92 protein-coding genes (2 of these 92 cut by a window edge) are annotated in these 115,343 nt (G+C 72.2%); 48 read left to right on the top strand and 44 right to left on the bottom strand.

The genetic code is table 11. From position 1 onward, the window contains the following. The 5 genes from DEJ51_RS25305 to DEJ51_RS25325 form a co-directional block, all read right to left on the bottom strand. A protein-coding gene (locus tag DEJ51_RS25305) for a 4'-phosphopantetheinyl transferase family protein (RefSeq protein WP_150259913.1) crosses the window boundary here: on the bottom strand, window positions 1-229 show its beginning. It extends 485 nt beyond the left edge of the window; the window shows 229 of its 714 coding nt (coding positions 1-229); the start codon lies at window positions 227-229; the stop codon falls past the left edge of the window. 3 nt (window positions 230-232) lie between these two features. Next, entirely contained in the window at window positions 233-1,186 is a 954-nt protein-coding gene (locus DEJ51_RS25310) for an ATP-binding cassette domain-containing protein (protein ID WP_150259914.1), read from the bottom strand. Between the two features lie 4 nt (window positions 1,187-1,190). Further along, window positions 1,191-1,397: an MbtH family protein gene (locus DEJ51_RS25315; RefSeq protein WP_150259915.1), complete on the bottom strand. Its 207-nt coding sequence runs from the start codon at window positions 1,395-1,397 to the stop codon at window positions 1,191-1,193. 163 nt (window positions 1,398-1,560) lie between these two features. Continuing rightward, window positions 1,561-3,753 carry an MMPL family transporter gene (locus DEJ51_RS25320; RefSeq protein WP_190620619.1) on the bottom strand — a complete coding sequence of 731 codons (2,193 nt, stop codon included), beginning with the start codon at window positions 3,751-3,753 and terminating at the stop codon, window positions 1,561-1,563. 69 nt (window positions 3,754-3,822) lie between these two features. Beyond that, window positions 3,823-5,133, bottom strand: a complete 1,311-nt coding sequence (locus DEJ51_RS25325) for a sensor histidine kinase (protein WP_150259917.1) — start codon at window positions 5,131-5,133, stop codon at window positions 3,823-3,825. Between the two features lie 128 nt (window positions 5,134-5,261). Here DEJ51_RS25325 and DEJ51_RS25330 point away from each other — a divergent pair, with 128 nt between their 5' ends. After that, window positions 5,262-6,371 (top strand): M20 family metallopeptidase, encoded by a 1,110-nt coding sequence (locus DEJ51_RS25330; RefSeq protein WP_150259918.1) that lies wholly within the window; start codon window positions 5,262-5,264, stop codon window positions 6,369-6,371. A 46-nt stretch (window positions 6,372-6,417) separates the two neighbouring features. Here DEJ51_RS25330 and DEJ51_RS25335 read toward each other — a convergent pair whose 3' ends face one another. From DEJ51_RS25335 to DEJ51_RS25360, 6 genes are read right to left on the bottom strand one after another with little or no spacing between them, the layout of a single operon-like run. Further along, complete coding sequence (locus tag DEJ51_RS25335) at window positions 6,418-7,437, bottom strand: pyridoxal-phosphate dependent enzyme (RefSeq protein ID WP_150259919.1); 1,020 nt, start codon at window positions 7,435-7,437, stop codon at window positions 6,418-6,420. Continuing rightward, the gene (locus DEJ51_RS25340; RefSeq protein WP_150259920.1) at window positions 7,358-8,383 is read right to left on the bottom strand and encodes a GHMP kinase; all 1,026 of its coding nucleotides are present in this window, start codon (window positions 8,381-8,383) and stop codon (window positions 7,358-7,360) included. The genes DEJ51_RS25335 and DEJ51_RS25340 overlap by 80 nt, the downstream gene beginning before the upstream one ends. Then, entirely contained in the window at window positions 8,380-9,213 is an 834-nt protein-coding gene (locus tag DEJ51_RS25345; RefSeq protein WP_150259921.1) for a Rossmann-like domain-containing protein, read from the bottom strand. The genes DEJ51_RS25340 and DEJ51_RS25345 overlap by 4 nt, the downstream gene beginning before the upstream one ends. Continuing rightward, complete coding sequence (locus tag DEJ51_RS25350) at window positions 9,210-10,088, bottom strand: ABC transporter ATP-binding protein (RefSeq protein ID WP_150259922.1); 879 nt, start codon at window positions 10,086-10,088, stop codon at window positions 9,210-9,212. Before DEJ51_RS25350 ends, DEJ51_RS25345 begins: the two co-directional genes overlap by 4 nt. After that, the gene (locus DEJ51_RS25355; protein WP_150259923.1) at window positions 10,085-11,185 is read right to left on the bottom strand and encodes a FecCD family ABC transporter permease; all 1,101 of its coding nucleotides are present in this window, start codon (window positions 11,183-11,185) and stop codon (window positions 10,085-10,087) included. The genes DEJ51_RS25350 and DEJ51_RS25355 overlap by 4 nt, the downstream gene beginning before the upstream one ends. Next, a complete protein-coding gene (locus tag DEJ51_RS25360; protein ID WP_150259924.1) occupies window positions 11,175-12,203 on the bottom strand; it encodes an ABC transporter substrate-binding protein in 1,029 nt (342 codons plus the stop codon). Before DEJ51_RS25360 ends, DEJ51_RS25355 begins: the two co-directional genes overlap by 11 nt. A gap of 177 nt (window positions 12,204-12,380) precedes the next feature. Between DEJ51_RS25360 and DEJ51_RS25365 the strand changes: the two genes are divergently transcribed. Further along, window positions 12,381-13,640, top strand: coding sequence for an MFS transporter (locus DEJ51_RS25365; RefSeq protein WP_150259925.1), 1,260 nt, complete (start codon window positions 12,381-12,383; stop codon window positions 13,638-13,640). Window positions 13,641-13,642: 2 nt separating this feature from the next. Here DEJ51_RS25365 and DEJ51_RS25370 read toward each other — a convergent pair whose 3' ends face one another. Then, the gene (locus DEJ51_RS25370; protein ID WP_150259926.1) at window positions 13,643-14,428 is read right to left on the bottom strand and encodes a VOC family protein; all 786 of its coding nucleotides are present in this window, start codon (window positions 14,426-14,428) and stop codon (window positions 13,643-13,645) included. Window positions 14,429-14,604: 176 nt separating this feature from the next. Between DEJ51_RS25370 and DEJ51_RS25375 the strand changes: the two genes are divergently transcribed. Further along, the gene (locus DEJ51_RS25375; protein ID WP_150259927.1) at window positions 14,605-15,450 is read left to right on the top strand and encodes a sulfurtransferase; all 846 of its coding nucleotides are present in this window, start codon (window positions 14,605-14,607) and stop codon (window positions 15,448-15,450) included. A gap of 54 nt (window positions 15,451-15,504) precedes the next feature. On the opposite strand, the gene sepH is transcribed toward DEJ51_RS25375, so the two are convergent. Then, window positions 15,505-16,533 carry a septation protein SepH gene (gene sepH, locus DEJ51_RS25380; protein ID WP_150259928.1) on the bottom strand — a complete coding sequence of 343 codons (1,029 nt, stop codon included), beginning with the start codon at window positions 16,531-16,533 and terminating at the stop codon, window positions 15,505-15,507. A 528-nt stretch (window positions 16,534-17,061) separates the two neighbouring features. On the opposite strand from sepH, the gene DEJ51_RS25385 reads away from it, so the two are divergent. Next, the gene (locus DEJ51_RS25385) at window positions 17,062-17,871 is read left to right on the top strand and encodes a hypothetical protein (protein WP_150259929.1); all 810 of its coding nucleotides are present in this window, start codon (window positions 17,062-17,064) and stop codon (window positions 17,869-17,871) included. A 12-nt stretch (window positions 17,872-17,883) separates the two neighbouring features. Here the strand turns inward: DEJ51_RS25385 and DEJ51_RS25390 are convergent, their stop codons facing one another. Together DEJ51_RS25390 and DEJ51_RS25395 are read right to left on the bottom strand one after the other, a co-directional pair. Next, window positions 17,884-19,215, bottom strand: a complete 1,332-nt coding sequence (locus tag DEJ51_RS25390) for a D-arabinono-1,4-lactone oxidase (RefSeq protein WP_150259930.1) — start codon at window positions 19,213-19,215, stop codon at window positions 17,884-17,886. After that, window positions 19,163-20,419 carry an MFS transporter gene (locus DEJ51_RS25395; protein ID WP_150259931.1) on the bottom strand — a complete coding sequence of 419 codons (1,257 nt, stop codon included), beginning with the start codon at window positions 20,417-20,419 and terminating at the stop codon, window positions 19,163-19,165. Before DEJ51_RS25395 ends, DEJ51_RS25390 begins: the two co-directional genes overlap by 53 nt. A 174-nt stretch (window positions 20,420-20,593) precedes the next feature. On the opposite strand from DEJ51_RS25395, the gene DEJ51_RS25400 reads away from it, so the two are divergent. Beyond that, complete coding sequence (locus tag DEJ51_RS25400) at window positions 20,594-21,748, top strand: ferrochelatase (protein ID WP_150259932.1); 1,155 nt, start codon at window positions 20,594-20,596, stop codon at window positions 21,746-21,748. An 11-nt stretch (window positions 21,749-21,759) separates the two neighbouring features. Beyond that, window positions 21,760-22,563 (top strand): inositol monophosphatase family protein, encoded by an 804-nt coding sequence (locus tag DEJ51_RS25405; RefSeq protein WP_411757350.1) that lies wholly within the window; start codon window positions 21,760-21,762, stop codon window positions 22,561-22,563. 153 nt (window positions 22,564-22,716) lie between these two features. Here the strand turns inward: DEJ51_RS25405 and DEJ51_RS25410 are convergent, their stop codons facing one another. Continuing rightward, window positions 22,717-22,896 carry a hypothetical protein gene (locus DEJ51_RS25410; protein WP_030008766.1) on the bottom strand — a complete coding sequence of 60 codons (180 nt, stop codon included), beginning with the start codon at window positions 22,894-22,896 and terminating at the stop codon, window positions 22,717-22,719. 245 nt (window positions 22,897-23,141) lie between these two features. Between DEJ51_RS25410 and DEJ51_RS25415 the strand changes: the two genes are divergently transcribed. From DEJ51_RS25415 to DEJ51_RS25430, 4 genes are all read left to right on the top strand, one after another. After that, a complete protein-coding gene (locus DEJ51_RS25415) occupies window positions 23,142-23,795 on the top strand; it encodes a response regulator transcription factor (RefSeq protein ID WP_030036265.1) in 654 nt (217 codons plus the stop codon). A 5-nt stretch (window positions 23,796-23,800) separates the two neighbouring features. Further along, complete coding sequence (locus tag DEJ51_RS25420) at window positions 23,801-25,048, top strand: sensor histidine kinase (protein WP_150262138.1); 1,248 nt, start codon at window positions 23,801-23,803, stop codon at window positions 25,046-25,048. A gap of 381 nt (window positions 25,049-25,429) precedes the next feature. Continuing rightward, window positions 25,430-25,726, top strand: coding sequence for a DUF4193 domain-containing protein (locus tag DEJ51_RS25425; RefSeq protein ID WP_030008769.1), 297 nt, complete (start codon window positions 25,430-25,432; stop codon window positions 25,724-25,726). A gap of 12 nt (window positions 25,727-25,738) precedes the next feature. Next, the gene (locus tag DEJ51_RS25430) at window positions 25,739-26,671 is read left to right on the top strand and encodes a hypothetical protein (RefSeq protein ID WP_150259933.1); all 933 of its coding nucleotides are present in this window, start codon (window positions 25,739-25,741) and stop codon (window positions 26,669-26,671) included. Window positions 26,672-26,722: 51 nt separating this feature from the next. On the opposite strand, the gene DEJ51_RS25435 is transcribed toward DEJ51_RS25430, so the two are convergent. Next, a complete protein-coding gene (locus DEJ51_RS25435; protein WP_150259934.1) occupies window positions 26,723-27,187 on the bottom strand; it encodes a DUF3093 domain-containing protein in 465 nt (154 codons plus the stop codon). 58 nt (window positions 27,188-27,245) lie between these two features. Here DEJ51_RS25435 and DEJ51_RS25440 point away from each other — a divergent pair, with 58 nt between their 5' ends. From DEJ51_RS25440 to DEJ51_RS25470, 7 genes are all read left to right on the top strand, one after another. Continuing rightward, window positions 27,246-27,830 (top strand): PaaI family thioesterase, encoded by a 585-nt coding sequence (locus tag DEJ51_RS25440; RefSeq protein WP_150259935.1) that lies wholly within the window; start codon window positions 27,246-27,248, stop codon window positions 27,828-27,830. Next, complete coding sequence (gene dut / locus DEJ51_RS25445) at window positions 27,830-28,375, top strand: dUTP diphosphatase (protein ID WP_150259936.1); 546 nt, start codon at window positions 27,830-27,832, stop codon at window positions 28,373-28,375. The genes DEJ51_RS25440 and dut overlap by 1 nt, the downstream gene beginning before the upstream one ends. Before the next feature lies 1 nt (window position 28,376). Further along, on the top strand, window positions 28,377-29,153 hold the full coding sequence (locus tag DEJ51_RS25450) for a DUF3710 domain-containing protein (RefSeq protein ID WP_150259937.1): 777 nt from the start codon (window positions 28,377-28,379) through the stop codon (window positions 29,151-29,153). A gap of 194 nt (window positions 29,154-29,347) precedes the next feature. Next, window positions 29,348-32,068 carry a sensor histidine kinase gene (locus tag DEJ51_RS25455; RefSeq protein ID WP_150259938.1) on the top strand — a complete coding sequence of 907 codons (2,721 nt, stop codon included), beginning with the start codon at window positions 29,348-29,350 and terminating at the stop codon, window positions 32,066-32,068. Next, window positions 32,065-32,751, top strand: a complete 687-nt coding sequence (locus DEJ51_RS25460; RefSeq protein WP_150259939.1) for a response regulator — start codon at window positions 32,065-32,067, stop codon at window positions 32,749-32,751. The genes DEJ51_RS25455 and DEJ51_RS25460 overlap by 4 nt, the downstream gene beginning before the upstream one ends. 24 nt (window positions 32,752-32,775) lie before the next feature. Continuing rightward, complete coding sequence (locus DEJ51_RS25465; RefSeq protein WP_094744607.1) at window positions 32,776-33,195, top strand: OB-fold nucleic acid binding domain-containing protein; 420 nt, start codon at window positions 32,776-32,778, stop codon at window positions 33,193-33,195. Window positions 33,196-33,198: 3 nt separating this feature from the next. Beyond that, a complete protein-coding gene (locus tag DEJ51_RS25470; protein ID WP_150259940.1) occupies window positions 33,199-33,939 on the top strand; it encodes a DUF3159 domain-containing protein in 741 nt (246 codons plus the stop codon). Window positions 33,940-34,317: 378 nt separating this feature from the next. On the opposite strand, the gene DEJ51_RS25475 is transcribed toward DEJ51_RS25470, so the two are convergent. Together DEJ51_RS25475 and DEJ51_RS25480 are read right to left on the bottom strand one after the other, a co-directional pair. Further along, complete coding sequence (locus DEJ51_RS25475) at window positions 34,318-34,980, bottom strand: potassium channel family protein (protein ID WP_030765850.1); 663 nt, start codon at window positions 34,978-34,980, stop codon at window positions 34,318-34,320. Next, entirely contained in the window at window positions 34,977-35,645 is a 669-nt protein-coding gene (locus DEJ51_RS25480) for a potassium channel family protein (RefSeq protein ID WP_030016272.1), read from the bottom strand. The genes DEJ51_RS25475 and DEJ51_RS25480 overlap by 4 nt, the downstream gene beginning before the upstream one ends. A 220-nt stretch (window positions 35,646-35,865) precedes the next feature. Between DEJ51_RS25480 and DEJ51_RS25485 the strand changes: the two genes are divergently transcribed. Together DEJ51_RS25485 and DEJ51_RS25490 are read left to right on the top strand one after the other, a co-directional pair. Beyond that, window positions 35,866-37,920, top strand: coding sequence for an APC family permease (locus DEJ51_RS25485; protein ID WP_150259941.1), 2,055 nt, complete (start codon window positions 35,866-35,868; stop codon window positions 37,918-37,920). Between the two features lie 92 nt (window positions 37,921-38,012). Beyond that, entirely contained in the window at window positions 38,013-39,350 is a 1,338-nt protein-coding gene (locus DEJ51_RS25490) for a class I SAM-dependent RNA methyltransferase (protein WP_150259942.1), read from the top strand. A gap of 528 nt (window positions 39,351-39,878) precedes the next feature. Here the strand turns inward: DEJ51_RS25490 and DEJ51_RS25495 are convergent. Next, window positions 39,879-42,008, bottom strand: coding sequence for a UvrD-helicase domain-containing protein (locus DEJ51_RS25495; protein WP_150259943.1), 2,130 nt, complete (start codon window positions 42,006-42,008; stop codon window positions 39,879-39,881). A 102-nt stretch (window positions 42,009-42,110) separates the two neighbouring features. Between DEJ51_RS25495 and DEJ51_RS25500 the strand changes: the two genes are divergently transcribed. From DEJ51_RS25500 to DEJ51_RS25520, 5 genes are all read left to right on the top strand, one after another. After that, window positions 42,111-44,696, top strand: a complete 2,586-nt coding sequence (locus tag DEJ51_RS25500) for a DUF262 domain-containing protein (protein WP_150259944.1) — start codon at window positions 42,111-42,113, stop codon at window positions 44,694-44,696. Between the two features lie 144 nt (window positions 44,697-44,840). Further along, window positions 44,841-45,341, top strand: a complete 501-nt coding sequence (locus DEJ51_RS25505; protein ID WP_150259945.1) for a DUF4365 domain-containing protein — start codon at window positions 44,841-44,843, stop codon at window positions 45,339-45,341. Beyond that, on the top strand, window positions 45,338-46,489 hold the full coding sequence (locus DEJ51_RS25510) for a hypothetical protein (protein ID WP_150259946.1): 1,152 nt from the start codon (window positions 45,338-45,340) through the stop codon (window positions 46,487-46,489). Before DEJ51_RS25505 ends, DEJ51_RS25510 begins: the two co-directional genes overlap by 4 nt. 127 nt (window positions 46,490-46,616) lie before the next feature. Next, window positions 46,617-49,877 carry a DISARM system SNF2-like helicase DrmD gene (gene drmD, locus DEJ51_RS25515; RefSeq protein ID WP_150259947.1) on the top strand — a complete coding sequence of 1,087 codons (3,261 nt, stop codon included), beginning with the start codon at window positions 46,617-46,619 and terminating at the stop codon, window positions 49,875-49,877. Then, window positions 49,874-54,091, top strand: a complete 4,218-nt coding sequence (locus DEJ51_RS25520) for an Eco57I restriction-modification methylase domain-containing protein (RefSeq protein ID WP_150259948.1) — start codon at window positions 49,874-49,876, stop codon at window positions 54,089-54,091. Before drmD ends, DEJ51_RS25520 begins: the two co-directional genes overlap by 4 nt. Before the next feature lie 28 nt (window positions 54,092-54,119). On the opposite strand, the gene DEJ51_RS25525 is transcribed toward DEJ51_RS25520, so the two are convergent. Continuing rightward, window positions 54,120-54,350 carry a hypothetical protein gene (locus DEJ51_RS25525; protein ID WP_150259949.1) on the bottom strand — a complete coding sequence of 77 codons (231 nt, stop codon included), beginning with the start codon at window positions 54,348-54,350 and terminating at the stop codon, window positions 54,120-54,122. A gap of 148 nt (window positions 54,351-54,498) precedes the next feature. Then, window positions 54,499-54,726: a hypothetical protein gene (locus tag DEJ51_RS25530; RefSeq protein ID WP_150259950.1), complete on the bottom strand. Its 228-nt coding sequence runs from the start codon at window positions 54,724-54,726 to the stop codon at window positions 54,499-54,501. 114 nt (window positions 54,727-54,840) lie between these two features. Between DEJ51_RS25530 and DEJ51_RS25535 the strand changes: the two genes are divergently transcribed. From DEJ51_RS25535 to drmC, 7 genes are all read left to right on the top strand, one after another. Next, window positions 54,841-55,668 carry a helix-turn-helix domain-containing protein gene (locus tag DEJ51_RS25535; protein WP_150259951.1) on the top strand — a complete coding sequence of 276 codons (828 nt, stop codon included), beginning with the start codon at window positions 54,841-54,843 and terminating at the stop codon, window positions 55,666-55,668. Next, window positions 55,665-55,868: a DUF397 domain-containing protein gene (locus DEJ51_RS25540; RefSeq protein WP_150259952.1), complete on the top strand. Its 204-nt coding sequence runs from the start codon at window positions 55,665-55,667 to the stop codon at window positions 55,866-55,868. The genes DEJ51_RS25535 and DEJ51_RS25540 overlap by 4 nt, the downstream gene beginning before the upstream one ends. Window positions 55,869-56,119: 251 nt before the next feature. Then, complete coding sequence (locus tag DEJ51_RS25545; RefSeq protein WP_150259953.1) at window positions 56,120-56,950, top strand: hypothetical protein; 831 nt, start codon at window positions 56,120-56,122, stop codon at window positions 56,948-56,950. 156 nt (window positions 56,951-57,106) lie between these two features. Beyond that, entirely contained in the window at window positions 57,107-59,347 is a 2,241-nt protein-coding gene (locus DEJ51_RS25550; protein ID WP_150259954.1) for a hypothetical protein, read from the top strand. 121 nt (window positions 59,348-59,468) lie between these two features. Continuing rightward, a complete protein-coding gene (gene drmA / locus DEJ51_RS25555) occupies window positions 59,469-63,335 on the top strand; it encodes a DISARM system helicase DrmA (RefSeq protein WP_150259955.1) in 3,867 nt (1,288 codons plus the stop codon). 2 nt (window positions 63,336-63,337) lie between these two features. Continuing rightward, window positions 63,338-65,248 carry a DUF1998 domain-containing protein gene (gene drmB, locus DEJ51_RS25560; RefSeq protein ID WP_150259956.1) on the top strand — a complete coding sequence of 637 codons (1,911 nt, stop codon included), beginning with the start codon at window positions 63,338-63,340 and terminating at the stop codon, window positions 65,246-65,248. After that, on the top strand, window positions 65,245-66,006 hold the full coding sequence (gene drmC / locus DEJ51_RS25565; protein WP_150259957.1) for a DISARM system phospholipase D-like protein DrmC: 762 nt from the start codon (window positions 65,245-65,247) through the stop codon (window positions 66,004-66,006). The genes drmB and drmC overlap by 4 nt, the downstream gene beginning before the upstream one ends. Window positions 66,007-66,054: 48 nt before the next feature. On the opposite strand, the gene DEJ51_RS25570 is transcribed toward drmC, so the two are convergent. The 3 genes from DEJ51_RS25570 to DEJ51_RS25580 form a co-directional block, all read right to left on the bottom strand. Further along, window positions 66,055-72,768, bottom strand: a complete 6,714-nt coding sequence (locus DEJ51_RS25570) for a DUF3320 domain-containing protein (RefSeq protein ID WP_150259958.1) — start codon at window positions 72,766-72,768, stop codon at window positions 66,055-66,057. Between the two features lie 237 nt (window positions 72,769-73,005). Next, window positions 73,006-76,893: a caspase, EACC1-associated type gene (locus DEJ51_RS25575; RefSeq protein ID WP_150259959.1), complete on the bottom strand. Its 3,888-nt coding sequence runs from the start codon at window positions 76,891-76,893 to the stop codon at window positions 73,006-73,008. Further along, complete coding sequence (locus tag DEJ51_RS25580; protein WP_150259960.1) at window positions 76,890-77,315, bottom strand: effector-associated constant component EACC1; 426 nt, start codon at window positions 77,313-77,315, stop codon at window positions 76,890-76,892. The genes DEJ51_RS25575 and DEJ51_RS25580 overlap by 4 nt, the downstream gene beginning before the upstream one ends. 301 nt (window positions 77,316-77,616) lie before the next feature. On the opposite strand from DEJ51_RS25580, the gene DEJ51_RS34645 reads away from it, so the two are divergent. Continuing rightward, a complete protein-coding gene (locus DEJ51_RS34645) occupies window positions 77,617-77,757 on the top strand; it encodes a hypothetical protein (protein ID WP_190620623.1) in 141 nt (46 codons plus the stop codon). Window positions 77,758-77,801: 44 nt separating this feature from the next. Here the strand turns inward: DEJ51_RS34645 and DEJ51_RS25585 are convergent, their stop codons facing one another. Genes DEJ51_RS25585 through DEJ51_RS25595 form a run of 3 tightly spaced genes read right to left on the bottom strand, consistent with a single transcriptional unit; the run spans window position 77,802 to window position 79,393 of the window. Next, window positions 77,802-78,569 (bottom strand): phosphotransferase family protein, encoded by a 768-nt coding sequence (locus tag DEJ51_RS25585; RefSeq protein WP_190620625.1) that lies wholly within the window; start codon window positions 78,567-78,569, stop codon window positions 77,802-77,804. Between the two features lie 4 nt (window positions 78,570-78,573). Beyond that, window positions 78,574-79,053, bottom strand: a complete 480-nt coding sequence (locus DEJ51_RS25590; RefSeq protein ID WP_190620627.1) for an NUDIX domain-containing protein — start codon at window positions 79,051-79,053, stop codon at window positions 78,574-78,576. A 43-nt stretch (window positions 79,054-79,096) separates the two neighbouring features. Then, window positions 79,097-79,393 (bottom strand): hypothetical protein, encoded by a 297-nt coding sequence (locus DEJ51_RS25595; protein ID WP_150259963.1) that lies wholly within the window; start codon window positions 79,391-79,393, stop codon window positions 79,097-79,099. Between the two features lie 155 nt (window positions 79,394-79,548). On the opposite strand from DEJ51_RS25595, the gene DEJ51_RS25600 reads away from it, so the two are divergent. The 3 genes from DEJ51_RS25600 (at window position 79,549) to DEJ51_RS25610 (ending at window position 82,484) form a co-directional block, all read left to right on the top strand. Beyond that, the gene (locus tag DEJ51_RS25600) at window positions 79,549-80,475 is read left to right on the top strand and encodes a hypothetical protein (RefSeq protein WP_150259964.1); all 927 of its coding nucleotides are present in this window, start codon (window positions 79,549-79,551) and stop codon (window positions 80,473-80,475) included. Between the two features lie 327 nt (window positions 80,476-80,802). Then, on the top strand, window positions 80,803-81,357 hold the full coding sequence (locus DEJ51_RS25605; protein WP_223835961.1) for a flavoprotein: 555 nt from the start codon (window positions 80,803-80,805) through the stop codon (window positions 81,355-81,357). 131 nt (window positions 81,358-81,488) lie between these two features. Next, window positions 81,489-82,484, top strand: coding sequence for a phosphotransferase family protein (locus tag DEJ51_RS25610; RefSeq protein WP_150259965.1), 996 nt, complete (start codon window positions 81,489-81,491; stop codon window positions 82,482-82,484). 45 nt (window positions 82,485-82,529) lie between these two features. On the opposite strand, the gene DEJ51_RS25615 is transcribed toward DEJ51_RS25610, so the two are convergent. From DEJ51_RS25615 to DEJ51_RS25640, 5 genes are all read right to left on the bottom strand, one after another. Further along, window positions 82,530-82,970: an HIT family protein gene (locus tag DEJ51_RS25615; protein ID WP_150259966.1), complete on the bottom strand. Its 441-nt coding sequence runs from the start codon at window positions 82,968-82,970 to the stop codon at window positions 82,530-82,532. Between the two features lie 137 nt (window positions 82,971-83,107). Further along, complete coding sequence (locus tag DEJ51_RS25620) at window positions 83,108-84,301, bottom strand: cytochrome P450 family protein (RefSeq protein WP_150259967.1); 1,194 nt, start codon at window positions 84,299-84,301, stop codon at window positions 83,108-83,110. Next, a complete protein-coding gene (locus DEJ51_RS25625) occupies window positions 84,298-84,924 on the bottom strand; it encodes a DUF6545 domain-containing protein (RefSeq protein ID WP_150262140.1) in 627 nt (208 codons plus the stop codon). Before DEJ51_RS25625 ends, DEJ51_RS25620 begins: the two co-directional genes overlap by 4 nt. A gap of 385 nt (window positions 84,925-85,309) precedes the next feature. Beyond that, complete coding sequence (locus tag DEJ51_RS25635; RefSeq protein WP_150259968.1) at window positions 85,310-86,647, bottom strand: peptidoglycan-binding protein; 1,338 nt, start codon at window positions 86,645-86,647, stop codon at window positions 85,310-85,312. Window positions 86,648-86,797: 150 nt separating this feature from the next. Continuing rightward, entirely contained in the window at window positions 86,798-87,733 is a 936-nt protein-coding gene (locus DEJ51_RS25640; RefSeq protein ID WP_263411715.1) for a helix-turn-helix domain-containing protein, read from the bottom strand. Between the two features lie 505 nt (window positions 87,734-88,238). Between DEJ51_RS25640 and DEJ51_RS25645 the strand changes: the two genes are divergently transcribed. After that, window positions 88,239-88,634, top strand: coding sequence for a peptidoglycan-binding domain-containing protein (locus tag DEJ51_RS25645; RefSeq protein ID WP_150259970.1), 396 nt, complete (start codon window positions 88,239-88,241; stop codon window positions 88,632-88,634). Between the two features lie 74 nt (window positions 88,635-88,708). On the opposite strand, the gene DEJ51_RS25650 is transcribed toward DEJ51_RS25645, so the two are convergent. From DEJ51_RS25650 to DEJ51_RS25665, 4 genes are all read right to left on the bottom strand, one after another. Further along, window positions 88,709-90,943: a protein kinase domain-containing protein gene (locus DEJ51_RS25650; protein ID WP_150259971.1), complete on the bottom strand. Its 2,235-nt coding sequence runs from the start codon at window positions 90,941-90,943 to the stop codon at window positions 88,709-88,711. 4 nt (window positions 90,944-90,947) lie between these two features. Then, window positions 90,948-91,895, bottom strand: a complete 948-nt coding sequence (locus DEJ51_RS25655; RefSeq protein WP_150259972.1) for a serine/threonine protein kinase — start codon at window positions 91,893-91,895, stop codon at window positions 90,948-90,950. 130 nt (window positions 91,896-92,025) lie between these two features. Continuing rightward, window positions 92,026-94,149, bottom strand: coding sequence for a serine/threonine-protein kinase (locus tag DEJ51_RS25660; protein ID WP_317852420.1), 2,124 nt, complete (start codon window positions 94,147-94,149; stop codon window positions 92,026-92,028). Window positions 94,150-94,154: 5 nt separating this feature from the next. Beyond that, window positions 94,155-94,613, bottom strand: coding sequence for an Lrp/AsnC family transcriptional regulator (locus tag DEJ51_RS25665; protein ID WP_150259973.1), 459 nt, complete (start codon window positions 94,611-94,613; stop codon window positions 94,155-94,157). Window positions 94,614-94,765: 152 nt separating this feature from the next. On the opposite strand from DEJ51_RS25665, the gene DEJ51_RS25670 reads away from it, so the two are divergent. Beyond that, complete coding sequence (locus DEJ51_RS25670; RefSeq protein WP_150259974.1) at window positions 94,766-95,767, top strand: asparaginase; 1,002 nt, start codon at window positions 94,766-94,768, stop codon at window positions 95,765-95,767. Between the two features lie 245 nt (window positions 95,768-96,012). Here the strand turns inward: DEJ51_RS25670 and meaB are convergent, their stop codons facing one another. The 4 genes from meaB to DEJ51_RS25690 are packed head-to-tail and all read right to left on the bottom strand — an operon-like array spanning window position 96,013 to window position 102,277. Then, window positions 96,013-96,996 (bottom strand): methylmalonyl Co-A mutase-associated GTPase MeaB, encoded by a 984-nt coding sequence (meaB, locus tag DEJ51_RS25675; RefSeq protein WP_150259975.1) that lies wholly within the window; start codon window positions 96,994-96,996, stop codon window positions 96,013-96,015. 10 nt (window positions 96,997-97,006) lie between these two features. Then, window positions 97,007-99,190, bottom strand: a complete 2,184-nt coding sequence (gene scpA, locus DEJ51_RS25680; RefSeq protein WP_150259976.1) for a methylmalonyl-CoA mutase — start codon at window positions 99,188-99,190, stop codon at window positions 97,007-97,009. Then, on the bottom strand, window positions 99,187-101,052 hold the full coding sequence (gene mutA / locus DEJ51_RS25685; protein ID WP_150259977.1) for a methylmalonyl-CoA mutase small subunit: 1,866 nt from the start codon (window positions 101,050-101,052) through the stop codon (window positions 99,187-99,189). Before mutA ends, scpA begins: the two co-directional genes overlap by 4 nt. Then, entirely contained in the window at window positions 101,036-102,277 is a 1,242-nt protein-coding gene (locus DEJ51_RS25690; protein ID WP_150262142.1) for an ROK family protein, read from the bottom strand. The genes mutA and DEJ51_RS25690 overlap by 17 nt, the downstream gene beginning before the upstream one ends. 1,115 nt (window positions 102,278-103,392) lie before the next feature. Between DEJ51_RS25690 and DEJ51_RS25695 the strand changes: the two genes are divergently transcribed. From DEJ51_RS25695 to DEJ51_RS25720, 6 genes are read left to right on the top strand one after another with little or no spacing between them, the layout of a single operon-like run. Next, a complete protein-coding gene (locus DEJ51_RS25695) occupies window positions 103,393-104,334 on the top strand; it encodes a TauD/TfdA dioxygenase family protein (RefSeq protein ID WP_150259978.1) in 942 nt (313 codons plus the stop codon). A 41-nt stretch (window positions 104,335-104,375) separates the two neighbouring features. Beyond that, window positions 104,376-104,948 carry an NADPH-dependent FMN reductase gene (gene ssuE / locus DEJ51_RS25700; protein WP_150259979.1) on the top strand — a complete coding sequence of 191 codons (573 nt, stop codon included), beginning with the start codon at window positions 104,376-104,378 and terminating at the stop codon, window positions 104,946-104,948. Between the two features lie 42 nt (window positions 104,949-104,990). Next, window positions 104,991-106,025 (top strand): ABC transporter substrate-binding protein, encoded by a 1,035-nt coding sequence (locus DEJ51_RS25705; RefSeq protein WP_150259980.1) that lies wholly within the window; start codon window positions 104,991-104,993, stop codon window positions 106,023-106,025. Window positions 106,026-106,031: 6 nt separating this feature from the next. Next, window positions 106,032-106,862: an ABC transporter ATP-binding protein gene (locus tag DEJ51_RS25710; RefSeq protein ID WP_190620630.1), complete on the top strand. Its 831-nt coding sequence runs from the start codon at window positions 106,032-106,034 to the stop codon at window positions 106,860-106,862. Next, window positions 106,859-108,067, top strand: a complete 1,209-nt coding sequence (locus DEJ51_RS35200) for an ABC transporter permease (protein WP_223835962.1) — start codon at window positions 106,859-106,861, stop codon at window positions 108,065-108,067. The genes DEJ51_RS25710 and DEJ51_RS35200 overlap by 4 nt, the downstream gene beginning before the upstream one ends. Window positions 108,068-108,125: 58 nt before the next feature. Beyond that, entirely contained in the window at window positions 108,126-109,457 is a 1,332-nt protein-coding gene (locus DEJ51_RS25720) for an LLM class flavin-dependent oxidoreductase (RefSeq protein ID WP_150259981.1), read from the top strand. A gap of 74 nt (window positions 109,458-109,531) precedes the next feature. Here DEJ51_RS25720 and DEJ51_RS25725 read toward each other — a convergent pair whose 3' ends face one another. Both DEJ51_RS25725 and DEJ51_RS25730 read right to left on the bottom strand, forming a co-directional pair. Further along, window positions 109,532-110,452, bottom strand: coding sequence for an NADP-dependent oxidoreductase (locus DEJ51_RS25725; RefSeq protein WP_150259982.1), 921 nt, complete (start codon window positions 110,450-110,452; stop codon window positions 109,532-109,534). Window positions 110,453-110,493: 41 nt separating this feature from the next. Further along, window positions 110,494-111,213: a DUF2470 domain-containing protein gene (locus DEJ51_RS25730; protein ID WP_150259983.1), complete on the bottom strand. Its 720-nt coding sequence runs from the start codon at window positions 111,211-111,213 to the stop codon at window positions 110,494-110,496. Between the two features lie 155 nt (window positions 111,214-111,368). On the opposite strand from DEJ51_RS25730, the gene DEJ51_RS25735 reads away from it, so the two are divergent. The 4 genes from DEJ51_RS25735 (at window position 111,369) to DEJ51_RS25750 (ending at window position 114,386) form a co-directional block, all read left to right on the top strand. Next, a complete protein-coding gene (locus tag DEJ51_RS25735; RefSeq protein WP_150259984.1) occupies window positions 111,369-111,764 on the top strand; it encodes a cell division protein SepF in 396 nt (131 codons plus the stop codon). A gap of 349 nt (window positions 111,765-112,113) precedes the next feature. Further along, window positions 112,114-113,322 (top strand): ATP-binding protein, encoded by a 1,209-nt coding sequence (locus tag DEJ51_RS25740; RefSeq protein ID WP_411757351.1) that lies wholly within the window; start codon window positions 112,114-112,116, stop codon window positions 113,320-113,322. A 113-nt stretch (window positions 113,323-113,435) separates the two neighbouring features. Continuing rightward, window positions 113,436-113,777, top strand: coding sequence for a nucleotide pyrophosphohydrolase (locus DEJ51_RS25745; protein ID WP_150262145.1), 342 nt, complete (start codon window positions 113,436-113,438; stop codon window positions 113,775-113,777). A gap of 123 nt (window positions 113,778-113,900) precedes the next feature. Next, entirely contained in the window at window positions 113,901-114,386 is a 486-nt protein-coding gene (locus tag DEJ51_RS25750) for a DUF6099 family protein (RefSeq protein WP_150259986.1), read from the top strand. Window positions 114,387-114,432: 46 nt separating this feature from the next. Here the strand turns inward: DEJ51_RS25750 and DEJ51_RS25755 are convergent, their stop codons facing one another. Then, window positions 114,433-114,690, bottom strand: a complete 258-nt coding sequence (locus DEJ51_RS25755; protein ID WP_411757401.1) for a hypothetical protein — start codon at window positions 114,688-114,690, stop codon at window positions 114,433-114,435. A gap of 218 nt (window positions 114,691-114,908) precedes the next feature. On the opposite strand from DEJ51_RS25755, the gene DEJ51_RS25760 reads away from it, so the two are divergent. Next, window positions 114,909-115,343, top strand: the start of a protein-coding gene (locus DEJ51_RS25760; RefSeq protein WP_150259988.1) for an LLM class F420-dependent oxidoreductase. 489 nt of this gene lie beyond the right edge of the window; only the first 435 of its 924 coding nucleotides appear in the window; the start codon lies at window positions 114,909-114,911; its stop codon lies beyond the right edge, outside the window.

Consider the following 115,343-nt stretch of genomic DNA (forward strand, 5'->3'; position numbering starts at 1 on the left):
AGTACCGGCAGCGCCGGTCGAACCGTACGAGGTCCGGGGCGACGCCGGTGGCGCGGCCCATCGCGGTCCGGACCAGGGCCCGCGCCGTGGCGAACCGGGCCCGGTCGAAGGGCTCCGCGAACCGCTCGTACCGGGCCCTCTCCTCGGCCGACATGAGCCCGCGGAGCTCGGCCCGGTCGAGCGCCGGCGCCCACAGCACGAGGCACGCGACCGCTGCCCGCTCCGGCATGTGCTACGCCGCCTGCTGGCCGGTCAGGGTCAGGAACACCTCGTCCAGCGAAGGCCGCCGCTGGGCGAAGTCGGACACCGGGATGCCCGCCTGGTGCAGCGCGGCCGCGGCACTGGCGATGCCGGCCAGCCCGTCCTTGAGCCGGACGCCGAGGACACCCTTGTGGTCGTCCCGGGTCAGCTCTCCGACCAGTGCCCCGCTCAGCGCGGTCAGGGCCGCGGGAAGGTCCGCGGGATCGGCTACGGTGATCTCCAGGCGTTCCTCGCCGACCTTGCGCTTGAGCTCGTCCGCAGATCCCTCGGCGACCACCGTCCCCCGGTCGATCACCGCGATGCGGTCGGCCAGCTCGTCGGCCTCTTCGAGGTACTGCGTGGTCAGCAGGACCGTGACGCCCTCCGCCACGAGCTCCCGTACGACGGCCCACAGGTCCAGGCGGCTCTTGGGGTCGAGACCGGTCGTCGGCTCGTCCAGGAAGATGACCTCCGGGCTGCCCACCAGGGTGCTCGCCAGGTCCAGCCTGCGCCGCATGCCGCCCGAGTACTCCCGCAGCGGCTTGTCGCCCGCGTCGCCCAGGTGGAAGCGGGACAGCATCTCCTCGGCCCTGGCGCGGGCGGCAGGGGCGCCGAGGTGGAGCAGCCGGCCGAGCAGGACCAGGTTCTCCCGCCCGGACAGTTCCTCGTCCACGGCGGCGTACTGGCCCGAGAGCCCGATCCTCCGGCGCACCTCACGGGGGTCCTTCGACACGTCGAAGCCGCACACCGTGGCCCGCCCGCCGTCGCCCCGCAGCAGGGTGCTGAGGATGCGGACGGTCGTCGTCTTGCCGGCTCCGTTGGGCCCGAGGAGCCCGAGCACGGTGCCCGCGGGGACGTGGAGGTCGATCCCCTTGAGGACCTGCTGGTCCTTGTAGTTCTTGCGGAGGCCCTCGGCCTCGATCGCCGTCGGCGCGTGAGCCGCCACGGGATCAGGCCCCGTGCTCGACGAGGCTCAGCGGGCGAAGGTCGGTCCAGTTCTCCTCCACGTAGCGCACGGCGTCCTCGCGGGAGGCGTCGCTCAGCACCGGACGCCAGCCCGCGGGGACTTCGGCGAAGGACGGCCACAGACTGTGCTGGTTCTCGTCGTTGACCAGCACGTGGAAGGTGCCTTCAGGATCGTCGAATGGGTTGCTCATCTGCGTTCGTCCTGTCTGTTCGTCATGGTCAACTTCCTTTACCACTATGCTTGATGGGCACTGACGAGAAGCTGACGGACGGCTGATCACGGGTGCGGGGCGGGGACCTCACAGGTCCCCGCCCCGCACCGCCCGGGCCGGCCGGCGGTCCGCCGCGTCCGGATCAGACGCGGGCCTTCTCCTCAAGCCGCTCCTCGGAGCGCTGCGCCTTGGCCGGGCGGCTGGAGGGGCCGGTCCGCGAGGGCCACCAGTTGGCCCGGCCGAGCAGCGTCATCGCGGCGGGCAGGACGTAGATCCGGATGATCGTCGCGTCGATGACGATGGCCACCGCCAGACCGATGCCGATCTGCTTCATCTCGATGAAGGTCAGCGTGCCGAAGGTGGCGAACACCGCGACCATCACCGCCGCCGCCCCGGTCACGACGCCGGCCGTCCGGGTGATCCCGTCCACGACCGCGTTCCTCGTGGTCATGCCGGCGACCACGCTCTCCCTGATCCGGCTGACCACGAACACGTGGTAGTCGAGCGAGAGCCCGGAGAGGATCACGAACAGCAGGATCGGCACCCAGGACACGACATGCCCGGTCGAGGTGAAGTCCAGCAGGTCCTCGGCCCAGTTCCGCTGGAAGACCAGGCAGAGGAAGCCGAACGAGGCGGCGACGGACAGCAGGTTCAGCACCACGGTGGTCATGGCCACGACCAGCGAACGGAAGGCGAGCAGGATGATCAGGAAGGTCAGCGCGAAGACGCCGCCCATCACCAGAGGCAGCCGGCTGTTGAGGTTGGACGTGTAGTCCATGTCCTCGGCCTGCGCACCGCCCACGGCGTACCGGACGCCCGTCAGGCCCTGCAGGGCCTCCGGTACGAGGTGGGCGCGCAGGCGGGTGACGGAGTCACGGGCCGCGCCGGTGCCCGGGGCGGTCGGGGTGCCGGCTTCCAGGACCGCGCCGCGGCCGTCCTCGGAGTAGCGGATCCGGGGCGGGCTGTCCTTGGCGAACAGCGGGTCCTGCTGGATGGACTCGGACAGCCGGGTCAGCCGGGTGCGCAGCTGGTCGCTCGCGGCGGGCGGGACCCGTACGGCGACGGTGTCGGTGTTCGCGGTCGAGGGGAACGCGTCGACCAGGCGGTCGTAGGTCTGCATGGTGCTCAGCGAGCGGGGGAAGTCGTCGACCTGCGTGGCCTTCAGGTTCATGCCGAGTGCGGGCAGGGCCAGCGCCACCAGCGCGCCGACGGCGACCACGAGGGCGACCAGCGGGTGCTGGGTGGCGGGGCGGAGCAGGAAGCCCCAGACGCGGGGGGTGCCGTTGCGCTGCGAGAGCCGCCAGACGAGCGGGACGCGGGGGCGGTCGACGGCCCGGCCGAGCTTGACCAGCAGGGCGGGAAGGACGGTGACCGCGGAGATCATCGCGACGGCGACCACGATGATCGCACCCGTGGCCATGGAGGCCAGCATCACGTCACCGGAGAGGTAGAGACCCGCGGCGGAGACGATCACCGCGATCCCGGAGACCATCACGGAGTGGCCGGAGGTGGCGGCCGCGATGCTGACCGCGGAGGCCGGGTTGTATCCGTTGGCGCATTCCTCGCGGTAACGGCGCAGGTAGAAGAGGCAGTAGTCGACACCGACCGCGAGGCCCATGAGGACGATGACGTCCGCGACCATGCCCGGGTCCGGCACGAGGTGGGAGGCCAGGGCCCACAGACCCATCGTCGAGGCGACGGCCATCAGGCCGAGCAGGACCGGAACACCGGCCATCACGATCGCGCCGAAGATGAGGAGCAGGATCGCCAGCGTCACGGGGACGCTGATCGTGGTCGCCTTCTGGACGTCCTTGGCGAGCCAGTCCTGGAAGTCGTGCTTGATGGAGGCGTCGCCGGCTTCCTCGACGATGAGGTCGGGGTGCTGCTTCTGGGCGTCGGCGGTGGCCTCCAGGAGCGGGGTGACCCGGTCCGCGGCGGTGTCGGCGTCCCCCTTCATCGCGACCTGGAGCAGCAGGACCCTGCCGTCCTGCGAGCCGATCGGGTCGCTCACCGAGGCGACCTCGGGGAGGGCCGTCAGCCGCTGGCGCAGCTCGGTTGCCGCGGCCGTCTGTGCGCTGGTCGCCTGGCCGGCGCGGGTGCCGATGAGGATGTTCTCCGAGGCGGGGTGGCGCAGCCCGTTCTCCTCGACGAGCCGGGCCGCCTCGGCGGACTGGCCGACCAGCAGGTCCTGGTTGGTGGCTTCCCTGGTCTCGACGACGGTGCCGATGGAGAACGCGCCCACGACCGCGACGAGCCACAGGAGGATGGCCGTCCACGGGTGGGTGGCCCCCCAGCGTCCCATCCGGGAGGCGAAGTGACGATTGCTGACCGGCATGTCGAGATGTCCTTCGGTCGGTGGTAAGAGCGGTGTGCGCATGTCGTTTCCTGGAGCTGGAGCCGGTGGTCAGTTCGCCGGGGCGTCGGCCGTGGAGTCCTTCAGGAGTTCGCACGCGATCTCGAAGGCGATGGAAGTGGGGCCGCCCAGCGGGCTGGTGACCACGAGGAGGCCGTCGAAGGCGGCCAGCCGGCGCTCGACCCCGGCCAGGCCGGAGCCGTTACGGGTGTCCGCGCCGCCGACACCGTCGTCGTGGACGGCGACGCGCAGGCTCCGGTCGGAGTAGCGGATGTCGACGGTGGCCTCGGAGGCCTTGGCGTGCTTGGTCACGTTGCTGAGCAGTTCGGCGACGGCGAAGTACGCGGCGGACTCCACCGGGGCCGGCAGCCGGCCGGGGACCGAGCCGGTGACGTGGATCCGCATCGGGAGTTCGAGGGCGAGGGTGCGGACGGCGTCCACGAGACCGCGGTCCGCGAGGAGCGGCGGGTGTACGCCGTGGACCAGGTCGCGGAGCTCGTTCAGGGCCTTGGTCGAGTTCTCCTTGGCCTCGGCGAGGAGGGCACGGACGGCCTCGGGGTTGCGCTCGATCAGGGACTCGGCGGCGGACAGGGTCATGCCCAGGGCCACCAGACGTACCTGGGCACCGTCGTGCAGGTCCCGCTCGATGCGGCGCAGCTCGGTCGCGTTCATGTCCATGGCGTCGGAACGGGTGCTGGCCAGGTGCTCGACCCGGTTGCTCAGCGCGGCACGGGTGGAGCCCAGCATCAGCCGCACCCAGCGGCCGTGCAGCGGCAGCATCAGGCGGGGCAGCAGGGCGAGCCCCGCCACGATCTCCACGAGGCCGAGGGCGGCCGCCAGGATCGCCGTGCTCTGGCTCTCCACGGGGATGAAGGTGAACCAGATGCTGTTCCAGGACTCGGGCAGGCTGTCCCACACGAACGGCAGGCTCAGGCCCCAGAGTCCGCCCAGTACGGCCGCCGCGGGAAGCAGCGCCAGCAGCGGACCGACCAGCGGGTTGACCAGGGTCCAGAGCAGGTCCCGCCAGGTGGCGCTGTCGCCGAGCATCCGGTGGACCCGCTTCCACACCGGCCCGGGCGCTCCGGCCGGCTCGGGAAGGTACGAGGCTTCGACCCGGACACCGGACCATTCCCCGGCGAGCCTGCGCTGGGTCCGGGCGTCGCCGCGGACCGCGTTCAGCGCACCCGGCAGGAGCGGGATACCGATCCCGACGAAGCAGAGGCAGACGACGAGCGACACCCACAGGAGCAACAGGCCCTCGTAGACCGCGAGTCCTGTCAGTGCCACGCCCCGCAGCATCAGCGCCGCGGAACCACCGAGGTTCCGGCCCGTCTTCTCGATCTCGCCCGTACGTGCACTCATGTCCTGCCTCACTTCGCGCTTGCCGCCGTTTCGCTGTGTTCTCAGCATGGCGACCGCCCGCACGGATCTCAGGGGTGCTAGTACCCCTCTTGCCGATCGGTCCGGGAGCCGCCCCGTATCGTGAGCGCATGAGGACGTACCAGGGCACTGCCGTGAGTGTCGAAGCGATGCTCGAGGACCTGCGTACGCTCGTCGAGGTCGAGTCCCCCTCGCGTGACCTCGACGCGCTGAGCGCGTCGGCCCACGCGGTGGCGGCCGTCATCGAGAGCCGGCTGGGCGGGCGGGCCGTCCTGGTGGAGAGCCAGGCGGGGCCGCATGTGCACTGGTCGGGCGGGGGTGTTCCCCGGGTGCTGATCCTCGGTCACCACGACACGGTCTTCCCGCTGGGCACGCTGGAGCGCCGCCCCTTCCGGGTGGAGGGCGGGCACGCGACGGGCCCCGGGGTCTTCGACATGCTCGGCGGTCTGGTTCAGGCCGTGCACGGCCTGGCGGCCCTGGAGGACCTGTCGGGGGTGGAGGTTCTGGTGACCGCCGACGAGGAGGTGGGGTCCGCCTCCTCCCGGTCCCTGATCGAGGAGCGGGCCCGTGCCTGTGGCGCGGTGCTCGTGTTCGAGGGCGCGGCCGACGGCGGGGGCCTGAAGACGGGCCGCAAGGGGTGCGGCACGTTCGAGGTACTGGTCGAGGGGCGGGCGGCGCATGCGGGGCTGGAGCCGGAGGCCGGGGTGAACGCGCTGGTCGAGGCCGCGTACCAGGTGCTGGACATCGCGGCGCTGAGCCGGCCGGAGGCCGGGACGACGGTCACGCCGACGGTGGCGTCGGCGGGAACCTCGGACAACGTCGTTCCGGCGGAGGCGACGGTGTCGGTCGACGTCCGCGTCGAGTCGGCCCAGGAGAAGGAACGCGTCGAGGCGGCGATGGCGGCACTGGCTCCGCACCTGGACGGGGCGCGGATCGTGGTCCGGGGGGCCGTGAGCCGGCCTCCCCTGCCGCAGTCGGCGTCGGCGGAGCTGTTCGAGACGGCGCGGCGCCTGCTGCCGGGTGTCGAGGGCAGGGCGGTCGGCGGCGGCAGCGACGGCAACTTCACGGGTGCGTTGGGCGTGCCCACGCTCGACGGCCTGGGAGCGGTCGGCGGCGGTGCCCACGCCGACCACGAGTACCTGGTGGTCGACGCGATGGCGGAGCGGGCGCGGCTCGTCACCGGACTGGTGAACGCGATCCGCGACGGCGCGACGCGCTGATCCCGTACGCCCCGGCCGGCGGTCGCCCCGCCGGCCGGGGCCCCGGTCAGCCGTCCCGGTGAAGGGGGAGCCGGGTGCCCGGGGCGCGGTTCCAGTGCGTCCGCGACCAGGGGAGGGCGAGTTCGGCGCGGGTCGTGACCTGGCGCGGGGTCAGGGAGTCGACGGAGGCCGCCTCGTGGTGGCGGGCGTACACGCCGTCGACGTACCGGTGGCCGGTGTCGGCGGCGATGAACACGACCGTGCGTCCCGGGGCTTGGGACCGTTCCCAGCGGGCGGCGAGGTAGCCGGCCCCGGTGGACAGGCCCGCGAACACCGCGTGCCGCCGGAGCAGGTCGACGCTGCCGGCCAGCGCGGCGTCGAAGGAGATCCAGTGGAGCGTGTCGTAGGACGCGTGGCCGACGTTCCCGAAGGGGATGGAGCTGCCGATCCCGGCGATGATGATCTCGGGGTCGGCGACGTGCTCGGCGCCGAAGGTGACACTGCCGAAGGGCTGCACGCCGACGAGTTCGACGTCGGGGGAGTCCTCCCGGAGGTAGCGGGCGAGGGCCCCGGTGGAGGCGCCCGAGCCGACCCCGCCGACCAGGGTCAGGGCGTCCCCGCCCGTCGACCGCCGGATCCGCTCGGCCACCGCCCGGTAGCCGAGGTAGTGGATGTCGTCGTGGTACTGCCGCATCCAGTGGTACTCGGGGTGCTCCGCGAGGATCTCGTGGACGCGTTCGACCCGCCGCTTCTGGTCCAGCTTCAGGTCGTCGCAGGGCTCCATCCGCTCCAGCGTCGCCCCGAGCACGGCCAGCTGCGTGCACAGGGTGCGGTCGACGGTCGTCGAGCCGACGATGTGACAGCGCATGCCGTGACGGTGGCAGGCCAGCGCGAGGGCGTACGCGTAGATCCCGCTGGAGCTGTCCAGCAGCGTGTCCCCCCGCCGCACCACCCCCGTGTCGAGCAGGTGGCCGACCGCCGCGAGGGCGGAGACGACCTTCATGGTCTCAAAGCGCAGGCAGACGAGCCGGTCGTCGAGGCGTATCAGGTCGGGCCGGCCGATGGCCTCGGCGATGTGCTGGTCCACTCGGGAGCTCCTGGGTCGTGGTGAGGGGCGAGAAGGTCGTGAAGACGCGGGTCGCGGGGATGCCGTCGCTCTCCAGGGCCCGTACGCAGCCACGGATGCGGTGGCGCAGGCCCGGGGCCGCCGGGTCGAGGAGCAGCCCGGCGACCGCACCGCTGTGCGCGATCTGGACCCCCAGCGCCCCGAGCCGCCGGGCGACACCGTCGAGCGCGTCGAACTCCGGGTGGCGCAGCAGCTCCTGGCCCCGCCGCGCGCTGGCGCTCGCGACCCGCCCCAGCAGCGCCGCGTCGCCCGTGGTCACGGCCCGCCGCAGCAGGGTGCGCAGCCGCCCGAAGGCCCGTACGTCGCTCTCGTCGTACGTACGGGACGGCAGCGCGAGGGTGTCCACGGGCGCGCCCCCGCCCAGGGCGCACCCCACGACGACCAGGGGCGGCAGGCGGGCGCCGAGCACCTCCAGCACCCGCCCCTCGCGCTGGGCGAAGAGGACCGGGCGGGCGTCCAGCATCAGCGGGTCGCAGGCCTGCTCGGCGCGGACCGCGAGCCGGGCGACGGTACCGGGCGCCAGCCGCACCCCGTAGGAGTCCGCGACCGCGCGTACGACGGCGATGACATCACTGGTGGAGCTGCCCATGCCGAGGCCCACCGGGATGTCGCCGGTGATCCGCAACTCCCCTCCGCAGGGCGGCTCCCCGCAGCGCGGCGCACATTCCCCGACGGTGAGGGCGGCCGCGCGGGCGGCCTTCGTACGGTCGCCCGGCAGGACGGTGAGCCGCTCCGGCGGGGTACCGGGACGCCGGGTGAACTCGGCCCGGCTGCCCATCCCGGTCATCGGCAGGGTGACCAGGCCGGGGCACCGGCGTCCGGCCGCGTCGAGGAAGACGCCCTGGAGGATCTCGCCGTGGTGGCAGGAGGCGTGCCCGGCACCGTGGCGGGCGGTGGGCGCGATCACGGCCGCCCCGCGGTCCGGTAGCGGTACAGGGTCGTCGGGTCGGCGCTGAACTGGGAAAAGGGGAAGGGCTCCGCGGACAGGGCGGTCACCCCGGAGCCGAGGAAGGCCCGGGCCACCGCGCTGCCGCTCTGCGCGTAGACGACCAGCGGGACGCCCCGGGCGCGGCAGCGGCCGAGGACGGTGTCGAAGGAGCCGTTGCCCAGGGTCATGCCGGTGGCGACGACGGCGTCGGCGCGCTCCAGCACCTCGTGCATGTCGGTGGTGACGGGGTCGCCCCACCGGGTGGACCTGAGGTTGAGGTCGCACGGCAGCGGTACGCCGCCCCGCTCGCGGATCGCGGCGACCAGCGGGTCCACCACGCCGATGAGGCCGACCCGGGCGCCCGGACGGATGTCCAGCAGCCCGGCGATGGCCGCGTCGCGGGCCCGGGCGCGCACTTCGGGGGTGCCCGCGGGGAGGGTGACCGGCTCGGCTCCGCCGTCGCGGTGAGGGCGGTGCCAGGCCAGGTAGGCGTCGAGGGCGGCGATCCGCAGCGGGCGCGGCCCCTCGCGCAGCAGGACGTCGAGCGGGGCGCCGGAGGCGTCGCGGCAGACCGCGGGGTCGATCTCGCCGGCTTCGAAGGCGCAGCCGCCGAAGGAGTCGCCGAGGCGCACCAGGACGTACTGGTTGAGGTAGGTGGTGTCGCCGCCGGCCAGCCGGGTGCCGTGGTGGATCCAGAACACGCTGGTCGCCACGAGTTCGCCGGGCAGCGGGCCGTGTTCACCGGCCAGTACGGCCCCGGTGAGGGCGTCGACGGTCGGTGCGGGCGTGGTGGTGGGGTGGCTCGTCATGACGTTCCTCGTCGGAGTTCGGGTACGGGTGCGGACTTGGGTGCGGAACCGGTTGCGGACCCGGTTGCCGACCCGGGTGCGGCCTCGGGCGGGAACGCGGGCGCGGTGACGCGCAGGGCGCCGCGGCAGGACACCGAGAGCCGCCCCCGCGCGTCGGCGGTCAGTTCGGCGTCGACGCCGAAGACCCGGGCGAGGTGCTCGGCGGTGAGGACGGCGGTGGGGGTGCCGGAGGCGATCAGCCGGCCCTGGTGCATGAGCAGCAGCCGGTCGCAGTGGCGGGCGGCCAGGGTGAGGTCGTGCAGGGCGACCAGGACCGTCTGCGCGGTGCCGGCCAGCAGTTCCATCAGTTCCCACTGGTGCCTGACGTCCAGGTGGTTGGTGGGTTCGTCGAGGAGCAGGCCGTACGGCTGCTGGGCGAGCGCGCGGGCGATGTGCGTGCGCTGCCGCTCGCCGCCCGACAGGCCCTTCCAGGAGCGCCCCGCGAGCGCGGTGAGGCCGACGCGGTCCAGCGCGGCGGCGACCACCGCCCGGTCGGTGGCGTCCGGTCCGCGCAGGCGGTCGCGGAACGGGGTCCGCCCCAGCCCCACGACGTCGGCCACGCGCAGGTCGGTGTCGAATCCGGAGTTCTGCTCCACGAAGGCGATCCGGCGGGCGATCCGGCGGGCGCTCCACCCCCGTACGGACCGGCCGTCGTAGCGCACCGTGCCCGTGTCGGGCACGCGCAGTCCGGCCAGGCAGCGCAGCAGCGAGGACTTGCCGGAGCCGTTGGGGCCCAGCAGTGCGACCGTCTCGCCCGGCGCGATGTCCAGGCCGACCCCGCGGAAGACGGGCGTGCCCGAGGCCGACCAGCTCAGCCCTTCGGCGGTGATCCTCACAGTTCACCCCGCCTGCGCAGGACGAGGAGGAACAGCGGTACGCCGAGCAGTGCGGTGATCACGCCGACCGGGATCTCACGTGGCGCGAACGCGACCCGTGCCAGGGCGTCGGTCCACACCAGGAACACGGCGCCCGCGAGCGCCGCGTGGGGGAGCAGCACCCGGTGCAGCGGGCCGGCCAGCAGGCGCACCCCGTGCGGGACGATCAGCCCGACGAAGCCGATGGCGCCCACGGTGGCCACGGCCACCGCGGTCAGCACGGCCGTCACGACGAGCAGCAGCATCCGGGTGCGGCGTACGCCGATCCCCAGCGAGGCGGCGGTGTCCGCGCCGAACGCGAGGCCGTCGAGGGCGTTCGCGCACAGCCAGGCGGCAGCCAGCCCCAGCGGGGTGACGAGGGCGCAGACCACGACGGCGTCCCAGCGCGCCGGGGCCATCGAGCCCAGCAGCCAGTGGGTGAGCGCGCGCGTCGTGTCGGCGTCGGCCGAGGCCATCAGGACGAGCGAGGTCAGGGCGGTGAAGAGCTGTCCGACGACCACCCCGGTGAGGACGATGCGGACCGAGTCCAGGCCCGTCCGGTGCAGCAGTGCCAGCAGCAGCCCGAAGGAGAGCAGGGCGCCGGCGAGGGCGCCGCCGGTGATCCCGAGCGTCTGGGCGCCCAGCCCGGACAGGGGCAGGACCGCCACGGTGACGGCGCCGGCCGAGGCCCCCGAGGACACGCCGAGCAGGTACGGGTCGGCCAGGGCGTTGCGGGTGACGGCCTGCAGTACGGTGCCGCACACCGCCAGCGAGGCACCGACCAGGGCCGCCATCAAGGCCCGCGGCAGCCGCAGGTCCCAGACGAGCGAGTCCAGCAGCGGCGGCAGCGGTTCGGTGGCCAGGCCCAGCCGGGCCCCGAGCACCCGGCCGAGGTCGGCCCATCCCACGTCGGCACTGCCGATGCGGGTGGCCGCCGCCACGGATGCGGCCAGTACGAGGACCCCGGCGAGGAACAGCCCCGCCCGGGCCGGTGCGCCGGACCGCGCGGTGCCGCCGGTCGGGCCGGACCCGCGGGCGGCGGGCAGCAGCAGGTCCACCGTCCCCGGGTCAGCCGGCATGTCCGAGGTCCTTCATCCCGGCCGCCAGCAGCCCCAGGGCGTGCACGGAGCGTACGGAGGGGTCCAGTTCGATGCCCGGGACCTCGATGATCCTGTTCTCGCGGACCGCCGCCAGCCGGGAGACGAGCGGGTCCCCGGCCAGCGCGCCGCGCTTCTCGGCGGCGCTGTCGCCGGGCCGGCCGCGCTCGCTGAGGTCACCGATCACGATGAAGTCCGGGTCGCGCCGGGCGACTTCCTCCCAGGAGACCTCCGGCCAGTCCTCGGCCACGTCGTCGAAGACGTTCTTCGCGCCGACGATCCGGCTCATCTCGCTGGGCAGACCGGTCCGGCCGGCGACGTAGGGCATGCCGTTGAACACCGAGTAGAGGTAGACGACGGTGGGCTGCCGTCCGCCCCGGGCGGTGGCCCCGGCGGCGTTCTCGCCGGCCTTGGCGACGGCGGCGCGCTGCTCCCGGGCGAGCCGGCCGGCCCGTTCCTCGCTGCCGAAGACCTTGCCGAGCTGCTCGTAGTCGGAGAAGAGCAGTTCGAAGGGGGACCCTCCGGCCTCGTTCTGCTGCGGGCAGTCCACCGCGCTGACGAAGGTGGGCACGCCCAGGGCGGCCAGCTCCTCGCGGGTGCCGGCGCGGTCCTTCGTGTAGAGGTCGGTGGATCCCGCGACCACGAAGTCGGGTGCGGCCGCGCGCAGTTGCTCGGCGGTGGCGATCTTGGGGGCGATGACCGGGACCTTGGCGTAGGCGTCCTGGTACTGCGCGGGGATCTTCGTCTTGAGGTTGGCCGTCCCGGCCATCCGGTCCTGCAGGCCGAGTTCCAGCAGGGTCTCGGTCGATGCCTGGTCCAGGGCGACGGCGCGCTGCGGGGGGCGTTCGAAGGAGAGCTCGCGCCCGCAACTGCCGAGTGCCGCCGACCGGGCGGCGGGTCCGCCCTCTGGTGTTCGGTCGCCGGCGGGGGCCGAGCAGCCGGTGGTGGCGAGGGCCAGGGCGAGTGCGAGGGGGATGCCGATCCGGGTGCGGTGGCGCATGGGTTCTCCGGTCTGGAAGGGGCGTGGGCATGGCAGGGCCATGGGCGTGGTCGTGCACCGGGCAGGGGTGCCGCGCTCGAAAGGTACTGTAATGGTTATCGTTTTCATTAACACCCCCGGGTCGGGGTCCACCGCACCGCGATCCGCACCCTGCCGACGAACGAGGAGCACCACACCGTGTCGACCACCCCCGCACCCGCGACACCCAAGACCGGCCCCCCGCCCGCGCGTTCCGTCCTGCGCGACACCGCCTTCCTGCGCCTGTGGGCGGGCACCACCGCCTCCGGACTCGCGACCTGGGCCCTGCCCTTCGTCCTGGGTCTCGCCGTCCTGCACCGGGAGCTCGGGGCGGCCGGCCTCGGCCTGGTCCTCGCGGCGCGCACCGCCGGCTTCCTCGTCGCCGTCGCCGTCGGCGGGGTACTGGCCGACCGTCACTCGCGCCGGGCCGTCGTGCTCTGGTCCGCCCTCGCGGCCGCGGCCGCCGCCCCGCTCCTCGCGCTCGGCCTCGGCCGGTCGCTGCTGGTCATGACGCTGGCCGCCGCCCTCGCGGGCGCGGGCCAGGGGGCCTGCCGCCCCGCCTTCCAGGCGCTGACCGCCGAGGTCGTCGCCGCCGACCGCAGGCAACAGGCCAACGCCGCCATGACCGTGGCGGTGCGGACCTCCACCCTCGCTGGCCCCACCCTGACGGCCCTGCTGGCGGCCTTCGTCGACGTGGGGACGCTGCTGCTGGGGATCGGGCTGCTCTGGCTGGTCGCCGCCCTCCTGCCGGGCCGCGGCGCCCAGGCCGCCGCACCGGCGGCACCCGCCCCGCGCGCGTCACTGCGGGCCGAGTTCGTCGACGGCATACGCGAGGCCCGCCGCCACCCCTGGTTCCTCGCCGGACTCGGCGCCCTGACCGCCGTGATCGCGCTCGGCTACTCCGCCACCAGCGTCGCCCTGCCCCTCGTCAGCCGTGACCGCTACGGCACCGGCTGGGTCATGGCCGCCGCCATGACTGCCTACACCGTGGGCGCGCTCGGCGGGGCCCTGGTCACCGCCCGCAGGCGGCCCCGCTCCCAGGGCTGGAGCGCCTTCGCCGGCCTGGCCTGCTACGGCTTCGCGCCGCTGAGCCTGATGGTGCCGGTCCACCCGGCCGTGGTGATCGCGGCCTACGTCGTCGCGGGGATCGGGATCGAGCTGTTCAACGTGCCCTGGTTCACGGCCACCCAGCGCGAGGTCGCCCCGGACAAGCTCGCCCGGGTCTCCTCGCTGGACTTCCTCCTGTCCTACGGCCTCGCCCCGGCCGGACTCGCCCTCATCGCCCCGGCCGCCGGCACCTTCGGCGTCGCCCCGGTCCTCGCCGTCTGCGCCGCGGCCTGCTTCCTCGTGCCTGCCGCGGCCGCCCTCGTACCCACCGCCCGGCACTTCGGGCGGACTCCGGAGCCGGGAGCGGGCTGAGCTCAGGGCCGCGGGCGCACGAGCGCGAAGACCGCGCCCTCCGGGTCCGCGACCGTGGCCTGCCGCCCGTGCGGGCCCTCACGGGGCGGGTCGACGACCCGCCCGCCGAGCTCGACGACCCGGGCGGCCGCCCGGTCGGTGTCCTCCACCTCGAAGTACGCCATCCAGTGCGGCCCCCGGTCGTGCGGCAGCGAGCGGCCCACCCCGTGCACGGCGGCCACCGGACGACCCTCCAGCTGCAGGGTCAGGTAGTCGAAGTCGTCGGAGGCCGTGGCGTGGGTCTGGGCCTCGTGTCCGAAGACGTGCTCGTAGAACTTCCCGACCGTCGAGGTGTCCTGGGTGACCAGCTCGTTCCACACGGGGGTGCCCGGCCCGCGGTACGGCCGGGTGCCCATGCGGCTCTGCGCCTGCCACAGCCCGAAGATGGCGCCCAGCGGGTCGGAGCAGATCGCCACCCGCCCCGCGATCCCGGCGTCCAGCGGCCCCACCGCGACCGTGCCGCCGCAGGCGCGGACCGACTCGGCGGTCGCGTCCGCGTCGTCGGTGGCCAGGTACGTCGTCCAGGCCACCGGGAGATGCCGGTCCGGCGGCATCTCGCCGATCCCGGCCACCTCGTGCCCGTCCAGCACCGCGCGGACGTACGGGCCGAGCTGCTCGGGCCCCGGTTCGTACTCCCAGCCGAACAGGTCGGTGTAGAAGTCCTCGGTGGTCCCGAGCCCGTGCACCATGAGGCTCACCCAGCACGGGGTACCGGGCGTGCGCCGGGTTGGTTCCGCTGCCTCGGTCATGTCAGCCGTCTCCTCCGTCGTGGCGCTTACCGGTGCTGATGCTTCCACTCCCGGCGACTCGGCGCGCCCCGACAGCGCCGCATCGAGGGGCCCGGGCACGGAGTTGACCGGATCGGTTCGGCCCGCCGATGACGGGCTTGTTACACGGGTACCGGGCGGGGAGGAAGATGGCCGGCATGACTGCGAAATCTGCGATCCTCGCCGCCGCCGAACTGCAGAGCGAGCTGGCGGGCCCCCGCCCGCCGGTGCTGCTGGACGTCCGCTGGCAGCTCGGCGGCCCCGACCAGCGGCCCGCCTACGAGGCAGGACACCTGCCCGGAGCGGTGTACGTCGACCTCGACCGCGAACTGGCAGGTCCGCCCGGAAAGGGCGGGCGCCACCCGCTGCCGGACCCGGAGGCCTTCGGAGGGGCGATGCGACGGGCGGGGGTCACGGCGGACGGACCCGTGGTCGTGTACGACGGCGGACTGGGCTGGGCGGCGGCCCGCGCGTGGTGGCTGCTGCGCTGGACGGGTCACCCGAACGTGCGGGTCCTGGACGGCGGCTTGGCCGCCTGGACGGCTGCCGGCGGTACGTTGACGGCCGACCGGGTGACTCCCACGGAGGGCGATTTCAAGCCAACCCCGGGTGCGGCCGGACTGCTGGACGCGGACGCAGCCGCCCTGCGCGCCCGTGCGGGGGTCCTCCTGGACGCCCGTGCGGGGGAGCGCTACCGCGGCGAGGTGGAACCGATCGACCCGGTCGGAGGCCACATCCCGGGCGCGCTGTCGGCCCCGACCACGGAGAACGTGGGTCCGGACGGGCGGTTCCTGCCGGCGGACGTCCTGCGCGCACGGTTCGAGGCGCTCGGCGCGACCGGGGGCGGCGCGGTGGGCGTGTACTGCGGCTCGGGGGTCTCCGGAGCGCACGAGGTCCTGGCCCTGGAGGTGGCCGGCATCGAGTCCGACCTCTACGCGGGCAGTTGGTCCGAATGGTCCGGCGACCCGGCCCGCCCGGTGGCGACGGGTCCGGACCCCCGGTAGGGCGACGGGCGCAGCCGCCGGGCCCGAACCCGGCGGCTGCGCCCGTACCCGCTCCTACTCCTGCTTCTTGCGGCGGGTACCGAAGACGATCTCGTCCCAGCTCGGCACCGCCGCCCGGCGCCCGGGGCGGACCCCGTCGGCCTCGGCCTGGCGGTCGGTGGTGCCCGTCAGGCGGTCCCGGTGGCCCGCCACCGTGCGCGGCATCAGGACGTCGGCGTACGCGGCGCCCGCGCCCGCCGAGGCGGCGGGGGCCGGCGGCTCCTCCGCCTCCGGTTCGGTGTCGTCCGGGGTTTCGGTGCGGTCGGGGACCACCATGTCGCCGCGGAAGCTCGGGACGGCCTCCAGCAGGCTGGTGAGGGTGTCCCGCTCCTCCTCCGGCTCCGGCGCGGGCGCCGGCCGGGGCTCGATCCGTTCCAGCTGCCGGTCCAGGGCGCGGTCCAGCGGCCGGTCGCGCGGCAGCCGCGCGATCCTCGGCACGAAGGGGAAGCTCGGCTCCGGCGCCGCGGGCAGGTCCTCCGACTCGCCGATCAGGGAGCGGGCCTCGTCGTCCACGGCCACGACCAGCCGGCGCGGCGGGTCGTAGGTCCAGCTCGCCGAGTGCGGCTCGCCCGCGACCAGGTAGACGAGCAGCACCTCCCAGGTGCCGTCGTCGCGGCGCCAGGAGTCCCACTGGACGGATTCCTTCTCCGCCCCGCGCAGGGTCAGCCGCTCCTGCACGGCCTCGCCGAGCTGCGGACCGGTGTTCTCGCCGGGCCGGCGTACGGGGGTCTTGCGGGCGCGCTCGGCCATGAACGCGCGTTCGGCGAGCACCGGGCCCTCGAAACGGCGTACGCGGTCGACGGGGATGCCGGCGAGCTGGGCGACCTCCTCCGCGGAGGCACCGGCCCGTATGCGGGCCTGGATGTCGCGGGGGCGGAGGTGGCTCTCCACCTCGATCTCGATCTGGTTCAGGCGCGCACGGTCGTTGCGGACGGCGGCCCGGAGCCGCTCGTCGATCGGAAGCGTGTACTCCGTGCTGTCCGCAGCCTTGAGCACCAGTCGTGTGCCGTCATTGGAGACGGCCACGACACGCAGTTCGGGCATGGGGACCTCCCGGGTGGTGCCTGCCGACGTCACGTGCGTCGCTGCTTCCGCTAGTCGAGTGTGGCCTGCCCGGGTGCAGCCTGCCACAACCTTGCCGAGTTAAACCGGCGTGTCGGGCATGCGCCCTTGATCGCCGTTATGGCACGGTTACCTGTTGGGCACGCACAGTGACCGAACGGTTACTGTGCGCAGCAGGAGCCCGTGCAATACCGCGGCATCACCGGTCTTTGAGTGCCGTGTTCCATCCGTCGGCCCCCTCTCCCGAGTCCGGACATCCGAAAGGAAGGACGGCCCCAGGGCTCGCCACAGTACTCCATTCGGGCCACCTGGGTGGACCGCCGCGCCGCCGAACTTTACCCGGACGGCGGGAGTTGGCGCGCCCTCGATCGGGTCCGACCTGCACCCGAGGTCCGTTTTCTGGTGTCTTGCTTCACATCATCACCAGAAACGGAACTATCTGCTTCGCTCAGCGGTCGGTAACTCCTGGAAGAGGAGAAGCGCGAGAGGCAGGACGCACCGGGGATGGCGATGGGTCAGAAGGTGACGCGGGACGTCGGGGACGAACCGGAGAAGAGGAAGCTCGACCTGAGCGCGGCGCAGGTCGCCGGGTCCTCCCTCGCCACCGTCGCGGCCGCCCTGCTCGCCTCGAAGATGGGCGTCTACGGGACGATCCTCGGAGCCGGCGTGGTCAGTGTCGTCGCCACCGCGGGCGGGCCCGTCATCCAGCACCTCTTCCGGCGCACCGGCGACCAGCTGCGGGAGAGCGCCCGCCCCAGAGCCCGTCAGGTGCCCCCGCCCCGGCAGGAGTCGGCGGGCGCGGACCCCGTGGCCACGGAGGAGTTCGGCGAGGCCACCGTGCACGGGACGCGGGTGCGGGGCTGGAAGCGCACCGCGGTCGCCTCCGGCGCGGCCTTCGCCATCGCCGTCGGCGGCCTCGGCACCTACGAGGCGATGGCCGGCACCTCCGTCAGCAGCGGCGGCGGCACGCTCTTCTCCGGCGGCACCCGCAAGGCGGGCCAGGACCGCCCCGCCCCGCCCGCGGACGAGCCGGGCGGCGCGGAGAAGGGCGGGCGGAGCCCCGGGTCAGGGACCTCCCCGGCTCCCTCGGAGCCGGCCGGCGGCCGGAGCCCGAGCCCCGGAGCCGGCCCCTCCGGCCCCGGGACGCCCGGCCCCTCCGGGACTCCCGGGAACTCCGCGGACCCGGCGCCCGGAGCCACACCGTCGAAGGAGGCCCCGAGTTCGTCCCCGGCCCCCACGCCTGCGGCCCCCACGGCCTCCACGAGTCCTGCGCCGGGCCCCGACGCGTCGGCACCGGCCGCCCGGCGGAGCCCCTCCTGAGCACGGACCGGTTCAGTCGCCCAGGACGCGCCGCAGGTAGTCGTTGCCGAAGACCCGGCCCGGGTCGAGGCGGTCGCGCAGCGCGGTGAACTCGCCGAACCTCGGGTAGGCCTCCGCGAAGTACGCCGCGTCCCGCGTGTGCACCTTGCCCCAGTGCGGACGCCCGCCGTGCGCGGTGAAGATGCGCTCGGCCGCGGTGAAGTAGGCCTGGTACGGGGTGCCCTTGTACATGTGCACCGCGATGTACGCCGTGTCCCGCCCGGAGGCCGTCGACAGCGCGATGTCGTCCGCCGGCGCCGTCCGGACCTCGACGGGGAAGCTGATCCGCAGTCCGGAACGGTCGACCATCGCCCGCAGCTCCCGCAGCGCGTCGACGACCTGCTCGCGCGGGAGCGCGTACTCCATCTCCACGAAGCGCACGCGGCGCGGACTGGTGAACACCTTGTACGGGATGTCGGTGTACGTGCGCGCCGACAGGGCGCGGCTGGCCACGCGGGCGATGGAGGGAATGGTGGCCGGGACCGCGCGGCCCAGCGAGTTGACGGCCTGGAAGAGGCCGTTGGAGAGCAGTTCGTCCTCGATCCAGGCGCTCACCGGTCCGGGCGGGGCGGCGGGGCCCTGGCTGCGGTTGTTCCGCTTGGTGTTGCAGTTGCCGGTGTGCGGGAACCAGTAGAACTCGAAGTGCTCGTTCTCCGCGAAGTGTTCCTCGAACTCCGCCGTCACCCGGTCGAAGCCCATCGGCTCCTCCCGGGCGGTCAGGAAGAAGACCGGCTCCACGGCGAAGGTGATCGCGGTGACGATGCCGAGCGCGCCGATGCCGATCCGGGCCGCCGCGAAGACCTCGGGATTCTCCTTCTCGGAACAGGTCAGCAGCCGGCCGTCGGCGGTGACCAGTTCCAGGGCGCGGATCTGGGCGGCGATGGACGCCGAGTCGCGGCCGGTGCCGTGGGTGCCGGTGCTGGTGGCGCCCGAGACCGTCTGTTCCATGATGTCGCCCATGTTGGTGAGCGACAGGCCCTCCCGGGCCAGGGCCGTGTTGAGGTCCTTCAGCACCGTGCCCGCCGCCACCGTGACGGTCCCGGCGGCCCGGTCGATCGACCGGATCCCGGCCAGGGCCTGCGGGCGGACGAGCACCCCGTCGGTCGCCGCGGCCGCGGTGAAGGAGTGGCCGGTGCCGACCGCCTTCACCCGCAGCCCGTCCTCGGCGGCCCGGCGGACCGCTTCCTGGAGCTCCCCGACCGAAGCCGGTGTCACCGTGCGGACCGGTGTGGCGCTGATGTTCCCCGCCCAGTTACGCCACGCGGTCCGTTCCCCGCCGCTCTTCCCTGCTGTCGCCGTCCCCATCGATTGCTGGCACCTCCCCTTGCGCCGGCCTCGTCAGCCGGCGGTATCCCGCGAACGCAACCGCCGCCGCGGCCACCCCCGCCGAGATGGAGACGACGTACCCGGTCTGCGCCCCGGCTGTGTCGACGACCCAGCCGGTCACGGAGGACCCGACCGCGATTCCGACCGCGAGGCCGGTGCTGATCCAGGTCATGCCCTCGGTCAGCTTCGCGTGTGGCACGTGCGCCTCGATCAGGGCCATCGTGGTGATCATCGTGGGAGCGATGGCGAGGCCCGAGACGAAGAGCGCCACGGCCAGAAACGGAAGGTTCCCGGCCAGTAGGAGGGGGATCATACTCACGGCCATCGCACTGATGCCCAGGATCCAGCGAGGTTCGGCCTTGCCCTTGAAGTGCAGCAGGCCGAAGACGATGCCCGCCAGGCAGGATCCGAACGCCCAGATCGCCAGGAACACCCCACCGAGGGACTTGTCGCCGTGCTCCGCGGCGAAGGCCAGAGTGGCCACGTCGACGGAACCGAAGATCGCGCCGGTCGCGACGAAGGTCGCCACCAGGACCTGGAGGCCGGGGGAGCGCAGCGCCGAGGACCGGTCCGTGTGCTCTTCGTGGGGGTGCGGCTTCGGCTCCGTGGCGGTCAGGGCCGTCAGCCACCACACGCCCGTCAGCAGGCAGACGAGGGCGACCACCGGGCCGGCCTCGGGGAACCATCCGGCCGAGAGGGTCGCGGCCAGCGGCGGGCCGACGATGAAGCAGAGCTCGTCGACGATCGACTCGAAGGAGTAGGCCGTGTGCAACTGGGGGGTGTCGCGGAACAGGGCCGTCCAGCGGGCCCGGACCATCGATCCGACGCTGGGCACGCACCCGGCGACGACGGCGAAGGGGAAGAGCGTCCAGCTCGGCCAGCCGTTCGCCGCGGCGATCAGCAGACCGGTCACCGCGGCCACGGCGACCAGGGTGGCCGGGCGCAGCACACGCCGCTGTCCGTACTGGTCCACCAGTCGCGAGACCTGCGGGCCCACGGCCGCGGCGGAGAGCGCGATGGTGCCGGTGAGCGCGCCGGCGAGGCCGTAGCTGCCCCCCAGTTCGGTGATCATCGTGAGGACACCGATGCCCACCATGGACAGCGGCATCCGGCCCAGCAGGCCGGCGGCTGTGAACCCCTTGGTGCCGGGGGTCGCGAATATCGCGCGGTAGGGACTGGGCAAGGTGGTGCCCTCCGTAAGGGACGTGGTCGGCTCACACAGGTTACGTCTGCCGACAACGCGCCCGCATGGGGAAAATACCGACAGGAAGTTAGGGTGACCTTACCTGTTGTCCGAGGGGTGGGACGGGCCGGGTCCGTTGCCCGGGCGCGTACGCCGGGTGGCAGGATTCGAGGCATGTCAGACCAGCTCCGTGCCCCCGACGGCGGCTCCGCCGCCCCTTACGACGCCCTGCTGCTGCTGTCCTTCGGCGGCCCCGAGGGACCCGACGACGTCGTGCCCTTCCTGGAGAACGTCACGCGCGGACGCGGCATCCCGCGCGAGCGGCTCAAGGAGGTCGGGCAGCACTACTTCGGATTCGGCGGGGTCAGCCCGATCAACGGGCAGAACCGCGAGCTGCTGGACGCCCTGCGCAAGGACTTCGCCGGACACGGGCTGGACCTGCCCGTCTACTGGGGCAACCGGAACTGGGCCCCGTACCTGACCGACGTGATGCGGGAGATGGCCGCCGACGGGCGCCGCCGCATCGCGGTGCTCGCGACCAGCGCGTACGCCTCGTACTCGGGCTGCCGCCAGTACCGGGAGAACCTCGCCGACGCCCTGGCCACGCTCGCCGAGGAGGGCGTGGAGCTGCCGCGCGTCGACAAACTGCGGCACTACTTCAACCACCCCGGCTTCGTCGAGCCCATGATCGACGGGGTGGTGGCCTCGCTCGCCGAGCTCCCCGAGGAGGTGCGCTCCGGCGCGCAGCTCGCCTTCACCACCCACTCCATCCCGACCGCCGCAGCGGACACCTCCGGCCCGGTCGAGGACCACACCGCGGACGGCGAGGGCGGGGCGTACGTCAAGCAGCACCTCGACGTCGCCCGGGTGATCGCCGACGAGGTCGCCGCCCGGACCGGGGTCGCGCACACCTGGGAGCTCGTCTACCAGTCCCGCAGCGGCGCCCCGCACATCCCGTGGCTGGAGCCGGACATCTGCGACCACCTGGAGGCCCTGCACACCGCCGGTGCGCCCGCCGTGGTCATGGTGCCCATCGGCTTCGTCTCCGACCACATGGAAGTCCTTTACGACCTCGACACCGAGGCCACCGCGAAGGCGGCCGAGCTGGGCCTGCCCGTGCGGCGGTCCGCGACCGTGGGAGCCGACCCGCGCTTCGCCGGGGCCGTACGGGACCTGGTCCTGGAGCGGGCCGCCAAGGAGCGCGGGGAGCCGGCCCCGGAGTGCTGGGTCGGCGCGCTGGGCCAGAGTCATGACCGGTGCGCGGTGGGCTGCTGCCCGGCGCGGGGCCCCCGGCCGGCGGCCGCGGGCGTGGACAGTCCGTACGCGTAGGGAGTGGGACCGTGATCTCTGACGAGCTGAAGGCCGAACTGCTGGAGGTGGGCCTGGAGGCCGCCCGGCAGGCGGGGGCCCTGCTGCGCGACGGCCGCCCGGCCGATCTGTCGGTGGCGGCGACCAAGACCAGCCCGATCGACGTGGTGACCGAGATGGACATCGCGGCGGAGAAGCTGATCACCGGCATCCTCGCCGAGCGCCGGCCCGAGGACGGGCTGCTGGGCGAGGAGGGCGCGCAGGCCCCGGGGACGAGCGGGGTGCGCTGGGTCGTCGACCCGCTGGACGGCACCGTGAACTACCTCTACGGGCTCCCCAGCTGGGGCGTGTCCATCGCGGCCGAGTTCGGCGGCGAGAGCGTCGTGGGCGTCGTGGCGGCCCCGATGCGCGGGGAGACCTACCACGCGGTGCTCGGCGGCGGCGCGTGGCTGGGTACGACGCGCCTCGCCTGCCGGCCGGCGGCGCCGCTGGACCAGGCACTGCTCGGGACCGGCTTCGCCTACGTGCAGGCCCGCCGGGCCCACCAGGCCGAGGTCGCGGCGCGGATCATCCCCCTGGTACGGGACATCCGGCGGGGCGGGTCCGCGGCACTGGACCTGTGCGACGTGGCCGCCGGGCGGCTGGACGGGTACTACGAGCGGGGACTGAACCCGTGGGACCTGGCGGCCGGGGACCTGATCGCCCGGGAGGCCGGGGCCGTGACCGGCGCACGTCCGGGCGAGCGCGCCTCGGGCGAGCTGGCCCTGGCCGCCACGCCGGCCGTGTTCGCCTCGCTGCAGCCGCTGCTGGAGGAGTACGGGGCCTGGCACGACTGAAAGCACGGGGACCCCGGACGCCGCTCGGGCGTCCGGGGTCCCCGTCGTGCAGAGGCCGTGCAGAGGTCGTGCAGAAGCCGAGTTCGTGCAGAGTCGTGCAGGGTCGTGCGGAAGCCTGTTCGTGCGGGTGCGGCGGGCCGGCCGATCGGGGGATCAGCAGGCGGGCACGGCGGCCGAGACCGGGACACCGTGTTCGGCGGCCAGGCGCTGGAGATCCTCCAGTTCCGCCAGTTCCACTTCCGCGAGGAAGTCGTCGCCCGTCTCGCGGGCGTGCCTGAGGTCCGACTGCGTGGTCCTGATGCGCTGCAGGAGACCCGCGGTGAATGCGTCCATGGTGGGTTCGCCCCCTCTTCGTGGGTCGGCGGCGGCACGTGGCTGTCCGCCGTCAGGGAGTGGATGGGGTGTGATCTCGTCCTCCCCTGCACCCTGGGCCCAGAAACCTCGTGAGGCGAGGGAATCCTCACTTCCGCCCCGTCAGCCCCTCCACGGGCCGCCTTACAGCCGGTTTACGGCCGAAACGTGCAGGATGGGCGACGCAATACACGTGTGCCCTTCTGGGCTCGGAGGAAGGAAACGACGTGCGCGTACTCGTCGTCGAGGACGAGCAGCTGCTCGCCGATGCGGTGGCCACCGGCCTGCGCCGGGAGGCCATGGCCGTGGACGTCGTGTACGACGGCGCCGCCGCCCTGGAGCGGGTCGGCGTGAACGACTACGACGTGGTCGTGCTCGACCGGGACCTCCCGCTCGTGCACGGTGACGACGTGTGCCGGAAGATCGTCGAGCTCGGCATGCCCACCCGTGTGCTGATGCTGACCGCCTCCGGCGACGTCAGCGACCGGGTGGAAGGCCTGGAGCTCGGCGCGGACGACTACCTGCCCAAGCCCTTCGCCTTCACGGAGCTGACCGCCCGCGTGCGGGCGCTCGGGCGGCGCACCACGGTCGCGCTGCCGCCCGTACTGGAGCGGGCCGGCATCAAGCTGGACCCGAACCGGCGGGAGGTCTTCCGTGAGGGCAGGGAGGTCCAGCTGGCGCCCAAGGAGTTCGCGGTGCTGGAGGTGCTCATGCGCAGCGAGGGGACGGTCGTCTCCGCCGAGCAGCTGCTGGAGAAGGCCTGGGACGAGAACACCGACCCCTTCACCAACGTCGTGCGGGTGACCGTGATGACCCTGCGCCGCAAGCTGGGTGAGCCGCCCGTCATCGTGACGGTGCCCGGTTCCGGATACCGGATCTGATGCGCGTGGCAACCACCCCGGCGCCACCGGCTGCGCCACCGAAACCGACATGGGACCCCGGCCAGCCCGAGGGTCCCTTCCCGTGGCTGAGGCCGACCATCCGGATACGCCTCACGCTGCTGTACGGCGGGATGTTCCTGATCGCCGGGATCCTGCTGCTGTCGATCATCTACCTGCTGGCGGCGCAGGCCCTGCGGCAGGGCAACGCGATCCCGTTCACGATCGTCCGCGGTCAGAACATCGAGGTCACCAGCACCACCTGCTCCGGTGTGAGCGGCACCAACCAGCCGTTCGAGCAGTTCACCGCGGCGATCAACCAGTGCGTCCTGGAACAGCGCAGGCACGCCCTGGACGACCTGCTGAGCCGGTCGCTGATGGCCCTCCTCGGGCTGAGCATCATCGCCTTCGCCTTCGGCTACGCGATGGCCGGACGGGTGCTCTCGCCGCTCGGCAAGATCACCCGGACCGCCCGCCGGGTCGTGGGCTCCGACCTGACCCGGCGGATCGAGCTGGACGGGCCGGACGACGAGCTCAAGGAGCTCGCCGACACCTTCGACGACATGCTCGACCGGCTGGAGCGGGCGTTCACGGCCCAGCAGCGGTTCGTCGCGAACGCCTCGCACGAGCTGCGGACCCCGCTCGCGATCAACCGGACCCTGCTGGAGGTGCACCTCTCCGATCCGGGGGCGCCGATCGAGCTCCAGCAGCTCGGCAAGACCCTGCTCGCCACCAACGAGCGCAGCGAGCAGCTGGTCGAGGGCCTGCTCCTGCTGGCCCGCAGCGAGAACCAGATCGTCGAGCGCAAACCCGTGGACCTGGCGGAGGTCGCCTCGCGCGCCGTCGACCAGGTGCGCGGCGAGGCCGAGGCGAAGGGCGTGGAGATCCGCGGCGAGCGGGTGCCGGCCGTCGTGCAGGGCAATGGCGTGCTGCTGGAGCGGATCGCCCTCAACCTGGTGCAGAACGCCGTCCGGTACAACGTGCCGGAGGACGGCTGGGTGGAGGTCGTCACCGAGGCCCAGCACGGCCAGGCGGTCCTCCTGGTGTCGAACACGGGTCCCGTCGTTCCCGCGTACGAGGTGGACAACCTCTTCGAGCCCTTCAGGCGGCTGCGTACGGAGCGCACGGGCAGCGACAAGGGTGTCGGGCTGGGCCTGTCGATCGCGCGCTCCGTGGCGCGCGCACACGGCGGCAGGATCCAGGCGATGCCCAGGGAGGGCGGTGGCCTCGTGATGCGTGTCACGCTTCCCTTGTGAGACCCCGGCCCCGTGTTCGCTTTTGGCTGAATACCTGCCCTGTGAAAGCAACCGGTCCTGTGTGATCGATCACAGTGGCCGGTGTCGGGTCATGTGCGTTCAGTGACCCCACCACGGCCGGAACGCCCGGGAAGTCCGGGTTTCCGGCCCCTCGGATGGCGGGAAATACACGGGGTGGCGTTTGTGCATGACCGCCCTCGGACCGTGTACGGTCCCGCTCGTCATCCCAGCCAATCGTCCTTCGGGCGGGCGGCTGGGTGTCGATTGAGTAACAGACCTTGATGTGAGGCAAAATCTCCGCCTCAGGTCGGGCACAAGTCCGGCCTCTCGTGCGTTACGTGCGCTGAGACACCGCTAACACCCAGAGGGGGAGAGCGAACAATGGCAACGGACTACGACACCCCGCGCAAGACCGACGATGACGTCGACAACGACAGCATCGAAGAACTGAAGGCCCGGCGCAACGAGAAGTCCACTTCGTCCGCGGACATGGACGAATTCGACTCCGTCGAGAGCATGGAGCTTCCCGGCGCGGACCTCTCCAACGAGGAGCTGGCCGTCCGGGTCCTGCCCAAGCAGGCCGACGAGTTCACCTGCATGAGCTGCTTCCTGGTGCACCACCGCAGCCAGCTGGCACGTGAGAAGAACGGTCAGCCGATCTGTCGCGACTGCGACTGACAGGCGTCGGCCGTGTCTGGCTCCACACCCTTCCGGAAGCGCCGCTTCCGGAAATCTGGTGATCCGGCGGAGACGCAGGTGGCATCCATGGATCCGGAAACGGCTCCTGGGGCTTCCGGCGGCTCCGCCAGTGCGGCGATCGCCATACCTTCCGGCACCGCCCCGGCGGTGCCGTCGGAAACCGATCCCGACGAGGGGTCCCGGCTCCTCTCCGGGGCTCGTCGGATGCAGGCCGTCAGGAACGGCGTGCGCAAGGGCGGCGACAGCGTCAGGGGCGCCACCCAGTACGTCACCGACAGGATCATCGAGAACGCACCACGCGTTCCGGTTCGGGACCTCGCGACGCTGCGCGCGCAGTTCCCGGGCCTCGGCCCCGAGCAGCTCGCCGAAAAGCTGGTCTCGGGCGCCTGCGCCGCCACCTCGACCGTGGGCGCGGGAATCGGCGCCGCGGCCATGCTGCCCGTGCCGCCCGCCATGCCCGCGGAACTGGCGGCCGAGATCACCGCGGTCGCGGCCATCGAGCTCAAGCTCATCGCCGAACTCCACGAGGTCTACGGCCGGCGCCCGCAAGGCGGCCTCAAGGAACGCAGCCTCGCCTACCTGACCGCCTGGACGGAGGAGCGCGGGGTCGACCTGACCAAGCCGACCACGCTGAACGCGGCGCTCGGCGGGCAGATGAAGCGCGAACTGCGCCAGCAGATCATGAAGCGGATGTTCCGCAGCCTGCCGAACCTCATGCCGTTCATGGTGGGCGCCGCCGTCGGCGCGGTCATGAACCGGCGGGACACCCGCAAACTCGCCGAGAAGGTCCGTGGTGACCTGCGGAGCCGGGCCGTGGGCTGGGAGGCCCTGAGCTCGCTGCCGCCCCTGGAGCGGCCCGTACAGCCCCTTCCCGAGGCCACCAGGATCGCACTGGAGGCAGCGGATCCCCCCGCGCACGGCTGAGGTCCCCGGCCGGGGCCGTCCGCCCCGGCGGACCCGTCGTCCCCGGGCCGGTCAGGCCGCCGGGGTACGGGCCGCGAGCAGCGCCGCCACCAGGGCCTGCGGCTCGCGGGTGGAGACGTACACGTACGGGGTCGGGTCGGCCGGATCGGTGACCTCGACGCGGACCGCGGTCGGCACGTAGCTGCGCATCAGCATGAAGGCGCGGGGGTCCGCCTTGTACGTGCGCCAGGCGCGCGACTCCTCGGCGTCCAGGATCTCGGGCTCGCCCAGGGCCGTCACCGGGATCCGCGCATCGCCGGCCGCCAGCGCACCGCCCACCACGCGCACGCGCGCGGCACCGTACGAGCTCACCACCAGTCCGGCCAGCGCGGTGCCCCCGACCAGCCCGGCCAGCAGCGGCAGCGTGCCCAGCGGCAGCAGCATCAGCGCGCACGCGAGGCCCACCAGTACGGCGATGCCCCACCAGGAGCGGGGGGCGGTCAGGCGTTCGTCGTGGTGCGCGGTGGAGGGCTGCATGCCCACAAGCCTGCCACGAGGCGACCGGCGGGTAGCCGCGCGGGTAAGGTCTGCGGCTGTGAGTGGACCAAACACAGCGTTGACGCCCCCGGCCGACGCCGCCGCGCCGGTCAGGCACCCCGACGCGCCCGCACCCGGCGAGCTCCTCGGTGCGCACTACGAACACTGTTTCGGCTGCGGCGGGGGCCAGCCCCACGGACTCCACCTGGAGGCCCGGGCGGGCGAGGGCGTGCGCGTCACCGCCGAGTTCACCGTCAGGCCCGCGCACCAGGGCGCACCCGGCCTCGCCCACGGCGGTGTGCTCGCCACCGCGCTCGACGAGACGCTGGGTTCCCTGAACTGGCTGCTGCGCGTCATCGCGGTGACCGGGCGGCTGGAGACCGACTTCGTGCGGCCCGTACCGGTGGACACCGTGCTGTACCTGGAGGCCGAGGTCACCGCCGTCGCCGGGCGGAAGATCTACTGCACGGCCGTCGGCCGGATAGGCGGACCGCAGGGCCCGGTCGCCGTGCGTGCCGACGCCCTCTTCATCGAGGTGAAGGTCGACCACTTCATCGACAACGGACGGCCCGAGGAGATCCGGGCGGCGATGGCCGACCCGGACCAGGTCAGGCGCGCACGCGCCTTTGAGGTGAACCCCTGATGTCCCAGAGCAACCACGACTCCCGCCGGCCCGTCGACGTGCTGATCCGCCGCGTCGACCCGGAGGTGCCGATTCCGGCGTACGGGCACCCCGGCGACGCCGGCTGCGACCTCGTCACCACCGAGGCCGCCGAGCTGGAGCCCGGCGAGCGCGCCGTACTGCCCACCGGTGTGTCGATCGCCCTGCCCGACGGGTACGCGGCCTTCGTGCACCCGCGGTCCGGCCTGGCCGCACGCTGCGGGCTCGCGCTCGTGAATGCCCCGGGGACGGTGGATGCCGGGTACCGTGGGGAGATCAAGGTGATCGTGGTCAATCTCGACCCTCGCGAGAGCGTCCGGTTCGAGCGTTTCGACCGCATCGCCCAGCTGGTTGTCCAGCGGGTCGAGAAGGTGCGCTTCCACGAGGTGGCGGAACTTCCCGGCTCGGCCCGGGCCGAGGGGGGCTTCGGCTCCACCGGCGGGCATGCGGCCGTGGCCGGATCCGGGGCTGGTCAGCAGGGTGGGAATGGCTACGCTTCGGTCGTAACCGACCGGGAAGGACAGTGACGTGTTCGGACGTCGCAAGAAGAACGACTCCGCCCATGACGGCGGCGCGGCCGAGCAGGTCGTAGACGGCGTCGCCGAGCAGGACGACGCGGGCGAGCAGGAGAACGCCGCCCCGCGCCGGGTGAACCTGCCGCCGGCCCCGCGGCCCGACGGCCCCTGGGACGTCTCCGAGGTACTCGGGAACCCGGCCGACGGCCGGGTCGACCTGGGCGGCATCCTCGTACCCGGCGTCGAGGGCATGGAGCTGCGCGTCGAGGTCGCCGGTGACGCGATCGTGGCCGCGACCGTGGTCCTCGGCGACAGTGCCGTGCAGCTGCAGGCCTTCGCCGCGCCCAAGAAGGAGGGCATCTGGGGCGAGGTCCGCGAGGAGATCGCCGCGGGTATCACCCAGCAGGGCGGCATCATCGACGAGGCCCAGGGCTCGCTGGGCTGGGAGCTGCGCGCGCAGGTGCCCGTACCGCTCCCGGACGGGCAGACCGGTGCCCAGCTGGTCCGCTTCGTCGGCGTCGACGGCCCGCGCTGGTTCCTGCGCGGCGTCATCTCCGGCCAGGGCGCGGTGCGCCCCGAGTCGGCGGGTGTGCTGGAGCAGATCTTCCGGGACACCGTCGTCGTCCGCGGTGACGGCCCGATGGCCCCCCGCGACCCGATCGTCCTGAAGCTGCCGAACGACGCCCAGATGGTGCCGGACGGCGTGCAGACGGACGACCAGGAAGGCTCCCGCTTCGGCGGCGGCATGGGCCAGCTCGAACGAGGCCCGGAGATCACCGAGGTCCGCTGACCTCGGACGGCCCCCGAGCACAGGGGGGCTCGTCATGCGTTCCGGCCGGTGCGCCCTACTCCTTCGGGGTGGGGCCCACCGGCCCGTCCGGGCTCTTGCCGGGGTGTCCCGACCGCGTCAGGGATGCGTCAGGGATCGGCGCCGGGACCCGGATCGGTGCGTGCGCGACGCGGCCGTCCCGGAGAATGGGGCGCATGGGACGCGGCAAGCTCAGGATCTACCTCGGCGCGGCACCCGGAGTGGGCAAGACCTACGCGATGCTCTCCGAGGGACATCGCCGGGTGGAGCGGGGCGCGGACTGCGTCGTCGGCTTCGTCGAACACCACGGCCGGCCGCGCACGGAGGTCATGCTCCACGGCCTCGAACAGATCGAGCGCAGGCCCCTGGTGCACAGGGGAGCCACCTTCACCGAGATGGACGTGGACGCGCTCCTCGCCCGCAGGCCCGCCATAGCGCTGGTGGACGAGCTCGCGCACACCAACGTGCCCGGCTCGCGCAACGCCAAGCGCTGGCAGGACGTGGAGGAGCTGCTGCGGGCCGGCATCGACGTCGTCTCCACGGTGAACATCCAGCACCTGGAGTCACTCGGGGACGTGGTCGAGTCGATCACCGGCGTGCGGCAGCGGGAGACCGTGCCGGACGAGGTGGTCCGCCGGGCCGACCAGATCGAGCTGGTCGACATGTCGCCGCAGGCACTGCGCCGGCGGATGGCCCACGGGAACATATACAAGCCCGAGAAGGTCGACGCGGCCCTGTCGAACTACTTCCGGCCGGGCAACCTCACCGCCCTGCGCGAGCTGGCGCTGCTGTGGGTGGCCGACCGGGCGGACGAGTACCTCCAGCAGTACCGCGGCGAGCACGGCATCCGCTCGACCTGGCAGGCACGGGAGCGGATCGTCGTCGGGCTCACCGGCGGCCCGGAAGGGCGCACGCTCATCCGGCGCGCCTCGCGGATGGCGGCCAAGGGCTCGGGCAGCGAGATCCTCGCCGTCTACGTCGCCCGCAGTGACGGGCTGACCGCCGCCTCGCCCAAGGAGCTCGCGGTCCAGCGGACGCTGGTCGAGGACCTGGGCGGAACGTTTCACCATGTGATCGGCGACAACATCCCCGACGCCCTGCTCGCCTTCGCCCGCGGGGTCAACGCCACCCAGATCGTGCTCGGCTCCAGCCGCCGCCGCTCCTGGCAGTACGTGTTCGGCCCCGGGGTGGGCGCGAGCGTCGCCCGCGACTCGGGACCCGACCTCGACGTCCACATCGTCACGCACGAGCACGTCGCCAAGGGACGCGGCCTGCCCGTGGTGCCCTCGGCGGCCCGGCTCGGGCGGCCCCGGATCATCGCGGGCTGGGTGGTGGGGACGGTCCTCCCCCTGCTGCTGTGCCTGCTGCTCACGCACGTGGACGCCGACCTCGGCCTCGCCAACGACATGCTGCTCTTCCTGTCGCTGACGGTGGCGGCCGCACTGCTCGGCGGGCTCTGGCCGGCCCTGGCCTCCGCCGCCCTCGGCTCGCTGCTGCTCAACTACTTCTTCGCACCGCCGCTGCACCGGTTCACCGTGTCCGACCCCAAGAACATCGTCGCCATCACCGTCTTCTTCGGGGTGGCCGTCTCCGTGGCCTCCGTCGTCGACCTGGCCGCCCGGCGCACCCACCAGGCGGCCCGGCTGCGCGCCGAGTCCGAGATCCTCTCCTTCCTGGCCGGCAGCGTGCTGCGCGGCGAGACCACACTGGACGCCCTGCTGGAGCGGGTACGCGAGACCTTCGCCATGGAGTCCGTGGCCCTGCTGGAGCGGCCGAACGACGTCGAGCCCTGGAAACCGGCCGGCAGCGTCGGTCCCGGGCCCGCCGCCCGGCCCGAGGACGCCGACGTGGACATGCCCATCGGCGACCACATGGCGCTCGCCCTGTCCGGCCGGGTCCTGCCCGCCGAGGACCGCCGCGTGCTCGGCGCCTTCGCGGCGCAGGCGGCCGTGGTCCTGGACCGCCAGCGGCTGGTCGGCGAGGCCGAGGAGGCCCGTCGGCTGGCCGAGGGCAACCGGATCCGCACGGCGCTGCTGGCCGCCGTCAGCCATGACCTCCGTACTCCGCTGGCCTCCATCAAGGCCTCCGTCAGCTCCCTGCGCTCCGCCGACGTGGAGTGGAGCGAGGAGGACCGGGCCGAACTCCTCGAAGGCATCGAGGACGGCGCCGACCGCCTCGACCACCTGGTGGGCAACCTGCTCGACATGTCCCGGCTGCAGACCGGCACCGTCACCCCGCTGATCCGGGAGATCGACCTCGACGAGGTGGTCCCGATGGCGCTGGGCGGCGTACCGGAGGACAGCGTGCTGCTGGACGTGCCCGAGGAGCTGCCCATGGTGGCGGTGGACCCGGGGCTGCTGGAGCGGACCGTGGCCAACGTCGTGGAGAACGCCGTCAAGTACAGCCCGGCCGGGGTGCCCGTCCTGGTGGCGGCCAGCTGCCTCGACGACCGGGTCGAGGTCCGGGTCGTCGACCGCGGGCGGGGCGTGCCCGACGAGGCCAAGGACCGGATCTTCGCCCCCTTCCAGCGGTACGGGGACGCCCCGCGGGGGGCCGGTGTGGGCCTCGGACTCGCCGTCGCACGCGGGTTCGCCGAGGCCATGGACGGCACCCTGACGGCCGAGGACACCCCCGGGGGCGGGCTGACCATGGTGCTCACCCTGCGCGCGGTGCGCGGCGGCCGGGACCCGGGGCGTGCGGAGGCGGGCACGGACGACGGGGCCGGGGCGCAGCCGGGACCGCTCGACCGGGCGGGACCGGTCGCACCGACGGAACCGGCGGACGTCACGGAACCGGCGGACGTCACGGAACCGGCGGAGCCGGTCGAGCCGGTGGCATCGATGGAAAACGATCACGATCGTGATCGGATGACGCGACAGAAGGCAGGACCTCAATGACCCGGGTGCTCGTGGTGGAAGACGAGCCGCAGATCGTCCGAGCGCTTGTGATCAACCTGAAGGCGCGCAGATACGAGGTCGACGCCGCGGCCGACGGGGCGAGCGCCCTGGAGCTCGCGGCCACCCGCCACCCCGACGTGGTCGTGCTCGACCTCGGACTGCCCGACATGGACGGGGTCGAGGTGATCAGGGGCCTGCGCGGCTGGACCCGGGTACCGATCCTGGTCCTCTCCGCCCGGCACAGCTCCGACGAGAAGGTCGAAGCCCTGGACGCGGGCGCCGACGACTACGTCACCAAGCCCTTCGGCATGGACGAGCTGCTGGCACGGCTGCGCGCCGCCGTCCGCCGGGCCGAGCCGGTCGCGGGCTCCGGCGAGGGCGAGGTGATCGTGGAGACGGACGGTTTCACGGTGGACCTGGCCGCCAAGAAGGCCGTGCGCGAGGGGCGCGACGTACGGCTGACACCGACCGAGTGGCACCTGCTGGAGGTCCTGGTCCGCAACAGCGGCAAGCTGGTCAGCCAGAAGCAGCTGCTCCAGGAGGTCTGGGGGCCCTCGTACGGAACCGAGACGAACTACCTCCGGGTCTACATGGCCCAACTCCGGCGCAAACTGGAGGCGGACCCCTCGCATCCGCGGCACTTCATCACCGAGCCGGGCATGGGATACCGCTTCGAGCGGTAGTGGGCACGCCGGTACGCTTCCTGTATGAGTGCTGAACCGCGTCCCGAGAAGTCCGCGAAGCCGGCCAGGCCTGCGGGCCGGTTCCGCCGGATGATTGAGCGGCTGTCCACCTCCCAGGAGGAGCTGCATTCGGCGGAGCTGCAGGAGGACGCAGAAGCCGCGGGGTGTACGCGGATCTGCGACTGCCACGACCGTCAGATAGTCAAGGTGACCGGCACCCTGCGTACGGTCACCCTGCGGCCGCGCGCAGGCGTTCCCGCCCTGGAGGCCGAGCTCTTCGACGGCTCGGCCGCGCTGGACGTGGTCTGGCTCGGACGTCGCTCGATCGTGGGAATCGAGCCCGGCCGACGCATGATCGCCTCGGGGCGCATCTCCATGACCCACGGCCGTCGGGTGCTCTTCAACCCGAAGTACGAACTCCGCCCGCTCGGACAGGAGCACTGACCGGTGACGCCACTCGACAAACCGACCGCCCCGGAACCGGCCGGCCCGCGCCACGCGGCCACCCCTTCCGCGGACCAGAAGGCCGTGACCCAGGCAGCGCTCTTCGACGCCTTCGGCGGCGTCCGGGGCACCGTGGAGACGATGCTGCCCGGGCTGCTCTTCGTCATGATCTACACGATCAACAAGGACGTGAAGTGGTCCGCCATCGCGGCCGGCGCGGTCGCGGTCCTGCTGGTGATCGTGCGGCTGCTGCGCAAGGACACGGTCAAGCACGCCTTCAGCGGTGTGTTCGGCGTGGGCGTGGGCGTGGCCTTCGCCCTGTTCACGGGCAGCGCGAAGGGCTTCTACCTGCCGGGCATGATCTACGGCGTCGGGCTGGGCGTGGCCTTCACGGTCTCGGCGCTGGTCGGCTTCCCGCTGCTGGGCGTGATCCTCGGCCCGGTGTTCAAGGAGAACCTGTCCTGGCGCACCCGCAACCCCGGGCGCAAGAAGGCGTACGTCAAGGCCAGTCTGGCCTGGGGCCTGATCTTCCTCGCCAAGTACGCGATCCTCTTCCCGATCTACTGGTGGGGTGACGCGACGCAGCTCGGCTGGGTGCTGATCGCCCTGAAGCTCCCGCCGATGGTGCTCGCCGTGTACTTCACCTGGGTCTTCCTGGCGAAGGCGCCGCCGCCGATCGACGTGATCGCGGAGTGGGAGGCCAAGGAGGCCGCCGAGGCCGCCGCCAAGGGGCCGAAGGCCTGACGGCCGCCGACTGACGCAGAGGGGCGGGACCGTGCCGACAGGCCGCTCCCGCCCCTTTGCGCTGCCACGGCCCGGCGGCCCGGCGGCCCGCGCCACCGCCGTGCCCGGGCGGGCGCGGGAGCGCGGCCCGGCCCGGGGACCACCCGGCAGCGCCCTGCCGGCGCCCGCCGGGCCTCCGGGCAGGGTGTGTGATCAGGCCCCTGCCCCGGGGCCCGCAGGACGGTTCGGTGCGCTGGGCCGGGCTCGATGCCGGTGTTTCGCGCCGGGCTGTTCCGTGGTCCGGGGCTGCGCAGCCGGTCCCGGCCGCGGCCGGGAAGCCTGAAGGGGGTGCTGCCCGGCCGGGCAGCACCCCCTTCGTCGTCGAGCGGGCCCGCAGGGCTAGCGGCGGGCCTGGAGGAGGTCCTCCAGCTGTTCCTCGCGGGCCTGCGCGGCCACGAAGAGCAGCTCGTCGCCCGGCTCCAGGGTCTCCTCCCCGTGCGGGGTGAGGACCCGGTTGCCCCGGATGATCGTGACCAGCGAGGTGTCCTCGGGCCAGCTGATGTCGCCGATCTGGGTGCCAGCGACCGAGGAGTCGGCCGGCAGGGTCAGCTCGACGAGGTTGGCGTCGCCGTGGCTGAAGCGCAGCAGCCGCACCAGGTCGCCGACGCTCACCGCCTCCTCGACCAGGGCCGACATCAGGCGCGGCGTGGAGACGGCCACGTCGACGCCCCAGGACTCGTTGAAGAGCCACTCGTTCTTCGGGTTGTTGACGCGGGCCACCACGCGCGGCACCCCGTACTCGGTCTTGGCGAGCAGCGAGACGACGAGGTTGACCTTGTCGTCACCGGTGGCCGCGATGACCACGTTGCAGCGCTGCAGCGCCGCCTCGTCCAGCGAGGTGATCTCGCAGGCATCGGCCAGCAGCCACTCGGCCTGCGGCACCCGCTCGACCGAGATGGCGGTCGGCGCCTTGTCGACCAGGAGCACCTCGTGGCCGTTCTCCAGCAGCTCGCCCGCGATGGACCGGCCCACCGCGCCCGCACCGGCGATCGCGACCCTCATGCGTGTGCCTCCTCGGGCCCCTCGGCGAACGCCGCCTCGACCTTGTCGATCTCGTCCGTGCGCATCATCACGTGGACGAGGTCGCCCTCCTGCAGGACCGTCGCCGACGTCGGCAGCATCGCCTCGCCCAGGCGGGTGAGGAACGCCACGCGGACGCCCGTCTCGTCCTGGAGCTTGCTGACCTTGTGGCCGATCCAGGCGGCGGAGGTGTGCACCTCGGCGAGCTGCACCCCGCCGCTCGGGTCGCGCCACAGCGGCTCGGCGCCCGAGGGCAGCAGCCTGCGCAGCATCTGGTCGGCAGTCCACCGCACGGTCGCCACGGTGGGGATCCCCAGGCGCTGGTAGACCTCGGCGCGCTTGGGGTCGTAGATGCGGGCCGCGACGTTCTCCACGCCGAACATCTCGCGGGCCACGCGGGCGGCGATGATGTTGGAATTGTCACCACTGCTGACGGCGGCGAAGGCGCCCGCGTCCTCGATTCCCGCCTCCCTCAGGGTGTCCTGGTCGAAGCCGACCCCGGTGACGCGGCGGCCGCCGAATCCGGCGCCGAGCCGGCGGAATGCGGTGGGGTCCTGGTCGACGACGGCGACCGTATGCCCCTGCTGTTCCAGGGTTTGCGCGAGGGCGGAGCCCACTCTTCCGCAACCCATGATGACGATGTGCACGGCCGTCCTTCCGGCTGTCAGCGACTCGCTGGTTCCCAGCCTCATTGCATGCTCTGGTTTAACAGGGTCTCAGACCATGGCCCAAGCTACACACGGGCGGTCACCCGTGGGACCTCTTGCGTCTCAGTCGTGCTGCGGGTGGGGAGGAATTGCGGCGGGATTGCGGTATGAGGGGGTGGGGGGTTCGTCAGTCTGATTTCGAACGCTTACGATCCTCTGCGTGTCCAAACTGACCGACGTGCCCAAACGGATCCTGATCGGCCGGGCGCTACGCAGCGACCGCCTCGGAGAAACACTCCTTCCCAAGCGGATCGCCCTTCCCGTCTTCGCCTCCGACCCGCTGTCCTCCGTGGCATATGCCCCCGGCGAGGTCCTGCTGGTCCTGTCGATCGCGGGCGTGTCGGCGTACCAGTACAGCCCCTGGATCGCGCTCGCGGTCGTCGTGCTGATGTTCACGGTCGTGGCCTCCTACCGCCAGAACGTGCACGCCTACCCGAGCGGCGGCGGCGACTACGAGGTCGCCAACACGAACCTCGGACCCAGGGCCGGCCTCACCGTGGCGAGCGCCCTGCTCGTCGACTACGTCCTGACCGTCGCCGTGTCGATCTCCTCCGGAGTCGAGAATCTCGGCTCGGCGGTGGATTTCGTGATCGAGCACAAGGTGCTCTCGGCGATGGTCATGATCCTTCTCCTCACCCTGATGAATCTGCGCGGTGTGAAGGAATCCGGGAAGCTCTTCGCGATCCCGACCTATGTCTTCGTCGCCGCCGTATTCGTCATGATCGGCTGGGGCGCCTGGAAGGGCATCGTCCTCGACGACACCATGACCGCCCCCACCGCGGATCTGGAGATCAAGCCCGAGCAGCAGGGCCTCGCCGGCTTCGCGATGGTGTTCCTGCTGCTGAGGGCCTTCTCCTCCGGCTGTGCCGCCCTGACCGGCGTCGAGGCCATCAGCAACGGCGTCCCCGCCTTCCGCAAGCCCAAGAGCAAGAACGCGGCCAGCACCCTCGCCCTCATGGGCGCGCTGGCCGTCACCATGTTCTGCGGCATCATCGGCCTGGCCATGGCCACCGACGTGCGGATGGCGGAGAACCCGGCCGAGGACCTGCTGCGGGACGGCGTCCCGGTCGGCGCCGGATACGTCCAGCACCCGGTCATCTCCCAGGTCGCCGAGGCCGTCTTCGGCAACGGCAGCTTCCTGTTCATCCTGCTGGCCGCGGCCACCGCGCTCGTCCTGTTCCTGGCCGCGAACACCGCGTACAACGGCTTCCCGCTGCTCGGCTCGATCCTCGCCCAGGACCGCTACCTGCCGCGCCAGCTGCACACCCGCGGCGACCGGCTCGCCTTCTCCAACGGCATCGTGCTCCTCGCGGGCGCGGCCATGCTGCTCGTGTGGATCTACGACGCCGACTCGACCAAGCTGATCCAGCTCTACATCGTCGGCGTGTTCGTCTCCTTCACCCTGAGCCAGATCGGCATGGTCCGGCACTGGAACCGGCACCTGAAGTCGGAGCGCGACGTCGCCGCCCGCCGCCGGATGCACCGCAGCCGGGCCATCAACACCTTCGGCGCCTTCTTCACCGGCATGGTGCTGGTCGTCGTCCTCGCCACCAAGTTCACCCACGGTGCCTGGGTGGCCCTGCTCGGCATGGTGATCTTCTACGGCACCATGAGCGCGATCCGCAAGCACTACGACCGCGTCTCCGCGGAGATCGCCGCCGCCGAGGGCCCCAGCGAGGACAGCGTGCGGCCCTCCCGGGTCCACTCGATCGTCCTGGTCTCCAAGGTCCACAAGCCCACGCTGCGCGCCCTGGCGTTCGCCAAGCTGACCCGCTCGGACACCCTGGAAGCCCTCAGCATCAGCGTCGACCCGGCCGAGACCAAGGCCCTGCGCGAGGAGTGGGACCGGCGCGGGATCAACGTCCCGCTCAAGATCCTCGACTCGCCGTACCGGGAGATCACCCGCCCGGTGATCGAGTACGTCAAGGGCCTGCGCAGCGAGAACCCGCGCGACGCGGTCAGCGTCTACATCCCCGAGTACGTCGTCGGCCGCTGGTACGAACACCTGCTGCACAACCAGAGCGCGCTGCGCCTCAAGGGCCGGCTGCTGTTCACCCCCGGTGTGATGGTCACCTCGGTGCCGTACCAGCTGGAGTCCTCGGAACTCGCCAAGCGGCGGGCGAAGAAGCGCCAGGACTGGAACGCCCCGGGTGCGGTGCGCCGCGGCCCGGTGGACACCCCGCGACCGCCGAGGGAACCCTCCTCCAAGGGCTAGGCAGGTGGTGAACGGCCGGACGAGATCCACGTAAACTGGTGGGTCGGTCGTCCGGCCGTTTTCCGTTTTCGGTTTTTTGGAGTCTCCCCACCATGACGAGCGTCGAGCAGAACGAGAAGCAGTCACTGGTCGGGGAGGAGTACGAGGTCGAGGTCGGCCCGGTCGCGCACGGGGGCCACTGCATCGCCCGCACCGCCGACGGCCGGGTCCTGTTCGTACGCCACACCCTCCCGGGGGAGAAGGTGATCGCCAAGGTCACCGAGGGCGACGTGGACTCCCGCTACCTGCGCGCCGACGCGATCACCGTGCTCGACGCCTCCAAGGACCGGGTGGAGGCCCCCTGCCCGTACGCCGGCCCCGGCAAGTGCGGCGGCTGCGACTGGCAGCACGCCAAGCCCGGCGCCCAGCGCCGGCTCAAGGGCGAGGTCGTCGCCGAGCAGCTGAAGCGGCTCGCCGGGCTCACCCCGGAGGAGGCCGGCTGGGACGGCACCGTGATGCCCGCCGAGGGCGACAAGCTGCCGGCCGGGCAGGTACCGCAGTGGCGCACCCGCGTCCAGTTCGCCATCGACGAGGACGGCCGGGCCGGCCTGCGCAAGCACCGCTCGCACTCCGTGCAGCTCGTCGACCACTGCATGATCGCGGCGCCGGGCGTCAGCGAGCTGGGCATCGAGCAGCAGGACTGGCCCCAGATGGCCACGGTCGAGGCGATCGCGGCGACGGGCTCCCAGGACCGCCAGGTCGTCCTGACCCCCCGCCCCGGCGGCCGCCTCCCCCTCGTGGAGCTGGACAAGCCGGTCTCGGTCCTCCGGGTCGAGGAGAAGGACGGCGGGGTCCACCGCGTCCACGGCCGGCCCTTCGTCCGGGAGCGCGCGGACGGCCGTACGTACCGCGTCGGCATGGGCGGCTTCTGGCAGGTCCACCCGCAGGCCGCGGACACCCTGATCAAGGCCGTCATGCAGGGCCTGATGCCGCGCAAGGGCGAGATGGCCCTCGACCTCTACTGCGGGGTCGGCATCTTCGCGGGCGCCCTCGCGGAACGCCTCGGCGAGACCGGCGCGGTCCTCGGCATCGAGTCCACGAAGCGCGCGGTGGAGGACGCCCGCCACAACCTGGCGGACTTCCCGCGGGTCCGCATCGAGCAGGGCAAGGTCGAGCAGATCCTCCCGAAGACCGGGATCACGGAATGCGACCTGGTCGTCCTGGACCCCCCGCGCGCGGGCGCGGGCAAGCAGACGGTCCGCCACATCACGGGCCTCTCGGCACGCCGCATCGCCTACGTGGCGTGCGACCCGGCAGCCCTGGCCCGCGACCTGGGCTACTTCAAGGACAACGGCTACAAGGTCCGCACCCTCCGCGTCTTCGACCTCTTCCCGATGACGCACCACGTGGAGTGCGTGGCGATCCTTGAGCCTGTGCGCGACGAGGCCTGACCTGGGGTTCGCTGGTCCGGAGCCCTGAGCGGTGAGGGCTGCGCGAAAGCCCGCTCGGCAATGCCACCCCGAGCGATCCCGCGGCCACCTCGTGGGCTTCGTCGGCCAGGAGGTGGCCGGCCTGGGTCCGCTCGGCGGCCGGCAGATCGAGCCGCAGGCGAGGCCGACGCAGTGCAGCCATGGCCGCCCGACGGCAGTCTCGCCGGGAGGCGCAATTGGTGTCTCCTCGGACACCGTCCACGGGCATCATGAAGCCGCCCGCTTCACGGACCGCACCCTTCGCGACGAGCTCGTCCACGTCGCTCGTGAGCGCATCCCTGATATCAGGGCCCAGCCTTGTCCAACCGAAGAAGCGCGCGACCTCGCGGACCAGCTCCTCCCGGTGGAACGCCCGGGCTTTCCTCGACCACGTGCCCCACGACGAGCCGCCGCTCGACCGACGGACCTGCCCGATCTTGCGGGCCACAGTCGGCGGACACCGCCGTCAACGACGCGGTTTTCATGGCCGGGCGCACACCGGGGGCCGCATCAGGAGGCGAGGAACGGGCTCGGTGCGCCGTGCCAGGAGACCCGCAGGACCTCACGTGCGCGAGTGCAGGCGACGAAGAGGAGGCTCAATTCGCCAAGCATGTCTTCCCGGTGCTGCTGAGCGTCCACTTCTGCGGGGGTCAGGGCTGAGGCCAGAGGGACGACGCTGTCGCTCACGCCGGCGACAGCGACGAAACGGAACTCCAGCCCCTTCATCCGGTGCATGGTTCCGATGCAGACGCCGTCGCCGGATGTCTGAGCGGTTCCCATGACGCGAACGGGCAGATCGGCTTGTTCCAGGGCGTGCGCGATCTCCTTGCCCAGTTGCAGGTATCGAACGGCCACCCCGATCTCGCCGGGTTCCGCACCGTTGTGGACCCACTGGACGATGCGCGATGTGAGGCCCGCGATCTCCTCGGCCTTGTCGGTCGCCGCCCTGAGCTCGGGATGCCCGCCGTTCAGCACTGAGCGGTACCCCGTCAGCGATGCGGTTCCACCGTCCATGTCGTCCAGGCTCTGCCCGCTGAGCAGGGCGGCGGACCACTGCAGGATCTCGTGTGTGGTGCGGTAGTTGATGCGCAACCGATGGGATCTGCCGCTGACGTTCACGCCGAGACTACGCAGGGACACCTTGTTGCCGTAGATGCGTTGGTATGTGTCGCCGGCGATGAACAGGTCGTCGGGTCCGGGGGCGACCGATGCCCGCAGCAAGCGCCACTGCGCCGGGTGGAGGTCCTGGGCTTCGTCGATAACCACGTGGCGAAAGGGACGGTCGGTACGCGGCTCGAGCAGCCGGGCGGCGTCGGCGCACACCTGAAGGAAGGTCCACTCTCCGGCTTGGCGCAGTTCCCGGGTGAACGCCTCGACGGCGCGCCAGACCTGGGCGCGCCGCAGCGGACTCAGCGCGGTGCCCCGGCCGCTGCGCGATGCCTTGAGATACGCCTCGGGCGAGCGCAGGTCCTGGGCCAGGACGACCTGTCGCCACTCCTGGTCGAGGAAGGCGTCGCTGTAGTCGAGCCCGAGTCGGCGGGCGAGCCCGTTCCAGCGGGAGTTGATTTCCTTCTGGCTGGTCAGAATCGTCAACGGGCCGCCCCGGTCCTCGCGTACGAGCTGATTCGCGAGGGCATCGACATTGACGACGCGGATCTTCGCGCGCAGCGCCTCGTCCGGAATGAGCAGTTCGAGTCCGCGGCGCAGATCGGCCGCGAGGTTCCTGGTGAAGGTCGTGAGCAGCACCGATGCGTCGGGTGCGTCGTCCGGCAACTGCTGTGCCAGGTGGAGGGCGCGGTGCAGGGCGACCACGGTCTTGCCGGTGCCGGGACCCCCGGTCACCCGGGCGGGCCCGTTGTAGGAGGGGTGGTACGCGATGCGCCGCTGACTGGGGTGCAGGAAGATCCGCCACGCGTCGAACGGTCGGGACAGGACGTCCAGCAGCTCCTCGGGCCCGGAGAGCAGGGCGATGCGTCCCTGCGAGCGGGCCATGGCGTCGGCGAGTTCGTCCTCGGCCGGGCTCCGCATTGCCTCGGCAGCGGCGCGCTCGGCGTGCACGGCCACGGACTCGCGCCAGACGTCCTCCGGGGTCAGCCCCGCTGCCAGGCCGGCGAGCACGTCGTACTGCTGCTCGGGAAGGATCTTGCGGAGCGCGTCGAGATGAGCCTCGGTGCTGAGGTTCCGCACGAGCGGGAGAAGATCGGGGTCGATACCGAGGCGTGTCAGTTCCTTGTCCGCGACATCGGTGAAGAGCCGGTTTTCCGCCGCAGTCGGCGCATGGTGCACATCGGCGGCGGCTTGCTCCAAGGCGATGTCGTCGCGCAGTTCGATGCCCTGCGTCGCAGAGTTCACGGTCGCCCGATGACTCAGGGCCCAAGCGATGGCGTCGTCGTGCGCCATGACTTTCAGGAGAAGGAAACTGTCTCCGGAGTCCGGTGCGAGAACGACGCCGCGCATGAACTTGCTGACGCGGATGGTACGGATCCGGGAGTCCCGGGGGTTCTCCAGTTTCTCCAGGTGAAGCCCGGCATGGCGGTGCTCGCGGAACTTGTCGAAGACCTCGTGGACCCGCTTCTGGACGGGCTTCTCCAGCTTGGCGAACTCCAGGAGGAAATCCTTGTGAATCCCCAGTGTCGCCATGTGTGCCCCCGAGCCGTGCGTGATCCGACGTTTCGACTGATCACCGTACGGTATGGGGCGACAATGGCTGGCCGGCGGCGAGGACTTGGAGAGAGGACGCGCGTGCACGCTCAGGAGACCACGTTCAGCAAGCTGGTCCAGGGGGAGCAGCAGTTCCAGGTACCGCTCTACCAGCGCACCTACAGCTGGCAGCGCGACGAGTTGAGGCAGTTGTGGGACGACGTGCAGGAGCTGGTCGAGGACCGGCAGGAAGGGCGGCCCGGCTCGGGTCACTTCCTCGGTTCGGTCGTGCTGGCGCCCGAGCGCGTCGCCGCGGGCGGGATGCAGCGCTGGCTCGTCGTCGACGGCCAGCAGCGGATGACCACCCTGATGCTCGCGTTCACGGCTCTGCGGGACCACCACCGGGACGGGGGCTCGGTGAAGAAGGCCGCCCGGATCAACGACCTCATCCTGGTCAACACGTACCAGGACGGGCACGACAGCTACCGGCTGCTGCCGACGCAGGCGGACCGCGAGGCCTACACGGCCTGCGTGGACAGCCTCCCGAAGGCCGGCGGCGCCGGGAACGTGGGCGCCGCCTACCGCTTCTTCGTCGCCGCCCTGGCGGACGGGGCGGAGAGCGGTGGTGAGGCCTGGGTCGACGCGGTCGAGTCCGTGCTGGGCGAGTGCCTGTCGATCGTCGCGATCACCGCCGCCGAGGGCGACAACGTCTACCGCATCTTCGAATCCATCAACAACACCGGCGTGGGGCTCAGCCAGAGCGACCTGCTGCGCAACTACCTCTTCATGTGCCTGCCGAGCAGGGGCGAGGACGTCTACCGCAAGCGGTGGCTCCCCATGCAGGAGCTGCTCGGCCCCGCCCATCTGGAGCTGCTGGTGTGGCTGGACCTCGTCGTCGGAGGGAACAGCCGGGCCAGGCAGAGCGAGATCTACCGGGACCAGAAGAAGCGTCTGGAGCCGCTGAGCGGGGACGAGGCGGCGCTGGAAGCCGAGATCGCCCGGTTCTCCCTGCGCGCCGACCGCCTCATGCGGATCCTGGAGCCCGCGAGGGAAGGCGACCCCGGGCTGCGGGCGGTATTGGAGCGCTTGTCGCGCTGGGGCGGCCAGACCCACTACCCGCTGGCCCTGCACCTCCTCGACCTCGTGGATGAGGGCAGGACCACGGCCTCGGAAGCGGCGGACGCGCTCGCGTTCGCGGAGAGCTACATGGTGCGGCGCCTCTTCGCGGGCCTGTCCACGACGGGCAGCAACCGGGTGTTCATGGAACTCCCCAAGGAGCTGGACAAGGACGGCTCCCCGGCCGAGGCGGTACGCCGGTTCCTTTCGCGCCCCCGTACCGGCGCTCGCGTATGGCCGGGCGACGACGCGGTCCGTGAAGCCGTCCGCACCCGCCCCTTCTACAAGACCGGGCGCAGCAACCAGCGCTTCCAGATCCTGCGCCGACTGGAGGAGAGCTACGGATCGAGCGAGCCCGTCGACTACGACAAGGCGCCGCTCACCGTCGAACACGTCCTGCCCCAGAGCCCGGCCCAGCAGTGGTTCGACCTGCTGGCCGAGGAAGCCGCGGACGGCGAGAGCCCCCAGGAGATCCACAACCTGCTCGTCCACACCCTCGGAAACCTCACTCTCTCGGGTGAGAACGCTCGGCTCTCCAACCACCCTTTCCACCGGAAGCAGGAACTGCTCGACTCCAGCGCGCTGCGGATGAACCAGCAGATCGCCGCATGGGAACGCTGGGGCCGCCGGGAGATCCTCGCCAGGGCCGACGAACTGGCCGACCGGGCCGTGGGGCTGTGGCCCGGGCCGCTGGAGGAGGCCGTGCAGGCGGACGACGAGTGGGCGGGCTGGCGGGAGTTGAGGGAGATCCTGCTCGCCGTGCCGGCCGGGACCTGGACTTCGTACGGTGAGCTCGCCGCCCTCATCGGTACCAGCGCCATCGCGGTCGGCAACCACATGGCGGCCAGGACCGGACTGCACTGCGCCTACCGCGTGCTGACCGCCGACGGCCGGATCGCGGGCGGATTCCGGTGGACCGACGACCGGCACTCCGGGGACCCGAAGGACGTCCTGGAAGCCGAGGGAGTGCCCTTCGACGAGAACGGCCGCGCCTCGAAGGCCCACCGGCTGAGCAGCGCCGACCTGGCGGTCCTGGTGGGCAGGGAGCTGCCGGAGGAGACCCCGGCGGGGCCGGCCGCACCGCAGACCGGTGCCGACGAGGCCGGTACCCGCTTCGAGACCCTGCTGCGAGCCAACCAGACACCGGTGGTCGTCGAAGGCGTCCTGGCGGCACTCCGCTTCTGGGAGGAGCAGGGCGGCCACCACGTCTACGGGAAGGCGAACGAGACCAGCTGCTTCCCGACCGTGGACGCCGGCGGGCCGGGTGCCCCGCGGGCTCTGTGGCCGATCGGCATCTACCCGGTGACGGGGACGGCGGAGGTCGTCTTCCAGTACCTCAAGCGGCGCCCGCCGTTCGACGACGAGCCGCTGCGCCGCGCCCTGATGGAGCGGTTCAACGCCATCGACGGCATCGACCTCGCCGAGGCGAAGCTCGACCTGCGCCCCTCCTTCCCGCTGGAGGTCTTCGCCGCTCACGCCGAGGAGATCCGGTCCGTACTGGAGTGGTTCATCCACGAAGTGGCCCTGGCGGAAGCCCGCCGCCCGATCGACGACGACCCGGCGGTGTTCTGACACGGTGGCGGCCGGAGTGCCCCGCCTGGCCGGATTCCGCCCTTAACGGAAGATCACTGCTCGGGTAGCCTGCCCGGGCAGTGATCGGTGTCACTCCGGACGTGGGTGCGTGGCGGGTGGCCTGCGACCGGAGCACGGGGGCGCATGGAGCACAACAACCACCAGGGCTGGTACGGAGAGACCTTCGTGGCCGCGATCGCCGCGGCGGCCGGATTCCAGGTGGCTGTGCCGTATCCGGACATCGGCAAGGACCTGATCCTGGGCCGGGACCACGAGGAGCCCGAGCTCGATGTCCAGATCGCTCTCCAGGTGAAGACGCACCGGGTGGAGAGCATCCTGGACGCGGTGACCGGGTTCAAGATCACCCTATCGGTGTCGCAGTTCAAAAGGCTCCGCGGCAAGCGGCAGGTGCCCGTCTACCTGGTCGTCGTGCTCGTGCCGAAGGACCCGGCGGACTACATCCGCACGGACGAGGACGCCCTCGTGCTGCGCCGCTGCGCGTACTGGGTCTCGCTCGAACACTGCCTCCCCGCACAGGCCGGCCGGGAGAGCGTCACTGTCACTGTTCCGCGCGACAATCTGCTCACGGTCGACGCTCTGCACGAGTTCTTCGCCCGGGCGTGTGAGGAGGTGCCCGCACCATGACCACGATCGGCGTACCCGAGGACGAGCTGGAGCGGCTGCGACCGCATGACGTCGCGCACTACCTCCGCAGCAGGGGCTGGCAGGAAGCCGGCCGGGTCCGCTACAGCCGCCGCTGGGAGAGGGACTGGGCCGGCCGGGCGCGACGACTGCTGCTGCCCATGGACACCGACCTGGCGGACTTCGCGGACCGCATGGCGGATCTGGTCGGGGCACTGGCCGAGCTGGAGGCCCGTCCGCCGTCCGCCGTTCTCCAGGACCTGCGCGCGACCGGTCTCGATGTGCAGTACATCCGGACCATGCCGAGTACACCGTCCGGCACGATCCCCGTACAAGCGGGAGTGCTCGCCGTGACCAGCGCCCGGGACCTGCTGATGGCGGCGGCCTGCCACACCATCGAGCCGCGGCTCGTCCAGCCGCGCCGGAAGCCGCGCGCCGCGCGCGACTTCGTGGACAGCGCCCGCTTCGGCCCCACCGTGCCGGGCAGCTACGTCCTGAGCGTGCAGGTGCCGCTGCCGGAACGGGACCTGCAGCCGTCACTCTTCGGCGACGACCCGGAACCCTTCGCGCGGAGCGTCTCGCGCAGGATGTACCGGGCCGTGGCGGCGGCCCGCACGGCAGCCGAGGACGCGATGGACGCCGACGACTCGGCCCCCTTCGCGGATGCCGTGGGGCAGGGCGTCTCCGCGGACCTGTGCGAGGCGCTCGCGGGCATCGGCGGGCACGACGACCGGGGCGCGGGCACCGCGCACGCCTTCTCGATCGACTTCGCCTGGTCGCCGAGATGGCAGGTGCCGCCCATGGAATCCGTGGCGCCCTTCTCGCCCCGCCTGGTGCACGCGCTGCGCGACGGGGCCCAGGACCTGCGCCGGCAGGAGCCGGAGCCCGGAGTGACGGTCATCGGCCGCTCGACCAAGCTCAAACGTGCCGCGGAGTACGGCCCCGGCGAGGTGACCGTGGAGGCGGTCGTGCTCGGAGTCGAGGGCGAGGTGGGCCCGAAGCGCCAGATCCACGTGACCTTGGCGGAGGACGAGTACACCCGTGCCACCGACGCCCATGCGCAGGGCCGGACGCTCAAGATCGAAGGCGACCTCGCGCGCCGGGGCACCTACTACGAGCTGACCCGCATCACCGCCTTCGACGTGCTGTGACGGCCCGGCCGCAGCCGGTGCACCGGAGTTCCACGAGCGTGGCCTGGCGGGCTTTCGTACGTGTTTGAATGACTGTGATTGACGTGCAAATCGCCCTCACGGGGCGGTATGGAGGGGCGGAGACCCGATGACGACGCCGACCACCGACCTGGCGGGGGTGGCGCAGCGGGCGGTACGCCGCCGCGCCGACGCGCAGGACCACACCGCCGTACCCGAGATCAGCGATCTCGTCGAGGTCCGCGGGCAGCGCTGGGTCGTGGCCGACGTCGATCACGGCACGGGTTCCGCGGCGATCAGCGCGCCCGGCACCCTCGTCACGCTCAACAGCGTCGAGGACGGCCGCTACAACGACACCCTCTCCGTCATCTGGGAGATCGAGCCCGGCCGCCGCCGTCTGTTCGCCGGCTCCCTCCCCGAGGTCACCGCGGAGCGCTTCGACCCGCCGGAGCGCTTGGCCGCCTTCCTGGACGCCGTCCGGTGGTCCGCGGTCACCTCGGCCGACGTGCGTACCCTCCAGGCGCCCTTCCGTTCCGGTGTCGCCGTCGAGCCGTACCAGCTCGAACCCGTCTCCCGGGCCGTGGCCGCGCCCCGCGTGAACCTGCTCCTCGCGGACGACGTCGGCCTCGGCAAGACCATCGAGGCGGGCCTGGTCGCGCTGGAGCTGATCCTCCGCAACCGCGCCCACAAGATCATGATCGTCTGTCCGGCCGGCCTCACCGTGAAGTGGCGCGACGAGATGGCCGAGAAGTTCGGCCTCGACTTCACGATCATCGACTCCGAGCGGGCCGCCGCGGTCCGGCGCACCCACGGCAGCGCCGCGAACCCCTTCAACATCCATCCGCGGTGCATCGTGAGCCTGCCCTGGCTGCGCGGCCCGAAGGCCCAGCGGCTGCTCGCCGAGGTGCTCCCCGCCCAGGACGCCGAAGCGGTCGTCCCCGGAAAGCGCGCCTTCGACCTGCTCATCCTCGACGAGGCCCACCACGTGGCGCCCTCCGCGCCCAAGCAGTACTACCCCGTCGACTCCCAGCAGACGAAGCTGATCCGCCGGCTCGCCCCGCACTTCGAGCACCGGCTGTTCCTGTCGGCGACCCCGCACAACGGCTACCAGCAGTCGTACACGGCCCTCCTGGAGATCATCGACAACCAGCGCTTCGCACGCGGCGTCGAGCCGGACCCGCAGGCCGTCGAGGACACCGTCGTCCGCCGCCTCAAGACCGACATCCGCGACCCGGAGACCGGCGAGCGCCGTTTCCTGGAGCGGAGGACCACGTCGCTGTCCGTCGAGTACACCGAGGACGAGCGCCGCATCCACGCCCTGCTCAAGGAGTACGCCCAGCTCCGCCGGGCCAAGCTCGGCACCCGCTTCAAGGGCGGCCGCAAGGCGGCCGACCTGGTCACCCTGCTGCTCAAGAAGCGGCTGTTCTCCTCGCCCGACGCCTTCGCCCGCACCATCGAGGTCTACCTGGAGACGCTGCGGAGCAAGAAGCAGCAGGCGGCCGAGGAGGTCGAGGACTGGCAGGAGACCTTCTTCGACGACTACGCGGACTACGACGACGAGCCCCTCGCCGAGGCCGAGGACGACGCCATCGCCCGCGCCACGACCCTCCAGCCCAGCACCGACGGCGACGAGTCGGTCCTGCTGGAGCAGATGCGCGACTGGGCCCAGCGCCACCAGGCGCAGGCCGACTCCAAGGCCCGCGAGCTGATCACCTACCTGAAGGCCAACTGCCTGGCCGAGGGCGGGCACTGGCTCAACGAGCGCGTCGTCGTCTTCACCGAGTACCGCGACACCCAGATCTGGCTCCAGAACCTGCTGCGCGACCACGGACTCGGCGGCGACCGCGTCGCCCTCCTGCACGGCGGTCTGAACGCCGAGGACCGGGAGCAGCTCCGCCTGGCCTTCCAGGCCGAGCCCACCGAGAACCCGGTACGCATCCTGCTGGCCACCGACGCGGCCAGCGAGGGCATCGACCTCCAGCGGCACTGCCACCGGCTGGTCAACTACGACATCCCCTTCAACCCCAACAAGCTCGAACAGCGCATCGGCCGCATCGACCGCTACGGCCAGCTCACCGCCCCCGAGGTCGTGCACTTCGTCGGCAGCGGCTACGAGAAGAGCACCGACACCTACGAGGCCGACCTCGAATTCCTGGCCCGGGTGGCGGTGAAGGTCGCCCGCATGGAAGAGGACCTCGGCAAGGTCAACGCCGTCCTCGCCGACGCCGTGCAGCGCCGGATGACCGGCGACCTCGGCACCGACTTCGACGTGGAGCGCGCCGAGGTCTACGCCGGCCGCAAGGCCAGGCGGGGCGGCGGGAACGTCGCCGCCGAGCGCGACGCCCAGGCCCAGGCCCAGCGCCTGAGCGAGCAGGTCGCGGGCACGGTGGACTCCCTCGGCATCACCCCCGAACGGATCGCCCGCGTGGTCTCCACCGCGCTGCCGCTCGCCCGCCAGCAGGACATCCGGCCCGTCCTCGACGAAAAGGACGGCGCCGACGGCTTGTACGAGGTCCCCACCCTCACCGGTTCCTGGGAGCGGGCCTCCCACGGCCTCGCCGACAAGCTGCGCCCCGAGATCCGGCGCCCGGTCACCTTCGAGGCGGCCAAGCTCAAGGACAGCCACGGCAAGGACCGGGACGACGTCGTCCTCGCCCACCTCGGGCACCCCCTCGTCGCCATGTCCACCCGGCTGCTGCGCGCCGCCGTGTGGAACAAGGAGCAGATCGACCTCGCCCGCGTCAGCGCAGTGATCAGCGACCACCCGGAGCTGGAGACGACCCTCGTCGGCGCCTTCGCCCGGTTCGTCCTCGTCGGCGCCGACGGCGTACGCCTGCACGAGGAGATCCTCCAGGCGGGCGGCTGGCTCCGCGAGGCGGAGGGTGCGGGCCAGCCCCGCTTCAGCCGCCTGGAGAAGATCACCACGGTCCGCGACATCCTCGACGACGCTTTCGCCGACCACGCCACCCAGGCCGCCCCGGTCCTGCGCGGCAAGCTCGCCGATGCCTGGCCGCACGTGAGCGAAGGCCTGGTCTCGGCCCTGGAATGGCGGGCCCGCAACCGGCAGACCGCACTGGAGACCCGTCTGGAGACCCGCCGCCGCGACGAGGCCGAGCGGATCACCGCCCAGATCGACCGCTTCCGCGAATCCCTGCGCCGGGCCATCGGAAACCCCGCGGAGCAGGAGGAGGAAGGGCAGCTGGAGCTGGCCTTCGACGAGGTCGAGCAGCAGCGCCGCGACCGGGAGAACTGGGAGCAGCGCCGGGACGCGCTGGAGAGCGAGAAGCAGCGCGAGCTCGCCGCCATCGCCGCCCGGTACGAGCGGCCCAAGGCCCTGCTGTTCCCCGTCGCCGTCGTCTTCGTCGTTCCCCGCCGGGAGGCCGTGAAGTGAGCACCACCCACCGTACGAACACGGGCCGCGGCAAGACCTGGAGCGGAGCCCCCGCCCCCGACGGCCGGCAGGACCACCTGGACTGGCTCAGCCTGGTCGACGTGTCCGGCCCCTTCCTGACCCTGCCCGTCCTGCTCAAGACCTGGCCGCAGCTCGACTCGATCGACAAGCCGCTCCGGGCCCGGCTGCGCTACGAGCACGGCGTCTGGCAGTCGGATCCGGCGGCCGGGCAGGGGGCCTGGACGGACTTCGTCCTGAACGAGCTCCTGGGCTGGGGCGACGCGCTGCGCGAGGGCACGGAGTTCTCCGAGGCACTCGCCGTGGACGTCCCCGAGCACGACGAGCGCATCGTCCCCACCTTCGCCCTCCTCGAACCGGGCAGCACCGCCGAGGACACGGCCGGACTCGTCGCCGACTGCGCCATCCTCGGCATGACCGTCCCCGCGGGCCGCCACCCGTCCCAGCGCATCCCCGGATCGGCCTGGGCGGCGACCCCGGTCGACCGGATGGCGCACCTGTGCCGCCACCACGGCGTGGAGCTCGGCCTGGTGACGGACGGCCGCTGGTGGACCCTGGTGTGGGCTCCGCGCGGCGGTGTCACGACGTCGGCGCTCTTCGACACGGTCGCCTGGACCGAGCCGGTCGAACGGGTCGTCGTACGCGCCTTCCTTTCGCTGCTGAGCCGGCGCCGCTTCTTCGCCGTCGAGGACGCGGAGATGCTGCTGCCGCTGCTGAAGGAGTCCCTGGACAGCCAGGAGGACGTCACCGACGCCCTCGGCGTGCAGGTCCGCCAGGCTGTGGAACTGCTGGTGGAGGCCATCGGCCGCGCCGACGTCACCGAGCGCGCGCGGGGCGGCAACGGCCTGGCCGACGTACCGGCCCAGGACGTCTATCGCGGTGCCGTCGCCGTCATGATGCGGGTCGTCTTCCTGCTCTTCGCGGAGGAACGCGGGCTGCTGCCGAGCGACAACGAGCTGTACGTACAGGCGTATTCGGCCGGCCGGCTGTGCCAGGAGCTGGAGGACCGGGCGCGGGAGACGACCGAGGACGACCTGGAACAGACCGGGGTGGGCTGGCACCGGCTCATCGCGCTGTTCAACGCGGTATACGGGGGAGTGGACCACCCGGCGCTGCGGATGCACGCGTACGACGGCTCGATCTTCGACCCGAACTCCTTCCCCTGGCTGGAGGGCCGCGGCACGGCGGACGGCGACCCGACGGACCCGCTGCCCATCGACGACCGGACCGTCCTGCACATGCTCCAGTCGGTGCAGCACGTCTGGATCGGCACGGGCAAGAAGCGGGAGCGGCGCCGGCTGACCTTCCGCACGCTGGACGTCGAGCAGATCGGCTACGTGTACGAGGGCCTCCTCTCGTACCAGGGCCGCCGCGCCGAGGACACCATCGTCGGCCTCGTCGGTAAGGCGGGCCTGGAGGCGGAGGTGCTGCTGACCCGGCTGGAGTCCCTCTCGCGTGCGGAGGGCGACGGGCTGAGCGCCGCGCTGGCGGAGGAGTACAACAAGACGACGGGGCTCGGCAGCGCCGCCAAGGTGACGAAGCTGCTGGAGCCACTGGCGGATGTGGACCGGGCGGCGGCGCGGAGCAAGCTCCTGGCCGCGACGGGCAGCGACGCCGAACTGACGGAGCGGCTGCTGCCGTTCTACCGGCTGATCCGGCGCGATCTGCGGGACCTGCCGGTGGTGATCGGCGCGGGCGGGCTGTACGTGACGGAGTCCTCGCTCCGGAAGAACACCGGTACGCACTACACCCCGAAGTCCCTTGCGCAGCAGGTGGCTGACGGCGCGCTGGAGCCGCTGGTCTACGAGTACGGCCCGCTCCAGACGGCGGACCGCACCCAGTGGCGGCCGAAGTCCTCGACGGACATTCTGAAGCTGAAGGTCGCGGACATCGCGATGGGCTCGGCGGCGTTCCTGGTGGCGGCCTGCCGATACCTGGCGGGCGCGCTGGTGGAGGCGTGGAGCCGCGAGGGCGACGCGCGGGCGGTGGCCTACCTGGAGGCGGCGGACTCCCTGTCGACGTCGGCGGTGGAGGCCGAGGCCGAGCCGGTGATGGTGGAGGCGCGTCGGCAGATCATCGAGCACTGCCTGTACGGCGTGGACATCAACCCGATGGCCGTAGAGATGGCGAAGCTGTCCCTGTGGCTGGTCTCGATGGACCGGGATCGGCCGTTCACCTTCCTGGACGACAGGCTGGTGGCGGGTGACTCGCTGCTGGGCATCACGTCGGTGGAGCAGCTGGAGGCCATGCACCTGGATCCAGTGCGGGGCCGCCGCATTCACGGCGACGGCATCGACTTCACGGGTGGCGTGCGGCGGGTCATCGCGGAGGTCGCGGAGGAGCGCCGCAAGCTGGCCGGCATCCCGGGCACGGGCCTGGAGGAGCTGGAGCGGAAGCGCGCCATGCTGGCGTCGGTGCGGGAGAAGACCCGCCAGGCGAGCGTCTTCGCGGACCTGGTGGTGGGCGCGGCACTGGCCGGTGCCGGGCGAGCCGAGAAGGACCAGGACCAGCTGTCGTTCGCGGCGGTGACGGCGGCGCACGCGGTGTCCGACGCGGGAGATGACGAGGCGCTGGCAACTGCCGAGCTGCGGCGGGCGGAGACGCTGGCGCGGGAGTGGCTGGCCACCGGCAAGCCGGCGGGAGCGTTCGAGCGCGAGCCGGTGCATCTGCCGCTGGTGTTCCCGGAGGTCTGGGACGAGCGAGGTGGTTTTGATGCGGTGGTCGGGAACCCGCCTTTCCTTGGCGGAAAGAAGGTCACAGGGTCCCTTGGGGTCGGTTATCGGGAGTACCTTGTAGAGGTTGCAGGGAGGGGGGCTAGAGGTAATGCTGACCTGGTAGCGTACTTTCTTTTGCGTGCGCATGATTTGCTGAATGCGGGCGGAGAGGTGGGTTTGATTGCCACCAATACATTGGCGCAGGGAGATTCGCGGGAAGTTGGTCTCGACCGATTGATTGCCGAGCAGGTGGAGATTCGGCAATCCGTGAAAAGCGCTCCGTGGCCCTCGCGGAGTGCCGCGCTGGAGTACTGTGCGGTTTGGGCTACCCGGGCAACAATGGGGAATGTGCCGAGACTGGCAGACAATGTGCCGGTGTGGAAGATTAATGCGTCGCTCGATGGGGCGTCGCGGGTGTCAGGTGCGGCGGAGAGGCTAGCCGAGAATCAAGGGATATCCTTCATTGGATCGTATGTCCTAGGTTTGGGCTTTACGGTGGGGATTGACGTCGCATCGCAGTTGATCAAAAAGGATGATCGTTATCGGGCGGTGCTTTTTCCTTACCTAAGTGGGCAGGATCTTAATTCCCGTCCGGATTGCTCAGCGAGTCGATGGGTTGTCAACTTCCACGACTGGAGCGAGGAGAGATCGCGGCAATATTCTGACGTCTTTGAGATTGTTGAGAGAGATGTGAAGGCGGAGAGGCAGAGGAGGAAGCCTGACGGCTCCTATGCCTTGCGGAGTCCTCTTCCTCAGCGATATTGGCATTTTGCGGATAAGCGGCCGGCCCTCGTAAAGGCAATCTCTGGGTTGCGGAATGTTCTGGCGATTACGCTGCATACGAAAACTGTCATGCCGTCGTTGGTTCGGGCGGATCAGGTGTTCTCTCACGGCCTGGCCGTGTTTGCTTCCGATGATTTGGCGATGCTGGCTATTCTGAGTAGCGCTCCGCACTATTGGTGGGCCATAGAGCGTTCATCGACCCTGGAGACTCGAATCAGATACACGCCCTCCGATGTGTTTGAAACATTTCCGCGGCCGCGATCGAGTGTCGGACTCGAGAGAGTAGGATCCCTCCTCCACTTCCGTCGGCAGGAAGTAATGTTGCAGCGAGGTGGCCTTACTGCTACATACAATCTGGTGCACGATAATGCGTGCGAAGACATGGACATCGCTGAGCTTCGCGAGATTCATAGTGCTGTCGATGAGGAGGTTGTCCGCGCCTACGGCTGGGACGACCTCTTGAGTCAGCCGGGTGGGCTCGACCACGGGTTTCATGACACCCGGCAGGGGACTCGCTACACCGTCGGACCGGTCGTCCGGCAGGAGATTCTTGACCGGCTGCTCGAAGAGAACCAGCGGCGTTATGCGGCCGAAGTCGCTGCCGGGCTGCATGACAAGAAGGGCGCCAAGAAGAAGGCGGCGGCCCCTGCTCAGCGGAAGTCGAAGCCTCCGGAGGAGGAGCCGCCGAGCCTGTTCTGAGAACGGCGGCGGGGGAGCGGTGGGCCGGTCAGCGCCAGTGGCGTACCGGTCCGCCGCCGGCGTTCCGGTCACGGGCCACCTTTACCGCGACCCACGGGCCCAGAACGAAGACGTTCCCGTCCTCGAACTCCAGCCGTTTCCGCCGCCCCCGCAACTCCCTTACATCCCGCACCCGGTGCGGGATGCCGCCCACGGCGATCACATCACCTCGCCGCACCCCATCGGGCATGACCTCCAGGGTCTGCATCACGCGCTGCATATCCGGCCCTCCTAACGCCGAGGTGCAAGACTTCGCTTGTTGGCCTCTCGGACTTTGGCCAGCAGCGCCTCATGGCAGGCGACGCCAACAGCCGCGTCTTCGGACGGTTCGGTCTGCTCCTCCGGCTCGGGCGCCGTTGACTCCTCGGTCACTGGACGCTCTTCCTCAGAGCCGCCGCCAACTTCCACGCCACATCGGCACGGCAGCAGCCGAGTTCCACCAGCGGCGACAGATAGTCGCTCGTCAGGGACACCAGATCGACCCCGAGCGACGGCAGCACCACATCCACCCCCGCCAGCGCCTCGCGCAACTCGTCCCGTGCCGCCTCTGCCTCCCGCGTCTTCTCCGCCGAGCGCCCGCTCTTGCCCGCGTCCATGTCTGCTTGCCTCCTTGCCGATCACTGTCTTTCAGCGATGAGCATGGAGGCGTAGCGCTACGCTCACCAGGGGTAACGGTTTTCGGAGCATCGGAACGAAAACAGGAGTCGTCAGTGCCCGCACCGAAAGAACTCGACCCGAGCGCCTCCCTCGCCGCGCTCTACGGTGCGAAGCTGCGCAAGCTGCGCATCCGCGCCGGGCTCACGCAGCGGCAGCTCGGCGACAAGGTTCCGATCGCTCACAGCAGGATCGCCCAGTTCGAGCTGGGTAACGACACCCCTCCCGAGGACGTCAACGTCAAGTTGGACGGGTTACTCAATGCCGACGGCGACCTGGTCGATCTCTGGGGGCACATCAAGCGGACGCCGTACCCCGACTGGGCGCAGAAGTTCATGGCCTATGAGGCGAGGGCGAGCGCCATGCACAAGTACATGGCCCACAGCGTGCCTGGTCTCCTTCAGACCGAGGCCTATGCCCGCGAACTGCTCAGGCTTGGCCTGCCTTGGTGTACAGGTGCCGAGGTGGAGGAGAAGGTGGCTGCGCGGATGGAACGGCAAGCGCTCCTTCAGCGCAAGCAGCCGCCTTTGCTCTGGGTAGTGCTCGATGAAGCGGTGATCCGTCGGCCAGTTGGCGGGGGACCAGTCATGAGGGAGCAGTTGGCCAGAGTTGCCGAGGCTGCGTTGACTCCGCGTATCGAGATCCAGGTGCTGCCATTCGGTGCGGGCGGTCACTCGGCCATGGGAGGTTCTCTCACTGTACTGTCGTTCGAGAACGGGCCTGACGTGGCCTATCTGGAAGCCGGTCACTCCGGTGAACTGGTGGAGGACAGGGCCATGGTGGCGCAGCACTCGTATCGTTACGATCTTGTGCATGCCCAGGGTCTGTCCCCCGAGGCGTCAACCGCTTTGATCCGGAAGGCGATGAAGGAGTTCGCATCATGAGTGCCGCAGGGATAGACACGTCGATCCTGTCTTGGCGCAAGAGCACCTACAGCGATGGCGGCGGCGGTGACTGCGTGGAGGTCGCCGACTGCGTCCCCGGCGTCGTCCCCGTTCGGGACAGCAAGGCGCCCGCCGGGCCCGTGATCCTCGTCGGGGACGTGGCCTGGAGTGCCTTCGTGCGGCACGTCCGAGAGGTGTAGGGCGGGCTGCCGCCGGGGCGCGGAATCCTGGACCCCGGTGCGGCGCGGCGCCCTTCAAAGGAGCGGGAGAGAACCCACCCAACCAAACCCGGGCCCCAACTCCCCTCGCCACACGATCGGGTGAAGGACGCGACGCGGACCCTGACCGGTGGGGTACGGTCGGCCGCAACAACCCCATACACACAGACGGCCCCCGACAGGACTGCAATCCTGACGAGGGCCTGACCGATCCGGAAGAGTAGACCTTCCCGATGGCTGATCCGCAGTCTAACGCGGTCGCGCCCGCGCGCCCCGCGAATCCGATCCCCGCCGACGCGCCCAGCGCCGGCGTGATCCACTTCCGTCATCGCCACATCGACCGGTTCACGGTCGTCGGCAATCACTTGGCCCAGCATCCGCAGCTCTCCGCCGTCGCGATCGGGCTTGCCGTCTACATCCAGTCCGTTCCGGACGGGGTCAGCGTGACCGCCAAGGCCCTCACCCTCCGCTTCCGCGAGGGCGAGATCACCATCCGCAGGGCCCTCAACGAGCTTGAGGAAGCCGGGTATCTGGAGCGGCGGCGGATTCCCCTCGGCGGCGGCCGGTTCGCGACCCGCACTCTTGCGTATGACAAGCCCGGCTGTGTCGTAGTTCCCGAGGCCGCGCCAGTTCCGCAGCAACCCACTGTGCCCCGCACCGACCCCGAGCCCGCCCCGCCCGCCCCCACGGGACCGGCGGCGGACCTCCTGGCCCGACTGCGGACGGTCGACGCCCGCCTGATCCTCTCGGTGCGGGACGTCCAGCGGCTGAGCCCCGCCGTCGAGGAGTGGCTCGCCCGGCATGCGACCACCGAGCAGATCACCCGCACCCTCACCGCCAACCTGCCTCCCGCACCGGTCCCCATCCACCACCCGCCCCGCTTCCTGGAGCACCGACTCACCACCCTTCTGCCACCCCCGCTCCCGGTGGCCGCACCTGAGCCGCACCGCCCACGGCCCGCGCCCTTCATCACGTGCGACGGCTGCGAACGCGCCTTCCGCAGCAACGTTCCTGACGCCCGGTGCGGGGACTGCGGGCCCGCTCCGGACCGGTCCGTCGCGTGAGTACGTGCGCCCGCTCCTGATGGATCCGGGCTTTGCCCTGGTCAGGACAGGGGAGAACGGTGATCATGGAGTGACTGTCAGTGGGGGCCCGTAACGTCGAGCGAGTCAGTCACCGACCGTGGCCGCCTGCCCCCGTCTCTGGAGTGTCGCCCGACCATGACGTCCACCGCGCCGTACGCCTCCACCTCCCTCGCCGACCTCCTGCCCGCCGTCCGCTACGCCGATCCGCAACTCCTCGCCGCCCGGCTGGAAGACGTACGGCTTCCGCTCGGCTGGTGGCACGCAACACCGTTGATGGAGATCGAGCGCGTCATCGGCGCCGAGGCGCTCAGCCACCAGGTGGCGCAGGCGCTGCGGTCCCTGTGGCCGCACGTGGAGCTCGGGGACGTGGTTCCCGTACTGCGACTGCTCGGGAGCCCGGGAGTCGAGCCGGGCAAGACGGTGGCGCAGGTCGCCCGGGAGGCCGGGCCCGGGGTCGTGGACGGGGACCGGGTGCTCGCGGCGGTGTTCGGCGCGATCCTCGACCGGCTGCACCAGCGCGGCGTACCTCGGGAGGAGAGCGAGGGAGCATGCGTACGGGACGCCGTGTCCGTGATCGCCCGGTGGCTGCCGGCGGACGCACCGGCCGAGGTGCGTGCCGCGCTCGCCGTGCTCCAGGGGTTGGAGGAGCAGCCCGAGGACGAGCCGGTGCCGCAACCGGTGGCGGTGCCGGTGGCGGTCCCCGAGGCCGTCGAGGCGCCGAGCGGGGAGCAGCCCGAGTACGCGGAACTTCCGGCGCCGCGTGAGGCCTTCGACGACCACGAACCGGCCGTGGAGGCCGAGGACCCGGACGTCGTCGACGCTCCAGTTCCGGCGGCCACCGCCGCCCCCGCGCTGATGGCCGAGCCGTTCGCCGCGCTGACGCGCCTGGTCGGCGGCTGGGACGAGCGCGCGCTCGTGATCGCCGGGCAGCGGATGTTCGCCGACGAGCCGGTGAAGCTCCAGGACCTGGGCGAGCGGTTCTCCGTCAGCCGGGAGCGGGTCCGGCAGTTGGAGCGCGCCGTCGCCGACTCGCTCACGCAGTGGATGGTGGCCGACGAGGACGGCCGGGCCTTCGCCGGGCACCTGGCCGCCGTGGCCGAACGGCTCGGCACCGTCGGCCAGGTGGCCGAGGTGCACGCGCTGCACCCGGACCACGCCCGCACCGTGGAGGCGGTGGGCGTGCCGCTCGGGGACGTCGTGGCGCGGCTGCTGCCCGGCGGGACCCTCGTCGGGACCTGGATCGTGCAGGGCGACGCTGCGGCCCTGCGGGCGGTCATGCAGGAGGACCTGCTCGCCGCCTGCGGGGACACCCCGTTGGCCTGGGACGAGGCGGTCGCCCTCGGACAGCGGTACGGAGTGCGCCGTGAGGTGCTCGCCGACTGGGCGGCCGACCTCGGACGCTTCCAGGTGCGGGACGGACGGCTGCTGTACTGGGGGCGTTCGCTCAACGACCGCGCCGCCGTCGTGCTCGCCCTGCATGGGAAGCCGATGTCCATGGAGGACATCCACGAACAGCTCGCCGACGGCAGCGCCATCAACAGCATGCGCAACCAGATCTGGACCGACGAGCGCTTCCTCCGCGTCGACCGCAACCTGTACGGACTGCGCGCGTGGGGCGGCGAGGAGTACCTCGGGATCCGGGAGATGATCGCCCGCGAGATCGCCAACGCGGGCGGGGAAGCCGAGGTGAACGTGATCGCCGAGGCCCTCAGCGCCCGCTTCGACGTATCGGCGGCATCGGTCCGCACCAACCTCGGTGGACCCGGCTTCGCCCGCACCCGCCGCGGCTGGGTCCGCGTCGCCGACCAGCCCGGTGAACAGGACGCGCCGTACGTGCCGCGCAACGACGTCGCCGGTACGCGACGCTGCTTCGTCGGAGCCGACGGACGCTGGTGGTACCGGGTGGAACTGACCGCCGACCACCTGCGCGGCTCCGGCTTCCCGGTGCCCGCCGGCTGGGCCGCCCACATCGGCGGAGCCCCGCACCGGGACCCGGTCCCGCTGCGCCACGAGGCGGGGGAGACCTCCCTGGCCTGGCGGGCCCAGCCCACCTTCGGCTCGGTGAAGCCGCTGCTGGAGCACATCGGGGCGACCGCGGGCGACCAGGTTTTCCTCAACGTGACCGACGGCCACCTCAGCGCGCTGCGGCTGCCCACGCCGGCGGACGGACCCGGTCCCGACGGCGGCGCCGCCCGGCTCACCGGCTGGACGGCCGCGGTGACTCCGGCGGAGGCGGTGGAGGTGATCGCACGGCGGATCGGGATGGAGCCCGGCCAGGAAGGTCATGCACTGCTGGAGCGGCTGGCCGAGCGCGGGGACAAGGACATCGCCGAACTGCTCGAACGGGCCTTGTCAGGAGCCGTACCGGCCTTCTGACGTCAGCGGTGCTCGATAGCATCGCAACCGTGACCGGCTGTCACGGTCCGGGCGGCGTCGGCCGCGCTGTGGGGAGGGGCCCGCGAGGGCACCGCGCGAGGGACGGAAGAGGGATGCACTGATGGCGACGGGCAAGACCGCCGAAGGGGCGAGGAGCGGGAGCGGCTCCCTGGAGGAGGACCTCCTCCAGCGGGTCCGCGAGGTGGCGCAGGACTTCGTCCCGGCGTCCTCGTACGAGATCCGGGACGACCTGGGCGAGCTCATCAGCCGGGACCTGCTGGGCCCGTGGGACGGACCGGACGAGGAGTTCGACCACCGGGCGGCCGGTCCCCGCGACCGGTACCTCGTCGGGCGGATCGGCCCGAAGCGGGCCCTGAGCACCACCCTCGCCGCTGCCGACGAGCAGCTCCTCGACGACTCCGACGGGGAGGGCGACGGCACCGACCAGGGACTCCCGGAACGGCTCACCGCCCAGAACGCGGGGCGGATGTGGGCCTCGTCGATGGGCCTGATGTTCGGCCTCCCGGCGACGGACGACGCGGCGGCGGTGACCGTACGGGTGCGCTGGGGCCAGTACCACCGCTCGCAGGTCCTGAACGAGGAAGGCGTCGCGCGGTCCACCTGGACCCGGGAGCAGGTGGAGAAGCTCGTCACCGTCCCGGTCGACGGAGCGCCCCGCCAGGTCCTGCCGCTCACCGCCGACCAGGAGGACGCCCCCGGCGTACGGCTGGTCGCGGAGGTACGCAACCGGCCGGGTGCCGCGGGACCGAGCCGCGTCGTCGAGCTGTCGCTCGTCAACGCGCAGGACGAACCCCAGCAGGCCAAGGACGCGGCCTGGCTGTTCCAGGCCGAGCTGCACGTCACCGCGGCCGACGGCGGGGCGCCGGTCTTCCTGCCGATCTCCGACCCGCTGGACGAGGCCGAGGAGGCCGCCCAGGACGGCCTGGGCGCGGCCGACCTGGAAGAGCAGCACCTGACGCTGCTGTACCGCAACCACCTGAAGCACGCGGCGGGCCGCAACGTGGCCGTGGCGGTCGCCCTCGACAAGGGCGAGCGCCGCGCCCACGCCCTCACGACCACCTGGCTGCCGGTCCACGACGTGCCGGCCACGATCGCCCCGACCGGGGCCGACGCGCAGCACCTGGACGGCATCGAGCTGTCCATGGACGAACTCGCCGTGCTGCCCCCGGCCGCGCTGAGCGAGGCCCTGGCTCCGCTCGCCAACGGCTACAGCGCCTGGCTCGACGAGCGCGAGGCGCAGGCGGAGCAGCTGACCGGGGCGCTGCGCACCAGTGCCCTCGACGCGGTGTCCCGGGCCCGGGACGTCGCCGTCCGGATCACCCTCGGCGTGGACGCCCTCGCGGACCCCGAACGCCCCGAGGTGCTGGAAGCGTTCCGCTTCGCCAACCGGGCGATGGCCCTGCAGCGCAAGCACACCGCCATCGCGGCGCTGCGGGAGCGGGAGGGCGTCACCTTCCAGGAGGCCAAGAAGCGCATCGACGCCAAGGGTGCGGAAGCCGCATCGTGGCGCCCGTTCCAGCTGGCCTTCGTCCTCCTCAACCTCCGGGCGCTGGCCGACCCGACGCTGAAGGAGCGCGAGGCGGGTCCGGACGGCATCGTCGACCTGCTCTTCTTCCCGACCGGTGGCGGCAAGACCGAGGCCTACCTCGGGCTCGCCGCCTTCACCTTCGCCATCCGCCGCCTCCAGGGGACGATCGGCACGGGGGAGGACGCCCGAAGCGGCGAGGCCGGCGTCGCCGTGCTGATGCGGTACACCCTGCGGCTGCTGACCGCCCAGCAGTTCCAGCGGGCGGCGGCGCTGATCTGCGCCGCCGAAGTGCTGCGCCGCGAGGCCTACGACGGCGGCGACGTCCGCTGGGGGACCACCCCCTTCCGGATCGGCCTCTGGGTGGGCGGTGCGGTCTCCCCGAACAGTTTCGACGAGGCCCAGAAGCAGATCGGCGAGGCCAAGGACGCCGGGGACGGCAAGGGCGCCAAGGTGCTCCAGACGCTGGCCTGCCCCTGGTGCGGCTCCGCACTGAGTGCCCAGCGTGACCTGCACGCCGACGACGACCTGCGCCGCGTCCTGCTCTACTGTCCCAACGGCGAGGGCAAGCAGGCCTGTCCGTTCTCGCAGCGCCGTTCGCCGGGTGAGGGACTGCCCATCCTGACGGTGGACGAGGAGATCTACCGGCTGGCCCCCAGCCTGCTGATCGCCACCGTCGACAAGCTGGCCCAGCTGCCCTGGCGCGGCCAGGCCGGCATGCTGTTCGGGCGGGTCTCCGACCTCTGCCCCAGGCACGGCTACCGGCACGCGGACCTCGACACCCGCACCAAGTGCGGGGACAAGCACCAGGCCAAGGGCAAGCACCCGGCCGTGAAGAGCAAGCCGGTGACGCGGCTGCGCCCGCCGGACCTGATCATCCAGGACGAACTCCACCTGATCTCGGGCGCGCTGGGCACCACCGTCGGCCTCTTCGAAGCGGCCGTCGACGAGCTGTGCGGCTGGCAAGCACAGGACGCCTACGGCACCACCGTCCGCGTCGGCCCCAAGATCGTGGCCTCGACGGCGACGACCAAGCGGTCGGCGGACCAGATCAGCGGCGTCTTCGCCCGTAAGTCGGCGATCTTCCCGCCCCAGGTCATCGACATCGGCGACACCTTCTTCTCCCAGCAGGTCGAGCTGTCGAAGGAGGCGCCGGGGCGGCGCTACCTGGGCATCTGCGCCCACGGCGTCCGTATGAAGCAGGCCGAGATCAGGGTCGCCGAGATCCTCTTCCTGGCCGGCCAGACCCTCTTCGACCGGCACGGCAAGCCCGCCGACCCCTACATGACGCTCGTCGGCTACTTCAACGCCACGCGGGAACTCGCCGGTATGCGGCGCTTCCTCGACGACGACATCGCCACCCGCGTACGCATCCACGGTACCCGCAAGGGCCTGTCGAACCGCCTCCTGCGCCGCACGGAGATGCTGTCCGTCCAGGAGCTGACCTCGCGCATCTCCTCCGCGGACATCACGGAGGTGCTGTCCCGGCTGGAAGTGTCCTTCGACGAGTCCATGGACACCACCGTGCGGCGGCAGGCGGTCGCCGACGAGCTGCGCGAGGCCGCCCAGCACAAGCAGCGCATCGACTTCTCGAAGCTCGGGCTGCGCAACGAGGGCACGGGAGCGGTCGACGCGGTGATCGCCACGTCCATGCTCCAGGTGGGGGTCGACGTCTCCCGCTTCGGCCTCATGATGGTCGTCGGCCAGCCCAAGAACACCGCCGAGTACATCCAGGCGTCCTCGCGCGTGGGCCGCACCGCCGAACGCCCGGGCCTGGTGGTCACGCTCTACAACTGGACGCGGCCGCGCGACCTGGCGCACTTCGAGAACTTCGGGCACTACCACGCCACCTTCTACCGGCAGGTCGAAGCCCTCTCCGTCACCCCGTTCGCCCGCCGGTCCCTGGACCGGACGACGGCGGCGGCGTGGATCGCCGCCGTGCGCAACGCGACCACGCCCCACTCCCGCAACCACGACGCCTACGACCTCGACCTCGACGGCCCCGTCGCGCAGCAGGTCACCGGGCGGTTCCTGGCCCGCGCCGAGACCGTCGGCGGGCCGCGCGCCCGCAAGTACCTCGCGGAACGCATCGAAGTCCTCAAGGACGCCTGGGCGCACAAGAAGCAGGGCTCAGCACGCCTCGGATACGAGGAGGCGGCCTGGCAGGGCCAGCGGCTCAGCGGGCTGCTCAACAGGGCCACCGGCGCCACCTGGGACGAGCTCACGGTCGCGCAGTCGATGCGCGAGACGGAGAACGAGATCAACCTGCTGGTGCCGGGAGCCGGCCTCTACGACGTGGTCGGCGGAGCACCCGCATGGAGCTACGCGCCCGGGGCGGGCCAGTCCGGCGCCGACGGCGAGGACTCGCCCGAGGGAGACGAAACGGGCGCCGTACTGGACGGCAAGGCCGCCACGGCAGGCGGGCAGGGGAAGAAGGCGTGAGCATGACGGACAAGACACAGCACCGGCGCCGGGTCGGATCCGTACGCCCCAGCCACCTGATGTACACGGGCGGTGTGGGCGCTCTGGTCGACCTGCCCAACTTCGCCGTCCTGGTGCGGGGCATCGACGACTGGCAGTACGACGCGTTCGAGTGGGCGGACCTGAAGGAACCGCGGCTGCTGCGGGCCGTGAACGGCCTGATTGGAGACCCGTACGGCGCCCAGGTCACCCAGTTGCGGCCCGCGCCCTGGACGGACGGCACGGACAGCGACCCCAACGGCCCCGCATCCCGGGTCGGCGTCCCCGTCCTGCCCTTCCCCCAGTGGCTGCGCTGTACCGCGTGCAACGCCCTCGGCGGCCTCGACTCCAAGATCTTCAAGTTCGAGAACGCCAAGCCCCGGCGCCCCGACCAGGCGCGCTTCTTCCACGACAACTGCACCGCCAAGCGCAAGGGCAAGCGCCCGCTCGCCGTCGCGGCGCGCTTCGTCCTGGTCTGCCAGGCCGGACACCTGGACGACTTCCCCTACGCGTCGTTCGTCCACCGCGGCGGGAACTGCGCGGAGGCCAGCCACCCGCGGCTGGAGATGCTCGACCACGGCGGCAACCAGGCGGCCAACGTCAAGGTGCGCTGCGTGAACTGCAGCAGCGAGCGCAACATCCGCGACGCCATGGGACAGCGCGGCGAGATCACCCTGCCCCACTGCCGGGGCCGCCACCCCCACCTGGCGACCTTCGACCCGGCAGGCTGCAAGCAGCGGCCCAAGCCGCTCGTCATCGGTGCCTCGAACCAGTGGTTCGCGCAGACGCTGAGTGTCCTGGCGGTGCCGCCGACCAGCGGCAGCGCCCTGCAGGGCAAGGTGGAACAGCTCTGGGAGCAGTTGCAGAAGGCGAAGTCGCAGGAGTTCCTCGACATGGTCTGGGAGCTCCCGCAGTTCAAGCCGCTGCACCAGTGGAGCCAGTCCGAGGTGTTCGAAGCCATCGAGGCGCACCGCGCCGCGGCCGCGGAGACCCAGTCCTCGGAGGCCGTCTCGTACCCGGACCTGCTCACCCCCGAGTGGGAGATCTTCACCAGTCCGCAGCTTCCCGAGCCGACCGAGGACTTCGCGCTGCGCGACGTAACTGTACCGGCGGCCCTCAACGGGGTCTTCTCCCACGTCGTCCAGGCGGAACGGCTGCGGGAAGTACGGGCGCTGATCGGGTTCACCCGGCTCGACGCCCCGGACCCGGAAGACCCCACTCTGGTGGCCCGCGCGCCGCTCTCCCGCAGCCGAGTCCCCGCCTGGGTGCCGGCCAGCGAGGTGCGGGGCGAGGGCATCTTCCTGAGGGTCTCGGACGAGCTGATGGCCGACTGGGAGCAGCGGGTGGCCGACACGGCGGCGCTCAAGGCGCACCGCGACGCCTACGTGGAATTCCGCCGCAACCGCTACTCGGGCCGTGTCGAGGACACCGACGACCCGCTGCGCGGCTGGCCGGGCGCGCGGTACATCGCGCTGCACACGCTGTCGCACCTGCTGATCCGGGCCATCTCGCTGGAATGCGGCTACTCCTCGGCGAGCCTCTCCGAGCGGATCTACGCAGGCCGCGAGGACGACCGGCGCACCGGCATCCTGATCTACACCGCGGTCCCCGACGCCGAGGGGACCCTGGGCGGTCTGGTGGCCCTGGCCGAACCGGAGAAGTTCAGCAGGGTCGTGCGGCGCGCGCTCCACGACGCCGAGCGGTGCTCCTCCGACCCGCTGTGCGCGGACCGGTTGCCCCACCCGCCGCACGAGGACTTCCTGCACGGCGCCGCATGCCACGTCTGCCTGTTCGTGTCCGAGACCACTTGTGAGCGCGGCAACCGGTTCCTGGACCGGCGGTTCATAGTGCCGATCGACGACCCGGACCTGGTGCTCCTCAAGGGCCTCACATGAGATGGGCGCGGCTGCTCAAGGCCGCCGCGGAGGCGGAGGCGGCCGCAGGGGTCCTCGCGCTGGGCGCACTGGCCGACGGCATAGCGGCCGGACAGCCCCGCGCCGCGCTGCTCACGGTCCGGTCGGCCTCCGCCTACACGGAGGCGGCGGCTGCCGTGCTCGATGCGATGGACGCGGAGGGCCTGTCCCGGGCGGAAGCGGCGGCCTGCCTGCACGGGCTGGCCGCGGGCTACGCGCAGCGCGACCGGGAGCAGGAGGTCTCCCTGGTGTGGAGCGGCCCCTCCTCCCACCGGGTGCCCGTACGGTCCACGGACCGGGCGCTCCTGGGGCTGATCGCCGAGGCACGTACAGAGCTGATCCTCATGACCTACTCCGCGCGGCGGTACCCGCCGCTGACGCGGTCGTTGCAGGATGCCGCGGCCCGGGGCGTCGGCATGGACATCGTCGTCGAGACGCTCCAGGGGGCGGGCAGCGCCCTGTCCGGCGCCGAGCCGGCGAGCGCGTTCACCGGTGTGCCGGGAGCACGCCTGTGGCACTGGCCCCTGGACAAGAGGGCGGAGCCCGGGGCCAAGACACACGCGAAACTGGCCGTGGCCGACCGGAAGACGCTGCTGACGACCAGCGCCAACTTCACGCAATCCGGAGTGGACCGCAACATCGAGGCCGGAACGCTCATCAGAGGAGGCTCCGCGCCGGCTCGGGCCGCGGAACACATAGCGGAGCTCCAGCGCACGGGAGTCCTCCAGCGCTACTGGTGACGTCCAGCGGGCCGGGACCCCCCCTCAGAACCGATGCCCATGAAGTCGTCAGGCACCGTCCGCGGGCATCAGGCAGGCGTCCGCTTCACGGAGCGTCCCCTTCGAGACGAGCTCGTCCACGTCGCTCGTGAGCGCATCCCTGATGTCAGGGCCCAGCCGCGTCCACCCGAAGAAGCGTGCGACCTCACGGAGCAGCTCCTCGCGGTGGACGCCCGGGCTCTCCCCGACCACGTGCCCCACGACGAGCTGACGTTCGGCCGAGGGGACCTGGCCGACCTTACGGGCCACGGTCGGTGTCGGAGTGCGGGCGAAGGCCAGCTCCCGGCCGGGAACGTCATATGCCTCGTTGACCCGCACGATCCGGCCGGCGGACGCGGTCCTCCGCAGCGCGCGGCGGACCGAGTCCCGGATCACCGCGCCCGCCCTTGAAATGCCCCACGCCGAACGGACCCGGGCGACGATCAGGTCTTCCGTCATCGGCCCCTCAGCGTGGATCACCGAGAGGGCGACGTCGGCGACGACTCCCACGGCGTCCGGGTCCTGCAGTTCAGCGAACCGCATGCCGTGCCGCACGGCGGATGTGACCCGCAAGTTCACCAGTTGGACGTCGACGACCTCCTCGTACGCCCTGCTCCACGCCGGCGGCCCGTCGTCCACGGCCACGAACGTCACCACCTGCCCCGGGTCCACCGCCGTATCCGGCACCGCAGGTCCTTCAGCGGGCGGCCCCTCGCCGGACGGCTCCTCCGCCGTCACCTGGAACGGGTCCCGCGCGCACGCCTCCTCCACCGCGGCGCGCAGGCGCGCCATCGCGTCCCGGCGGCTGCGGTACCAGTCCGTGCCCCAGATGCGGTGCAGGTTCCAGCCGAGGTCCCGGAGTACGGCCTCGCGCAGCCGGTCGCGGTCGCGGGCGGCGCGCGACGAGTGGTACATGACGCCGTCGCATTCGATGCCCAGGGCGTAGCTGCCCGGGGCGGCGGGGTGCCGTATCGCCATGTCGATGCGGAAACCGGCCACGCCGACCTGAGGCTGTACGGAGTAGCCCCAGCCGCGCAGGACGCCCAGGACGTCCTCCTCGAAGGGGCTCTCCGGCTCGGCGTCCGGGTCCGCCGCGGCCGTCTGCAGGATGTGGGGGCCGTGCTCGGCGTACTGGAGGTAGCGCTTCAGGTGCTGGACGCTCTTGTTGGCGCTGTCGGCCAGCTCGGAGCCGTGGAAGGACGCGACGACCTCCATGCGCCGCCGGGCGCGGGTCACGGCGACGTTGAGACGGCGCCATCCGCCGTCCCGGTTGATGGGGCCAAACCTCGCCTGCAGCTTGCCTCGGTGGTCCGGGCCGTAGCCGACGGACAGGATGATGACGTCCCGTTCGTCTCCCTGGACGGTTTCGAGGTTCTTGACGAAGAAGCCGTCGAGGCGGTCCTCGGTGAAGAAGCGATCCAGGTCGGGGCGTGCGTTCCGCGCCTTCTGGACGGCTTCCTCGATGGCCTCCGCCTGTGCCTTGGACAAGGCGACCACACCCAGGCTGAGCTTCGGCCGGGTGGCGAAGTGGTGGATCACGCGCTGTGCGACCGCTGCCGCCTCGCCGGGATTGTTGCTCCGTCCGCCTCGGTCGTAGACACCGTCGGCCTTGAAGAACTCGACGCCGAGGTCGGGGCTCTGCTCGTACGCGCCCGGGAAGGTCACCATCGTGTTGTCGTAGAAATCGTTGTTGCTGAAGGCGATGAGGTTCTCGTGGCGGCTCCGGTAGTGCCACCTCAGGGGCAGGCCGCGCAGTACGCCGCTGGCCTTGCAGGCGTCGAGCACGGACTCGAAGGTGTCCGCGGCCTCCTCGTCCCACTCGTCATCGTCGTCGCCGTCGCCGCCGGCGCTGAAGAACGAGGTCGGCGGGAGCTGGTTCTGATCGCCGGCCACGATGAGCGCACTGCCGCGGTACACCGAATTCACCGCATCCTGCGGCAGCACCTGGGAGGCTTCGTCGAAGATGACGACATCGAAGCGGAAGTCCGGCGGCAGGAACTGGCTGACCGTCAGGGGGCTCATCATGAAGCAGGGCTTGATGAGTCGCACGACATCCCGCGTCTCGGCCAGAAGCTGACGTACCGGCTTGTGCCGGCGCTTCAGTTGTGCCTGACGGCGCAACTCGGCCGCAGGGCCGATGTTGGTCCGGCGCGGACGTCGGGCGTTGCATGCCGCGATGACCTCGGCGTGGGCCGCCTCCACGAGGGCCTGGTCCGCATCTCGGAATCGGTCGACGAGCTGATCGCGGTCCGCCGCCCGCACGGGCTTGAGCCGGGCGTCGAGTGCGAGGCGCCGCTCGATCCAGGCTGTGAGCACCGCACGCTCGACGGAGGCGGGGAAGTCCTCTGCGGACACGCCGCGCTGCGCGAGCTGGGAGGGCAGCCCGTCGAGGCCGTACCGCCGCAACCGGTCGAGGGCCTCTGAACACAGGGTCCATGCTTCGGGACCGAAGGGGTCGTGGTCCAACCGGGACAGGGCGGTTGCGGCAGCGGGGAGCGACTCCATCAGCTCGCGATGCAGAAGACGGCCGCGCTGCACCTCGAAATGCTCCACGAGGTAGTCCCGCTGGCGCCGCCAGTCGTCGTGGCGGTCCGCCACCGAGGGGTCGGCGGGAGCGTCGAGCATCACCCGGGCCGCTGGGGCGGACAGCGGGGCTCCACGCCCTCCGTGTGCTGTGCGGCGTACCTGCTGGGCCCAGTCCAGGGCGTCGAGGACGGCTGCCTTGTCGGTCCCCGCCCCCTGGTAGAGCCCACCGAGCAGCTCCTCGTGACGCGGGTCGTCCTCGGTGAACCGCGTCTCGGCCGCCCGGGCGTCGATCACTGCAGTCACCGCCTGGCGAGCCCGCACGAGGGACAGCCCGCTGTCGGCGTCCGCGACGCGCCCCACAGCGTGGAGGAGTTCGGCCGCGTCCTCGAAGGGTTCGACGTGGGCGCGCAGCCAGCGTGCCGCGTCGTACAGAGGGGCGGCGAGCAGGTGCGCGCCGACGCCCGTCAGATGCGGCCGGGCGGCGTACTCCCGCCAGGCGTTCAGGTCGGTGCGCAGCTGTGGCTCCGCCTGCCGCGCAACGGCGTGCGGTGCGGGACGTTCGTCTGCGAGGAAGCCGGCCAGACGCGAACGCCGAACGGGATCAGCGAGGGTGTCCGGCGCCAGCCGCTCGACCGTGTGAGCGGCTGACAGGGCCTCCTGCAGTGCTCCACTGTCGAGGCCGGTGTGCGCCGCGTACCGACCGAGCAGCTCGCGCTGCTCCTCGTCGACGCCGGCTCCGGGGGCCGCCTCGTGGACCGCCCAGGCCCGCCACAGGAGTCGGAGCACGCCGCGCTGTCCCGGTGCTGTGGCATGGGAGTGCGCACGCAACTCGGCGGGATCGGTGTCCAGTCCGCGGTACCAGGAACCGCAGAGGAGCCGGTGCGTGTCCTCCTCGGCCGTGAACCCGGCCGTCTGCCGCTGACCCTCGTGAGCGGCGCAGATCGCCGCCCGTGCGCCGGCGAGCGTGTACTCGAAGTCCCCTCCGTCGTCGCGACGGCCGACGGAGGCGACCGTGTCGATGACGTCGACGGCCCGAGCGAGCGGATCCAGGTGGTGGCGCAGCCAACGGGCGGCGTTGGCCAGGGAGCACTTGGTGAGCTCGTCCGCGACGGCTGCAAGGCGGGGTCGCGCCAGGTCCCGCCGCCAGACACCCAGATCCTCCCTCAGGGACCGACCGTGCTCCGCCAGGTGTGCGGCAGGGGTACGGCCGTCCGCGACCTGGGCGGCCAGCACGCCGCGACGGTGCGGGTCCGGCACCGTGTCCGGCACGAGCCGGTGCACGGATTCGGCGTGCTCCACCGCGGCCTCCAGGAGGGCCACGTCCGGCAGGTCCGGCCCCGCGTAGCGTCCGAGGAGGGTGGCATGCGTACGGGCCAGGGACCGCAGGTGGTCGTGGGCGGCGCGCCAGGCGAGGGCGTGGGGCAAACGGGCGTACAGCTCACTGCGCCACGACCCCGCGATCGTCAACGCACCGAGCGCCTTGCGGTCCGAGCGCACCGAGCCGGAGAGCAGGCCGCCGAGGCCACGTGACCCTTCGGACAGGCGGCCGATCAGGTCCGGCAGGCCCGGGGACAGCGTGATCTCGGGCCGGAAGACGTCCTGCGCGGCCTGCTCGGCCTCACTGAGTCGACGGGCGGCCTCGGTGATCTCCGCGCAGACTTCGCGCACGCGGGGCATCACCTGGGGGTCGAGCCACGAGTCCAGCATCCTGGGGGAGGCGTGGGCCAGCTCGCCGAGGGCGGTCAGCTCCTCGGCCTCCTGCGTGCTCTCCGGCCGGTCACGTCCGAGCAGCCGGGCCATGGCTGCGGCATGCCGATCGGCCGATTCGAGGGTCGTCCCCAGATCGGTGAACCAGTCCGAGAGATCCGCGGCCTGCATACGGGTCAGAGGGCTCAGGTCCAGGCCGGCCGGCGCCAGTGCGGCAAGGGCCTGCTCGGACGCCGGCGGTTCCGCGCCGAGCGTGGGGGGAATCGAGTCCCATCCGGGGCCGGCCTCCATGGCCGCGTGTGCCCGTGCGGACAGAACCGTGTCGCGTCGTGCGAGGAACGCGCCCAGGGCGTCGGCCACCACGTTGACCGCAGCCCGGTCCGCCTCGGTGGCTCCCCCGGGCACGATCCATCGTTCGAGGGGCCGGTGGGAGGCTCCCGCCAGTGCGACGACGTCGCAGAGGTCTTCCGCCGCGGCGGTGCTGCCCGGAACGGTCAGCCCCGTCTGCTGTGCGATCTCGGCCAGGCCGCGATGCGTACGCTCCAGACCGTCCGCGGTGTTCTCGAACTCGCGGGCCAGCTCGTTCGCGCGGTCCTCCGACAGCCCGGACGGATCGAGACCGGCCGGGGAGAGAGCGGCCAGGGCGCGTTCGGCTTCGCCCGGCACCGGGGTGAGCCGTGGCGAGAGTTCCTCCCAGCGGGCCCCTGCCCGGGAGCGAGCCGTGGCCCGGGCCCTGACCACCGTCTTCAGGGCGGCGAGGAAGGCGTCGACCGGGCTCTCCACCGCATCGGCGAAGTCGGAGCCGGTGAGCCATGCTTCGGGCACCGGGCGGCGTGAGCCGATCAGCTCGAGGAGCTTGATGAGCCGGCGGACGCCGTCCTCCTGCTCGATCGGCTCGCCGGCCAGCGCGAGATCCTGGTATCGCGTCAACGTCGCGGCAAGCCCGTCCCGCGCGGCCATGGCCTGGTCGAGTGCCTGACGCGGATGAGGCATACCGGGCATGAGGTCGCGCCAGGGGAACGACGGGTCGGCGACCGCCTGCCAGGCGCCGGCAATGGCCTTCGTCGCCTCGACGACGGTGCGCAGGTCCTGGGCGCTGAGTGCTGCGGCGTCGAGCACCTCCTGCTGTGCGGAGCGGCCGTCCGACTCCGAGGGCAGAAAGGCCACGTGTGCGTCGGACAGCTGCCCGACCCTGCCGATCACGTCGTGCAGGCTCCGGCCCAGCGGTTCGCTGATCTCGTTCATCGCCCCGGCGTAGGCACTGAGGGCCTGGCGGGCCTCGCGGGCCCGGGCGACCGCCTCCTGGGAGAGCCGTGGGGCCCGCGGCTCCTCCTCGATGGCCCTTCCGAGCTCCTGCGCGACGGCTCGGCGGCTGGTGTTGTGGCTGTGCAGGGGCAGGGCGTACGAGTCGAGTCCGACGGACTTCAGCCGGTCCAGCACCACGTCGAGCGCGGCAGCCTTCTCACTGACGAACAGCACGCTGCGGCCCGCGTGCATCAGACCGGCGATCATGTTGGTGATCGTCTGGCTCTTGCCGGTGCCCGGCGGGCCGTCGAGCACGAAGGACTGCCCGGCGACAGCGGCCGCGACGGCCTGACGCTGCGAGGCGTCGGCGTCGAGGACGAGCGGGCTGTCCTCCGGCGGGCTGAGCTCGTCGATCCGGTCGGCGTGGATCTCCTCGAACTCGAAGCGGTCCGATGCCAGTTCCGCCTTGGGGCCGAGCGCGACCGCTCGTACGAGATCGCTGCTCAGGATGCGAGCCTCGTTGTCCAACAGGTCCTGGTACATCGACTCCTTGTGGGAGGCGAAGAGCGCCAGCACCACGCGCCGCGAGACCTCCCACCCCGGTTTGCCGGCCACTGCGGCTGTGACCGCGTCGATCACGGCGTCGAGGTCGGTCGGGTCCTGTTCCGTCACGGGCGACCAGTCGATCAGGAACTGCTCCAGCTTGACCCTGAGAGCGGGGTTCAGGCGCGGTTCCTCGTCGTCGTTGGCCACCAGGCGGACCCGCCCGTTGCTCAGCCGCTCGATACGGACGGGAAGGAGGAGGAGCGGCGCGTCGCTGCTCGTCGATGCGCCGTCCTCACGCCAGCGGAGGATGCCGACACCCAACTGGAGCGTCCACAGACCGTAGTCGTTGAACAGCTGGGTGGACTTGCTGCGCAGGCTCGTCAGCGCACGGAGGAGCGCCGGGGCCGTCGTCTTCTGGGTGACGATCCCGTACGCGGCGCCGCGCCGTCCGGCGAGGGGCGCTTCCGACGGGGCGCCGTCGGAGTCCTCGGCGTCGGGTTCCTCGGCGGGCAGCGGTGCGAAGTCCCAGCCGCGCTCCAGGCCGTCGATGAGCTCTTCGGCCGGCGGATGCGCGATCTCCAGGGTCGCCGCCTTGGTGTGCCGGAAGTTGAGGAGCCGATTGCGGCCACTCAGATCGACGAGTGACGTACGCCAGTTGGCCAGGATCGCTTTGAACCGTTCCAGCTCTTCACCGCCGCCGAAACCACCCGCGTTCGCCACACTCGTCCTCGTTGTCGTGTTCGCTCGCCGAGGCCTGGGAGGAACTGCATTCCCCGATGGCCACACGAGGAGAGCTGCTCCCCGGAGAGCGCTGCCCCGGCTGCTCCAGCCCCGCCGATTTCCTGATTGGAGAATCCTACGACTCGGCCCCCGTGGCGTGAAGAAGGATTCCGCCCCATCCTGACACCGCCATCAGCGACGCGATGCGTGTTTTGCGCATCAACTCGACGCACAAGGTCAGGCGAAGAGCCGGTCCAGGAGGGCCGGGCCCGCTGCCACCCGCCAGGCCGGGAGGCGGACAGCTCGGGCCACCGGGGCGGGCTTTGCGCCCCGGCCGCCCGACGGCAGCCCGACCAGCAGGTCGCCGCGGGCGTGGGTGAGGCGCAGGTGGCGGGCCGGGTCCTGCCCGGGGGCGGGGCCCGTGTCGATGAGGACCGCCGTGTTCTCGCCGTTCACTGTGAACACCAGGTCCACGGTGTGGCCGCCGACCACCGCCGCGCGTTCCAGACCGCTGATGCCGAGAGTGCCGAGGTATTCCTGGAGCTGGTCGGCCAGTTCCTCGCGAATGCCGGGCCCGGGCGTCGGGCCGGCGTCGATGTCCTCGTCCGTCGACGCCCCGGCGCGCAGCACCGTCGAGCGCTCCGCGAGCAGGGACGGCAGCCCGGCCTGCCCCTGCCAGAAGCGATGGCTTCCCACCGTGATCAGCTGCGACTTGGCCCGGGTGACCGCGACGTTCCAGAGGTTGACCTGGCTCGACACCCAGTGCGTCGTCTTCGGCGGGGTGTTGTCCGTGGCCACCGGGCTCAGGACCATGACGTCGCGCTGACCGCCCTGGAAGGCGTGCACCGTACCGACCCGGACCCGGTCATCTCCGGCCCACACCCGGGCCAGCGCCTCCTTCTGCGCACGGAAGGGCGTCACCACCCCGACCGTGGCGTCCTCGGGCAGCCGTGCCAACAGCTCGTCCACCGTCCGCCGCACCTGGTCCGCCTCAGCCTGGTTGCGCCAGGACCGGCCGCCGCTGCCGGACGCGGACTCGCCGTACGGCACGTCCACCCAGCCGAGCACCGGAGCCGGATCGGCCGCCCCGGTCGGATCGACCGGCGGGATCTGCCTGCGGACATCGGTGAGGACCTGCAACTGGCCGGCGTAGCAGTAGCCGTTGACGACGTCCGCGATCTGCGGATGGCATCGGTAGTGCTCGTCGAGCAGCAGCGCCGCCTCTCCGTGCTGCGCCGCCGCGTGGTACGAGGCGTACACGTGGTAGGCCAGCCGATGGTCCTCCAGCTGCGCGGCGGTCAGGCCCGCCCGCACCCGGGCCTGCCGCTCCTGCTCCGGACTGATCCCGGGAATGTGCCCGAGCTGCATCGGGTCGCCGATGATCAGTGCCCGTTTCGCACGGAACAGCAGCGGCAGTACCGACGGGGTCGAGCACTGGCTCGCCTCGTCGATCACCACGAGATCGAAGAGCTTCGGGGCCAGCTCGAGCTGGCGCACCGAGTGCGTGCTGATGGCCCAGGCCTTCAGATGTGCCATCAGATTGCGCTGGCTCTTCTGGACTCCCGAGCGCCTGCGCAGTGTCTGGAGCCGCTGGTTCATCAGCGACCGCCCCCGCGCCATGGCCTCGGCGGCCACGGACCGCGCAAGCTCCTTCGACACGGCGGAGGACGCGTCGGAGCTATCCAGCCGGGCCCGCTTCAGTGCTTCCTCGTCCCAGGCCAGATGCGCGGGTACGAGCTCCCGCAGGGCCCGCTCCACCGCCACGGCCTCCGCGAGTCCGAGCAGCAGCTCGGGCGGGACCTGGCGTTCCGAGGACCAGGCCGGCCACGAAGCCCCGGGTCCGTCGTTGCCGGACGCAGCCATGAAGGCCCTGAGGGCGCGCCCTCGGCGCCACCCGCCGAGTGTCAGCCATCCGGCACCGGCAGCCCTCCGCGCGCGCTCCTCCCAGCGGGCGAGCGCAGCCCGTTCCTGTGCGGACCAGGCACTCTCCAGCAGGCGTACGGGGAGCGCGAGAGCGTCCGCCCGACGGGCCCGCTCCCGGACCAGTTCCAGCAGACGAGCCTCCTCGCCGATCCGCCCCGCCGCCTCCGTTCGGAGAGCGGCCGCCCGCGCGTGGCGGTTGCGCAGCTCACCGGCCACGGTCGCGGACCCCCGGGGCGGCGACTCGACCGGTTCGGCCAGCAGTGCGGCCAGCTTCTCGGCCTCCCGTTCCCGGGCTTCCACGTTCCCGGTCCGCATGAGCAGGCCGGGCGAGATCTCGTCGCACCGCTCCGCCACCACGTTGACGGCCTCGTTGTTCGTCGAGGCGACGAGAACGGACTGGCCGGCGGCGACGGCGGTCGTCACCACAGCCGTCACCACTTCGCTCTTGCCGGTACCGGGCGGGCCGGTCGCGACGGTCAGCCGGCGGGTCATCGCCGAGGAGATCACCTGCTCCTGACTCTCGTTGCACGGGCCGGGGGCCACGACCGTCACGGTCGTCGCGTCATGATCCGTGCCGGTGCGACGGTCGTCGCCGGCGAGAAGTGCCTCCAGCGCGGTGCCGGCGATCTGGCCGACGCACGTGGACATCTGGAGCAGGTTGTCGACCAGCCCCTCGGTCGCGACCCGCTCCATTCCGGAAGGCGCCAGCAACACGGCGGCGTTGTGGGCACCCGGTCGCAGCGAGTTCATCACCGACCGCTCGCTGAGCGAGGCGAGGTCGAGGGGTTCCAGCTCCGGAACGCCGAGCTCGGTCAGGAGCTCGCGCACCGCCTTGACCATCTGGGTGCCGTTGCCCTCCTGCCAGCTCGGCTGCCAGTGGGCCAGCAGTTCGGAGGCTTCGTCGTCGGACAGCAGCTCGGTGATCACCCCGGAGTGCAGGGACGGTACCCCGCTCGGTCGCAGCAGATCGCGGCCGCCCTCGTCCGGGGCGAGCTCCATCGGCTGGACCAGCAGCGGCGCGATCCGGACCGCCGTCCGCCTGCGGCCGTCCTCGCCGCGCTCGGGAAGGGTGATCGCGGGATAGCCGTACCAGTATTCCTGGAGCCCGGCCCCGTCGGCCTGCGCGCCCGTGCTCCTCGGCTTGGGCAACTGTCCCGGGGCGGGGAAGGAGTGTTCGAGCCCGGACTGGATCGACTCCGGGCCCTGGCCCAGGAGGAAGTACGCGGAGCCCCGGCCGCCGTCGCGGTCGGGCAGCATTCCGGTCGCCGCCTGGGCGCCGAGACAGTGCGCGTAGTACCGCAGCAGCCGCTGAGGATCGATGCCGTTCCCGGCGTCCTCGGACACCAGCCGACGTGCCTTCAGCAGTGCGGGAGAGACCCCGCCCCGGGTGTCGGCCCGGGCGGCATCGCGCGGCGCGTCGGGAAGGCGTACCGGGCGGGCTACCGAGCGGGCGAAGGGAAGCGAACGGGTCGCCCGGATCGTGGACTTGGTCGGCCGCTGCTCCTCGGGAACACCCTTGATCACCATTTGTGCGGTCAGGTACTCGAAGAGGTCGTCCGGGGTGATCCAGCCGCCTTCCTTGATCCGCCCGCTCCTCAGGCCCTCCACGATCTCCCCGGTGAACCGGGAAGTGCCGAGGGAGGAGCCTTCCGGAGCCATGGCGGACGCGGCCTGGAGTGCGTCGGACGCGGTGATGAAGTACACGCCGCCAGGGCGGAGCAGCGTACTGGGCGCGGGCGGCGCAGCGGTGTCCGCACCGCCCTTGGCCGTCCAGCCCTGGACGACGGACCCGCTGGAGCAGCAGTCCAGCAGGACCAGTTTGGACGAAGCCCGGCAGGACTGCAGCATCCGCTCCAGGAACTCGGCGGGGACCGCCGTGCCCGGCAGGTCGTCCGGATCGGCGTCCCGGGTCAGGAAGTACAACTGCCCGTCCGCCTCGCAGAACTGGCCATGGCCGCTGAAGTACAACAGGGCCGTCTCGCTGGACTGCCGCTCTTCCAGGAACTGCTCGACGGCGTACAGCATTTCGGCGCGGGTCGGCTCGGCGACCATCGCGCAGTCGTTGTACATGCCGATCTCGGTGCTCTCCAGCACCGCCCGCATGTAGTGCAGGTCCGCGCGGACGGGCGGCAGGTCGTGGTAGCGGTCGCTGTCGTACATGGATACGCCGATGAGCATGGCGTACCGGTCATTCTCGCTCACTGCGCGACCGGCCCCGCCTCGCCGCCGTCCTCGCCCTCGTCCCCGGCCTCGGCCGCACCGCCGGCGAGGAACCGGTCGATCAGCTCGCTGTCGGCCCGGGTCTCCTTGCCGGACACGCGAAGCGTCGCCCCGTCCGCCCGGGTGATGACGACGGTCCGCTGGGGGACGCGGGCCAGCCACACTTGGATGCCGGCGGCAACGAGCGAGCCCCCGCTGAAGACCAGCCCGATCAGGTCGGTGACCGGGCCGCCCTTGAGGGACTCGTCCTCGGCCCGGGGCCGCGGGATGTCGAGTGCGGCATCCCCATCGACCTCGGCGAGGGCGGCGAGCAGCTCGCGCGCCTCGCGCCGGGCGCGCAGCGGGTCCTCGTCGACGATGGCGATGCGGTGACCGACGGCGGCCGGGTCGGTGGTGGTGCTCACGTTTCTTCGTCCCCCTGGATCTCCCGTGCGGCGGACACACGGAAGGGGGAGGGTACCGAGGACCCCCGGCAACGAACCCGTCATTTTCCGAAACCTGCTGGTCATTGGCGTGAAACAGCCAGCTCCGCCTAGACGGCCTTACTGGGCGGAGCCGGCCGCGGCGCCGCGCTGCCCCGGACCCAGGTGTCTACTGTTCACGACTTCGCGGGCCGCTCGTGCGCGAACGCGGCTTTCCCACGCGGCCAACGCATACAAGGAGACCGCTGCCGCACGAAACAGCTCGGCGGCCGCTGACGCTCGTATGACGCACGACGCCCCAGAAGGTGGGGCGGTGTGGGCGCTGAACTGCCAGTTTGTTGGCCGCCTGCATTTCCACGCCTTCTCGATGACCCACCACGTGGAGTGCGTGGCGATCCTTGAGCTTGCTGAAAAGGGCATCTGACCTGCCGTTTCTCCGGGTGGGAAAGGAGGGAGCGGGCGTGGCCCTCACCCCACGCGATCCCGACCACGTTGCCGTACGACCGGATCGGTGCTGAGGGCTGCGTCGGCGAGCTGATGAATGCGCCAGTACAGCTGGATTCTGCTGACGGCGTTCGGAGCGGGCTGGCGGGCGACCTGAAGCACGTCGGTGGGGTTTGTCAGGCCGAGACGGACGGCGAGGCGGGCGAGGTCGGACAGCGGGTCGCCGAAGGCGGCGAGTTCCCAGTCCAGTAGCAGTGACCCGCCAGCCGCAGGCCTGACGAGGTGGCCCGGATGCAGGTCGTGGTGGAGCAGTCTGGGCTCGATGTCCAGGTCCGTTGTGTCGAGTTGGCGGCGGAGGGCTGCCGCGGTGGGCGCGAGGTCAGGTGCGGCAGTCGTGTACGTGTCGAGACGGCCATGAAGGTAGCGGGGCCAGGTCCGGTACTGCCGGGCTCCGGCGAGCCGACCGGCATGGGGGCCCGTGATGCGATGGACGGCGGCGAGGGGGCCGGCCAGCTCGCGAAGGAGCTGGCCGGCTGGTACGGGCGCAGCGTGGACTGCGGTCTGCGCGGTCCATGCTGGACTGCCCCCGGGGCATGCCCCAAGGAGTTCGGGAGCCGGGGCACCGTGCGTGTTGAGGAGGGCCAGAGCGGCGGCCTCGTTGGAGGCGCGGTTCGGGTCGCTGTAGTGCTTGAGTACATACGGCACTGGGCCGTCGACGTACCAGACGCGGTTGGCCTGTCCGGTCGTGATCTCTCGGGCACCGTCAGGGAACCTGCCGTCTATCGCCGCCACGGGTTCAGGCGACGTCGCCGAGATAGCCGGATGAGGGCTGGCCCGTGGCGAGGGCGGCGATCGGCCGCCGGAGGGTGTGGGGCAGCAGGTTCAGACCGGGAACCTTCTCCAGGTCCACCCATTCCAGGCCGGTCTGCACGTCGTCTTCGGCGTGTCCGCCGAGGCGGCCCGGGTCGCCTTCGGGGGTGCAGTGGAAGATCGCTTCGATGCGGTGGGTGCCGGCCTCGGTGTCGGCGTGGTCGTGATTGGCGCCGATGTACTCGCGCAGCCACAGCAGCCTGTCCACGGTGACGGTCAGGCCGGTTTCCTCGTGGACCTCGCGACGGGCGGTCTGGTCGAGGGGCTCGCCGGGGTTCTGGCCGCCGCCGGGCAGAAAGTAGCAGTCTTGGCCCTCCCAGCTGGCTCGTTGGAGCAGGACCTGACCATCGTGGACGACGACGGCTTTGGCGGAGGTGCGGATGGTCGGGGTGACGGGCTCGGCCACGAGTTGACTCCAACTCTGTTTCGGTGGTGGGTGGGAAGGGTTGTCAGCGTTCAGTCTTGCCGAAACCACGGTGGCGTCCGGCCGCCTTCGCGAAGATCAGCTGCCAGGGCCCGGCCAGTCGTACGAACGGCTGGAACGGGCTGGCTGCGACCAGCGATGCCAGGTGCGCCGGGGACGTACGGGGCAGGGGAGCGAGACCGGGCGGTGGGGTGACGGCCGCGTGCAGTGCCGGCGCGAGGGCCAGTAGTCGGGCGGTGACCACGGGCCCGTGCAGCAGCAGGATGCCCGGCTCTGTGCGGCGGCCACCCTCGGCCGGGGCGTCGCCCGGGCAGCATCCCAATAGGTGTCCGAAGGAGGGCGCTGAGGTCTCTTGGGGAGTCCCTGCCCGCGCGGATCGTTGAGCTAGTGGGATTCCGCGAGAGCAGTTCGAAACAGGCGTGCCCATCCGCATGATGGAAACAGCGGCGGACGGTGAGTCGTTCTCAGCTCATGACGATGGCTGCCAGGCTCCATGCTCAGGTCCAGCGCATCCCTTCACGGCTGCGGCTCTGGTCGGTCGGCATGTCTGGCACGGCGTATTTCGCCTGCGGCATGGCCGTGGCCGTGTTCCAGTCGCCGCTGGAGTTGCGAGTCGGCCTCTTTGCGGGCTGGCTTCTCTTCTTGGTCGCCTTCGTGGTCCTGGGGCATGAGGCGACCAGTCAACTCCCGCAGGAGACCCGCGACCGCTGGATTGCCTTGCGTAACGCAGCCTCGGCGGTCCTCTACCTGGCGCTCGCTGTGAGCGCGGGCGGACTGCTCTGCTTCGACCGGGCAGGGGGAATGGTGCTCCTCGCGGTGGTGGCCCTCGCCAACTACTTCCTCTCCGGCGGGGGCGACGGGGAACTGATTCCGCTTGCGAAGTTGAGGACCCGTATCTCCCTGAAGGTCAACTTCAGGATCATCGCGGTCGTGTCGGCAGCTCTGACGCTCGTTCTGTTCCTCTCTCACCTCCGGCCCGGGGCAGACCAGCAGAACGCCAACTTCACCTTCGCAGTAGGGGTGTACGTGGCCGCGGCCGGCGCTGCTCAGAAAGTCCACTCGCGTTCGAGGAAGCTCTGTACGCAGATCAACACCCAAGCCCGTTCACTCATTCGAGCCCTGGACGGCCTGGCGGAGGCGACACCAGGACAGGAAGCCGTCCACGTGGACAAGGCCCGGCACGAGTGGCATCAGTTGCGTCAGCTCCTGCACAACCGCATCGAAACCGGGCTGCCCCTTCACGGAACTCCGCTCCTGCCCGCATCGAACAGGCGACACCTCGAAGGGAAGGTGAACATGGCCCTCGCCGATACCCCGAGGGGCCTGCTGTTTCTTTCGCAGGCTCGTGCAGATCTCGAGCTGCTGGCTGCGGCATGCGCACCTCGGATCGACACGGCCGTTTGAACGGGTCCTCTTGCACAGGGTGTGGCACGCGGCCAGCGTCTTGGTTCCGGGCGGTCTTCCTGCCTCAGTCGGCCGCGCAGCCGACTTGCCGCATTTTTGCTGTTTCCTACGACAACTGGACTGTTCGGCGTCATTGTCGCCGTGTTGCATCCGCGACTTCGAGCCGTCTCAGCCTCGCGTGCGGCTTCATGCAGGGCAGTGCGCCGCGGTGCGGAACAATGCTCGGGTACGTGAGGGCCTTCGCGGCCTGAGGAGACGGATTCCGGTCGCAGGCGGCAGCTGTTCGTCCTGGCTGTCGGCCGTGGCCCGACAGTGCGGGGCGGTGCGGTGAGTTCGGTGCGGGGCAAGGTGCTGGGTGTCGTCGGGTCGGGCGCCGGCGGGGTCGAGGAACTGCGGACGGGGCTCGTGCTCCCCGCGCTCGAACGGGGCTGGAGGGTCGCGGTCACGCTCACGCCGACCGCGGGTCAGTGGCTCCGGGCGAGCGGGGAGGTCGCGGAGATCGAAGCGCTGACCGGCCTTCCCGTACGGTCTGAGCCCCGCCTGCCGGGAGACTCCCGGCCCCATCCGCCGGTGGACTGCCTCGTGGTCGCCCCGGCGAGCGCCAACACCGTCGCCAAGCTCGCGCTGGGGATCTCGGACAACCAGGCGTTGACCCAGGTGAACGAAGCCATCGGGACGTTCGACCTCCCCGTGGTCGTCTGGCCCCGGGTCAATGCCGCGCACGCGCGGCACCCCGCGTGGGAGGGGCACATCAAGGCCCTGCGCGACTCGGGGGTGAGGCTGGTCTACGGAGACGAGGTGTGGCCCCTCGCCGAGCCGAGGGCTGGTATGCCGGGGCGCCGGTATCCCTGGGAAGCCGTACTGGACCAGGCGGGCCGGTAGGACTCCGCACGTCTTCGTGAGCTTGTGAGTAGCGCGTCTGCGCTCACCGGAGCAGCCGTCGAGCCGGGCCGGCAGGGGGCGGCGGTGGGAAACCTGTCGCGTGCGGGCGGGGGGTCCCGCACTCTGGGTGCATGCCGGAGATCCTTACCCCGCGACTTCAGTACGGTGCCACGGCCGCGCGCCCGGGCTGGCGCCAGCTGCCGCAGGCTGTGCGCGGCCTCGTCGAACGCCGGCTCGGTGGTGCCGTACGCGCCGAGGAGAGCGCCGGAGGCGGTTTCACCAGCGGCTACGCGGCTGTCGTTCGAGGTGCCGGCCGCTCTCTGTTCGTCAAGGCCGTAGAGGTGCGGAGCAATGCCGTGGTGGCCGACTGCTACCGACGGGAGGCGGTGATCAACGAGGCGCTGCCGCCCGCCGTACCGGCACCCCGCATCCGGTGGACGGACGAGTGCGAGGGGTGGCTCGTGCTCGCCTTCGACGCGGTCGAAGGCGGCCGTATGCCCGCCGCCCCCTGGCGGACGGACGAGCTGGACGCGGCCCTGGCCGCGTACGCGGTCACCGCCGAGGCTCTCGCGGTGCCGTCCGGAGGGCTTGAACACGTCGGGCTCCGGCCGGTCGGCGACGGCGGCGACTTCGACACCTGGCGGACTCTGGCGTCCGGTCGCACCGCTGCCCCCGGCCCGGCACCCTCCCTGTTCGGCTGGGTGCCCTCCGGCACGCTGGATGCGCTGGCCGAGCTGGAATCGGGGTGGCGGCAGGCGGTGGCCGGGACGGCCGTCCTGCACCACGACCTGCGTCAGGACAACGTCCTCCTCGATGCGCACGGCAGTGCGTGGATCTGCGACTGGAACTGGGCCTGTCTGGGTGCCAGTTGGTTCGATCTCGTGCTCCTGCTGGCCTCCGCGTACGCCGACGGCCACGATGCGACCGCGCTCTTCCGGGCCCATCCCACAGCCCGCGGCGTGGACGACGGTCGGCTTGACGCCGCCCTTGCCGCCCTGTCCGGATTCTTCCTGGCCTCCGGGGACCACCCTCCGGCGGACTGGTCCCCGTACATTCGCCAGCACCAGACCTGGTGTGGAGAGGTCACGCTGCGGTGGCTGGCCGAACGGCGCGGGTGGCAGCTGTGACCCCGTCGCCATCGCCTGCTGTCCGGTGAGGCCGCGCGGCGGTTATCAGGGCCCGGCGTCCAGGGCGGCGAGGCCGCCGCGGACGGCGGCAGCCGTGCTGTCGAGCTGGTCCCGCTCATGCACCCGCCAGTCGGCGTCGATGCGAAACGGATCACCCGCGAAGCGGGGGAAGACGTGCAGGTGGACGTGGAAGACCTCCTGGAACGCCGCTTCGCCGTCCGCGAGGAACAGGTTGACGCCCTCGCATCGCAGGCCCGACCTGCGCAGTGCGCGTCCGAGGCGGTGTGCCACTGTCCAGACGTGGACGCCGACGTCCTCCGGGAGGTCCTCCAGCCCCACCGCGTGCGCTTTGGGGATGACCAGCAAGTGACCCGGGGTGACGGGCTGGAGATCCATGAAAGCGATCACCGATTCGTCCTCGTGGACGATGCTGGCGTCCGCCTGGCCTCTCGCCAGCGCACAGAAGACACATCCGTCATCCGCCACTACCTGCTCCCTCCGAGGTGCCTGGTGCCTGGTGCCTGGTGCCGCGCGTCGAGCGTCGAGTGCTTCGTGTCCCTCACACCATCAGAAGCGGTCTGCAGGCGCGAGCGGTTATCCGGCCGGCGGGTGTGGTGGGTGGGTCACGCCAGGGTGAGGGGGAGGGCGGTCAGGCCGCGGGTGAGGCGGGTCTGGCGCCAGGTCAGGGATTCCTCGGGGACGGCCAGGCGCGTGCCCGGGAAGCGGGTCAGCAGGGCGCGGAGGGCGATCTCCGCCTCGGCCCGGGCCAGGGGGGCGCCCGGGCAGCGGTGGATGCCGTGGCCGAAGGCGAGGTGGCTGCGGGCGTCGTCGCGGTCGAGGTCGAGGCGGTGCGGGCCGGAGAACGCCGCCGGGTCGCGGTTCGCGGCCCCGGGGGCGATGAGCACCGGAAAGCCCGCCGGGATGTCGAACCCGCCGACGCTCAGGTCCCGCGTGCTGTACCGGAAGGTGGCGACGCTCACCGGGGAGTCGAAGCGGAGCAGTTCGTCGAGGGCCCGGGGGATCCGGTCCGGGTCCCGGCGCAGGCGGTCGAACGCCTCCGGGTGCCGGAGCAGGGCCAGGACGGCGTTGCCGATGAAGTGGGTGGTGGTCTCGTGCCCGGCGACCAGGAGGAGGGCGGCCAGGGAGACGGCCTCGTCGCGGTCCAGGCCGCCCTCCTCGCAGTCGCGCAGGAGGGAGTGGAGCGGGCCGTCTCCGGGGTTCGCCAGGGCCGTGTCCACGAGCGCGGTGAGGTAGTGGCCGATGTGGTGCGACGCGGCATCGATGCGGGTGGTGTCGGTCGCGTCGAAGAGGTCGTGGGAGCTGGCGGCGAGGGTGGCCCGGTCGGACTCCGGTACGCCGAGGAGCTCGCAGACGACCGTGACCGGCAGCGGGACGGCCAGGTCCGCCACCAGGTCCACCTGCGTGTCGGGTCGCCACGTGGCCGTGAGGTCCTCGACGACCCGGGTGATGAACGGGCGCAGTGCGCGGACGCGGCCGGTGGTGAACAGCGGCGTCGCCACGCGTCGGTGGCGGGTGTGTGCCGGGGGGTCGCTCGCCAGCATGTTGCGGGAGACGGCGGGGTGCAGGTCGCGGTCCGAGGGGCGGCCGGCGAAGAAGCGGGCCGTGTCCTTGGACAGTCGGGGGTCGGTGAACGCCTCGCGGGCCTCGGCGTGGCCGGTGACCAGGTACGCGTGGTGCCCGCCGGAGCCGGTGGGGATCCGCCGGACCGGGCAGCCATCGCGCAGCCGGTCGTAGGCCGGGTAGGGGTCGGCGAGGAAGCGGGCGTCGCGCAGGGGGTCCTGCCGCGGGGCCGTCACGAGGCCGTGCCCACGTGCTCGGGGGCCGGCTGCCGGGCGTACGCGTCCGCCACGAGCAGCAGCCACGCGGTCTCCGCCGGAAGGTCGCCCTTGCGGGAGCGGATGCCGGCGGCGGGCGGGGCCTCGCCGCCGTCGAGGGGGAGTCCGGCGCGCTTCGCGGTGGTGGCCGCGGTGACGACCGCCGCCTCCACCTCGGCGTCGCCCTCGGGGGCGCCGGCCGCGCCCCTGCGGGCGACCTCGGTGGCCGCCGCGTCCCGTACCGACGCCCGACGGTGCCGGGGCAGGGCCAGTACACAGTCGTTGATCTCGATGACCGGGCCGTGCAGGTGGAAGTCCAGGTCGTGGGCGTCCGCCCGGGTGTTGCCCGGGTCGGGTACGTCCTCGGGGACCGCCGAGGTGACCTCCTCCCGCCACAGGGGTTCCAGCGCGGTGAACGAGTTCCGCTCCAGACGGATGCCGCACGGGGCGTCCGTCGCGCCCAGGGTGCTCAACGGGCGCAGGACGATCGGGCGACCGCGTTGTGCGGCCACGGCGTCGCGGAGGTCGCGGGTGCTGAAGCGGTGCGGGAGCCGGAGCGCCTCGGCGCGCGCCTCACACGTGGCGCGAAGCTGCTCAAGGTCCATGTCCTCACTCTGGTGACGCCGGGCGGGGGCGGCGGTCGGCCGCGGCGGACCGCTCCCTGGAGACCTGGTACGCGCGCTTCCATGCTGGCATGTTCGGGACTCCGGTCCGAGGGCGGGGTGCCGCCGTGCCCGGAACGGGAGCCCCTGCCGGTCGGGACCGCAGGGGGACGTGCAGGGAACGCGCCGGGGCACGTGGGGCCGCCGACCGGTGCGCAGTTGCTGGATGGCACTCGCCGTCACCCCGCGCCCCTCTCCGGTCGCGGCCCCGCGGATTCCTTCGGCGACCTCCGCGTAGGTGTACGGCCCCCGAAAACAGACGAGCCAGGGGCCCGTGCCTTCCGGCACGGGCCCCTGGCGTACGGCGGGCAGGCGGGCGGGCGGGCGCTCAGCCGCCCGACGGCGAGACGATCGCGTACGCCGGCCAGCCGCCGACGAGCCTGCGGGTGACGCGCTCCACCCGGTCGTTGTGGTTGCCCTCGATGGTGGTGACGGTCCCGTCGCCGTTGTCCCTCTCGATCACGCCGACGTGGACGCTCGTGGAGGTGCTGGAGGGGCCCGTACCGAAGAGGATCACGTCGCCCGGCTTGGGCGCGGCGTTCCGCAGGTCCGTGCGGAGCGTTCCGTGGTCGCGCCCGTAGTAGTAGAAGTCACCGCTGAACGCCGTGTGGTAGTTGATCCCGGCCTGCTGCCAGGCCCAGCTGGCGAAGTGCGCGCACCAGGCCTCACAACGGCCGTACGGGTTGCAGTTGTTGCCCCACTCCTCCTGGCCGAGCTGGGAGCGCGCCGCCTGGATGATCTTGTCTCGTACGCTGCCCGACAGCGGGGGCACCGGCACGGTCGGGCTGCCACCGCTGGGACCGCCGCCGGGGCCGGTGCTGCCGATCTCCCGGGCGATGCCCATGGCCGCCATCGTCCGCGGGCCGGCTATGCCGTCCACCTCCAGCCCGTGCCCCGACTGGTAGGTCCGTACGGCACCCAGGGTGTTGGGACCGTAGTCGCCGTCGGCCGGCGTACCGGCCGCGCTCTGCACCCGCTGCACCTTCGCCGACAGAGCGCCCTTGGTCTGCGGGCCGGCGATGCCGTCCACGTCCAGGTCGTTGTCGCTCTGGAAGGACAGTACGGCGTTCTTGGTGCGGGGCCCGTAGGCGCCGTCCACACCGCTCAGCGGCAGATAGCCCAGACCCGCCAGGTTCCGCTGGAGGAGCTTGGTCTCGGAGTCGGTACCGCCGCCCTGCCCGCTGGAGACGATCCGGTCGATGTTCATCTCGCCCATGGTCCGGGGGCCGGCGATGCCGTCGGCCTCCAGGCCGTGGCGGGACTGGTACGTCCGCACGGCGCCCAGGGTGTTCGTCCCGTAGTCGCCGTCGGCGGGCGTGCCGGCCGCGGACTGCACCAGCTTCACCTTGGCCAGCAGGGCGGCCATGGTCTTCGGCCCGGCGTCGCCGTCCGCTTCGAGGCCGTTGTCCCGCTGGAAGTGCCGTACGGAGTCCTGCGTCTGCGGCCCGTACGCGCCGTCGACACCGCTGCGCGGCAGGTAGCTGAGCCCTGACAGGCCCCGCTGGAGCAGGCCCGTGTCGACGGCGTGCGCGGCCGGTACCGGTCCGGTCAGCAGCGCCGTCAGGGCGGCGGCGAGGGTCAGCAGCATGGCCATCAGCCGGCGGGCCGACACCGCCGCCCGGTCCGGGGGCCGGGTGGTGCGGGAGGGGGAGGAGAGGGAAGGCATGGGCGAAGTGGGCCTTTCGGCTGTGTGGTGACGGTTGGTCACCAGCAGCTTCGAGGCCCGTGCCGCGTCCCCTCCAGTACCCCGGCGTCTCTGGGACGAGCCCGGGATGTCCCTGGGGCGGTCACCTCTTCTGCCCTCGCCGCGGAGGCGTCAGGGCTGCTGGATGGCCCCTTCGGGCGCGCACTGCATCTGCTTCTCCGCCGGAATCGCCCCGCACACGCTCATCGCTTCGAGGGGAGCCTCGGCGGAGACCGCGAGCATCTTGGTGTACGAGTCGTGCTCGAAGCGGATCAGGGCTTCCAGCTCCGTCCCCCGGGCGTCCCTGATGATCACCTTGTCGCCGACGGCTCCGCCTTCGATGCGTCCCCACACCGACTGGCAGGCCGCGCTGTAGCGGAGCTGGATGTGCATGCCCCGCAGGAAGGTGCTCTTGGCCGTGGTCGCGTCCCAATGGCATTCCATGGCCTGGGGGTCGTGGCGCAGGCAGGTGTCGGACTTGCACTTGACGCGGATGTCGCCGGCTCCCGGGACGAGGGTCGCGGTCTCGTCCTTGCCGCCGGCGCTCTTCCTGGTGTCGGCCGGATCGCCCGCCGCACCGGGAGTACGGTTCCCCGCCGCGGTGGAGGAGAAGGCGAGGCCGGTCGCGATCGAGCCCAGCAGAGCTCCCGCGGTGATGTATCCGATCACCCCGAATCTTCGTCTCCATTCGGCCCGGGGTCTCTCCCGCGGCGTCCGGGCCGCTTCCTGCGGGACATCGGCGGTTACGCCGACCGGCGCGCCGACCGGCACCCCGGCCGACGGCGCCTCGTGCGCGGCCTCCGGCGCGGTCCGCGCCGGCGCGGCAGGGGTCGTGGCAGTAGCCACCGCCGTGGCCGTGGTGCCGCCCGCCGGGGCGGAGACGGCCCGCGCCAGCAGTTCCAGCAGCGGTTCCGGGTCCGCGCCGGCCACGGCGGCGAGTTGCTCGACGGCCACGGCGGTCGGCAGCTGCTTCCCGTTGAGGAATCGCTCCCACGACGAGCGGCTGTAGTGCGTCCGGTCGGCCAGCCGGCCGAAGCTGAGTTGCGAGGTCTCCTTGATCCTGCGCATTTCCGTGCTCAACCGGGCACGTGCCGACTCCGTACCGTCTGTCGCCTTTGTCTGGTCAGACATCAAAGGGCCCCCCCAACTCGCTTATGCGCCATACGGCTTCCCCGAGACGGTGTGGCGCGAAGGACAGGATATGCGGCGCCACCGACAGTTCCGGACTCGGCTGCGGGTGCCACGAACCCTTGGGGGCGCCGCCATCGGACGCTTCCCGGTGGAGCGAGCCGGAGCGTGGGACGTCCCGGGGAAGCGACCTGCCGTCGGCAGATCGCACAACGGTTTTCGGCCTCGGGGACGTCCCTGGGACACGCCGTGGCCCGCTGGGACGGCGGGCCGGCAGCAATCATGAAGCGGCGCCGGGGCGTTCACGTCCGCCGAGCCCGGCCGCCCGTCCCACTCGCCGGTCCCCACTCGCCGGTCCCCACTCGCCGATTCCGCCCGACGTTCCGGCCCCTCCGGCCCTCCGGCTTCACCCACACACACCACCACAGAAGGAAGTTGCCACGTCATGCCTCATATCTCCCCGCGCAGGAGCGTCACGGCTCTCGCTCTGGCGGCAGCAGCCGTCGGCTCCCTGCTCGTCATGGCTCCCGCCGCCCACGCGGGCGACTACCTCGGTGCGTGCTTCGACAGCGTCGGCCACCGCACCTCACCCAACGGAGGGAACATTCCCGCGCGGAACTTCTCCCAGGGCTCCTCGGGCGTGTGCGTCAAGGAGCTGCAGTTCGACATCTCCTCGACCATCGGCATCGATCCGGAGGACTGGGACGGCTTCGTCGACGGCCGCTTCGGCCCGAAGACGGAGAAGTACGTGCGCCGTTTCCAGCAGGCCAGCGGACTCCAGGCGGACGGCATCGTGGGCCCCCGGACGTGGGAGAGCCTCGTCTCCCGCACCAGGGACTGACCGGGGGAGCGACGCGGTCGGCAGGCGCGCGCCGCACCCGGTCCACGCCTGCCCCTGCCCCACCACGACCCGGCCTAGGCAAGCGGGAGGGCGATCAGCCTGCGTTCCTCGCGGAGGTAGAGCCGCTTGCCGTCCGGGTCCGGCGTCAGGGCGTAGGCGCTCGTTCCGTAGCGCCAGACCGTGCTCCGGGTGCGGATGCGGACGGCGCGCAGGCCCGTCGCGCCCAGGCTGTAGACGTGGCTCGGGGTGACCACGGGGGCGATGTCGCGATGCGGGTTCGTGCCCTCCGGAGGGGTGTCCATCCACTGCAGCGTGCCGAAGACGGCGCTGATCGCGACGATGCCGCGCGAGCCCTCCACGGCGTAGACGATCCCGTCGCGGACGGCCGGCATGCCGTACCGGCGCTCGCCGGCCACCTCGCCCGCGTCACGGTCCGCGCCGAAGACCCAGGCCGGCTGGCCGTCGGCGAGCCGCAGCGCGTGCACGCTCCCGGCGCCGACGTACACGCGCTCGTCGTCCGTGGCCAGCTGGTCCGGTGTGGCGCCGGGCGCCGCCAGCGACTCGGTCCAGCGCTCGGCGCCGCTTCCGGCGTCGTGCAGGGACAGCCGCAGGGTGCCGCTCTCCGCCTCCGGACGCTGCCACAGCAGCACCCCGCCGCGTACGGGCTTGACACCGACGGTGGCGGGGCGCCCCTGCTGCACCTGCTGCTCGCCGGGGGCCGTCGTCGGCTGCCGCCACAGTTCCCTGCCCGTCTTCAGGCTCGCGGCGATCACGGACCACTGGTCGTTCCCGGCCGCCTTGGCGCACAGGAACACGGTGTCGCCGGCCACCCCGAGGATCCGGTTGAGCATGTTCGAGCCGTCGTACGCGGGGAGCCGGACGACCGGCGCCTGCTCCTTGCCGCTCTCCTGGGACAGGGGCAGGGGGACCACTGCGAGGGCCTTGTCCGCGGCGTCCGGCTTCCCGAGCGCGTAGAGGACCTTGCCGTCGGTGGCGACGCGCCAGACGCGGGCGTACCCCTCGAAGTCCCGCAGGTGCTTGCCGTCCTGCTGGAAGATCCCGGTGGTCGTGGAGCCGGTGGGCATGACGAGCCTGCCGTCCACCGGCAGTGGCGGGCCGCCCGCCACGGGGTGCGCCAGATCCGCCTTCCACAGTGCCTCGGGCGGTGGGTCCAGGGCGGGCTGCCCGGAGTCCGCGGCCCCGCCGTCGCCCTCGCCGCGGCTGCCGAGCCAGGCCCACAGCCCGCCTCCCGCCGCAAGCGCGACGCCGCCGGCCACCGCCCCGGAGAGCGCGAACAGCCGGCGGCGGGACAGGCCGTCGCCGTCGCCTGCCACGACGGTGTCCGCCGCCGCGGCGGGCGCCGCCAGCCGGTGCGGCGGCTCCTGCCACACGGCCGCGGCCCGCCGGGCGATGTCTGCGAGCACCGGCTGCGGCAGCACGTCCGCGAACGGGCCGTCGCCGGGTGCCAGCAGCTCGGCCAGCCCGGCCGTCGTGGGCCGCTGCGCGGGGTCCTTGGCGAGGCAGCGGGCGAGTACGGGCGCCAGCGCCGCCGGTACGCCGCTCAGGTCGGGCTCCGCGTACCGCACCCGGTACAGCAGGTCCGCGGCCTGGCCTCCGCCGAAGGGGCCGTGTCCGGACGCCGCGAAGACCAGTACGCCGGCCAGCGCGAACACATCGCCGGCCGGGGAGTGTTCGAGACCGCCGGCCTGCTCGGGCGACATGAAGGCGGGCGTGCCGGCCGCGGCTCCGGTGCGGGTCAGCCGTTCGTCGCCGAGGGCACGCGCGATACCGAAGTCGATGACCTTGGGGCCGGCGGCCGTGACCATGACGTTGGAGGGCTTGAGGTCGCGGTGCACCACGTCCGAGCGGTGCAGCTGCCCCAGGGCCCGGGCGAGCTCCGCTCCCAGGGTGCGGACGCACGGCTCGGGCAGCGGGCCGGCGAGCGCGACCGCCTCGTCGAGCTGCGGCCCGATGACGTACTCGGTGGCCAGCCACGGCGTCGCGGCCAGGGCGTCCGCGGCGAAGACCCGGGCCCCGTAGCGGTCGCCGATGACCCGGGCGGCGTCCGCCTCCAGCCGGAACCGGGTACGGAAGGCGGCGTCGGCGGCGATCCGGGCGTGCACGGTCTTGAGGGCGACCGTCCGCCCGGCCGCCGAACGGGCCAGGTAGACCGTGCCCATGCCGCCGCTGCCGAGCCGGGCGAGCAGCCGGAAGCCGCCGAGGTGCTGCGGATCGTCGTGCGAGAGCGGTGCGAGCGGTGTGTGCGGTGTGTGCGGTGCGCGGGTGGCGCCGGGTGCCGGGACGGACATCGGATCAGTGCACCTTCTGGGCCGTGGTGAACGGCTGCTGCGGGGTGGGGAGTTCGAGCGCGAGCAGCGCGGCGGACTGGGCGGCGAGCGCCGCGACGACCCGGCCCGGCAGCGGCACGGTGCCGTGGTCGAGGACCGTTCCGGTATGCGCGTACGGGGCTTCGGGCAGGTCCCCAGAGGGGGTGGGGCCCGCTCCGGGGGCGACGAGTTCGCCCAGTACCTCTCGCACGGACCGGGGCCGGAACGCCGGGTCCGACGACAGACAGGACCCGATCAGCGTCCGCAGCCCCGGCGGCAGTTCGCTTTGCTCGGGCACGGTGTGCCCGGTCGCGGCGTAGGCCAGGACGGCCCCCAGCGCGAAGACGTCCCCGGGCGGCAGCGGGCGGCCCCCCGACGCCTGCTCCGCGGCCAGGCATCCCGGATCGAGCCCGGGCAGTCCCGACCGCCCCGTCCCGTCGGGAGCCGCGGCCCGTACCGCTCCGAAGCAGGTCAGCACGGGTCCGCCCGGGGTGACCAGCACGGCGGCCGGTGACAGCCCCGCGTGCGTCACGCCCTGGGCGTGCAGGGCGGCCAGGGCCTGCGCGAGCGCGGCGCCGAGCCTGCGGACGGTGTCCTCGGGCAGTGGCCCCCCGTAGGCCGCGAGCACGGCCTGCAGCGGCAGAGCGGGCGTGTACGGGGACGCGTACCAGGGGGAGCCCGCCGTGCCGCCCACCTCCGCGACGTGCAGGAACCGGGGCACGGACAGCCGCCGGGCGCCCTCGGCCTCGACCGCCCACCGGGACGGGTCGGCGCCGGTGCGGGGTACGCAGACGAGGACCGTGCGCTCCCCGTCGGCGGTGCGCCCGAGGTAGCGGCGTTCGGGAACGGTGCGCTCGGCGGCCTCGGAGTCGAGCCGGGCCAGGATCACGTACGGCCCGATGTGCGACGGGTCGTCGTGACGAAGGCGTTCCATGGGAGCTCCCCCGGGTCGGTTGATCGGCCCCGAGCCTAAGCGGTGTGCGGCGGGGCGGCGGAAGCGGGCGACGACCGGGGCGGGACCCGCGGGCCGGCGAGCGGGCCGGCGAGCGGGCCGGGAGTGCGCCTCACTCGACGGTCGGCATGGCCGTGAGCTTCCCGTCGTTGACGAGGAAGACGCGGTTCCCCGCGCCGGACACGCCCCAGGGGCCCTGTGATTCGGCCGACCAGGTCCAGTACCGCCGGCCGCTCACGACGGAGTGGGCCGAGACGCCCCGGCCGTCCCCCTGCACGACCCACAGCGTGCCGGCCTCCGCGTGCGGGGGGTGGTGCGGCGGCGTGCCCTTCGCGCTGCTGTCCAGCGGGAGTGCCCCGCCGAGTTCGGTGAACACCTGGCACAGCGCCGTACCGTCCATCGCGAACACCCGGTCGCGCCAGGCGGCGGCCGGGCCCCAGCCGCCGGCTCCCGGCTGCGGGGCTGTGGTGGCCCTGGTCTCCGTCTTCCACACGGCGGCGCCCGTCCTGATGTCCAGGGCCGTCAGGCTCCGGCCGCCGAGGTAGACGACGTCCTTCATGACGAGCGGCCGCAGGGCGGACCTCGCCTGGCCGGCGACCTTCCAGACCGTCGCTCCGGAAGCGGTGTCGACGGCGACGACGTCGCCGTCGGCGCCGAAGACGACGAGCCGGCCGGTTCCCGCCGCGGCCCGCGGCCCCGGCGCCTTCACCGCCGCCTCGGGAAGCGGCACCGTCCAGCGGACCTTGCGCCCGGCGGTGTCCACGGCGCGCAGTTCCCCGCCGCGCGTCACCAGGTAGACCGCGGACGCGTCCGCGGCCAGGATGCGGCCGGTGTCGGCGCCCGCCACCGACCACTCCTGCCTGCTGGTGGAGGCCTCGAAGCCGAGCAGTGCGCCACCGGATCCCGCGGTCGCGAACCGGTTGCCGGGCAGTGCGACGAGTCCGGCGGCCGGCCGGACGTCGGGCAGCCGCCACTTCTCCTTGCCGTCGGTCGTCAGACGCGCGGCGAGGCCGCCGCCGGCGGCCGCGAAGACGACCACGTCGAGTACCGGCAGCGGGGTGGTGACCTGGCCGTCGACCGGTCCCGCCGCCACGGGCAGCGGGCCCCACAGCTCGCCCGGAGGCGTCCCGTGCCGCCCGGCGACGATCGGCAGCGGCTCGGTGTCGCTGGCCGGTCCGGCCGCGGGGATCCTGCGCGGCTCCTCGCGCAGCATCCACCAGGCGCCGCCGGCCCCGCCGGAGGCGGCCAGTGCGCCTCCCGCCACCAGCGCGGTGCGCAGCAGCCGCCGCCGGGAGGGCCCGCCCCCGGACCCCTGCCCGGCGACCGCGGCCTGCCGCCGGGCCTCGGCTCCCCGGCGCGCGATGTCCTCGGCCAGCGGTCCCGTGCGCCAGACCCGGTCGGCCCCCGGCGGCGGGGCGAACGCGCCCGCCACCTGGTCGGGGGCCGGGCGCTGCACGGGGTCCTTGGCGAGGCAGGGCGCGATCAGCTGCCGCAGTTCGGGCGGTACGGAGTCCAGCCGCGGCTCCCCGTGGACCACCTCGTACTGCACGGCGGCCACGTGCGTGCCGTCGAAGGTGCGCTGCCCGGTGGCCGCGTACGCCAGCACCGCGCCCAGCGAGAAGACGTCCGCGGCCGGTCCGACGCGCTGCCCGAGCACCTGCTCCGGAGCGCCGTACCCGGGGGTGACGGGTACCTGGCCGGTGGTGGTGAGCGTCAGTCCGTGTTCGGGGCGCGCGATGCCGAAGTCGATGACGCGCGGCCCCGTCGAGGTGAGCACGATGTTGGCGGGCTTCAGGTCGCGGTGCACCAGCCCGGTGGCGTGGATGTCCTGCAGGGTGGCGGCGAGGGAGGCGGCGAGCGCGCGTACGCCGTCGGCGCCGAAGGGCCCGTACCGGTGTACGGCGTCGTCGAGGGTGGGGCCGGACAGGAACTCGGTGGCGATCCAGGGCCGGTTGCCGGTGTCCTCGGTCCGCGCGTCCAGGACCCGGGCGACGCCGCCGCCGCTGACCGCCCGGGCGGTGTGCGCCTCGCGCAGGAAGCGCTGGACGAGGTGCGGGTCGTGCGCGAGCTCGGGCAGCAGCACCTTGACGGCCGCGGTCCGGCCGCTGTCGTCCCGGCCGAAGTAGACCTTGCCCATGCCGCCTTCGCCGAGGACACCGAGGACGCGGTACGGGCCGAGCCGGATCGGGTCACCGGGACCGAGGGGTTTCATGACGTACTGCTTCCTGTCGTGCACGGGTGTCAGCGGAGGTCGACGGGCAGGCCGTTCGGCTCCTTGATGCGCTTCATGATGATCTGCGAGTTGACCTCGGTGATACCGGTGAGGGCCGTCAGTTTCTCGATCCACAGGCGCTCGTAGGCCCGCAGGTCGGCGACGGCGATGCGCAGCAGGCAGCCGGGGCTGCCGAAGAGGCGGTAGGCCTCGATGACGTCCGGGATGTCCTGGAGGGCCGCCTCGAACGCCTCGACCGCCTCCCGGTCGCGCCGCACCTCGACCGAGACGAGCACCTCGAAGCCGCGGTCCACCGCCTCGGGCGAGATCACGGCGCGGTAGCCCTGGATCACCCCGTCCTGTTCCAGCTGGCGCACCCGGCGCATGCAGGGGGAGGGGGTCAGTCCCACGCGCTGGGCGAGTTCCTGGTTGCTCAGGCGGCCATCGGCCTGGAGCTCGCGCAAGATATCTCGGTCAATGGCGTCCATGGCGCAATTATCACCCGGTGTTTGTGAACGGGCCTGATGGAATACGCAATCCCATTGCGCGTAGATCGCTCTATCATTGCTGCTTTGAGTACATATGTACGAGTGGCGTACGTAGTGACACGAGTGACACGAGTGAAGGGCGGCCACGGCCGATGGGACGGATCGTCGTGATCAGCACCGGCGGGACGATAGCCAGCCGCTGGCAGGGTTCCGGCTTCGCAGCGGACGCCGACGGGAACGAGGTGATCGCCACCGCACCACTCCCCGAGGGCATCACCGTCGAACTCGTCGACCTGTTCAGCGTGAACAGCCCGCGACTCACCACCGCACACCAGCTCACCCTGCTCCGCACCGTGCACGAGGTGCTCGCCGACCCCGGTGTGGACGGCATCGTCGTCACGCACGGGACCGACACCCTGGAGGAGTCGGCGTTCTTCCTCGACCTCCACCACCACGACCCGCGCTCCGTGGTCTTCACCGGCTCGCAGCGCCCCATGGGCACCGCCGACGGGGACGGCCCGGGGAACCTCTACGACGCCCTGCTCACCGCCGCGAACACACGCGGGCTCGGTGTGCTGATCGCCTTCGCCGGCCGGGTGCACGCCGCCCGCGGCACCGTGAAGACCCAGGCCGTGGAGCTGGACGCGTTCGCCGACCCCTCGAAGGAACTCTTCGGGAAGATCGGCTTCGGCAAGGTCACCATCCTGCGCACCCCGCAGCGCCCCGCGCCGCTCCCGCTGCCCGCGATGCCGGAACTGCCGCCCCGCGTGGACGTGGTGGTGCACCACGCCGACGGTGACCCGGTCCTGCTGAACGCCGCCGTCGAAGCCGGAGCGCGCGGCATCGTCCTCGTCGGGACCGGTGCCGGCAACGCCACCCCGGAGATCGTGGAGGCCGTCCGCGCCGCCGTCGGCCGCGGCGTCCTGGTCGCGTTGACCACCCGCGTCATGGCCGGACCGGTCACCGAGATCTACACGCACGGCGGCGCGGTGGACCTCGTCGCCGCCGGGGCCGTCCCCACCGGAACCCTCCGCGCCGGCCAGGCCCGCATCGCGGTCCTGTCCGCGCTGCTCGCCACCGAGAACCCGGTGGAGCAGACCCGCGTCCTGCGCCTCGCCGTGAACGAGGCGGGCCCGGTCCTGGCCGAGGTCTGACCCGCGCCCCGCTGACGGTTGCCACCTGTGGCTCCGCTTCCCGGGGCTCCGCCCCGGACCCCGCCGGGCTCCGCCCGACCCGCGCCTCAAACGCCGGAGGGGCTGGATTGCGCTCCGCGCAATCCAGCCCCTCCGGCACGTGCAGGCCGATGCCCGGCGAAACCAGCCCCGCCGGCGTTTGAGGCGCGGGGGCTCGGCGGCTCGGGGGGGGCAGAGCCCCCGCAACGGCGCCGCACGTACACGGGTCAGGTCCCGCCGAACGCCGCCAGGATCCGGTCCGCCGCCGACGTCGGCGTCACCGTGCCCGCCCGGACCGCGGACTCCAGGCCCGGCGCGAGTTCCCGTACCGCCGGGTCCGCCCGCAGGCGTTCCAGCAGTTCGTCGCGGACCATCGACCAGGTCCACTCCACCTGCTGCGCCGCCCGCTTCGCCGCCAGCCGGCCGCCCGCGTCCAGCAGGGTCCGGTGCTGCTCCAGGCGGTTCCACACCTCGTCCAGCCCGGTCGACTCCCGCGCGCTGCACGTCAGGACCGGCGGGGTCCAGGCCGCGTCCACCAGGTGCATCAGCCGCAGGGCGCCCGACAGTTCCCGGGCCGCGGCCTTCGCGTCCCGCTCGTGCGGGCCGTCCGCCTTGTTCACCGCCAGGACGTCGGCCAGCTCCAGGACGCCCTTCTTGATGCCCTGCAGCTGGTCGCCCGTACGGGCCAGGGAGAGCAGCAGGAAGGAGTCCACCATCCCCGCCACCGTGGTCTCCGACTGGCCCACGCCGACCGTCTCGACGAGGACCACGTCGTAGCCCGCCGCCTCCATCACGATCATCGACTCACGGGTGGCCTTGGCGACCCCGCCCAGCGTGCCCGCCGAGGGGGACGGGCGGACGAACGCCGCCGGGTCCACCGAGAGCCGCTCCATCCGGGTCTTGTCACCCAGGATGGAGCCGCCCGTGCGCGTCGACGACGGGTCCACCGCGAGCACCGCCACCCGGTGGCCGAGCCCCGTCAGCATCGTGCCGAACGCGTCGATGAACGTGGACTTGCCCACCCCCGGCACCCCGCTGATGCCGATCCGCCGGGCCCGGCCCGCATGCGGCAGCAGCTCCGTCAACAGGCCCTGCGCGAGCGCCCGGTGGGCCGGCAGGGTGGACTCGACGAGGGTGATCGCACGCGCGATGAACGCGCGCTTCCCGTCGAGCACCCCCTTCGCGTACGCCTCGATGTCGATCTTCGGCACCGGCGCCCGCCTACAGCTCGTGGCCCAGGTCCGCGGCCAGCCGCGTCACCAGGTCGTGGGCCGCGTCCGGGATCACCGTGCCCGGCGGGAACACCGCGGTGGCGCCCATCTCCAGCAGCGTCGGGACATCGGCGGGCGGGATGACCCCACCCACGACGATCATGATGTCCTCGCGGCCCTCCTCCGCCAGCTGCTCGCGCAGCGCCGGTACGAGGGTCAGGTGACCGGCCGCCAGCGACGACACGCCCACCACGTGGACGTCCGCCTCGACGGCCTGGCGGGCCACCTCCGCCGGGGTCTGGAACAGCGGGCCGACGTCCACGTCGAAGCCCAGGTCGGCGAAGGCCGTCGCGATCACCTTCTGACCGCGGTCGTGCCCGTCCTGGCCCATCTTGGCGACCAGGATGCGCGGACGGCGACCCTCCGCCTCCTCGAACCGGTCCACCAGCGCACGGGTGCGCTCCACCGACGGGGACTCGCCCGCTTCGTTTCGGTACACGCCCGCGATCGTACGGATCTGGCTCGCGTGCCGCCCGTACACCTTCTCCAGGGCGTCCGAGATCTCACCCACGGTCGCCTTGGCGCGCGCCGCGTCCACCGCCAGCGCCAGCAGGTTGCCCTCACCGCGCTCCGCGGCGTTCGTCAGCGACCGCAGGGTGTCCTGCGTGACCGCCTCGTCGCGCTCCTCGCGCAGCCGCCGCAGCTTCGCGATCTGCTGTGCGCGCACCGAGGAGTTGTCGACCTTGAGGACGTCGATCGCCTCGTCGTTCTCCACGCGGTACTTGTTGACGCCGATCACCGGCTGGCGGCCCGAGTCGATCCGCGCCTGCGTGCGCGCCGCGGCCTCCTCCACGCGCAGCTTCGGGATGCCCGCGTCGATGGCCTGCGCCATACCGCCGGCCGCCTCGACCTCCTCGATGTGCTGCCAGGCCCGCCGCGCCAGGTCGTACGTCAGCTTCTCCACGTACGCGCTGCCGCCCCACGGGTCGATCGACCGGCAGGTCCCCGACTCCTGCTGCAGCAGGAGCTGCGTGTTGCGGGCGATGCGCGCCGAGAAGTCCGTCGGCAGCGCGAGCGCCTCGTCGAGGGCGTTGGTGTGCAGCGACTGGGTGTGGCCCTGGGTCGCCGCCATCGCCTCGATGCACGTGCGCGTCACGTTGTTGAAGACGTCCTGCGCGGTCAGCGACCAGCCGGAGGTCTGCGAATGCGTGCGCAGCGACAGCGACTTGGAGTTCTTCGGGTCGAACTGCTTGACCAGGCGCGCCCACAGCAGGCGGGCCGCGCGCAGCTTCGCGACCTCCATGAAGAAGTTCATGCCGATCGCCCAGAAGAACGACAGGCGCGGCGCGAACGCGTCCACGTCCAGGCCGACCGCCTGCCCGGCCCGCAGGTACTCCACGCCGTCCGCGAGGGTGTACGCCAGCTCCAGGTCGGCCGTGGCCCCGGCTTCCTGGATGTGGTAGCCGGAGATGGAGATCGAGTTGTACCGGGGCATCTTCTGCGAGGTGAACGCGAAGATGTCGGAGATGATCCGCATCGAGGGCTTCGGCGGGTAGATGTAGGTGTTGCGGACCATGAACTCCTTGAGGATGTCGTTCTGGATGGTCCCGGCGAGCTTGTCGGGGGAGACGCCCTGCTCCTCCGCCGCCACGATGTAGAGCGCGAGGACGGGCAGCACCGCGCCGTTCATCGTCATCGACACCGACATCTTGTCCAGCGGGATCCCGTCGAACAGCTGCCGCATGTCGTAGATGGAGTCGATCGCCACGCCCGCCATGCCGACGTCACCGGTCACGCGCGGGTGGTCGCTGTCGTAGCCGCGGTGCGTGGGCAGGTCGAAGGCCACCGACAGGCCCTTCTGGCCGGACGCCAGGTTGCGCCGGTAGAAGGCGTTCGACTCCTCGGCCGTGGAGAAGCCGGCGTACTGCCGGATCGTCCAGGGCTGGTTCACGTACATCGTCGGGTACGGGCCGCGCAGGTACGGGGCCACACCCGGGTACGTCCGCAGGAAGTCCAGGCCTTCGGTGTCCCGGCCCGTGTACAGCGGCTTGACGCCGATGCCCTCGGGGGTCTCCCACAGCAGGTCGGCGGCCGCGGTGCCGGTCGACTCCTTCACCGAGGCGCGCCACTGCTCCTCGGAGACGCCGGCGGCGGACGAGCCGAGCGCCAGCTCGGTGAAATCGGGGATGCTCACGCGGGCACTCCCATCCGGTCGAGTACGGAGGACAGCACGGCGACGGCGTCACAGCCGGCGAAGACGTACTCGTCCACGGAAGCCTCTGCGGTGCCCGGCCGCCCGGCGAGGAAGACCGTCGTGGCACCCGCGGCGCGCAGCGCCCCGGCCACGGCCTCGGCCTGCTCCTCGTACAGCGCGTCGCTGGAGCAGAGCACGGCCATGCCGTCCGCCCCGCTCGCGGCGTAGGCCGCGCCGGCCGACTCCGGGTCCACCGACACCGGATCGTGCACGGACTCGATCCCGCCCGCTTGGAACAGGTTCGAGGCGAAGGTCGCGCGCGCCGTGTGCGCGGCCGCCGGGCCCAGCGCGGCGAGGAAGATCCTCGGCCGCTTGCCGGTCGCCGCCAGGTGCGCGTCGCTGCGGGCCCGCAGGGCCTCGTACGCCTCGTCGCGCCGTACGCGCGGCAGCCCGCCCGTGGGAGCGGCGGGGGCGGGCTCGCGCACGACCGGCTTCTCCGAGAGCAGCGGGAACTCGCTGACACCGGTGATCGGTTCGCGGCGCTTGGCGAGCTTCTTGGAACGCTCCGCCCAGGTGGCGGCGAGCCGTTCGGCGACCAGGCCGGAGCGCAGGGCTTCGGCCATGCCGCCGGCCTTCTCCACCGTCCGGAAGAACTCCCAGGCGGCGTGAGCGAGTTCGTCGGTGAGGCGCTCGACGTAGTACGAGCCGCCGGCCGGGTCGATCACCCGGGCCAGGTGCGACTCCTCCAGCAGGATGGTGGAGGTGTTGCGGGCGATGCGGCGCGCGAAGGCGTCCGGCAGGCCCAGCTCGTTGTCGAAGGGGAGCACGGTGACCGAGTCGGCGCCGCCGACGCCCGCGGCCATGCAGGCCACGGTGGTGCGCAGCATGTTCACCCACGGGTCCCGGCGGGTCATCATCACCGGCGAGGTCACCGCGTGCTGGAGCTGGGCGCCCGCCTCCGGGGCCCCCGAGGCCTCGGCGACACGGGCCCACAGTCGGCGCGCGGCGCGCAGCTTGGCGATGGTCAGGAACTGGTCCGCGGTGGCGGCGTAGCGGAACTCCAGCTGTCCGAGTGCCGCTTCGGTGCTCAGCCCGGCCCCGGTGAGGGCGCGCAGGTAGGCGACACCGGTGGCCAGGGACAGGCCCAGTTCCTCGGCGGCGCTGCCGCCGGCCTCGTGGTACGGCAGTGCGTCCACGGTCAGGGCGCGCACCCCGGGCCAGCCGGCGGCGGCCTCCCGGGCCAGCTCGGCGGCGTCGGCCAGGTCCAGTGCCTCACCCGTGCGGGCCTCGTGGCCCAGCGGGTCGGCGCCCAGCGAGGCCCGAGCGGCCTCGGGGGCCACCGCGCTCCCGGTGTACAGGCGCAGCAACGCGCGTGCGGCCTCCGCGTATTGGGCTCCGGCGTCCAGGGTGACGGGGGCGAGGTCCAGGTAGACCCCGTACAGGGCCCGGGCGAGGCCCTCGACCGGCAGACCGCCCCGGCCCACGGTGAGCCAGAGGGAGGTGACCCCGTTCTCCAGATCGGCGAGGGCCGCCTCGTTCACGCGTACCGGATCGGTGCCCGCGAGGCGCTGGCGCACGTCCCAGCCGTTCGCGGTGGTGCCTTCCGGCCTGCCCCCGCGGACGAACGGGGCGAATCCGGGGAAACCGGTGTCTGGAGCCGCCCCGGCGGGCGGCGCGGTGTACAGCGGGCGCGTGGTGAGCCCGTCCTCGATTGGGGTGGACAACGCGTCTTCTGCGGCCTCGCCGGAGACTTCCTTGCCCGACTTGCGCAGTACGCCTTCTACAAGGCGCTGCCACTGCTCATGCGTCGCGTCAGGGAACTCGGCGGCCAGGGAGAGCCCGTCGTCAGGCAGGACCGTCATGGCTCGAATGTAGGGGAGCGCGCTCAGGTGGCACCATACCGATGGGTGTGATCTCCCCCTCTCGGGCCCGGCCGAAGGGGTCCTGGAACACCCGGCTGAGCAGCACGGTTGCCGCGGCCTCGGGGAGTACGGCGGGTCCCGCGTGCGGTACGACGATCCGCCCGGGGTCGTCGCAGACGTGCGAGAGCTCCATCGCGGCGCCCCGGATCTCCTCCAGGTATCCCTGGTCGAGCACGCTCGCCAGCTCGGTCACCACCATGACCGCCGGATTGAAGACATCCAACAGAAGAGCCGCCGCGCGGCCCACGGCGCGGGCGCGTTCGCGCAGCAGCCGGTCGGCGCGCGGATCGCCGGTGGCGGCAGCGTCCACCAGCAGGTTCACCGACGGGTCCGGCACGATGCCCCGGCGCACGGCCTCGGCGCCGAGCGCGGTGTCGGACGCGGTCGCCTCCAGGCAGCCGGTACGCCCGCACGCGCACCGGACCCCGGAGCGGGGCACCGGCAGATGGGCCACGTCGCCGGCCGCGGCGCCCGGACCCTGGTGCACGGTGCCCTCGATCCCGAAGGCGGCGTCGACGACCCGGCCGACGAACAGGTGCACCAGGCTCCGGCGGGCCTCGGGCCGCCCGAAGAGGATCTCGGCCCGGGCGACGGCCCGGGCGTGGTTGTCGACCCACACCGGCAGGCCGAGCGCGCCGGACAGCTCGGCGGCGAGCGGCTTGCGGCTCCAGCCCAGCGCGGGATGCCGTACGACGGTCCCCTCGTCCGGGCCGACCCATCCGCCCAGGGCCGCGCCGACACCCAGCAGCGGCCGCCCGAAGTCGTACGCGTCGAGGAAGCGGCGGAGTGCGGCGGCGATCGCGGCGGACAGCCCGTCCGCCGGGAGCCCCTCGTGCGGGAAGGCCCGCCGGGCGAGCAGCTGTCCCCGCAGGTCGACGAGGCTGAAGGTCGAATGCGGCACGCCGATGTGCAGCCCGGCGGCGACCGGTCCGCCGACGGCCCCGGTGTGCAGGTCCAGCGGGATCCGCGGCCGCCCCACCCCGCCGCCGGGCCCGGGCAGCTCGCGCAGCAGCCCGCCGCGGAGCAGCCCGGTGGTCTGCCGGGACACGGCGGCGGGACTCAGCCCGCACAGCGGGGCGATCGCGCTGCGCGCGACCGGCCCGTGGTCGAGCACCGTCCGCAGCACGGTGGCGGCATTGGCTGCGCCCCGGCTGTCACCGGCCATACGCGTCACGCGGTCTCCTCGGGGGCTGGGGTGCGTCCCCCGATCATGCCGTGTCCCTGGCGGGGGCCGAGGGGGGTCCGTGCCGCCACCGGCGGATCGTGCCGGACGGGGCCGGGCCGTCCGATGCGGTACGCGGCGGGGTCGGGCGGCGGGGCCCGGGCGGGATCCGCAAGGGCCGGGCCGGATCCGGAAGGCCCGGGATCCGGAGGGGCCGGGCGAGGGGCGCTGGAGTCCGGCCTGATCGGTGGGGCGGGCCGAGGGGGCGCTGGAGTCCGGCCTGATCGGTGAGGCGGGCCGAGGGGCGGGAGCGGCGGCGGAGGTGCCCGCGCGACATGAAGGCGCGGCGAGCGCGTGTGCCGGGTCCCGTGGGCGCGGGGTCGGGGGCCGATCCCGGCGAACGCATGGCGGCCGCATTGCGCGGCCATGAATTCCGGCCACGCTTTTCGGCCGCCGGAGCGGCCCCGCGAGTGGCTCGACGGGTGGAGGAACGCGCAGGTCGTAGGCGGTGTGCGGGGTGGGCGTGGGGCAGGGTCACGGGTCCGTTCGGCGGCCGGGCTCGGGGGTTGACCCCCGCCGGGGCCGCTGACACGCTCCGGGACATGTCCGCGAACGCACTCCTCGCCCCGCGGCTCCACACCACCGGCCTCTGTACCGAGCCGGGCGCGTGTCCGGGCCGCTGTCCGGCCCCCGGCCGCGCCTGACCCCGCCGAGCCGGCGCCCCGCCTGACGGGCCCGCCCGGTTCCGGCCCGGCCCCGGCACGTGTCGGCGCCCCCTGTGGGGCGCCCGACCCCACACCCGTCCGGTGGTGCACTTCCAGGGGTGGTGCACCACCGCGACGCCCCGTCGGGGTGGCGCCACATCGCTCCCCGTGGTTCCGGGGCGAGGGCCGGAGCCCGGCCGGGGTCGCCCGTCGCCCGAGGAGCCTCCGCGGCTTCGGGCGGCCGACTTCGTGCCACCCCGCAACCGCATCACCCTGCCCCTGCCCCCGCCGGTCGTCACTCGTCGCCGTACCCGTACCCGTACCCGCACTGCTCGGCGCAGCGCCCGGCCGCTTCGTCCCGCCATTTCTTCCGCTGCGGAAATAATCGCCCGCGGCCCCGACCAGGGAGTCCTCATGACCACTGCCACCGCCACTGCCACCGCCACCACCGTCACCAGGATCGGCGGCCGTATCGGCGCCGAGATCGGCGGCGTACGCCTCGGCGGCGACCTGCCCGACGGCACCGTCGCCGAGATCCGCGCCGCCCTCCTCGCCCACAAGGTCGTCTTCTTCCGCGGCCAGGACCATCTCGACGAGGCCGCCCACGAGGCCTTCGCCCAGCTGCTCGGCGCGCCCGTCGCACACCCCACCGTCCCCTCCGCGGACGGCCGTTACGCCCTCGGCATCGACTCCCACCACGGCGCCCGCGCCAACCAGTGGCACACCGACGTCACGTTCGTCCCCGCCTACCCCGCCTTCTCCATCCTCCGCGCCGTCACCATCCCCCCGTACGGCGGCAACACCCTCTGGGCCAACACGGCCACCGCCTACAGCAACCTCCCGGAGCCGCTCCGCGCCCTCGCCGACGGTCTGCGCGCCGTCCACTCCAACGCGTACGACTACGCCGCCCTCAAGCCCGACGCCCTGCCCGAGGCCCTGGCCCAGTACCGCGAGGTGTTCACCTCCACGACCTTCCTCACCGAACACCCGGTGGTCCGCGTCCACCCCGAAACCGGCGAACGGACGCTGCTCCTCGGCAACTTCGTCCAGCGGATCAACGGCCTCACCGGCCGTGACTCCCGCGCCCTGCAGGACCTCTTCCAGGCGCACATCGAGAGCCCCGAGAACACCGTGCGCTGGCAGTGGCGGGCCGGCGACGTCGCCATCTGGGACAACCGCGCCACCCAGCACTACGGAGTGGACGACTCCGACGACCACGAGCGCACCCTGCGCCGCGTCACCGTCGACGGCGACGTCCCGGTCGGCCCCGACGGCGAGCCCTCCCGCCTGATCAGCCCGGAGGCCGTCCCGGACCCCGCCTTCGGCATCGCCTCCGGCGCCTCCACGTCCGCCTGACCCGACCGCTCCGCTCCCCGTACGACTCCCAAGGAGCCCCCGTGCCCAGCCTGCTCGCCATCACCGGCAGCCCCTCCGCCCACTCCCGTACCGCCGTCGTCGCCGACCACGTACTGCGCCGCCTGTCCCACTCCGGCTTCGGGACCGCGCACCTGTCCGTGCGCGAGCTCCCCGCCGCCGACCTCCTCGCCGGCCGCCGCGGCGAGCCCGAGATCCGCCGCGCACTCGAAGCAGTCGCCGAGGCCGACGGCCTGGTCATCGCGACCCCGGTCTACAAGGCCTCGTACACCGGACTGCTCAAGGCCTTCCTCGATCTGCTCCCGCAGGACGGCCTCGACGGCAAGACGGTCCTGCCGCTGGCCACCGGCGGCAGCCTCGCCCACGTCCTGACCATCGACTACGCCCTGCGCCCCGTGCTCGCCGCCCTCGGCGCCCGGCACGTCACCGCCGGCCGGTTCGTCCTGGACTCCTCCGTCGAGCGCGGATCGGGCCCCGACCGGCTGCGGCCCGAGGCCGAACTGGACCTCTACCAGGCCGTCGACGAGTTCGCCGCCGCCCTGCGCGCCACGCCCGCCGCCCCTCTCACCGCTGCCGCCCTCACCGCCACCCCGTAGGCACCGCCGCCACCACGCGACCCGCACCGACAAGGAACCGCCATGCCCGCAGCCTTCACCTCGACCACCACCTCCCGACGCCAGTTCCTCGCCCTGCTCGGCATCTCGGCGGCCGCGGTGAGCTGCGGCACGGCCACCGCGCGCGGCGGCGGTTCCGGCGCACAGGTCAAGACCCTGAAGTACCAGGGATCGGTCGGCGCCGTCACCCTGCCCGAACTCTCCGCCGACCTCGGGTACCTGGGCGACCTCAAGCTGGAGTGGGTCGGCAACACCATCAGCGGTCCGCAGGACATCCAGTCCGCCGCCACCGGCCAGACCCACTTCGGCGGCGCGTTCAACGGCGCGATCGTCAAGCTCGCCTCCAGCAAGGCCCCCATCAAGGCCGTCATCTCCTACTACGGCGTCGACGAGCACTCGTACAGCGGCTACTACGTCCTGGAGGACAGCCCGATCCGCTCCGCCCGCGACCTCCTCGGCAAGAAGGTCGGCATGAACACCCTGGGTGCGCACTCCCAGGCCGTCCTCGACATCTACCTGAGCCGCAACGGCCTCGCCAAGGCCGACTCCTCCAAGGTCGAGTCGCTCGTCGTCCCGCCCGTCAACACGGACCAGGTGCTGCGGCAGAAGCAGATCGACGTGGGGGTGCTGGGCGGGATCCTGCGCGACAAGGCCGTCGCGGGCGGCGGTATCAGACCGCTGTTCAGCGACTTCGACCTGCTCGGCAAGTTCAGCGCCGGCTCCTACATCATGACCGAGCGGTTCATCAGGGAGAACCCGGACACCGTACGGACCTTCGTGACGGGCGTGGCCAAGGCCATCGAGTGGGCCCGCACCACCCCGCGCGAGGAGGTCATCGCCCGCCAGACCGAGATCGTCAAGAAGCGCGGGCGCAACGAGGACACCGCCACGCTCCAGTACTGGCGCTCCTACGGCGTCGCCGAGACGGGCGGCCGGATCGAGGACAAGGAGTTCCAGCTCTGGCTCGACTGGCTCGGTGAGCGGGGCGAGGTCAAGCAGGGGCAACTGAGGCCCGCCGACCTCTACACGAACGAGTTCAACGGCTTCGGGAAGGGCTGACCCGGCATGGCGAAGATCGTGTTCGAGGAAGTGACCAAGACCTTCCCGACGAAGGACAGGAAGAACAGGAGGAACAAGGAGCGGTTCACCGCGCTCGACGGGATCGACCTGGAGATCGAGGCGGGGGAGTTCGTGGTGGTCGTGGGCCCCAGCGGCTGCGGCAAGTCCACGCTCCTGGACCTGCTCGGCGGACTGACCCGGCCGTCGTCGGGGCGGATCCTGCTCGACGGGAAGCCGATCACCGGGCCGGGCCTGGACCGGGGCATCGTCTTCCAGCAGTACGCGCTGCTGCCCTGGCGGACGGCGCTCGGCAACGTGGAGTTCGGCCTGGAGGCGACCGGCGTCCAGCGCCGCGAACGCAAGGCGAGGGCGCGGGAGTTCCTGGACCTCGTCGGCCTCACCGGCTTCGAGGACCGGCACCCGCACGAACTCTCCGGCGGTATGCGCCAGCGCGTCGCCATCGCCCGCTCGCTGGCGTACGACCCGGACGTGCTGCTGATGGACGAGCCGTTCGCCGCGCTCGACGCGCAGACCAGGGAGTCCCTCCAGGACGAGCTGCGGCGCATCTGGCAGCGCACCGGCAAGACCGTCGTCTTCATCACGCACGGCATCGAGGAGGCGGTCTACCTCGGCCAGAAGGTGGCCGTCATGACCTCCCGCCCCGGTCGGGTCAAGGAGATCGTCCCGATCTCCTTCGGTGACCGCGGTGCCGGTTTCCTGGGCGAGGACCTGCGGTCCAGCCCCGAATTCGCCCGCCAACGCCACGAGATCTGGACCCTGCTCCACGACGAGGTGGCCCGTGCCCAGCAACTGGAGAAGGAGGAGGCCACCGTATGAGCACCGACGTCACCACCCCCGCCACCGAAGCCCCGGCCGACCGACAGGCGGTAGGCGAGGCGGTACGGCAGGACACCGCGCCCGCCGCTCCCGCGCCCGCCGCTCCCGCGCCCGCCGCTCCCGCGCCCGCCGCTCCCGCGCCCGCCGACCGGGAGTCCCGCAGGCCGCGGTCCGGTCTCCCGTCGCTGCTGGCACGCCGACTGTGCGGCGCCGGCCGGGCGGCCACGGCAACGGCACCCGTCCCTGAGCGGGCCCCGACGGCCCCGGAGGCACCTGCGGCCCCGGTGACTTCCGCGCCCCCGGAGGCACCCGCGCCTCCGGAGGCACCCGCCACCGGGCCGGACGCCGCGCCCGCGCCGAAGGGCCCCGCCGCCCCGGGCGCCGGTCGAGGCACCGCCCACGGCCGCCACGCCCCGTCACCCGTCCGGAAGGCCGCCGGGGCACTCGGCCGCCGGCTGCGCGCCGCCGCCCTGCGCTCGGCCGCCCTGGTGGCCCTGCTCGTCCTCTGGGAGACCGCCCCCCGTCTCGGCCTGGTCGACGCCACCTTCCTGCCGCCGGTCAGCGAGGTCGCCACCGCCTGGTGGGACCTCCTGGGCAACGGCCAGCTCGGCCAGCACACCCGGGCCAGCCTCGCCCGCTCCTTCGGCGGCTTCGGCATCGCCGTCGTCATCGCGGTCCCGCTCGGCCTGCTCATCGGCTGGTACCGGCCGGTCGCCGCGCTGCTCGGCCCGCTGCTGGAGGTGTTCCGCAACACCGCCGCACTGGCCCTGCTGCCGGTCTTCGTCCTGCTCCTCGGCATCGGCGAGACCTCGAAGGTCTCGATCGTCGTCTACGCCTGCCTCTGGCCGGTCCTGCTGAACACGATCAGCGCGGTGGGCAACGCCGACCCCACCCTGGTCAGACTGGCCCGCTCGATGGACCTGTCCACCCCGAGGCTCTTCCAGAAGGTGATCCTGCCGTCCTCCGTACCGGCCGTCTTCACCGGCATCCGGCTGGCCGGCGCGGTATCCATCCTCGTCCTGGTGGCCGCCGAGATGATCGGCGCCAAGGCGGGCCTCGGCTACCTGATCAACGCCTCGCAGTACAACTTCGCGATCCCGCAGATGTACGCGGGCATCGTCACCATCTCCGCCGTCGGCGTGGCCTTCAACCAGCTGCTGGTCACGATCGAACGCCGCCTGAGCACCTGGCGCGTCCCCGCCTGACGCCCGCCCCCGTCCGGGCCGCCACCGCACGCAACGCCTCCGAACACAGGGAACAGCCATGACCTCGCACCGCACCCTCCACCTCAACGCGTTCCTGATGAACGCCGGTCACCACGACGCCGCCTGGCGCCACCCCGACAGCCGGCCCGAGCTGATCACCGACCTGCGGTACTTCCAGGACCTGGCCCGCACGGCCGAACGCGGACTGCTCGACTCCATCTTCTTCGCCGACGGGGTCGCGCTCTGGGGCAAGGCCCGCCACAACGCCCTCGGCGGATTCGAGCCGCTCACCCTGCTCTCCGCCATCGCCGCCGTCACCGAGCACATCGGGCTCATCGCCACCGTTTCCACGACCTTCAACGAGCCGTACAACCTGGCCCGCAAGTTCGCCTCCCTCGACCACATCAGCGGCGGCCGGGCCGGCTGGAACATCGTCACCTCCGGCACCGTCGACGAGGCCCGCAACTTCAACCGTGACGAGCACCTGGAGCACCACCTCCGCTACGAGCGCGCCCGCGAGTTCCTCGACGTCGCCACCAAGCTCTGGGACAGCTGGGAGGACGACGCGATCGTCCTCGACAAGGAGCGCGGCATCTACGCCGACACCGACAAGCTGCACCCCGCCGCCCACCGCGGCGAGTACTTCGGCGTCGCCGGACCGCTCAACGTGCCGCGCTCCCCGCAGGGACACCCGCTGCTCGTGCAGGCCGGTTCCTCCGAGGACGGCAAGGAGTTCGCCGCGCAGTACGCCGAGGCCGTCTTCACCGCCCAGCAGACCCTTGCCGACGGCCAGACCTTCTACAAGGACCTCAAGTCCCGCCTCGCCAAGTACGGCCGCGCCGAGAGCGACCTCCTCGTCCTGCCCGGCATCGCGCCCGTCATCGGGTCCACCGAGGCCGAGGCCAAGGCCCTGGAGCAGCAGCTCACCGACCTCCAGGTGCCCGAGTACGGCCTCGCCCAGCTCTCCGGGATGCTGAACGTGGACCTCACAGGCCTGCCGCTGGACGGTCCGCTCCCGGACCTGCCCGAGGAACGGGACGTCAACGGCAACAAGAGCCGCTTCACCCTCGTCGCCGAGCTCGCCCGCCGCGACGGCCTGACCCTGCGCGAGCTGATCGCCCGCCTCGGCGCCGGCCGCGGCCACCGCGTCTTCGCCGGTACCCCCGAGCAGATCGCCGACCAGCTCCAGGAGTGGTTCACCCGGGGCGCCGCCGACGGCTTCAACATCATGGCGCCGGTCCTGCCCACCGGCCTGACCGCCTTCGTCGACCACGTCGTGCCGATCCTCCAGCGCCGCGGGCTCTTCCGCACGGAGTACACCGGTGCCACCCTCCGCGAGAACTACGGCCTCGCCCGCCCGGTCAACCGCTACACCCCGCAGGCCGTCTGACCGGACACGCCGCCGGAGCCACGCGCTCCGGCGGCGCCGATGCATGCCACGGGGGCCGGCTGCGGGTCGGGCGGTCAGACGGTCAGGACGATCTTGCCGCGGGTGCGGCCCGCGGCGCTCAGCTCCCAGGCCCTGGCGGCCTCGGCGAGCGGCAGCGCGTGCTCCACGTTGACCGTGAGCTTCCCCGCGTCGGCCAGTTCGGCCAGGAACGTCAGGTCGGCGGTGTCCGGGCGGACCCACAGCTGGTGGGCGCCCTTGGCGGCCGCGTTGTAGTCGGCGATGGAGACCACCCGGTGGGGTTCCCGGACCAGCGACTGGAGCGTGTCGACGACGTCGTCGCCGTAGAAGTCCAGGCCCGCGTCGACGCCGTCGGGCGCGAGCTCGCGGATCCGGTCGGCCATCCCCTCCCCGTACAGCACGGGCTCCGCGCCGAGGGAGCGCAGGTAGTCGTGGTTGTGCGCGCCCGCCGTGCCGATGACCCGCAGGCCGAGTGCGACCGCGATCTGCACGCCGAAGGATCCGGTGCCGCCGGCCGCGGAGTGGATGACGACGCTCTCCCCGGCCTTGAGGCCGACGCGGGTGAGCGACTGGTAGGCGGTGAGGCCGGCCAGCGGGAGGCCCGCGGCCTGCTCGAAGCTCAGCTCGCGGGGCTTGCGGGCGAGGGTGCGTACGGGGGCGGAGACCAGCTCGGCGTACGTGCCGAGTTCGACCCACTCCTTGCGGACGTAGCCGTAGACCTCGTCACCGACGGCGTAGTCGAAGGTGTCCTCGCCCACCGCCTCGACGACTCCGGCCACGTCCCAGCCGGGTATGACCGGGTAGCGGACTTCGAGGATGGGGTCGAGGTATCCGGCGGCGAGCTTCCAGTCCACCGGGTTGACCCCGGCGGCCTTGACGCGCACGAGCACCTCGCCCGGGCCCACCTTCGGCTGCGGCAGGTCAACGAGCCCCAGGGTGGCGGGAGTTCCGTATGCGCTGTAAGTGATGGCCTTCATGATCGTCCCCAACGCGGCCCCGCGGCCGGGTATTCCGGCGGTCAGGCCGGCAGGGTGTTGCGGTGCGAGCTCCGCCGGGCCGCGCTGAAGAGCGCCTGGATCTGCGTACCGGCCTGCTCGACGTCGTCGAGGGGGGAGGGGAAGGGCAGCCGCACGTCGCGGTGGCCGTGCCGCTCCTCCAGCCGCAGGGTGATCCCGTACCGGTCCATCGCCACCGGCAGCGCGCGGAGCACGGCGGCGGTCGGCAGGGGATGGACCAGCCGCAGCAGCAGGGTGACCAGGTCGTGGTGGTCGTCGAGGAGGTGCGTGAGCATGCCCGCCTCGTACGGGGACAGGGGGTCGGGGCAGGACGCGTCCAGCTCTTCGAGGCCGACGTGCGAGCGGCCTTCCGGCGTCTCCAGGACGGCACGGTCGAACTCCATGCAGGTGGAGTCGGCGCCGGAGCCCGCGGCCAGGTCGGAGTAGGGAGTGAGCAGGCGGCCGAGCACGGTGACGCGGGCGCGCACCCGGTCCCGTACCGGGGTGGGGGCGACGTCGGTGAACTCCAGCCGGATCGACGGCCGGTACTCGGACTCGCCGCCGGGCTCGGCGGGGTGCAGGTGCAGCCGCCCCATGGGGTCGCTGCCGTCGAGGTGGCGGACCTCGGAGCGCTGCCCGTCGGTGACCACGGTCATGGAGTGGGCGGCGGTCAGGATCGACCGGATGCGCTCGGCATCGGTGGGCCGGTCGGCCGGGGTGGCGGGGGCACCGAACAGGCGCATGCGGATCTCCCCTCGTCCGAGTGACTTAGGTATGCCTAACCTAACCTATTTGGCTCTTCGAGAGTACCCGGCATGCTCGTGTCGTTGTTGGGCTGAACGGGTGAAACGCGAGAGGATGGGGGGATGCACATGAAGCGCGCGGCCGAGGCGGCCCGGTGAGCAGGTACGACGTCACCGACGAACAGTGGGAGGGGCTCGCGCAGGTGGTCCCCCTGCGCAGTCGCAACGAATGGCCCTCCCGGGTGGACCACCGCACGATCCCGACGGCGCCCGGCGCGTCGACGGCGGAGCAGCGGCGCTTCGTGGTGATCAGAGTCCAGATCTTCGCGGACGCCCGGGAGGTGGCGGAGTACCTGATCGCGCAGATCCCGGTCCTGCTCGACCTCACCGGGGCGGACAGCGAAGTGGCCAAGCGGATCCTGGACTTCAGCAGCGGCGTGGTCTTCGGCCTGGGCAGCGGGATGCACCGGGTGGACCGGAACGTCTTCCTGCTGGCGCCGGTCGGCACCGAGGTCGAGGGGATCGCGGCCGCGGCCGTCCCCCGATCGTAGGAAGGTCCCCGCGAGGGAACGGTTCGCCGGAGCCACGGGGGGTCCGGCGGGCCGTACCGTCCCGCGCATGGACGCCACCCTGGACGCGGCAACGGCGGAACGCACCGCCGCCGTCGTCGCGTTAGCCGACACCCGCACCGATTCCGCCGATCCCGGACCGGCCGACGAGCAGCCCGCCACGGCGCCGCCGTCTGCGTGCCCGGCCCCGCCCGGCTCACCCGACGTACCGACCACATCCGGGGCTCCGGGGGATCCCGGGGATCCCGGGACTTCTGCGGTCTCCGGGGCTTGCGACGGGCGCGCCGCGGCGGCGTCCGCGGTCCCGGTCGCCTCCGGGGCGGTCGCGCCGGTGGCCGGCCCTGCCGGGGAGCCGGTCGTACCGTCGCAGGCGGGCCCCCGCGCCCCCGGTCGTCCTGCCGAGCCCGTGCAGCGACACCCGCGGCCCGTGCTCACCGAGCTGCGGCTCTCCGCCTTCGGGCCGCACCGCTCCGCGGTCTTCCCGCTCGGCCCCCTCACCCTCTTCGCCGGGCCCAGCGGCAGCGGCAAGTCCCAGGCCCTGGCCGCCTACGAGGCCCTGGCCGGGCTGGGTTCCGGGGCCACGCTGGAGGAGACCTTCCCCGATCCGCGTTCCCGCATCCCCGACCGGGCCGTCCCCGACGCCCAGCACCGGCGCGGGTTCCGCCTCGGCTGCACCGTGGACGGACCCGTCGGCCCGGTACGGCTCGACCTCGCCGTCCAGGCCGAGCCCACGCTGCGGATCGTCGGCGAACGGCTCTCGCAGGACGGGCAGATCCTGCTCGCCACGGCCCTGCGCGACCCCGGCCGGCGTTCGGTCCAGGCCGCCTGGCTGACCGGCGGCGCCATCGGCGTCACCAGGGCCCCGCTGCCCGACGACCGGCTCGGCACGGCACTGCTCCCGCTCCGCGTCGCCGGTTCCACTCCCGGTCAGCGCCAGGTCCTGGCCGCGGCCGAGCAGGTGGTCGTGGCCCTGCGCGCGGTGTTCCCCTGCGAACCGCACCCGGACCGGATGCGCGCCGCCGTCCCTCCCGGCGAGGGGCGTCTGCTGGGTGACTGCGCCAACCTGGCCGACGTACTGCGCCGGACCCGCAGCGAATGCGGCACCCGCCACGCGCTGCTTGCCGAGGCGGCCCGCACCGGCTGCGCCGGGCCCGTCGTGGGGCTGGACGTACGGGCTCCCGCGGGCGGCGGCCCCGTCGAGGCGGTACTGGACCGCGGTCCCGGCCGGCCCGCCACGGAGCTGGCCCGGCTGGGCGCGGGCGAACTCCGCTTCCTCGCGCTGGCGCTCGTCCTGCTGACCGGTCCGGGGGTGCTGGCCGTGGACCCGGCGGCCGAACTGCTCTCCGCGCGGCAGGCGCTGACGGTGCTGTCCGACGGCTTCGACCGGGGCCTCGACCGGAGGCAGCGCGCCGAGCTGCTGCGCCTGGCCCTGCTGTCCTGCGGCCGCGGCCACATCCGGCTGGTGGCGGCGGTGGGGGAGGAGACCGCGGCGGCCGCCCGCGACCTCCCGGGTGTCGCGGTGGTAGACCTGAGCGCATGAACGAGACGCAGGAACAGCCCGAGCGGCGGCCCGGTGAGCGGCCGGGTGCGCAGGCCGACGAGCGGCCGGGTGTGCAGGCCGACGGGCGGGCCGGTGAGCGGCCCGACGAGCGGCTGGACCGACTGCAGCGCCGGCTCGCGCAGTTCGCGGCCGCGCGCGGCTGGGCGCCGTACCACACGCCCAAGAACCTGGCGGTGGCGCTGAGCGTGGAGGCGTCCGAACTGGTCGAGATCTTCCAGTGGCTGACGCCCGAGCAGTCGGCGAAAGTGATGGAGGAGCCGGAGTCGGCCCACCGGGTGGCCGATGAGGTGGCCGACGTGCTCGCGTATCTGCTGCAGTTCTGTGAGGTTCTCGGGGTCGATGTGCTGGATGCGCTCGCCGCGAAGATCGAGAGGAACGAACTCCGCTTTCCCGTGACGGGTACATCGACACCGAATCGTCACTCTTCGGAGTGATGGACTCATCCACAATCACGTTTCTGTCCACATTTTCCGAATACCCCTGGCTTTACTGGCTCGTTGCCCTCACTCTGGGTAGTGGTGAGGATGGCGGGATGTCGTGCGGACGGGGGACGGCATATGGATGCGGTACGGCTCATCGCGGCCGGCCGGCACGCGCTGGCACAGAGTGGGGTCGCGTGGGGCATCGTGGGCGAGGCCTGGCAGGCCCAGGCGCTCGCGCAGGGCATAGGGAGCTATCTGGCGGTCACCGGGCCGCCGGAGCTCAGATCGGAGGCACGGGGACTGGGGGAAGCGGGAGGCAGAGGCTGCGGGGTGCTCGACCGGGCGGCCCTGCGCGGAGAGGGCAGTGCGCCCGAGTATCCGCCGCGGGCCGCGCAGCTGAGCGAGGTCTCGGACGTCCGGCAGGCGCTGCTCGGACTCCAGGCGCTGCTGGGTGAGGTGGGGATAGCCCTGGTCGGGGTGGCCTGCGGGACGGACGACGAGGCCCTGTACTGGCAGTGCATAGAGTCGATCGACGCGGCCGACGAGTCGAGCGACCGGGTCCGGGCGATCCTGCGTCGCATGGTGGTCCGGGAGCGGGGGTCGGCCTCGGGCGTGGCCTGAGGGCGGCACGGGCGGGGTCCCGCCGTGCGCGGCGGGACCCGCAGGGTCAGGACGACCGGTGGGACGGGCGCTCGCCGTCGGCGGTGCGGCCGGTGTTTTCGGTGCGGTCGGTGGAGGCCTGGAGATCGGCGTCGAGCCGGGACAGGTCGGCGTTCAGTGCGGCCATCAGCTCTTCCATCTGCTGCAGCAGGCCCTTCGGCGCGCCACCGCCCTCGGCGGGTACCGCGGGCTCCTGACCGGCCTGGTCGTGTGCTGCCTGCGCTGCCCGTCCGGTGGCTCCGGTGTGTCGGTGGGTCTCCGGCACGGCCTCGTGGGACATGGCGGCCTCCTCGGCCCTGGCCCTTCCGAAGCGGAAGGGGGCGGTGGACGCACCGGGGGGACGCCGCCGGCGCGCGGGCCGGGCGGTCCGGCTCCGTCCGAGCCAACGATCCCCATCCGGGCTGGTCACTGGCGGGCCCGGGGGTGGACCGTCCGGTTGACGCAGATTCACCCTGCCGGGGCGGGAAGTGCAGGATGGGGGGTATGGATCTTCGCATTTTCACCGAGCCCCAGCAGGGTGCGAGTTACGAGACCCTCCTGACCGTCGCCAAGGCCACCGAGGACCTGGGCTTCGACGCCTTCTTCCGTTCCGACCACTACGTGCGCATGGGGTCCGCCGACGGTCTGCCCGGCCCCACCGACGCCTGGATCACCCTCGCGGGCCTGGCCCGGGAGACCAAGCGGATCCGCCTCGGCACGCTGATGACGGCAGGAACCTTCCGGCTGCCCGGAGTCCTCGCCATCCAGGTGGCCCAGGTCGACCAGATGTCCGGCGGCCGCGTCGAGCTGGGCCTCGGCGCGGGCTGGTTCGAGCAGGAGCACAAGGCGTACGGGATCCCCTTCCCGGCGGACCGGATGTCCCGGCTGGAGGAACAGCTGGCCATCGTCACCGGCCTGTGGGCCACCGAGGTCGGAGCC

Source organism: Streptomyces venezuelae, assembly GCF_008642275.1.
GTDB lineage: Bacteria > Actinomycetota > Actinomycetes > Streptomycetales > Streptomycetaceae > Streptomyces > Streptomyces venezuelae_E.

Bases quoted from the DNA above. Each gene is read 5' to 3' on its own strand.
- DEJ51_RS25370 (WP_150259926.1), bottom strand. From the start codon at position 14,428: ATGACCGAGGCAGCGGAACCAACCCGGCGCACGCCCGGTACCCCGTGC.
- DEJ51_RS25320 (WP_190620619.1), bottom strand. From the start codon at position 3,753: ATGCCGGTCAGCAATCGTCACTTCGCCTCCCGGATGGGACGCTGGGGG.
- DEJ51_RS25670 (WP_150259974.1), top strand. From the start codon at position 94,766: ATGGGACGGATCGTCGTGATCAGCACCGGCGGGACGATAGCCAGCCGC.
- sepH (WP_150259928.1), bottom strand. From the start codon at position 16,533: ATGCCCGAACTGCGTGTCGTGGCCGTCTCCAATGACGGCACACGACTG.
- DEJ51_RS25385 (WP_150259929.1), top strand. From the start codon at position 17,062: ATGGGTCAGAAGGTGACGCGGGACGTCGGGGACGAACCGGAGAAGAGG.
- DEJ51_RS25505 (WP_150259945.1), top strand. From the start codon at position 44,841: ATGGAGCACAACAACCACCAGGGCTGGTACGGAGAGACCTTCGTGGCC.
- drmD (WP_150259947.1), top strand. From the start codon at position 46,617: ATGACGACGCCGACCACCGACCTGGCGGGGGTGGCGCAGCGGGCGGTA.
- DEJ51_RS25355 (WP_150259923.1), bottom strand. From the start codon at position 11,185: ATGCCGGCTGACCCGGGGACGGTGGACCTGCTGCTGCCCGCCGCCCGC.
- drmC (WP_150259957.1), top strand. From the start codon at position 65,245: ATGAGATGGGCGCGGCTGCTCAAGGCCGCCGCGGAGGCGGAGGCGGCC.
- DEJ51_RS25360 (WP_150259924.1), bottom strand. From the start codon at position 12,203: ATGCGCCACCGCACCCGGATCGGCATCCCCCTCGCACTCGCCCTGGCC.
- DEJ51_RS25645 (WP_150259970.1), top strand. From the start codon at position 88,239: ATGCCTCATATCTCCCCGCGCAGGAGCGTCACGGCTCTCGCTCTGGCG.
- DEJ51_RS25325 (WP_150259917.1), bottom strand. From the start codon at position 5,133: ATGAGTGCACGTACGGGCGAGATCGAGAAGACGGGCCGGAACCTCGGT.
- DEJ51_RS25435 (WP_150259934.1), bottom strand. From the start codon at position 27,187: ATGCAGCCCTCCACCGCGCACCACGACGAACGCCTGACCGCCCCCCGC.
- DEJ51_RS25330 (WP_150259918.1), top strand. From the start codon at position 5,262: ATGAGGACGTACCAGGGCACTGCCGTGAGTGTCGAAGCGATGCTCGAG.
- DEJ51_RS25655 (WP_150259972.1), bottom strand. From the start codon at position 91,895: ATGGAACGCCTTCGTCACGACGACCCGTCGCACATCGGGCCGTACGTG.
- DEJ51_RS25390 (WP_150259930.1), bottom strand. From the start codon at position 19,215: ATGGGGACGGCGACAGCAGGGAAGAGCGGCGGGGAACGGACCGCGTGG.
- DEJ51_RS25545 (WP_150259953.1), top strand. From the start codon at position 56,120: ATGGCTGATCCGCAGTCTAACGCGGTCGCGCCCGCGCGCCCCGCGAAT.
- DEJ51_RS25730 (WP_150259983.1), bottom strand. From the start codon at position 111,213: ATGCGCCTGTTCGGTGCCCCCGCCACCCCGGCCGACCGGCCCACCGAT.
- DEJ51_RS25705 (WP_150259980.1), top strand. From the start codon at position 104,991: ATGCCCGCAGCCTTCACCTCGACCACCACCTCCCGACGCCAGTTCCTC.
- DEJ51_RS25635 (WP_150259968.1), bottom strand. From the start codon at position 86,647: ATGCCTTCCCTCTCCTCCCCCTCCCGCACCACCCGGCCCCCGGACCGG.
- mutA (WP_150259977.1), bottom strand. From the start codon at position 101,052: ATGACGGTCCTGCCTGACGACGGGCTCTCCCTGGCCGCCGAGTTCCCT.
- DEJ51_RS25495 (WP_150259943.1), bottom strand. From the start codon at position 42,008: ATGGCGACACTGGGGATTCACAAGGATTTCCTCCTGGAGTTCGCCAAG.
- DEJ51_RS25750 (WP_150259986.1), top strand. From the start codon at position 113,901: ATGGATGCGGTACGGCTCATCGCGGCCGGCCGGCACGCGCTGGCACAG.
- DEJ51_RS25720 (WP_150259981.1), top strand. From the start codon at position 108,126: ATGACCTCGCACCGCACCCTCCACCTCAACGCGTTCCTGATGAACGCC.
- DEJ51_RS25550 (WP_150259954.1), top strand. From the start codon at position 57,107: ATGACGTCCACCGCGCCGTACGCCTCCACCTCCCTCGCCGACCTCCTG.
- DEJ51_RS25425 (WP_030008769.1), top strand. From the start codon at position 25,430: ATGGCAACGGACTACGACACCCCGCGCAAGACCGACGATGACGTCGAC.
- DEJ51_RS25710 (WP_190620630.1), top strand. From the start codon at position 106,032: ATGGCGAAGATCGTGTTCGAGGAAGTGACCAAGACCTTCCCGACGAAG.
- DEJ51_RS35200 (WP_223835962.1), top strand. From the start codon at position 106,859: ATGAGCACCGACGTCACCACCCCCGCCACCGAAGCCCCGGCCGACCGA.
- DEJ51_RS25610 (WP_150259965.1), top strand. From the start codon at position 81,489: ATGCCGGAGATCCTTACCCCGCGACTTCAGTACGGTGCCACGGCCGCG.
- DEJ51_RS25375 (WP_150259927.1), top strand. From the start codon at position 14,605: ATGACTGCGAAATCTGCGATCCTCGCCGCCGCCGAACTGCAGAGCGAG.
- DEJ51_RS25665 (WP_150259973.1), bottom strand. From the start codon at position 94,613: ATGGACGCCATTGACCGAGATATCTTGCGCGAGCTCCAGGCCGATGGC.
- DEJ51_RS25650 (WP_150259971.1), bottom strand. From the start codon at position 90,943: ATGTCCGTCCCGGCACCCGGCGCCACCCGCGCACCGCACACACCGCAC.
- DEJ51_RS25510 (WP_150259946.1), top strand. From the start codon at position 45,338: ATGACCACGATCGGCGTACCCGAGGACGAGCTGGAGCGGCTGCGACCG.
- DEJ51_RS25315 (WP_150259915.1), bottom strand. From the start codon at position 1,397: ATGAGCAACCCATTCGACGATCCTGAAGGCACCTTCCACGTGCTGGTC.
- DEJ51_RS25640 (WP_263411715.1), bottom strand. From the start codon at position 87,733: ATGCGCAGGATCAAGGAGACCTCGCAACTCAGCTTCGGCCGGCTGGCC.
- DEJ51_RS25490 (WP_150259942.1), top strand. From the start codon at position 38,013: ATGACGAGCGTCGAGCAGAACGAGAAGCAGTCACTGGTCGGGGAGGAG.
- DEJ51_RS25455 (WP_150259938.1), top strand. From the start codon at position 29,348: ATGGGACGCGGCAAGCTCAGGATCTACCTCGGCGCGGCACCCGGAGTG.
- DEJ51_RS25690 (WP_150262142.1), bottom strand. From the start codon at position 102,277: ATGGCCGGTGACAGCCGGGGCGCAGCCAATGCCGCCACCGTGCTGCGG.
- DEJ51_RS25695 (WP_150259978.1), top strand. From the start codon at position 103,393: ATGACCACTGCCACCGCCACTGCCACCGCCACCACCGTCACCAGGATC.
- DEJ51_RS25540 (WP_150259952.1), top strand. From the start codon at position 55,665: ATGAGTGCCGCAGGGATAGACACGTCGATCCTGTCTTGGCGCAAGAGC.
- DEJ51_RS34645 (WP_190620623.1), top strand. From the start codon at position 77,617: ATGACGCACGACGCCCCAGAAGGTGGGGCGGTGTGGGCGCTGAACTGC.
- DEJ51_RS25465 (WP_094744607.1), top strand. From the start codon at position 32,776: ATGAGTGCTGAACCGCGTCCCGAGAAGTCCGCGAAGCCGGCCAGGCCT.
- DEJ51_RS25345 (WP_150259921.1), bottom strand. From the start codon at position 9,213: ATGACGAGCCACCCCACCACCACGCCCGCACCGACCGTCGACGCCCTC.
- dut (WP_150259936.1), top strand. From the start codon at position 27,830: ATGTCCCAGAGCAACCACGACTCCCGCCGGCCCGTCGACGTGCTGATC.
- drmB (WP_150259956.1), top strand. From the start codon at position 63,338: ATGACGGACAAGACACAGCACCGGCGCCGGGTCGGATCCGTACGCCCC.
- drmA (WP_150259955.1), top strand. From the start codon at position 59,469: ATGGCGACGGGCAAGACCGCCGAAGGGGCGAGGAGCGGGAGCGGCTCC.
- DEJ51_RS25725 (WP_150259982.1), bottom strand. From the start codon at position 110,452: ATGAAGGCCATCACTTACAGCGCATACGGAACTCCCGCCACCCTGGGG.
- DEJ51_RS25600 (WP_150259964.1), top strand. From the start codon at position 79,549: ATGGCTGCCAGGCTCCATGCTCAGGTCCAGCGCATCCCTTCACGGCTG.
- DEJ51_RS25625 (WP_150262140.1), bottom strand. From the start codon at position 84,924: ATGGACCTTGAGCAGCTTCGCGCCACGTGTGAGGCGCGCGCCGAGGCG.
- DEJ51_RS25530 (WP_150259950.1), bottom strand. From the start codon at position 54,726: ATGGACGCGGGCAAGAGCGGGCGCTCGGCGGAGAAGACGCGGGAGGCA.
- DEJ51_RS25400 (WP_150259932.1), top strand. From the start codon at position 20,594: ATGTCAGACCAGCTCCGTGCCCCCGACGGCGGCTCCGCCGCCCCTTAC.
- DEJ51_RS25475 (WP_030765850.1), bottom strand. From the start codon at position 34,980: ATGAGGGTCGCGATCGCCGGTGCGGGCGCGGTGGGCCGGTCCATCGCG.
- DEJ51_RS25525 (WP_150259949.1), bottom strand. From the start codon at position 54,350: ATGCAGCGCGTGATGCAGACCCTGGAGGTCATGCCCGATGGGGTGCGG.
- DEJ51_RS25410 (WP_030008766.1), bottom strand. From the start codon at position 22,896: ATGGACGCATTCACCGCGGGTCTCCTGCAGCGCATCAGGACCACGCAG.
- DEJ51_RS25460 (WP_150259939.1), top strand. From the start codon at position 32,065: ATGACCCGGGTGCTCGTGGTGGAAGACGAGCCGCAGATCGTCCGAGCG.